The organism is Campylobacter sp. BCW_6460 (genome assembly GCF_001762705.1).
In the GTDB taxonomy this organism is placed as follows: Bacteria; Campylobacterota; Campylobacteria; order Campylobacterales; family Campylobacteraceae; genus Campylobacter_D; species Campylobacter_D jejuni.
The window spans coordinates 1-112,008 of record NZ_MJXI01000001.1; the positions used below are offsets into that span (position 1 = coordinate 1).

The window sequence follows — 112,008 nt, forward strand, 5'->3', positions numbered from 1 at the left end:
ATAGCTGCAAGTGGAGAGAGGTATTTTGATACGATGAAATAAAGGAGAATGACGCTAATAATACTTGTAAAAATAACAATCGCGGTTTGTATAAATGCAATTTTATATATTGGAGATTCTATTTGTTCTATTGACTCCCCAATACAAGCAGTATAAACTCCAGAAACTTTTGCACATACAGCAAATCTTTCACTACCATCTTTTGGTCTAGTATACTCAAAAGGTTCAAAATCTTTCTTGGTTTTTGCAAGATTTGCAATTGCACTAATATCATAACCTTGTTGTAAAAGAGCTTTGTCTGTAGAAACAAATACTTTATTTTCTTCATCAAATACAAAAGTTCTACCTGGTAAATTTTCAAATTCAGCTTGCAAATCTACTGCAAGAACATCTATGGCCAAAACTCCTATAAATTTACCATCTTTATAAAGCGGAATAGAATATGTAAAGCAAGGTAAATTTGTAGTTACATCAATATAAGATGGGGTAATATAAAGTTTATTTGTTTTAACTGCTTCTATATAATATTCTCTTGTTCTAGCATCATAGTTATCGGCTTTTCCATAAGTTCCAAAATCTAAATTTTTAGCATCAGAGTCTGGATCGCTTACAACAAGTTCGCCATTTGGTTGAGCAATATAAACTGCTAAGAATCTTCCAGCATCTCTAAAATTCTTTAAATCTTTTCCAACATAATGCATTAAAGCATCTTGACTATCTAACTGTTCTACAGGATGCTTTAAAATACTCTTAGCCAAACTTTCAAGAGCTAAAGAATTTCTTGCCTTAAAAGACTCCATAGAATTTTTAGCCGTTTTAACATAATTTATTTCAGCATTCACAACTTCATGAAAAATTGCTTGCTTTACAAATATAAATGTTACAACACCTAAAATTATCAAACACACTACTGCGATTAAATTTGCAATCAGTGAAACCTTCAATTTTACGCTTTTCATAATTTAAGCGCTCCTTTCTAATATTATTTTATAGGGATATTTACATAAAGTTTTAGAATTATAACTTTTAAATTTAAATTTTTACTTAAATTTAAAAGTTATAAAAAATTAATTTAATTAATATTAAATTAATTTATATTTATTATTTTTATTTAAATAAATATCGCTTCGAAAATTCTATGTATTAAGCTTAATATCGTTATAATTTAAAAAATTTATATCAAAGGAAATATTTTGAAAAAAATTATATTATTTATCTTATCTTTAGGGATATTTTATACTTTCACGCAAGCTAAAAACTTCGAACAAGATCAAAACAATAACAGCAATTTAGTTAGTGTCAGTATAGCACCTCAAGCATTTTTTGTTAAAAAAATAGCTGCAAATACTCTAGATGTCAATGTTATCTTACCTCCAAATAGCAATGAGCATAATTTTGAATTTAAACCAAACACTATGAAAAAACTTGAAAAAAGTGATATTTATTTCACCATAGGCTTAGAATTTGAAAAAGTTTTTACGGATAAATTTAAACAAAATTTTCCAAAACTTCAAGTTGTAAATATGCAAAAAAACATAGCTTTGATTCAAACTCATGACACTCATGAACACTCTCATGAACATGAGCATTTTGATCCTCATACTTGGCTAGATCCTATTTTGGTCCAAACTATGGCTTTAAATATTTATGACACCTTAATTCAAAAATATCCACAAAATAAAAATTTATATAAACAAAATTTAGATAAATTTTTAGCAGAATTAGATAGTTTAAATTTACAAATTGCCTCAAAATTAGAAAAATTAAAAAATAGAGAATTTGTAGTTTATCATCCTTCTTGGACATATTTTGCAAAACGCTATAATCTTACGCAAATTCCTGTAGAAATTTTAGGCAAAGAACCAAAAAGCAAAGATTTGCAAAAACTTATCACTCTAATGAAAGATAAAAATTTAAAAGTCATTTTTGTTCAAAATGGTTTCCCTGAAAATGCAGCAAAAACACTTGCTAAAGAATGTGATGCAAAAATTTACAAAATAGATCATTTATCTTATGATTGGGAAAACGAGCTTTTAAAAACTGCTGATGCCTTTTCTCATGATTTATAATCAGGCTTTTTGATGCTTTTTTTTGAAATTTCTAATCTAAACTACGCTTATGATAATGAAATCATCTTAAAAAACATCAATCTTAGCTACGACAATAAAGACTTTCTCTCTATCATAGGTCCAAATGGTGCAGGAAAATCAACACTCGTAAAACTTATCTTAGGGCTTTTAAAATCCAAAAATGAAATCCATTTCAAAGCTCTTCAAAGAAAAGAAATAGGCTATGTTCCTCAACACACTCTAGCCAATCCTAATTTTTGTCCAAGAGTACTTGAAATCGTTCTTATGGGACTTGTAAGTAAAAAAATTTTTGGTTTTTATGGGAAAAAAGATAAAGAAAAAGCTATGCAAGCTTTAAGAAACGTAGGAATGGAAAAATTTTGGAACAAAACAATTGATTCTCTAAGCGGAGGACAAAGACAACGTGTTTTTATCGCAAGAGCCTTAGCTAGTGAATGCAAGATGCTTATTTTAGATGAACCTACCGCAAGCGTTGATAACAAGTCTGCTATACAAATTTTTGAACTTCTAAGCTCCTTGCACCAAAAAGGTATGGGAATTTTACTCATTTGTCACGATATCAACCTTGTATTAGCTTATAGCGATAAAATTGCACATTTAAACAAAGAACTTTTCTTGCATACCAACACTAAAGAAAAAGAAAAAAGTTCATTTTTAAAACACTTATACGAAAACCACTCTCATTTTTGTGATGTAGAAATGAGTTTAAATACTTGTTTTTGCGATGAAGAAAATTGCGATAGTAAAAAACTATGCGAACAAGAATTTACAAGAAGAAATTTGAAAAAAACAGAATTTAAAAAAGAAAATTTTTGTTTAAAATTTTCAAAGGAAAATAATGCTTGAAATTTTAAATTTCACCTTTTTTCAAAACGCTTTACTAGGAGCGATTTTAGTCAGTATAGCTTGTGGGATCATAGGTACTTTGGTGATGATAAATCGCCTTTTTTCTATGGCTGGAGGTATAACACATGGGGCTTTTGGTGGTATAGGTATAGCTTTTTATTTCTCTTTACCTATTTTATTAAGCACGGGAATATTTACTTTATTTTTGGCTTTTTTAGTAGCTTTTTTAGCTAAACACTATGAACACAGAAGTGATAGTATTATCGCTGTAATCTGGGCTTTTGGAATGGCTGTTGGGATTATTTTAATCGATTTAAGCCCTAGTTATAACACAGATTTAATGGCTTATCTTTTTGGGAGCATTTTGGCTGTAGGAACGCAAGATTTATGGCTTATGGCTTTGGTTGATAGCGTGGTGGTACTTTTGATCTTTTTATTTTATAGACAATTTGAAGCATTAAGCTTTGATGCGGAATTTGCAAAAGTTCGTGGTATCAATACAAGTTTTTTTCATTATCTTTTAATCGCCCTTATGGCTTTTTGTATAGTTATTTCTATACGCCTTGTAGGGCTTATTTTGGTTATGGCTTTACTTAGTATCCCAAGCTTTATTGCTGAAAATTTCACTAAAAGACTTGGCTTTATCATGATTTTGGCAAGTTTTTTAAGTATGATTTTTTGTGTTTTAGGACTTATACTTAGCTATTATCTTAATCTCTCAAGCGGTGCTTGCATCATAGCTGTAGCTTGTTTTGGTTTTTTAGTGCATTTGATAGGCAAATTTTTAAAAAGGTAAAGGTGCAAAACACACTTGCACTTTTATATTTTTTTTAAAAAATTTAAACTGAAGATGTTTTCTTACATTAAATACTAAAGGATTTTCAAATTCAAACCAAAAATGCTTACTTGCATTAAATACTAAGGGATTTTCAAATTTTTCTCTTAATTTCATTGTTCTTTCGCATAAGGGATAAATAAGCTTAATATCATAAATTTTAAATTTGCAAGCATAAGCAAACATTTGATACAAATCGCTTTGTGCTATACCCTGTTTTTTCTCATCTTCGCTATCATTTGGAATTTTCCATTTGGTATCTAAGATCATTTTATTTTTTATATATAAATCAGGCTTTAACATAAAACAATTTTCATCATTTTTTGAGATTAGATACTTTCCACTGTTTTGGACTTTAATATCTTGAGTTGGATTTACTTTTTTTAGCATATAAGCTACATAATCTTCAAAAATTTTCTCCATAGGAAAAAGCAAAGCAAAAGCTTCATTTTTACCATGATAAGGCATAAAACTTTCATTTTTTAAGAAAATTTTACACCACAAAAGCAAGTTTTCATAATAATCAAAATGTCTTGAAATTTTATAACTAAAATCTTTTTCATAATTTTTAGAAAATTCTACCTCATCAAGCATTTGCATAGCTTTTATAAGTCTAAATTTATTCAAACTTGTTTTGGATTTTAAAAAATTTAGCGTTGATTTTATCAAACGATTGGGTGCTATATCTAAAACAAACTCATCATTACTTGTAAAAAATCTTTCTTTGTGTATCAAATTTCGCTTGATATGCTCGTTAAATAGTAATTTTCCCTTTAAAAAAGCCCTATTTTCTTCGCAACTTAGATAAGATCTCATCAAGCCTTTTTTATATACGCTATCAAATTCATCTAAAAACATCGTGATAAAAATTTCAAACAATGGCATTTTAGAACTTTGCAAAGATGAAATTTGTGACTTTTTAAAAGGAGAATTTTTTAAAGTTTTTAACATATTTATCAAAAGATTTTTAGGATTAAATTTAAAATCTTTTTCATAAAAATCATTATTTTTAGAAATATTGTCTAATTCATAGTATCTTTTTAATTTTTCTTTATCGTGATTTGAAGAGCTATCTTCTTTTTTATAACTATCTAAATTCGTGCATTTTGGTAAGATCTCCAAAACCCCACTTTTAGTCTGTATAATGCCGACATAATTTTTAGCTTTTAAGGTATTTTTATTTTTAAAGCCTAGAAGATTTTCATTATTTTTTGCAAAATCTTCTAATTCTTTATAAAATCTTTCAGCTTTTTCTTTGAAAATTTCTTTTAAATCTTCTTTAGAAAAAGCTTGGTATTCGATGATGGAAAAAGTTCTATTCATTTTCGTTTTTTAATTTATTTACTATTTCATCATTATAAATTGCTTGATATATTTCTATTTTATCCCAAATTTTATCATCAAATGAAGCAATATTATAAATACTTCTCTCGCTATTAATACTATCTAGATTTTTTATTTTTTGAAGATATTTATCATCTTTTTTATCTTCAAAAATCATACCATTATCATTTAAAACCGCATTAATCAAAGCATAATCATTATAAAAATACTCTTGCAAAAGCGGGATAATTTTGTTTTGAAAAATACTTTTTAAATCATTTAAATTTTCAACACCTATAAAAAATGCATGACCTATGATTTTTTCTCTATCTAGTAAATATTCTATACGAGTGTTTATAGCTTTTAATAATTCTTGTAAATTAATACCTTCGCAATCCATAGATAATTTGCTCACATCAGGCATCATCTCTACAAATTCAAAGCGTCTTCTTAAAGCTGTATCAAGAGAAGTTATGCTTCTATCGGCTGTATTCATAGTGCCTATGATATAAACATTTTTAGGCACTCCAAATTTTTCACCACTATAAGGCAAAGTCACTTTTAACTCTTCTTTTTCACCTATCCTTTTACTAGGTTCTATCAAGGTGATAAGCTCACCAAAAATCTTACTCACATTACCACGATTGATTTCATCTATAACAAATACAAAAGAAAAATTGATATATTTATAATAAAAATAATCCAAAATAATCTTATAATTCTTTATAATATTATCACCGCTATCAATTTTCGACCTTATATATCCTTCTATTTCAGTATCAGATAAATTACCATAAGACAAACCAATCTGCTCTATCATATCCCTGATATAATTAATATGGATTTTTAAATTTCCAGTAATTAAATTATTTGGTTCTTCAAATTTATATTCTTTATTTTTATATATTATTGATTTTTTTTCTCTACAATGATTTAAAAAATTATCCTTAATCTGAACAAAGTTAAATTTCTGTTTTGTATCAAGAGCTCTCTCGCAAAATTCTTTAAAAATTCCATCTTTTATTTCGTATTCTATTTCTTTATAATTTTCTTTGCTATCTATACGAGGCTTTATACCTTCTACAAATTCTTCATATCCATAGCTTTGATGAAAAGTTGTAAATACTATTTGTCCATTTTTTACATACTCATCAAATTTAGCTTTTTTCTCATCTCTACTTTCTAAATTTTCACCCAAGATTTCCAAAGCCTTATCTATAGTATGATAAGTTTTTCCTGTGCCCGGAGGTCCATAAAGAATTTGATTCAAAGACGAATTTTGATTTAACATTTTTTGTGTATTATTTGATTCAAATTCTTCATTTATTTTTATAAAATCTTTTTGAGGAAATCTATTAAACAAATCAACCAAACTACAAAATTTATTATATAATTCTTCTTTATATTCATCAAAATCTTCAATACTGAAATTTCTTATATTATAAGTATAATCATAATTTGTATTATCAAATATACCTCCTGTATATTTTTCTAAATCTTGCAAAGCCTTGCAATCAAATTTAATTTTCTTATATTTATTGGACGCGGTAAGTGCTAAATATAAAGTTTTTTCTTTGTGGGCATAGGAAAACCAAATATACATACCATATTGTTGCGAAGGTATCTCTCCATTCGAGTAGCCTTTATGAAGTATATCTTTTCTAAAAAAATTTATAGCAGGATAATCACTTAAATTTCCACTGCCAAAATTAACACTACATACATAATCAAAATCTTGTATTAAACCATCAATTTGTTTTTTCCATTTGCCAGGTTCAGAGCCTGCTGTAATTCCTTGCTTTTTTAATTCTTCCACTTTTTCAACAAATTGTTTTAGACATTGTTGTAATTCACCCTTCAATCGCATAAAAACCTTTCTTAATGTAAAAAAAATATAGAAAGCAAACTTTTGTTTTAAAAAAAATTATTATTTATTATATGCTAAAAGTAATAAATATACTTTAATTTTTTACAAAATAATATTGAAATATAATTTTATAACCTCGACTTTTTGTGTGAAATTTATCTATCAATTTACCTTGTTGATAAACATACACACTCATACCGCCATTTTTTACAACCACTTCTTTAAATTCATCTTCATCTTTTGGAAAATAATAATACACATTACCATTTTGATCTGCCTTACTTATTTCCCAATCATATTTATTTTCTAGCATTGCATGCCCTTTGATTTTTTGTTTTTATTTTAATTATATAAAATAAAAATCTAAATTTTTACCATTGTATAAAAGTTCTAGCTTTTTTTATATCATTAAAGTTTATAGTAGTTTTTTCTTTGTTTTCTAAATTTTCTAAAGTGATATTTTCATCATCTACAGCAATGATTTTTGCTTCGAATTTTTCTTTTTCATTGGCTGTGATCTTCACAAGTTCACCTATACTTTTAGCAAAATGTTCTATCTTACTAAGCTTTCTTTCAAGTCCTGGTGAAGATACTTCTAAAAAATACTCTCCATTTACAGGTGGTTCTACATCAAAAATAGGCGATAAAATTTCACTAAGCCTTGCACAATCATCAAGATTTACCCCGCCTTCTTTTTGCACATAAATTCTATAAATTTTTTTACCATTTTCACTTACTAGCTCATCATCATAAAAGCTAAGTTCTGCTTCTTTGCAAAGGGCTTCAAGATTCATTTTTATCCTTTTTTATTTTTTCAAATAAAGCATCCATATGGTTTTGATACTCAAGCCTATCATCAAATTTAAAATGAAAATTCGGACACCTATACCAGCCCTGCTCGCTCATGCAATAATTTTGCAAAGCTCTACTTGCCTTTTTTAAAGAAGATAAAATTTTTTCTTGCTCATGAACATTAAAAAACATCTTATCAAGATACACAAAAGCATCGTATCTGCCTTTTTTACACTCTACATCCACTACACACAAATTTTTCAAATTTTCATCATCTAAATTTGCTAAAGCTTCAGGGATCAGCTCTTTTAAGATACTTTCAGTGCGTAGCTTTTTAATCTCACTTGGATTCATAGACTTGCTTGTTCCTCTACTTCTTTATAGCTTTCTATATAATCACCCACTCTCATATCATCACACCCTTCTATACCTACGCCACACTCATAGCCTTTTGCCACTTCTTTAGCATCATCTTTAAAGCGTTTAAGCGAGCTTACATTTCCTTCATAAACCACAACTCCATCACGGATAAGGCGAATTTTAGCTCCACGATTAATCACCCCTTCAGTTACCATACAACCTGCAATTTGTCCGATTTTTGGCACATTGATCACTTGTCTAATCTCTGCTTGTCCTAATTGCTCTTCAGAAATAATCGGACTCATCATACCACCAAGCAAGGCTTTTACATCGTCTAAAAGATTATAAATCACATTATAGGTTTTAATTTCTACGCCTTTATCCTTAGCACGCTCTTTAACTTCTCCTGTTGGGCGTATGTTAAAACCTAGTACTATAGAGTTTTCACTCGCACTTGCAAGCTCTATATCACTTTGTGTGATTCCACCTACCCCACTATGAATGATATTCACTTTAATTTCATCATTTCTAAGTTTTTCTAAACTTGCTTTTAAGGCTTCTAAAGATCCTTGTACATCAGCTTTTAAAATAACAGGCAAGGCTTTTAGATTACCTTCTTTGATCTTAGCTCCAAGCTCATCAATGCTAACTTTAGTAGATTTACTAAGTTCTTTTTGGCGATTGTATTCGTGGCGTTTATTAGCGTATTCTCTTGCTTCTTTATCGGTTTTTACTGCGATTAAAATTTCACCTGCATCTGCTACTTCGCTAAGCCCTACGATAACCCCACATTCGCCTGGTTTGATTTCTTTTAAGGCTTTACCTTGATCATCACTCATCGCACGCACTTTTCCATAAGCCTCGCCTGCAACCACAGTACTTCCTACAGTAAGTGTTCCATTTTGCACGATGATAGTAGCTACCGCACCACGCCCTTTTTGCACAGAACTTTCTATAATACTTGCTTTAGCAAAACTTTTTGGATTGGCTTTAAGTTCTAAAATATCAGCTTGTAAAAGCACGATCTCAAGCAAATCTTCAATCCCCATTCCTGTTTTAGCCGAAACCCCTACAAATTCATAAGATCCACCCCATTCTACTGGCATGATTTCCATTTCTGCGAGTTGAGTTTTTACCATATCAGGATTTGCTGCTTCTTTATCCATTTTGTTAATAGCAATAATAATAGGCACACCTGCTGCCTTAGCATGATTTATCGCTTCTTTGGTTTGTGGTTTTACCCCATCATCTGCGGCTACAACGATGATTACAATATCAGTGATACTTGCACCCCTTGCACGCATAGCAGTAAAAGCTTCGTGACCTGGAGTATCAATAAAAGTAATTTTACGCCCATTTTTTTCTACCATATAAGCACCCACATGCTGAGTAATACCCCCTGCTTCACCACTTGCAACGCGTGATTTTCTAATATAATCTAGCAAAGAAGTTTTACCATGATCAACATGCCCCATGATAGTGATCACAGGTGCTCTAGTCACTAAATCTTTTTCATCAGTCTCTTCTTCATAGTCTTTTACATAATCAAACTCATCAGCCTCGTTAATGATATTGATCTCTATACCAAATTCAGCAGCCAAAATTTCAATCGCATCTTCATCTAAGAAATCATTTTTTGTTGTCATCATTCCAAGCATGAAAAGTTTTGAAATCACTTCACTAGTGCTTTTTCCTATCTTATCAGCGAATTCATACACACGAATTTCTTTAGAAATAGCAACGCTACTTACTTCTTCTACTTCCTTTTTTTCAATCTTTTTAGGTGGTTTTTTACGACTTCTTCTTTGAATTCCACCTTCAAGTCCAAAACCCGCAGAATTTCCAACAGCTTGTCTTATAAAATTAGGTTGTTTTTTATTGATATTTTGTGGTTTTTCTTGTTCTTTTACACTAAAATCAGGTAACACTACCTCATCTTCATCATCTAAAGAAATATCACCAAAATCATGTTCATCTAAAAAATTCATTTTTTCAGTACTTTCTTTTTTACTCGCAGCAATAGATTTTTTTTCTTTTTTCTTTTTCTTTAAACTCTCATCAGCATTTGAAAACATAGTTTTTAAACTTAAGCGCTCTTCATTATTGATAGATATATCATTTGAATTTTTTACTTCTTCTTTTTTAACTTGAATTTCTTCTTCGTCTTTTTTCTTTTTAACAATAACAAGTCCGCGTCTTTTGGCTAAAGTTGCACTAGCAAGGCTTTGTGGCTTATGAGCATCAATAATTTCTTGTTTTTCTTCCTCTTTTGCATTTTCTTTTTTAACTTTTAATTCTTCTTTTTTAACTTCTTGTTTAAGCTTTTCTTCTTTTTTAGGTTCTTTTTTTTCAGATTCATTTAGCTTTTCTTGTTCTTTTATATTTTCTTTTTTAGGCTTTTTTGCCGTAGGAGTTTTGATATTTTTCTTAAAAGCTTCTGGAATTTCTCTTGTTTGTATATACTCATAAATAGCTGCCGCAATCTCAGGTTCTACAGCATTTGATGCTGTTTTAATTCCAAGTCCTAATTCATTTGCCTTTTCAATAATTTCCTTACTATCATAACCTAATTCTTTTGCGATTTCATGAATTCTAATCTTTGCCATTTAAAAATATCTCCTTAAGTCCTTGCTGAGTAATTTTAGTATTTAAATTTTTACATATTTTAGAAAATGCTTTTTGTAAGATTTTATCTTCTTTCTCAATACAATTTTGACATAAATATCCGCTTCTTCCATGTTCTGCTTTAGGCACAATATCTCCTAAAACAACTTTAAATCTAAATAACATATTTTGCTCAAAGCGGTTTTTACACACTATGCACATTCTAATTGGTATATGTTTTTTCAAAATTATATCTTTTTTTTATATTTTTTAGCAAATTTCAAAGCCATTATCATCAAATTCTAAATATTGCACACGAAAATCTTTAAATTTTGTTTGCATTTTCTTTGCCAAAGCTAAAGCATCATCTTTGAAAGCTAAAGAAAAAAAGCTCGATCCCGAACCTGAAAGTGTGCTCATTAAAGCTTTATTTTCCAAAGCAAATTTTTGTACTTCAAAAAGCTCAGGTAAGTTTTTCATACGATTGATTTCATGAAGCTTATCTTGACTTGCAAATTTTAAAAATTCATATTTTTTCTCCAAAAAACAAGCGGTTAAAAATGAAGCATGAGAAAGGTTGAAAACCGCATCATTAAAACTTAAATTTTTAGCCAAAGTTTGGCGTGATTGTTCCGTGCTCATTGCCAAATTTGGGATCACAACCACAGCAGCTAAATCTTTATCAATCTCTTTTTTGATGCTATAAACTTTATTTTTTTCAACCAAAGAACACACAAAACCACCAAGAGTAGCTGGAGCGATATTATCTGGATGGTTTTCATAAATTAAAGCTTCATCTAAAATACGTTCTTTTTCTACCTTAAATCCACTCATATAATAAGCACTGGCAATAGCTCCAACAATCACAGCTGAAGAGCTTCCTAACCCTCTTGAAAGAGGAATGTTATTTTGAAAAATAAAACGAAAATTATCTTTTTTTCCGCTTAGTTTTTCATAAATTTCATAAAAAATATTTACAAATATATTGTTTTTTTTAAGAAAAATATTATCACTGCCCTCACCTCCAATACTAATGCTAAAAACACCTGATTTTTGGATTTGAGTTTCATTAAAAAGCTTTAAACTAAGTCCTAAACAATCAAAACCTGGCCCTAAATTCGCACTCGTAGCGGGAACTAAAATTTTCAAATTTCATCCTAAATTGCATCTAAAAAATAAAAGGGAAGATTATCATTATTTAGTTTAAGCTCTTGTAAATTTTTTGGTAAAAAAAACTCTGCTGGGATATTTTGCTCTAAACAAATTTCACCTTCCTTATATACAAAACAAAAATTTTTATTTGCACTTATGGGTTTATAGCCATTTAATTCAAAAGCACTCACCGCAAATAAAGGAATATTTTTTACTATACTTAAAGTACTCAAACTTACATAAGAAATTTTAATCCCCATATAAGAACCTGGACCATTAGCATAGATTAAACTTGTAAAATCATATTCTTTAAGCAATTCATCTAAAATTTTTGGTAAAAATTCGCTTGCTTTTTCTTCACTTTTATAAGTTTTTATAAGCTTATCATCTTGATAAATTCCGATCATCAAAGGCTTAGATAAAGCATTAAGCAAAAGAGAGGTTTTTATGCAAATACCTTTTCATAAGCTTTTTGGGTTGTTTTTTCAAGGCTTACAATTTCATAAGCATCTTTATCTTTTAAAACTTCTTTAGTGAGTAAATGATTTAAATGATGACTCCCAGCATATGAAGTATAATCTCCAAAAACACGATATCCAAGTAAGGTTAAATCTCCAATTGCATCTAAAATTTTATGTCTTACAAACTCATCTTTAAAACGCAAACCCTCAGGATTTAAAATACGATTTTCATCTACCACTATAGTATTTTCTAAACTTCCACCTAGTGCTAAATTCATACTCCTAAGGGCTTGAACATCTTTTAAAAAACCAAAAGTTCTAGCTCTTGCTATGTTTTCTATATAATTTTTTTTGCTGAATTCAAAATTGTAACTTTGTTCACCTATAACAGCATTGTCAAATTTAATCGTATAGTTAATACGGGGTTCTTTAGTAGGAGTTAAACGCACAAATTTATTACCATCTCTTACTTCTATAGGCTTTTTAATTACCATAATTTTTTTAGGCGCATCAAGTTCTTTTACCCCTGCTTCATCAAGCATCATACAAAAACTAATACTTGATCCATCCATAACAGGAGCTTCGTTTGCATTTAAAACAATGCGTACATTATCGATTCCATAAGCATTAATCGCACTCATTAAATGCTCTATTGTAGAAATAAACCCCCTTTCATCTCCTAAAACAGTTGCCATTTGAGTATTGATCACATTTTCGGGACTTGCCTTATAACTTGCATTAAGATCGCTTCTAAAAAATACTATACCACTATTTGCTTCTAAAGGCTCTAAAGTAATTTCTATGGGTTCACCCTTATGAAGTCCTATACCTACGCCTTTGACAGTTTTTGCTAAAGTTAATTGTTTCATTAATTTTTTCCTAAAATTATCTTTTTACCATCATTTAAAACATTGTAAATATTATTTTCTATCCATTTTTTATCTTGCCATTGTTCAGGACGCGTTTCAACTCCTTGAACCAAAACTCCAAAATGCAAATGATCACCTAAGGCTAACCCACTTGTTCCTGTTTTGCCTATAATACTTTGTTTATTAATCATTTCATCTAAATCAACATTTTTAGAAGAACAGTGCCCATAAAGACTATATACTCCAAAACCATGATAAACAATTAAATTTAAACCATAAATTCCATTTTCAGCAGCAAAAACAACCTTGCCTGCGTTATTACTTATGATAGGAGCTTGTGCTACGCTTGCTAGATCAAGCCCCATATGATAAGAATCACTCACAAATTGCCCATTATAAGAATAATACCTATGATCAGCAAAATCCGCTACTTTCATACCATTTTTAAGAGGTAAAAATAAACTCAAATCAAAATTATCAATTTTTTCCTCAGGTACTTTTGAAGTGATTTCATGGATAAGTTCTTCATTACTATTTCTTAAAGTTTCATTGACAAACTTAAATTTTTCATAACGATTGAGATTATTATCTTTTGGAGCGTATTGATTGGCTAAATTCTCAATCTTTCCATCTAAAAATTTATCCGTTAGATTGATATTTGAAACACGATATTTACGATTAACAAAATAATACCTTATACGTTCTTTTGAAATATTTCCCGCTTTATCCGTAGCGATAACAAATGCGCGAAATTCCTCATCCCTTGCATCCCAAGCAATCAAAGCCGCATAATATCCTTCTTTTACATAAGGTGTGGCTTTAAAGATTTTACCTTTATTTGTTTCTATATACACCTTATCTAAATTAGCATCATCGGCCTTAAAAACAACTGCCCCAGCACCGCCTTGCTCGATTTGGTAAGAATTGCTTATGATATTGATTTTTGGAGCCGTATTATCTACTAATACCGCAATTTGTTTTCTTGCTTCATTGCCACTAAAAAAATTCCAAAAACTAGAATCTTTAGCTATCACCTCCAAAACAAAAGATTTTACATTTTCTTTGTAACCAAATTTTGGCAAAGCAACTTGTAAGGTAATATCTTTTAAATTAGAAATCTTTTCATCTGCTATAACCATTGCACTAGTATTGTCGTCTTTATGCAATATAATTTGTACATTTTTGATAGAACTTTCATCATCTTTAACATGCACTAAAATAGGTTTTTTAAGATCAGTATATACAACATCTGGCATTAAAATTTGAGGAGGATTTTTTTCAAAAATACTTAATCTTGAAATAAAAAAAATCAAAATTGCTATTAAAACTAAAATTAAAACAGATAAATAAGTTTTGCCTTTTCTTTTTGCCATAACCTTCCTTAAAAATTTTCAATGTTTTTGTTGTTTTTAGTATAAATTCTATTATATTTTCAGTAAATATCTAGCAAATTTATAAAATTTCTCTTAGAGTATTAGCCTGTTTCATCCATTCTCTTAATTCATCATTTTTGTCTAATTGTATCATTTGTTTACATCTCTCTAATTCTTGTTGAAAAAAATCAATAGAACTTAATAAGTTATCTTTATTTTGTAAAAAAATACTTTCCCACATTTGTGGCGATGATTTGGCAATTCTGCTCATACCTTTAAAAGATCCTCCAGCTAAATGAACAATATTTCTTTTATCCTCTTCTTTCATTACAAAATTTGCCAAAGAAAAACTTATAACATGAGGCAAATGAGAAATAATAGCAGCATGATGATCATGGGCTTTACTATCCATAAAAACAATTTTCATCCCTAAATGAGAAAAAATTTCTACTGCTCTTTTTTGATGCAAATCATCAGCTATTTCACTATCGCAAAGAACACAAACTGCATCTTTATAAAGCTCTTTAAAAGCCGCTTTTGGACCTGAATTTTCAGTTCCTGTCATAGGATGAGCAAAAAGAGTTTGTTTGATTAAATTCTTAGGCAAACTTTCTATAATTTTTCTTTTTGTACTTCCAAGCTCTATAATTGTTACATTAGAAGGCAAATCAACTAACTTTTGCAAAATTTCTATAATAGCATTAACAGGAGTTGCGACAAAAATCATATCACATAAAGCTAAATCTTTAAATTCTATAAGCTCATGAATAAGACCTAATCGCAGGGCATCTTTTTCATTTTCTTTACTTAAATCCATACCATAAACACAAGAAATAAGCTTATTTTCTTTCAAACAAAGCCCTAAAGATCCACCCATAAGCCCAAGCCCTATAATTGCTATTTTCATACTTTCTACCTTAGTTTTTTTGTTAAATTTTTTTTGCTATTATACAGCTTTTAATAAAGCTTTAGGTAAAAAATCAATGAAAAAACATCTTATTAGTATTTGTGCTTTAGTTGCTATAGCCAATGCAGCAACCATTAAGGATATTAAATTTATCGGATTAAACCACTTATCAAATACAAGTGCCATAAATATTACAGGGCTTAAAATAGGAGAAGAAATAGATCCTGCAAAAATCAACACTGCTATTCTTAATCTTTATAAACAAAATTATTTCGAAAATATTTCAGTTGAAAACAACAATGGAATTTTGGAAATTATAGTTACTGAAAAACCAACTATAGCAAAGGTTAGTATAACAGGTATAGCTTCAAATGATAGAAAACAAGTTGAAAGTATTTTAGGGATTAAAAGAGGTACGCTACTTGATGAAGGAAGTATAAAAGAAGCTATTGAACGCATTAAAGCTTATTATGAAGCAAAAAGTTATTTTGATACTATTGTAGAATACAAAAAAAAGACTTTAGAAAATACCGATGGGTTAGAGCTTGAATTTATAGTAAATCGTGGTGAAAATATCATTATTGATAATGTTCATTTAAGTGGAGCCAAGAAATTTTCATATTCTGATATAGAACCTTCAATTGTCAATAAAGAAAAAGAATTTATGGGTTGGATGTGGGGACGCAATGATGGAAAATTAAAAGTTTTTGAGCTTAGCAATGATAGTTCAAGAATTGCTGATGAGTACATGAAAAAAGGATATTTAGATGTTCAAGTATCTCCTCCTTATCTTAAAACCTACACAGATACTTATCAAGCAAATTTGACTTATTTTATCAAAGAAGGAAAGCCTTATAAAATTAAAAGTATAAACATAGAAAATCCTTTATTTGATGATAAACAAAATGCACAAACCGTAAAAGATTTAAGATCAAGCGCTGGCAAAACTATCAATATTGAAGACATTAGAAAAGATGTTAAAACCATAGAAACACAAAGTGCTGATTTAGGTTATGCGTTTGTAGAAGTCTATCCTGATATTCAAAAAAATGATCAAACTCAAGAAGCTACTGTTGTATTTAAAGTAATCCCTCATGATAAAGTTTATATAAGAAATGTTATTATTTCAGGAAATTCACGCACTGTAGATCGCGTCATACGCCGAGAATTATATATAACAGAAGGTAATTTATACAATAGAACAGACTTAAGCGAGTCAAAAAATGCTTTAAAAAGAACTTCTTATTTTGACGATGTGAATATCAAAGAAGAAAAAGTTGACGATACACATATTGATTTGATTGTTGATGTTAAAGAAGCTTCTACAGGAGCTATTTCTGGAGGCATTGGCTATGGATCAAGCGATGGTATTTTACTTAATGCTTCTTTATCAGATACAAATATTTTTGGTTCAGGGATAAAAAGCTCTGTAAGCGTAGATAAAAGCGATGATACCTTATCAGGAAGGATTAGTCTCATAAATCCACGCGTTCTTGATAGTCAATATAGCCTAGGTGGAACACTTTATTCAAATGACTATGAATGGGATAATTATTCAGAAAAAAATTACGGCTTTGATATAACAGTTGGACGCCAATTTGCAAGATACTATAATGTAAGCTTAACTTATAATCTTGAACAAAGCGATATTTATCACTTAAGTCCAACTCTTTTAAGAACAGGATATGAACTTGGCAAAAGTATTAAAAGCTCTATAACTCCAGCAATCACCTTTAACAATACAGATGATTATTATCTGCCACGATCAGGTATCATTGCTTCAACTAGTTTAGAATACGCTGGACTTGGCGGAGATCAAGAATTTATTTCATCAAGCTCTAAATTTAACTTTTATCAAGGTTTGCAAGACTATATAGGATATGATCTTATTTATCGCTACAAAGCAAGCTTTTATAAAGTATGGAATGAAGGTTATTTACCAATTAACCAAAGAATTTATTTAGGTGGTATTAGATCGATACGCGGTTTTGAAAGCAGAACGGTAAGTCCTAAAAACCAATGGGGAGATGAAGTGGGAGGAACCATAGCTTTTGCCAATTCCGTAGAACTTAGTTTTCCTTTGATTGATAGAATTAAACTTCGTGGTAGCGTGTTTTTTGATTATGGTATGATAGGACGCAAAAATTTAGATGAAATAAAAAGAATGAGTACAGGTATAGGCATTGAATGGATTACACCAATTGGACCTTTACAACTTGTATTTGCCAAACCTCTTAATGATAAAAAAGGTGATGATACTAACAGTTTTGAATTTAATCTTGGAACACGCTTTTAATGAAAGAATTTTTAGATGCTTGCTTGAATGCAAATTTGCAAATACGCAAGTATCTAAACAATATCCCACAAAATGATCTTAAACTTTGCTCTAAATTAGGCTATGATGAAAATCAAGGCTATGAGCTCGACTTAAAATGTGAACAAATTTTCATAAAATATCTTAGTTGTTTTGGGCAAATTTTTTCTGAAGAAAGTGGCTTGATCGGGAAAGATAACCCAAAACAAATGATTCTTGATCCTTTGGATGGAAGTTCAAATTTTGTTTCTAAAATACCATTTTATGGAACTTCTATAGCTCTCATAGAAAAAGATCAGGCAAAAAGCGCTTTTGTTTGCAATCTTGTCAGTCAAGAAATTTTTGCTTTTAATAACAATCAAGCTTTTAAATCTAATCTTTCCGATCCAAAATACTCACCCTTAACACCTAATCTATTTTCTAAAATAGGTATAGTTGAAAAAATTTCACTTTATCCAGAACTTCTCGATTTTTTAACAAAAAATCAATTAAAATTTCGCTCTTTGGGCGCAACAGCCTTAAGTCTCGCTTATGCTTCGTATTTTAGTTTTGTATTAATTCTTGGAAAAACACGAATTTTTGATACAGTAGCTGCTTTAACAATTCATCAAAATTTATATATAGAAAAAAATGAAAATTTCCTTCTCCTAAGCCAAGACAAGAAAATTTTTGATATAATCTTAGAATTTTTAAAAAATAATTAGGTGAATATATGAATTTTGCAGATATTTTTTCAAAAATAAGAAGACAACAACCTAGCGTTAAAGAAGCTCCAAATCACTGGATAAAATGCCAAAGTTGTCATGCTTTGATGTATTATAAAGAAATAGAATCTTGTTTTAATGTTTGCCCTAAATGTAATTATCACATGAGAATTTCAGCTGATGAACGTATTAAACTTTTAAGCGATGAAGGCAGTTTTATTGAGTATGATGCAAATTTAGAGGCTATAGATCCTTTAAAATTTGTTGATAGCAAATCCTATAAAAAACGCCTTAGCGAAGGTGAAAGTAAAACAGGTAGAAAAAGTTCTGTCATCAGTGGAGAATGTGAAATCAATGGTTTAAAAACCCAACTTGTTGTATTTGATTTTTCTTTTATGGGCGGATCTTTAGGTTCTGTTGAAGGAGAAAAAATCGTTAGAGCTATACAAAGAACCATCACAAGCAAAACTCCTCTTGTCATCGTAAGTGCAAGCGGTGGAGCTAGAATGCAAGAAAGTACTTATTCTTTGATGCAAATGAGCAAAACTAGTGCCGCACTTAAACTTCTTAGCAAAGAAAAACTTCCTTATATTAGCATTTTAACTGATCCTACTATGGGTGGGGTAAGTGCTTCTTTTGCTTGGCTTGGAGATTTAATCATCGCCGAACCTGAAGCTTTAGTAGGTTTTGCTGGTGCAAGAGTTATCAAACAAACTATAGGAGCAGATTTACCTGAAGGCTTTCAAAAAGCAGAGTTCTTGTTAGAACATGGACTTATAGATGCCATAGTTGAAAGAGGAGAACAAAAACAATATCTTAGCGATGTACTAAAATTTTTTAGTGGAAAATAATTTGCAAGTTAATATCTTTTGTATTCAAAAAAGTGATGAATTTAAAACTTGGAGTGAGAAATACTCTAAACTTATTTCTAAATACGCCACTTTAAAAGAAATAAATGTTTTTAATAAAAAAATAGCCTTAGCTCAAAATTTAAATGCCATAGAAGCAAAAAAAAGCTATGAAGAAGCTTTTATGCCTTATAAAAAAGGCTATTGTATCGCTCTTGATGAAAGAGGAAAAGAACTTACAAGTATAGAATTTGCAAAACTCATCCAAGATAAAAATGAATTAAGTTTTTTTATAGGCGGTGCTTATGGTTTAAGAGAAGAATTTAATCAAAGTTTGGATTTTAGACTATCATTAAGCAAACTTACTTTAGCACATCAATTTGTTAAAACCTTACTTTTAGAACAAATTTATCGTGCATTTTGCATCAACAACAATCACCCTTATCACAAATAGAAAGTTTTAAAATGAAAAAAAATGAAATACAAAATTTCAAAAATATTTTAGAAGAAAGAAAAAAAGCCATCTTAGAAAATTTGCAAAGCAATTCAAATGAAATCGAAGCTCTTCACAATAGCGTCCCAAGCGATAGTGTAGATTTTTCTGTCATAGAAACAGGCTCTCAAATTGACTTTGCTATCAGCACCAATCTTAAAGAAGAACTCATAGAAATCGAAGATTCTTTAGATAAAATCAAAAACGGCACTTATGGAATTTGTGAATCTTGCGATGATGAAATCGACTCTCAAAGACTAAAAGTCAAACCTCACGCAAGATATTGTATCACTTGCCGTCAAATTGCAGAACAAGGAAAAAAACATGAAAATTAAACTCTTCTTACTTGCAAGTTTTATTTATATAGCACTTATTTTTGCCTTTGCTTGGCATCTAGAACTAGGAAGCTATACTCTAAATATCAGTACTTATACCTTTGAACTACCTATTATGATATGGCTTGTTATTCCTTTATTTGTTTATATGATTTTAGCCGTTTTACACATAGCATTTTATGGATTTTTGCGTTATTTAAAATTTAAGCATTTTTTTAAAGATGCAGCTAAATTTGAATCTTATACTCAAGATTTACTCCTTGAAAAAGATCTTAAAACCACTTTTCAAACAAAAGAATTTAGAGCTGTAGCGCAACTTTTTAAAACCATAAAAACACATGAAAAAATTCCACACTCAAATAAAATCAACGAAATTTTAGATCTTATTGATGGTTTAAATAAAAACGAATTTTTTAACCTTAGCAAATTTAAACTCGAAAATAACAATGTTTTATATCTGCAAAATGAAAAAAATCATCTCAAAAACGATGCAAATTACGCCTATAGCAAACTTAAAAACCTTAATGAAATCAAAGATGAATTTGAAGAAATTGCTTTTAACACTCTTATAGAAAAAGCTAGTTATGAACAAATTAAAAATGTAAAAATCCCTAAAAAGCCTTCTGAAGTTCTCACACTTATCAAGCGTTTTAAAGAAGGAAATTTAGAACTTAGTGCAGCAGAATACGAAGTTTTACTTTCACACAATATACTAAGCGAAAAAGACTATCTTAACGCAGCAAAACTAAGCACCAAACTTTTAAATCCTGATGCTATTTTAGGAATTTTTAACAAAATTAAAAATGAAAAAAGCGAAGCTTTAAGAGCACATTTATATCTTTTAGCTGAATTTGGACTTTTAGATGAGTTAAGAGAGCAAATTCACAATGATGATAAGAAATTTAATGATTTTAAGGCCTTTTTAGCCTTGCGTGAAAAAAATATCAAAATCAATCTAAACCAACTCATACAATGATAGATTTTAGCAAAAAACCTTTATTTTTAGCTCCTATGGCAGGTTTTTCAGATCTGCCTTTTCGTAATGTAGTAAAAAAATTTGGTGCTGATATTACCATAAGTGAAATGATAAGTTCTAATGCCTTAGTTTATGAAAGTTCTAAAACTCTACATATGCTAGAAAGAGCTGAATTAGAAAATCCTTATATAGTCCAAATTGCAGGCGGAGATAAAGAAGTGCTAAAAAAAGCAGTGCAAATGCTAAATGAAATGGATTTTGTAGATGGGATCGATTTTAATTGCGGTTGCCCTGTAAATAAAGTTGTTAAACAATGCGCTGGCAGTGCTTTGCTAGAAAATTTAGAGCTTTTTAAAAATCTTGTAGGAGTGATTAAAGAAAACAATAAAAAAAGCCTTACAAGTGTGAAATTTCGACTAGGATTTAATGAAAAATATCCTGAAAAAATGGCTAAAATTTGTGAAAGCTTGGGTGTGGATTTTGTAAGTATTCATGGACGCACAAGAAAACAGCTTTATAGCGGAAAAGCCGATTATGAATCCATTGCCAATGCTAAAGCGAGCGTGAAAATTCCTGTGATTGCAAATGGCGATATTAACGCACAAAACGCTAAAGAAGTTTATAAAATCACAAAATGTGATGGACTCATGATAGGGCGTGCAAGCGTAGGAAATCCTTGGATATTTTATGAAATCAAAAGCGGTAAAAGTGTAGATGAAAAACTCAAAAAAGAAATCATACTCACTCATTTTGATGAAATGATAAAACACTACAAAGATCAAGGTGTAAGTATATTTCGCAAGCATTTACACGAGTATTCTAAAGGGCATAAAGACGCTTCAGCCTTTAGAGATGAAGTCAATCGTATCAATGATGCTAAGATAATGCAAGAAAAAATCGAAAATTTTTTCTAAACCCTAGTTTGTCCTATAAGATTATTAAGTCTATCCATTATAGAATCAGCGTAGGAGTTAATGGTGCTAGGTTTTGCTTTCCAGCCATTGGCAATGGCTTGTTTAATTTCAGCATCTAAAGCCCAATTACCCATAGCAGATTCTTTAGGAATGTTATTTTCATACATATATAAATCACCTTCTTCTATGCCACGCTCTGCCCAGTATCTAAAAAAGCTTTTAAAGTCACTTTTACTTGTCATAATACTATCTAAGTGTATGGCTGGACCACTAAAACTCTCTTTAGCCATAGCCCTATTATAAGCTTCTATTGTGGGATTAAGTGTGGTTTTTGGACTCTCAACAGGTTGACCACCTTGAGATTTTAAAAAACTCATAAACAAAGCTTCTTTAGAATAACTTCCATCTTCATTTTGCGGATAAACTGACATATCAGGATTAAATTGCCAATCTTCACCTTTAGAAACATTTTTGATTTCTTCTAAGGATAGACCTAAAGTCTCAGATGATAATCCCTTGATCATACATCCTGAATCAAACCAAATTTCATTAGCTTCTTTTGCTTGTTCAGGGGTTTGATAAACATTTGAAATTAAAGAATTTGAGAAATCTCTTAAGTGGGTGATATTCATTCTATTGCTTGGATCATTAAAGTCCATTGATTGCGTTCCACTTACACCATAACCACTAGGCATAGAATTTATATCTGCTTCACTAAAACTTGTTTTATCATTTGGAAAACTTTGACCTAAAGCATTGGAAAAAGATTATAATATTGTTTTATGGTTTCAGCCATATCGATATTAGTATAATACTCACTTACACCAAAATATTGTTTCATATCTGCAATATAAGGTTCATTTTCAGCAGCTTTTTTAATCTCATCCAAAGTAGATTTATGTATCTTAAAATCTTCAGGTAATCCTGCGGCTTTGTTAAAATCACTTCCCATATAACCATTAGCATCTACTCCATAACCATAAGCTAAAGATACAATATTGCTTGTATCTGCTTGTTTATATTTTAGAGTATAAATAGAGTTTTTAAATTCACTTGATATATCATAATTAGGAGAACTTGTTTTAGTAGCATTATTAATACTAAGGTTAGTATTACTACTATTTGATATATTAGTAGAATTTGAATTATTGCTTAATGCATTGTTGTTACTTAATATTTCACTTCTTGCTAGAGTTTGTGAATTTTTACTTTCTATATCACTTAACTTGCTGGCATTTTGTTTTAAAAAAGCATTAGCAAAACTTATTTTGGAATTTTCTTTACTTTCTTTATTAGCTTTTGCTTGTAAAAGTATAGAACCATAGTTTGAGTTATCATTGATACTAAAGATACTCATATTAATCCCTTAATTTAGATTTTTTTGCCTTCAACCTAAATATATTTATATAAATAATATAAGCAAAATCTGTTCCGTTTTGGGGTAGAGTTATCCCAAAGTCCTTACAATCAAACTTTTAGGTAAATTAAAATGCTCTATAAGTTCTTTCTCTTTTTCTCTCATTTCTCCATTATCATTTTCATGATCAAAACCTAACAAATGAAGCATAGCGTGGATAAAAAGCAAGCTTATTTCTTCTTCATAGCTATGCCCTAACTCTTTAGCCTTTTCTTTTGCCAAATCCACATTGATCACAACAGAACCCAAAGGCAAACTCTCATCGATATTTTCAAGCGGAAAAGAAAGTACATCAGTGGTTTTATCTTGTTTTCTTTGCTCTAAGTTAATTTCTTGCATTTCTTTACTATCCACAAAGACAAGCTCCACATCTTTAGGACTTAAAAAACTTGCTATAGATTCTAAAAAATCACATTTTTCATTACTTAATATCATAAACCTTCCTTAATCAAATGATATAAATTTTCTATTTCTTCATCATCAAAAATCGCACAATTTTTACTGCTATAAAATTGTTTTAGTTTTTTCTCTTCAAACTCAAATCCTAAAGCACATTGAGAATGCGAAGGTAAAAAAGCCCTTAGTAATGTAATGGAATTTTGAATTTTCTCATCACAGGCAAAACAAAAAAAATCTTTATGCAATCTTCCTTCAAATTCCAAAATTTTTAAATAAGCATCAACAATAACACGCTTTGGATTTTGTTTTTCAAACCTTTTCACACACTCATCAAGTAAATCAAAATAAAAACTATCAAGCTCTTCCACATCTTTTAAGTGTCTATATAAAAGACGGATAAATTCTTGCCAAATAAGCATTTTATCCCTTTGCATAATCCATAAAAATCCCAAATGCAATACATCTTTAAGTCTTGGTAAAAAACTAGGATTTTCTTCTAAAGCAAAGTCGATTTTATAGCCGCTTAAAATACTAGAATGTCTAAGTCCATAAAAACGATAAGCCTTAATAAGCATTTTAGGACTTAAAATATAAACGATCAAATCCTCATCTTTAACTTTTTGAGTATGAAGTATAAAGCCTTGCATTAAACAATTTCAATACCATAAGCCCTAAGTATATCAAAAGCGGATTTTTCTAAATTTTCATCAAAACTTGCACTTAAATTTTGGTGTAAAATTATCCTTGCATTAGGCTTAGCGCCAAAAGCTAAAATGATATTACAAAACACACAAATATGAGAAACAAGCCCTGCAAAATGAAGTTCTTCATAATCGCTTTTTTGTATGAAATTAGCTAGTTCTAAGCTACCAAAAGTATTTTTATAAAAAATTTTATGAGCTTTTTGTAAAAAAGGTTCAAATTCCTTTGGCATTTGCCAACCCAAACTCTCTTTAATACAATGTTTTACAGGTAAATTTAAACCTTCTTTACTTTGTAGATAATGCTCATCATGCGTATCATAGGTTAAAAGCAAATGCGTGTTATTAAAATCGATTTGATTTAAGGCTTTAAGAATATTTTCTTTGATTTTTAAAGCCTTATCAAAACCTAAACTTCCATCAATAAAATCATTTTGATAATCCACTAAAACAAAAGCTTTTTTCATGCTTTTATGCCTTTTGAAGCCAAAAACTCTCCGTGTGTAAATTGGCAAAAGCGGTTTTTAAACTTGTAAAAAGCTTAGGATGATCTTTTTCTAAATTTGCTAAAAGCTGTTTAGCTTCTTCTCTAGCGTGGGGGAATTTTACATTTTTTTCGCTGAGTTTCATACCAGGACAAAATTCATTTCCTATCACGCTAAGTTCATTTTGTGTAGCATTATCCCTAAGCTGTCTTTCTCGCACAAAAATCAAAGGGCGTATCACAATTACACCGCGTTTGCTTTGATAAATAGGCGCTAAGGTTCTTAAAGCTCCATTATGAATAAAATTCATAAAAAAGCTTTCTGCTGCATCATCTAAATGATGGGCTATAGCAAGCTTGTTAAAACCTTTTTCAAGAGCGTAAGTATATAAAGCTCCACGACGCATTCTCGAAAAATAACTACAAAAACTTGAATTTTCTCTTATGGTATCGCCTGAAACTTCATAAATATTTGAATCAAGCACGCTATGTTTAATGCCGTGTTCTTCACAATGTGCATGAAGATGAGAATAATCCTCGCCCATGCCATAACTCAAAGTTACCGCTTCAAGTTCAAATTTAAAAGGAGCATGAGCTTGCATACGATTTAAAAGATGGGCTAAAGCCAAAGAATCTTTCCCGCCACTAAGCCCTAAAAGAACCCTATCTCCATCTTTAATAAGTCCAAATTTAGCATTAGCTTGTGCAACTTGGCGTATGAGTTTTTTGCTAAGATTTATCATAATTTCTCGCACATTTTAAGCACAAAATTGGCTGAAATTTTAGCTGAATTGATCACAAATTCATCAAAATCAAATTCAGCCTTTTCCCCTGCTTTATCACTCATAGCTCTTAAGATAAAACAAGGCACCTTTAAAGCATCACAAACCAAAGCCACACTTGCGCCTTCCATTTCACAAGCATCCGCATTGAAAATTTCTCTAATTTTTGCTTTTTTTGCTTCATCGCAAATAAACTCATCACCCGTTGCAATAATACCTGCACGAAGTTTGATATTTAATTCCTTAGCAACTTCTAAAGCAAGATTGTTTAATTTCTCATCGGTTTTGATAAAAATTTCATTACCTGGAACAAAACCCAAAGGATGCCCAAAAGCGGTAATATCAAGATCGTATTGAGCTAATTTTGTTGCGTAAAGCAAATCACCAATTTCAAGTTCAGGATTAAAAGCACCTGCAACTCCTGTAAAAAGCAAAGCTTGTGCGCCAAATTTTTCTATCATCACACTAGCACTAAGAGTAGAATTTACCTTGCCGATTTTAGAATACGCTAAAACAAGTTCATGATTTTTATACTTTGCAAAATAATAAGTATTATTAGCGTGTTCTATTTTTGTATAATCTTTAAGTGTTTCAAGCAAAGGAGTGATTTCTTCACTCATGGCTCCTAAAATTGCTATTTTCATCATATAACCTTTAAAAATTCATCAATATCATTCATATTTGTTAAAGCATAAGTTTCTTTTGAAGTGATTTTTTTATTCAAACCCTTAAGCACGCTTGCACCAAATTCTATGAAATAATCTACTTCATTTTCACATGCCTTAATGCTTTGTTTATAAAGCACAGGAGAGATAAGTTGTGCTTTTAAAAGTTCAAGGGCTTCTTCTTTGCTTGTATAAATTTTAGCATTTGCATTAGAAATTACGGCTTTAAAATTTGGTTTTAACACCTTTTCAAGCTCCACACAAAGCTTAGCTGAAGCATTTTCCAAAAGAGGACAATGACTTGCCACGCTCATATTTAAAAGCATAGCTCTTTTAGCTCCTGCTTCTTTAAATACACTTTCATAACTTGCTAAATCAGGTTTTAAACCTGCTACAACGATTTGTCCATCGCAGTTATAATTTGCAGCGAAAATTTGCTTGTTTTCTTTTTGTGCTTTTTGACAAAGCTCTTCAACCTTTTCATCATCAAGCCCCAAAACCACCATCATACCTGCTTCAACTTTTGCACAATCTTCTTGCATAAAAAGCCCTCTTTTATTGACCAAAGAAAGAGCCTCTAAAAAATCAAAAGCATCATTGACAGCTAAGGCTGAAAATTCTCCCAAAGAATGCCCTAAAGCAAATTTCGAACTTAAATCAGGTTTTTTTTCAAGTAAAACACTATAAGCCATTAAGGAATTTAAAACGATGGCGGGTTGAGTAAATTCACTTTGATTGAGTTTTTCGTTTTCTTCAAAAAGCAAATGTTTAAAATCAATCTTACAAAAATCACTTGCGTTTTGAAGGAGTTCTTTGGCTTTTATAGAGTTTTCATAAAAATCTTTTCCCATGCCAAGACTTTGTGAGCCTTGACCTGGAAATATAAACGCGGTCTTCATTAATGACAACCGCAACCGCCACCACCACAGCAACCGCCACCACCGTGTCCGTGATGATGATCGTGTCCATGTCCGCTTCCACAACCACAACTATGACTTCCTGCGATAATACCTGTAAGAATTTCATCTTCACTTGCAGCTCTAGCATCTACGATATTTAAAGAAAAAAGCAAATCACGACCCGCATAAGGGTGATTATAATCAATTGTCACATCATTTTCACTAATTTCTTTTACAGTTACACGAACAGTTTCGCCATTTTCACCTTCGCCAAAAAGCTCCATACCTACCTTTAAATCAATACCTGCAAATTGCTCTTTTGGTAAAGTTTGAACGGCATTTTCATCGTATTCGCCTAAACCTTTTTCTTTTTTAATTACCACATCAGCATTGCTAGGACAATCAAGCTTCATCACTTCTTCTTCTAAGCTTTCTAAAATCTGACCTTTGCCTAAAATAAAAGAAATAGGTTGAGAATATAAATTTGATTCTAAAACTTCATTTGTATTTGCATCTTTTAACTCATAAAACATTGAAACTACACTATTTTTTTCTATAGCCATTTTATCTCCTTAATTATTTTCTATTAGGTGAAGCTTTTGCTTCGGGTGAATTTGGATAATTAGTTTTTAAAGCTTTATAAAAACCATTTGCTGTTTTTGTATCACCTGTTTTATCCAATGAAATGGCAGTATGATATAAAAGTTTTGGGAAATAATCCCCTTTTGTACTCAAAGAAGAACTTTTTTTATAATAAACAATAGCATTGTTATAATTTTTTTGTTTATACTCGATCTCCCCTAACCAAAAATTTGCTCTTGCAGGTTTATACTGCTTTGTTATGAGAAAATTTAATTTTGCTTTGGAATCTTCAAAAGCATTTTTATCAACATCTTTTATCGCTAATTCTAAAATTTCATTATTTTTTTTCTTTTTCCAAGATTCATCAATTTGTTTTGCTTTATCATCTTGGGTATTTTGAGTATTATTGTTTTCAATGGTACTATTTGAATCTGTAGTTGAAACAACAACACTAGGTGTAATAGTTTTAACGCTTAAATTTGCATCATTTAATTCGTTTTTAGAAATATAATTTGCATTAATAGCATCTACTAAAGAACTAAGTTCGGCTAAAACTTTTTTTACTTGCTTATTATTAGCTTCTTGAATTTTTCTACTTTCTTCAACATAAGCCTTTAATTTTTGAATTTCACTAGTAAAATTATTTTCAATATTTTGATTATTCTCTTCAACTTGACTTAATCTAGAATTTGATTTAGCATATTGAGAATTTATACCTTCTAAAGTGCTTTGTAAACCCTCGATTCTTTCGTTAATTTCATTAATTCTAGCATTTGTTTGTATATTTTCATTATTTAAATTATCTAACTTTTCTTTAAATAATTTTTCATTTGAAGTTAAACCATAAGAAGAATTGCTTGTTATATCTCCTGCACCAAAAGCTGAGCTTTCTGCATAAAGTAAAGTAGCTCCAAGAAGAGCTACTGTGAATATTTTTTTCATTAATTATCTTGATAATTTAAATTCAGCACGTCTGTTTTGCGCATCGCAAGCTTTAGTTTTTTCAGTGCACACAGGATTTGTTTCTCCATAGCTTTTAACAGCAATTCTATCAGCATTTACACCTTTAGCGATTAAAGCTTCTTTTACAGCTTTTGCTCTTTTTAAACCTAGAGCTTGGTTATATTCATCAGTTCCCCACTCATCGCAGTTTCCTTCAACAGTAATACTTACACCGCTTACTTCAGTGTTAAAGATATTAGCATTCGTGCTTACAACATTTTGCATATCAGGACGAATGTTGAATTTATCAAAATCAAAATATACTTTATTTAAAGTATCATTAAGTTGAGAAATTTTTGAATCAATATCCCAACCATCACTTCCACCTGAACCACGATTTGAATCAACACTACTATCACCGCTTACGCTAGTGCTTTTTGTGCTACAACCACTAATAACAACTGCAAGAGCTGCAATTGAAGTAAAAAGAATTTTTTTCATTTATGACCTTTCAAAGTTAATAAATTCTTACTATTATATCTAATTTTTAATTAATTTTAACCTAAAATTGAAATTTTTACCAATCAATTGATTGAATTTTTCCAACCCTAAGAGGAAAATAAAAAGTCTTATTTGCATTTACACGAATAACACCTAAAGCACTTTGCGCACCTAAATATTTAATAAATACTATACTTCCACCGTCACTAGAAAATCTTGGAAATAAATTTTTTCCATTTGCTGTAAGTTGACGAATATAATCACTATTAATTGACATCAAATAAATATTAAAAACACCTGCTTGATTTGGTTCACGACTTGAGTAAACCAAAAAATCTTTATAAGTCGAAACAGCCGAATTGTTTCTACCATGAAAAACAACTTGTTCAGCACTATTGCTATTTAAATCTTGCATAAAAATATTAGGATATCCTAAACGATCGCTTACAAATACCACTTTACTATCATCTGAGCCAATAAAATTTCCATTAACATCAATACCAGAATAATTAGTTAATTGTGTTAGATTTTTGGTATTTAAGTCATATAAATAAACATCAGGCTGATCTTTTGGAGCCATGGTAACAAGTAGTTTACTTCCATCTACACTCACATCACTTGCTACAACCATACCGCCGCTTGATAAAATTTTACTAGCTTTATTGGTATTTAAATCATAACGGTATAAAGTTGGCTTATCATGATCATAAGCTGTATAATAAAATAGAGTTTGTTCTTTATTTCCCCATTTTGGAAATAAATTAAGCCCACCATCAACAATAACTTTTTGATAAGTTAAAGTATAATCAGCCATAATAATTTGACTTTTCTTAGAGCTAGAATTTCTCGCGATCAAAATTTTATGATCCATCCAATCAACAGGTGCAAGTCCTAACGCATTTACAGAAGCTTTGACGCTTTTATGTGCCAAAAATGGATATTGCTCTAAACCATTTAAAGTATAAGTTTGCTCTGACTTATCAGAACCGCCAGCTTTTATTTTTACATTTAAACTCAAAGTGTTACCATTTTTATTTAAAGCGTATTCAAAAGTATAATTACTTGTCTCAGTTGCATTAGCAACAACTTCAAAGTTTGAACTTACTTTCAAATCGTTCACAATGATATTATAAAAGCTTTTCTTTAAATTCTCATCACTTAAATTTGAATTATCTTTAACAATAATCTTTGGTAAAACTACACCAGAATTAACAACATCAATCACTGGATCTTCTGCCCAAAGACTTCCTAAAAAGACTAAAAAAATTGCTACAATTTTTTTCATTTTTTTCTCCTAATCATTTTTAACTTTTGCTTCATCTCTTAAATTCATGGTAATGCTTATATTTTTATTTTGCGGAGGATAAGTAATAAATTTACCTTTTTGACTTTCTAAAAATTCAGCCACTTTAGCATCATATAAAGGATTCCCACTTTTTTCAACTGAAGTATAGCCAAATTTTCCATTTTCATCAATAAAAATTTTTACCTTAACAGAAATTTTTTCACTATTTGGATAATACTGAGTCCATCTTTGAGTGATAATACGCACAACTTTCCCTAAAAATTCATCATAAATTCCAATCTTTTGCGCCTTTGTGCTTTCGCCTTGCGTTGAACTTTCTTCTTGAAGTAAACTATCATTAAGTTGCTTTACAAGTTCGGAAGCTTGAGGTTTTGGGGCACTAGAAGCTCCTGATTTAGCACTTGATTGAATTTTTGTAGTCTTTTCTTCTTGTATTTCTTTGATATTTCCAAAAAGCTCATTAAAATTACTTGCCTTTTGGTCAATATCTTCGGTTTTAACTGTTTTATTTGTAGTCTGAGCAAAAAGCTTTTCTATATCAATTTGCTCTGTTGGTTTTTGTATTTCTTTAGGAGTGTTGCTTTGAGTAATAACTTGTTTTGATGGTTCAGCAAGTTCAATATCTACAAAACTATCTTTTATATCAGTATATTGTATAGCAGGTTCAACCTCGCTTACAAGTCTAAAAAAAACAAGAATTACTATACTAATATATATTGCTAAAGCAAGTAAAAACGAATTTAAATTACTCAAACCATAATTTTTCATGATTATTCAGTCTGTAAAGCAACTTTATTAAATCCTAAATTTTTTACACTTCTTAAGACTGAAATAACATCGTCATATTTTAAGCTTTTATCAGCGCGTATAAAAACCGGATCTTCGGTATTAAATTGTGCTTTTCTTTGAGCAAGATTGTCAGCAAAACTTATAAAATCGTATTTTTCTTGATTTAAAAAAATTTCTTTTTTTGCATTAACACTAATAATTAAACTCTTAACAGTTGGAGCACTAGTATTTTTTTGACTACCTTGTGGAAGATTAATTTTTTCTTCATAAGTAATGCTTGGAGCTGTTACCATTAAAATCGCAAGCAATACAAGCATAATATCTACTAAAGGTGTGATATTAAGTTCAGGTTTTTCATCATCAAATGGCATTTTTAACCTTATTTACTCGAACTTATAACTTTAATCTCGCTATCAATAATGCTTAAAAGTTCAAAAGCTTTTCTTTTAATGATGAGATGAAATGTATAAGCAGGAATTGCTACTAAAATACCACAACCTGTAGCAACTAAAGCCTCGCTGATTTTAGGAGCTATGATACTTAAAGAATTTTGAGTTCCAAGCCCACCAAAAGTTTCAAGTATAGAAATAACTGTCCCAAAAAGACCTATAAAAGGTGAAGTTGAAGCAATAATACTAAGCCAAGTAAGTCCAGCAGAAGCGCGACGACTTGCTAAATTTTTATAAATTTCTAAATGATTTGAAGTTGTATCATTGCATTTTCTTAAAATCGAATCAGTACGACTTAAATCCTTCTCACCCAAGAGCAAAGTTTCTAAACTTTCTTTTTCCTTATTTCTCCATGTAGCCAAATAAGTCAATCTAGCAAACAAAATACTAAACGCTAAAATAAAATATAAAGAAAGCCATAATAAAACTATATAAGTAATAATACTTGAACTATTGAAAAAATGAAATATAGCTTCAAAATTCATTAATGCATCCTTGCATTATCAAATTTTGAAAAAGTTGCTGCTAAGGCTACATTATCAGAACTCATAGATTTAATCAAATCTTTTGCTTGAGCAAGATTTTTTTCAATCTCACTTTCATCACTTCCACAAATCCAAATCGCACCCTTTGCTAGCACGCAAATCTTATCTTCATCTACCTTTGCATGTCCAGCATCAATAGCAATTAATTCATGATTTAAATCAGCTTTTTCAATATCAATTACTCCAGATTTTAAAGAAGAAACCAAAGCAGCATGTCCTTTAAGCACGCCAAATTCTCCTTCGCTACCTGGTAAAGTAACAGATTTTACTTCTCCTTGATAGATTACACCCAAAGGCGTAACTATCTCGAAATTAATCAAATCATTCATAAATTAACCTTTTAATTTATCTGCTTTTGCAATAGCTTCATCTATATTTCCAACCATATAGAAAGCATTTTCTGGTAAATGATCATATTTACCTTCTAAAATTCCTTTAAATCCTGCTATTGTATCTTCAAGACTTATATATTTTCCTGGGCTACCCGTGAAAACTTCTGCAACGAAAAATGGTTGTGATAAGAATTTTTCAATCTTTCTTGCTCTTTCAACTACAAGTTTATCCTCTTCGCTAAGCTCATCCATACCTAAAATGGCAATGATATCTTGTAAATCTTTGTATTTTTGAAGTACTGATTGAACACCACGAGCAACTTTATAATGTTCTTCTCCAATGATATTTGGATCAAGCATTCTTGAAGTTGAATCAAGTGGGTCAACTGCAGGATAAATACCCTTTTCAGCAATAGCTCTATTTAAAACTGTTGTAGCATCTAAGTGAGCAAAAACAGTTGCTGGAGCTGGATCGGTTAAGTCATCAGCTGGAACGTAAACAGCTTGAACTGAAGTAATTGAGCCTTTTTTAGTTGAAGTAATTCTTTCTTGGAATTTACCCATTTCACTTGCTAAGGTTGGTTGATAACCCACAGCTGATGGAATTCTTCCTAAAAGTGCTGACATTTCAGAACCTGATTGTGAAAATCTAAAGATATTATCAATAAACATAAGCACATCAAGACCCATTTCATCTCTAAAATACTCAGCCATTGTTAAACCTGTTAAAGCAATACGATTTCTTGCCCCTGGTGGTTCATTCATTTGTCCATAACATAGAGCAACTTTGTCTAAAACATTACTTTCTTTCATTTCATTATAAAGGTCATTTCCTTCACGAGTTCTCTCACCCACACCTGCAAATACAGAATAGCCGCTATGCTTAAATGCAACATTGTGAATAAGCTCCATAATAATAACAGTCTTACCAACACCTGCACCGCCAAAAAGACCTACTTTACCACCTTTTGCATAAGGAGCAAGTAAATCTACAACTTTAATTCCTGTTTCAAAAATCTCACTTTTTGTGCTTTGATCTTCAAAAGCTGGCGGATCTCTATGAATTGCCCATTTTTTATCAAAAGGAATTTCTTCACCTTCATCAATCAAATCTCCAGTAACATTGAAAATTCTTCCTAAAACTTTCTCACCAACGGGAACACTAATAGGAGCACCTAAAGCCTCAGCTTTTAAGCCCCTTACCAAACCATCTGTCATATCCATAGCAATAGTTCTAACTCTATTATCTCCTAAATGAGCTGCTACTTCTAAAACAAGTTTATGCTTTTTTCCTTCACTTTCAAAATTTACAACAATTGCTTCATTAATTTGAGGTAAATAGTCGTTAAAATCTACATCAACAACCGGACCTAATACCTGTGAAATAAATCCTTGCATTATTTATCTTCTCCTTAAAATTTACTATTTCATTGATTCAACACCACTGATAATTTCTATAAGCTCAGTAGTAATAGATTCTTGTCTTGCTTTGTTATAAGCTAAATTTAGTTGTTTCACTCTTGCCTTTGCGTTATTAGTTGCATTATCCATAGCTTGCATTCTTGCGCTATGCTCTGCCGCCAAAGAATCGATTAACGCATAATACATATTATACTCAAAATATGTTTTCATTAAATCTTCTAAAAGCTCAGTTCCTTCCGGTTCAAGCTCTAAAAGAGAATTATGAGTCTGTTTAATACTCTTTGGTTCAACTGGAATAAGATGATTAATTTTAAGTTCTTGGGTAATCATATTTTTATAACCATTATGAACTAAAATCACTTCATCTGTATTTCCATTTAAAAAATCATCTACAGCAGCATGAATTACTTCACATGCTTTCTCATAATCAGGACTAGAACTAAGATGGAAATATTTCTCTAACAATTCTATTTTTTGAAAATTAAAATATTCAATCCCAGTTTTACCTATAGCTCTAAGACGAATATTAATATTTTTTGCTTCATATTCTTTTAGCATTTCACTTACTGTTTTTAAAGTCTTAATATTAAAACCACCACATAAACCTTTATCTGCAGTGATAAATATTAAATCTACGGTTTTAATTTGTTCTTTTTTACGAAACAAAGATAAACGCATATCATCTTCATTGTGAACAATTTTATTAATCTGAAATGAAATTTCACTCAAAATTTCATCGATTTTTTGTGCATAAATTTTTGATCTTTTAGCTGCTTCTTCTGCTTTTTTTAACTTAGCAGTAGAAACTAGCTTCATAGCATTTGTAGTCTTTTGAGTGTTATGAACACTTTTAATTTTTCTTTTAATTTCTTTTAAATTAGACATAAAAGACCTTATAAATGATTTGCTTTAAACTCATTAATGGCTTTAGTTAGTTTTTCTTCCAAGTCAGAATCTAAAGCTTTTTTAGAGCGAATTTGCTCAAAAATATCTGGATGTTTTGCCTCAATAAAAGGATAAATTCCATCTTCAAATTCTTTAATTCTAGAAACAGCAATATCATCTAAGAAACCTTTGGTTCCTGCAAAAATTAAAACTACTTGTTTTTCAACGCTAAGCGGAGAATAAGGTGGTTGTTTTAAGAGTTCAACCATTCTTTGTCCACGTTCAAGTTGTTTTCTACTTGCCTCATCTAAATCACTAGCAAATTGTGCAAAAGCTTGGAGCTCTCTATATTGGGCAAGGTCAAGTCTTAATGTACCTGAAACTTGTTTTGTAGCTTTAATTTGAGCAGCCCCACCTACACGAGATACCGATAAACCAACGTTGATTGCAGGACGAATTCCTGAGTTAAATAAATCAGTTTCTAAGAAAATTTGTCCATCTGTAATTGAAATAACATTAGTTGGAATATAAGCAGAAACATCTCCTGCTTGTGTTTCAATTATCGGCAATGCCGTCAAAGAACCAGCACCTAATTCATCATTTAGCTTGCTTGCTCTTTCAAGCAATCTTGAATGAAGATAAAAAACATCGCCTGGATAAGCTTCACGACCTGGGGGACGACGCAAAATCAAAGACATTTCGCGATAAGCTACAGCGTGCTTACTCAAATCATCATAAACAATTAAAGCATGTTTTGCATTGTCTCTAAAAAATTCGCCCATGGTTACACCAGTATATGGAGCTAAGTACTGTAAAGCTGCAGGATCTGAAGCACCAGCATTTACAACAATAGTATATCCCATAGCACCATGTTCTTCTAGTCTTTTAACCACTTGTGCTACTGTACTTTGCTTTTGACCAATTGCAACATATATACAGATAACCCCTTGACCTCTTTGAGATATAATAGTATCAACAGCAACAGTAGTTTTACCTGTTTGTCTATCACCTATGATAAGCTCTCTTTGACCACGACCAATTGGCACAAGCGCATCAATAGCTTTAATTCCTGTATGCAAAGGCTCATGAACACTTTTTCTCGCCATAATACCTTTTGCTTTTTCTTCAACAAAACGATATTCATTAGCATTGATTACACCTTTAGCATCAATTGGTTCACCTAAAGCATTTACAACACGACCGATCAAAGCCTCACCTACTGGAACTTTAAGTAATTTCTTAAGTCTTTTTACAGAAGCACCTTCTTTTAAACCTTCTCCTTTTCCAAGTATAACAATACCTACACTCGACTCTTCAAGGTTTAAGGCCATTCCTTTATCACCATTTTCAAATTCTACCATTTCTCCAGCCATAATATTCTTAAGTCCATATACCTTAGCAACACCATCAGCTACAGAAATAATCTTTCCTGTTTCTTCAATTTCAAGATTTAAATCAAAATTTTCAATTCTTTCTTTGATTATTGAACTGATCTCATCAGCTTTAAATTTCATTTACTTTTTCTCCTTAGATAATTTTCAATATATATTCATTTAGCTTATTTTGAAGAGCTTTCATAGAAAAAGAAAGTTCATAACCTAATTCTTCCAATTCTATTTTAATGCTATCATCTTGACTGATTTTATTATTTAATTTAATATTTGCATTAAATTTTTTATTAAGTTTTACTTCAAGATCTTTAAGATTTTCTTGATTTAATTTTTCTTTAGAATATACAATACCAACAAAAATATTTTCTTTAAAAGCTTTTTGTCTTTCAAGTTCTTTAACTATTTGAGGAATGCATTCTAATCTTGAATTTTCAATCAAAAGTCTTAAAAAATTTTGAAAACTAGAATTTTTAATATCAAAAAAAGAATCAAGAAATTCCATTTTTCTTTCTTTTTTAATCTCATTAGATTCTATAATATTTTTAAATTTTGGCAAAACAAAAGCAGAATTTAAAATACACAAATTCTGATAAAAATCATTTATATCAGCTCTTGAAGCTATCGCTTTTGCATATCTTCTTGCAATTATATTTTCCATATTTAAGATACCTTCTTCATCATAAGTTCTATTATTTCACTCTGTTTTAATGTCATATTTGGATCAGAAAAAATTTCATTTAAAGTATTTGATACTAATTCTTTTTCCATTTTTCTAAATTCATAATCTTTCTGTTCCTCGAAATGTTTTTGAAGCAAATCCAACTCATCTTGAGTTTCTTTCTTAATATTTTGAACTAAGATTTCAGCTTCTTTTCTTGCTGTAACTAAAGCAGCAGCAGCATTTGCTTTAGCTTCTTCAAGTTTTTTCATCGTATCTAATTTCTTAGCTTTACTTTCTAAAAGTTTTTTTTGAATTTCATCAAGCTTAGAAGAAATTTTTACAATACGGTTTTTGTAAAAATTTTTAAATGGAGTTGCAACAAAATAATACAATATAGCCACAAAAATTAGAAAATTAATAGTCCTTGGAATAATATCATATTCTCCACTAACATTTGATGCACCAAAAGCATACAAAGGTAGCAAAAATATAATAAAGAATAACTTACTCATTTCTCTCCTCTTAAATTCTCTTTATGTTATTTTGCAAAGCTTGCTTAAGCTCAGGTAAATGTATGTTTAAATGTTCTTGTAATTCTTGTTTTTGAATAGCTAAATCTGCATAAAAGCTGGCCATTTTTCTTTCTAATTCTTCTTTCTTGCTTCTAAGAATTTGCTCCGCTTCTTCTTTAGCAGTAGCTATAGCACTTTGTTTAATTTTTTGAATTTCTTCTCTAGTGTTAATATGAATAGCTTCTAATTCATTATTCACATCTAAAACTTCTTGAGAATTTTCTTTTACTTTATTCTCGTCATTTTCTATAGAATCATTTCTTTCATCCATAAATTTTAAAAGTGGCTTATACAGCATACTATTTAAAATAACTATCATAGCTAAAAAAATAGCCATAGTAGCAAGCATTATGGAAGGATGCATATCTTCAAACATAATTCTCCTTGGTTAGAATTTTTGAAGGACTATTCTACCATAAAAAAGCTAAGATTTTGGTTAAAACTTTTCAAGCATTTTGATTAATTTTTTAATTTTATCAATATTTTCTAAATGAATTACAAAATCATTATTTTTATTTTTGCAGTCAAATCCAAAGCGATTTAGTATGTGTTTTAATTTCTTTATTTCATCTTCAAATTCTTGATTAGGTAAGCTTTCATTATTTTTTATTTTTTTAACTATTTTTTCGGTATCTCTAACATTAAGTTTTTGACCTATTATACTATCAACCAACATTTTTTCATCTTTTTGATCTAAACCAACCAAAACTTTAGCATGACCCTGAGAAATTTTTCCAGAAGCAATCAACTCTTGAGTTCTAATATCTAAATTCAGAAGTCTTAAAGTATTTGTTATTTGAGTACGAGACTTATGAATAAGTTCTGCTAAATTCTCTTGTGTAATTTTATGAACTTGCATTAAATCCTTATAAGAATTAGCAAGCTCAATAGGGTTTAAATTCTCTCTTTGTATATTTTCAATAAGAGCCAATTCTCTAAGCTTATTCTCATCAATATCAGCAATAAAAGCTAGAATTTCTTTTTTTCCTAATGCTTTCACTGCTCTTAAGCGACGTTCTCCAGCAATTAAAATAAATTTACTATTTTTTTTAAATACAATAATAGGCTGAATAAGTCCAAATTCTTTGATAGAATTAGCAAGCTCATCTAAAGCTTCTTGATCAAATTTCTTTCTTGGCTGAAATGGATTGGGTGAAATTTGATCAATTTCTATCATAGTGCTTTGATTTTTATCAAAACCCAATTCTTTACTATAAACAGTATCCATATCACTGATTAAACTGCTTAAACCCCTATCTTTATTTAACCCCATTATAATTATCCTAATATAGAATACGCCAAATTTTGATAAGCAACAGAACCTGGCGATTTAATATCATAAAGAATTATAGGCTTTCCAAAACTTGGACTTTCTGCAAGTTTTACATTGCGAGGGATCACAATAAAGTCATCTTCGTTTCCATTAATAGTAAAAAGTTGTTTTTTAAAATTTTGTTTCAAATCATCTACAACATCTTTAGAAAGATTATTTTGAGAGCTATACATTGTCGGTAAAAATCCACGAACCCTGAGTTTAGAATTAATAGTTTTTTTGATAATTTTAATTGTATTTAAAACCATAGCTACACCCTCAAGCGCATAAAATTCACACTGTATAGGGATAATTACACTATCGCTTGCTGCAAAAGCATTTATAGTAATACTTCCAAGAGCAGGCGGAGAATCAATAATAATAAAATCATACTCATCAATCACTTCTTGAATTTGATTTTTAAGCAGCATTTTTTTCTCATTATTTTCACCTTTAGCAAGCTCTTGTTCTATACCTACAAGACCTATATTTGAAGGAGCTAAATGAAGTTGTGGCAATTCTGTTTTTAAAATAATATCTGAAAGCTTTTTTCTTCCTATAAAAACATGGTAAATATTATACTCATAATTATTACGATTAAAACCAAGTCCTGTAGTCGCATTAGCTTGCGGATCAACATCGATCAAAAGTACTTTTTTTTCAGCCACAGCCAAAGAAGCGGCTAAATTTACTGCTGTTGTAGTCTTTCCTACTCCACCTTTTTGATTTGCTATTGTAATAATTTCGTTCATCTTAAACTATACACCCTTTTATCACCTAGTAAAATTGAACCATCTTCATACAAAAAAGAATTTTCAAGTGAAAAAACTTTACCTTCATGATGGACGCTAAATTTTCTTGATTTTTCGAATTCTAACATATACTTGCTAAAAATATTCTTCCATAAATTTTTTTTTTCTACTTTTTGCAAAAACTCACTCACTAAATCTTTAAGCGAAATTTCTATATCACAAAAAGCTGTATTTTGGGGTGCAAATTTAAGATTTAAACCCATACCACCTATGATAAAATTTGAAATTTTAGCACTTATAACTCCTCCAGCTTTTTTATCATCTAAATATAGATCGTTAGGCCATTTAAGCCAAATTTTAGAACCTTTTTCTTGTAAAACTTCTTTAAGTAAATAAGCAAAATAAATGCTCACAGAGGCCAAAGGTAAATCTTTTGGTAAATCTTCTTCTTTAATACAAAAAGAAAGATGTAAATTTCCTTTAGAGCTTTGCCAAGAATTTTCCCTACTTCCAACTCCATTTGTTTGTTCTAAAGCATAAATAGCAAAATTTCCATCAATCTTTCCATTGCGTATTTGCTTGCATAAAAAAAGATGAGTTGAGTCTATACTTTCAACACAAACTATCTTCACTTTTAAGCCTTTTTCCATTTAAATAAGTCCTACCATCAAGAACTTTTTTTCCACTTTCTTGAAGTTTTTTAATACGCAAAACTCCTTGTTTACAAGCAAGCAAAAAACTTTCTTTTTCCAATTCTAAAATTTCACCCATCTTAACATTTTGTTTTAATTCATCCACAAGTTCAAGCTCTAAGAATTTAAGTCCATTTTCCAAAAAAACTCCAGGCCAAGGAGTAAAAGCTAGATATTTTTGATAAAGTTCTCTTGCATTTTGCAAATTTATAAGTCCATCTTCTTTTTTGATTTTTCTACAAAGTGTTGCTAGACTTTCCTCTTGTTTTTTAGGGGTGATTTTATCGAAATTTAAAAGAGTAGAGAGGATGAGCTTAGCGGCCAAATTTGCTAAAAGTTCAAAAACTTCACTTGAATTTTTATCTTTTATATCACATTCTAAGCTTTCAAGTATAGCACCTGTGTCAAGCCCTTCTTCCATCAGCATGGTGCAAACTCCACTTTTTTCATCTTTATTTAAAATCGCACTTTGGATCGGACTGGCACCACGGTATTTTGGAAGTAAAGAAGCGTGCAAATTCACACAAGGTGCTAAATCCAAAATGGCTTTAGGTAAAATTTTTCCATAGGCAGCAACCACGATAAAATCAGGATTTAAATCCTTAATCTCTCTTATAATATTTTCATCTTTTAAAGAACTTGGAGTAAAAATAGGAATACTAGGATAATTTTGACTTAAAAAAGCCTTAGTATTACTTGGAGTTAAAATTTGCTTTCTACCTACAGCTTTATCAGGCTGGGTAAAAAGTGCTACGAGTTTAAAATTTTCATTTTCTACTAGTGCTTTTAAAATACAAGTTGCGTAAGATGGAGTACCCATAAAAATAATTTTTTTCATTTTTTCGCTTTGTGTGAAATTAAAAGTTTTAATTATAACTTATTTGATTTTAAAAGAGAATTTAATAAATTAATCACTCAAACAAAGTTCCACCTATTTGTTTATCTTCTAATAAAAATGTCTTTGCCACACTTAAATCAAAGCCACTTGCTAAAAACATTTTTTTATTGTGTTCAAGTAAAAATTTAGCTGCTTTAAGTTTGGTTACTATACCGCCTGTTCCGTGTTCACTGCCTGTTTTTATGGTTGCTTGCAGCCATTCTTCTTTGATATGAGTGATTTTTTCTAAACGTTTTGCATCACTAAATTCGCTAGGATTTTTATCGTAAAATCCATCAATATCGCTTAAAATCACAAGCAAATCCGCATCAAAAAAATGCGCAGCATAAGCACTTAAGCTATCATTATCACCAAAGACAATTTCTTCTATAGCTGTAGCGTCATTTTCATTGATAATAGGCAAAATTCCTAAATTTATCATCATATCGATAGCATTTTTTGCGTGTTTGGTAGCTTTTCTAGAGTCAAAATCCTTACCTGTAAGTAAAATTTGTCCACCTAGTTTATTAAATTTGACTAAAAGCTCGTTATAAACACTGATTAAAAAAGGTTGTCCAATAGCGGCTAAAACTTGTTTATTAATGAGGTTTTTTCTATCGATATCTAGTTTGGTGTGTCCTGCTGAAATCGCTGCTGAAGTTACTAAAATCACTTCATATTTTTCCATGAGTTTAGCTAAAAATGCGACTAAATTTTTAAGACGCTCAAAACTTAAAGTGTTTTCTTCGCTAATCACATGAGAACCCACTTTAACAACTATTCTTTTCATGCTTATTCCTTGAAAAATTTTTATAATTTTAGCCAAAATTTCATATAAACTAGTTATTGTTTGAAAAAATAGGGAGTGTTTGAAACTTTTAATATAAAACACTTCCTAGATTGTTAAAATTTTTATTTGTTATTTCTTAAAGTTTTAATTTCTTCTAAAAGCATGAATTTAAGTTCTTTAAGTCCTATTTTTTCAAGACTTGAGACTTTGATTAAAAAGCTTTGCGGATTATTTATTTCTTTGAGATAATTTTCTAACTCATTAATGTTTAAAGCAATTTGCTCGGCAAATTCTTCTCCTAAACTAACACTATCACTTTTTGAAATCATGATGCCAAATTTACGCCCAAAAAGTTCATTGGAAAATTTTTCAAGTTCTTTTCTTAGTACTATAAATTGTTCTTTTAAAGGCATTTGCCTCATAGGATCTAGCACGAAAAGTAAAAAGCTCGTTCTTTCTATGTGCTTTAAAAAGGCAAGTCCTAAGCCTTTACCCCCACTTGCTCCTTCGATAATCCCTGGAATATCAGCCATAACAAAGGAATTATACTCATCTACATCTACGAGTCCAAGTTTTGGAGTAAGGGTGGTAAATTCATAATTTGCAATTTCAGGTTTTGCATTTGAAACAACGCTTATAAGAGTAGATTTTCCCACATTTGGAAAGCCCACAAGCCCTACATCGGCAATAAGTTTAAGTTCAAGTCTAACTAAGCGACTTTCTCCTTTTATACCAGGTTGTGCGTAATCGGGGCGTTGATTAGTGGCGTGTTTAAAATGAGTGTTGCCAAGTCCGCCTTTTCCACCTTTTAAAAAAAGCTCTCTTTGTCCTTCTTTGGTAAGATCGAGTAAAATTTCATTAGTTTGCGCATCGATAACTTGTGTTCCTTCGGGCACTATAAGTTCTAAATTTTCACCCTTTTTGCCATTTTTATTGCGTCCCATTCCACCAGCACCATTTTGTGCGCGTAATTCTCTTTTGCCTTTGAAATTTACAAGAGTGTGGGTATTATTATCACATACGAAAATAATATCACCACCATTTCCACCATCTCCTCCATCAGGGCCACCGAGTGGAACATGTTTTTCACGGCGAAAACTTACAGCGCCTTTGCCACCATCGCCTGAAGCTAAAGTAATTTTAACACTATCAATAAACATTTAAATTGCCTTTGACTTTAAATTTATAAAGCTAAATTTGAGTAAATAAAAGAAGTTAAATTTATAAATTTAAAGTTTTCAAGACGCTAAAAAAGCGTCCTGAAAACTTATGCAGGATATACAGAAACTTTTTTTCTATCTTTATCTTTTCTTTCGAATTTTACAAAACCATCAATTAGAGCAAAGATAGTATGATCTTTTCCCATACCTACATTGTTACCTGCATGAGTTGCAGTTCCTCTTTGGCGGATGATGATATTTCCAGCTCTAACAAACTCACCACCAAATTTTTTAACACCTAAACGACGACCTATAGAATCGCGGTTATTTTGAGTTGAACCTTGACCTTTCTTGTGTGCCATTCTTTACTCCTTAAGCTTTGATATCTTTTACTACAACGCGAGTAAATTGTCTTCTAAAACCGCGTTTGAGTTTAGAATCTTTTCTGCGTCTTTTTTTGTAAATCACAACTTTTTTATCTTTTCCGTGATTGATCACTTCCAAAACAACTTTTGCACCTGCTACGAAAGGCGCACCTACCTTTAATTCTTTATCATTGATAGCAAGAACTTCACTTACTTCAATACTTGCTTTGCTTTCAGCTTCAAAGTGATCTAGTTTTAGCTCATCGCCAACACTTACTTTGTATTGCTTTCCACTGTGTTTGATAATAGCATACATTGCTTTTCCTTATAAATTGGTAGTACCATAAAGCACCGCAATAACGGATTTAAAAGCTTTAGTGGTTTAATAAAATTTCAATTTTACACAATTTTTCTTTAATTTTTGATGAATTTAAGAAAGGATTTAGAGTTTGAGAAAAATCAAACTCTAAAAATTTAAAAGCCTAGATTTACACCGCCACCTTCTTGGGTTTCATAATTTGCATCACGACCTATAGTATAACCATTTCCACTATTGCTACCAATTAAAGGTCTACAAATATCGCCTACTTTTACACTACCTTCTGTGATTTTTGCATAAGAAAGTTTAGGGCTTGTGCGAGTGATTTCAATACTTCCTGTTTTGCTTTCTACTCTTCCTGTATTTTCTTTTGTATAAGCATCTTTTATAACCTTCCCAAGAGCAAAACATTCATAAATATCACCTTGATTTAAGCTTTGAGAAAATACTACTTCATTGTTTTCAACGCTTGCAACTTTCAAAGGATAAATTGCATTTAAAATATCTCCTGCAATACGATTTGCAATTTGTTTGAGTGCGGTTTCATTGGCACTAAGACTATTGTCTTTAAGATTGACTTTCATACTTAAAGTATTAGAAAATTTAATTTGTCTTGTAGCAAATAAAAACACACGATAATCTACGATAACTTCAATTTCAGTTTTGCTTTTTCCTGTTAAATTGCTTGTTTTTTGTTTACCTTCAAGTCCTGAAATAGAAAACAATAAAATATAATCTGTTGCTAACACATTTTTAAGTTTATAAACTTCATCGCTAGCTGCGTCGCCACTTTTGATTAAAGCTTTTTCCATTTCATAATAGCCACTAGAATCACGGTCTAAAACATTAAATTTACGACTTTGCAATAAATCAGAAATGATTTTTTGTTGCAAAGCTGAGCCTATGCCTCTTTTTGCAGCATCTGGAGTAGAATCAAAAACAGTAATACTTCTTCTATTATCTGCACTTAAACCTGGAACTTGATACTTTTTTGTTGTTGTGGTTTTAAAAATCGTTACATTGGCTGTATATTTACCATTTGCATCTTGTTCAACACTATTGATTTCATAAGTATCGGCTCTACCTTTGGTGGCTTTTGAAATTTGCTCGCTGTAATTATCTTGTATGTTTGAACCTGAATTATCAGTTGAAACGCTAGTGTTAGATTTCTTAAGAGAATTGATGCTTACTCCGCTCATTTTTCCTATAGCTTCTATAATGGCATTGTTTATCGCATCTTCCCTAGTTAAACCTGTGCCTTCGCCTGTGCTTGATTTTGTTGAAGTTGTGGTTATAACTTTAGCATTAAGACTTAGGCTTAAAAATAAGCCTAAAAAAAGAATTTTAGTTATTTTCATCTTTTACCTTTAAAAATCATCCATGCTATTTACAACATTAGAACTTCTTTGTATGCTAGAAGATTTTTTAGCTTCATTTTTTGTTGCATTTGACTTTGAATTTAAAGCCTCATTTGTGTTGGCTAAATTTTCATAAGAATAAAATCTCACAGCTCCTACATGTTCAATACCATTTTCACTTGTATAGCTCCATTTTTTAAGAGTACGAATACCACGAATTTTACCGCTTGCGCTTGCTTTTATTTTACTATTTACTTTATCAATAATATTTGTTATGTTTTGAGTTTGTTCTTGAGTGGAACTATCATTAACATTAATACTTTGTTTGATGATTTCCTCGTAAGTATCACCAGTTGTTCTTTCATCTTTAAGACTTAAATTTGTATTAATAAACTCTATAATAGCAGCATCAGCCATAGCAAGTGCTGTTTCTTTGGCTCTATCTTCTAAAATATTTGTTTTTTTAGCATTACTAGGATCTGCTACATAACCCCAGTTTCCATAACTTAAAATAATAGGCGCACCATTTTCATCATAAACTAAGCGAATTCCATATTCATTTAAAAAGCCTTTTGTATCTTTTGGCAGATACTCACTTATTGCCTTGCCTTTACCCTTAATAGCACTCTGTCTTGCTAGTGCCATATCTTTTGCTAATTGGCGAGTTTTATTGGAAATAACAGCAATAACACCTACATCATACTCACCTCTTCTTTGTGTAACTATAGTTTGCACAGGAACAAGTCCACTCATAGAACCTATGGCATTTGTCATAGTTTTGTTAAGAAATTCTTGCTTTAATAAAGTCTTTTTTCTGTCTTCGCTTAAAGAATTTGCATCTATACCTAAATCTTTTAATGCCTTATCAAGCTGAGCACCAGCTAATTGTGTAAGTTTATTTAAAATTTGATCAACCTTATCACCTTTTGGCAATTCATCAAATTCCTTAGCATTAGTAGAATTGTCTGCTTCATAATTTTGAATCCTGCTTGTAGCAATTCTTCCAAAAGCATCTCTTATAAATTCGCTTTGCAAATTTAACATTGCTTTTTGATAAGCATTTTGTAAAGCTTGTGCAAATTGTGGATCAGTATCATTTACAGCAACAGTACTTTTTCCCGTATAAAAAGTTTTTCCATCTTTGGTTATACCATATTCTATACCGAAATTATCGGCAAATTCTTCAAAAAAATCTTCAATTGATTTTGGGGTAATATCCTTAGTACTTGCATCAGACATTTCATTTTGAGTATTTATATCTTGTTGTGTAATTTCTACAGGCTGGGAACCTTGTGCATAAAGTAAACTTGCCATAACTAAAGAGCCAATAAATAATATTTTTTTCATTTCATATCCTTTTAAAAATCATAAAAAAAGCTCAAGCTAAACACTTGAGCTAAAAATTTTATTCATAAATTAATTTTTATTTTACCAAGTAACTGATTTACTAGAACCAGTTTTATCAATAGTTTGCTCATCTTCCCAATAAACTAAACCTGATGTTAAATCAGTAAGTCTTAGTAAGAAAAAGTATTCTACTTGAGTTTTACCATTGCTAAGTTTTACATTATCTTGTCTAATTTTACCCGCAAGAGAAAAATCAGGCGATACCAATGTCCCTTTTTTTGCTATGGTTTTTTGATTAAACTCATCATTATCTCTTAATTCTCTTACATCTTCACTCATGCTATCAAGCGCTCCGCCTGCAGCAACTGCCGAAGTTAGAACAAATTTACCTGATTTTCTTAATGCAGAAGTAATTTTTGCGGTGAGTTTTTCAGTATCGATTCTTTGCGGGGTATCATTCACAACCCTACCAATAGCAATAACCTTTCTTGTACCTGGTTTAATATTTGCAAAAGCAGGATCGCTTAACATACTATTTATCATAGTTTCAGCTGCACTTTCAAAATCTTGTCTATCAAGACCCAAGGTTAAAGCATCGCCTTTTTTTACCTGACTTGCCTTTCCATCTGTATAAGCTGTTTGCGCACAACCACTAAAAAGCAAAGCTCCAATAAGAGCTGTTCCTAAAATTTTTGTTTTTTTCATGATTTATCCTTCCTAAAATGAGATTAATTTTTTGCTTTAATTTCTAATCTAAAATCCTTCGCTCTTATATCAGATGCAAGTTTACGAAGAATTACCTCTTGTCCTGCTGGAATTCTAAGGGCTTGATAATCCTCATTTAAAACATCTCTTAGCACAAAACCATCTTTATCTAACCAATCTACTTTATAAATTACATCTTTAGCAAAAGTACTGCGTAAAATCACTTCAAATTCTAAATAACCATTGCTATTTATACGCTTTTGAAATTGTTTTACTAAACTTTTTGGTAAATTTGAACCTAAAATTACAGTATTTTGATTTGAATTTATTTGATAACTTGGTGCACAAGCACTAAGTAAAAACATTAAAATAAATAAAATAATTTTTTTCATCTTTTAGCCTTATTTTTCCATGATAGCAACACTTGCAGGTAAATACGGAGCAAAAGAACGCACTACAACAAGAGCATTTTTATTTTTATCCAATGATTTTTGAAACAAAATATTGCCTTGTGGATCTTTGATTTCTAAATTTCCGTCGTTTTCTATTGTTGCTATGGCAATACTTTTTGGTAAACCTCTCCAAGAACGCACATCAGCTTTGTTGGTTGCAGCAGTTGCTACTGCTGTTGCAAGACTTAGCCATCCACCTGTAGAGTCATTATTTGCAACAGTTACATTTAAAGTGGTTTTAATTATAGTTTGAGCTAAGGCTTTAGCAATCATTGCAGGCATATTTATTTTAAATTCAGTAGCGACAATATTGTCTAAATTTACAAAATCATTTGTATTTTGACCATTTATATTTAAATTTGCAAAAGAAGCTTCCCTTTTTTTCAAGGTTTGTAAAGCAATATTTGTGCTAATAATTTTTTTATCCACTATAAAAGGTAAGGTTAAAGCAAATTCATCCTTAACTACACCAAATCCATTTTCATAAACTACAAAAACATATTTTTTAGCTTTTTTGACTTTTATTTTTGTGGCATATTCTTTAAAAATTTTAGCCTCTTTTTTGATAGTTTTGTTTTTTGGATAAATAATAGCTACTTCTCTAAATAAATCTGCAGCTTTTCTATAATCTTTATCCATAAAGAAAAATATTGAAGCAAGATAAGTCGCATAAGGATTTATGAAATTTTTTGTTGTATCAAATTCTTTAAATAAGTTGCCATATTGCTCTTCTATAACTTTTGAATTTTCATTCATATTTTTATCATAATTTTTATCTTCTTTTGCCTTATCTAAATCAGCACGATTTTTTTCAATTTCTTTAGCAAAATATTCTTTTGCCTTATCTTGACGCATTAAAGCACGATTAAACTCAACTCTTGCATTTTCATAATCATCTTCTTCCATATAGTTTAGAGCTTTATATATATTAACCATAATTCTTTCATATAAAGAACCATCATAATCAACTATAGTATCATTAAGCAAGGTTGTACCAACAAATTTAGCTGCTTTAGAGCCTACATTTTCTAAATCCACATCATATTTATAAGATTCTTCCGCAGCATCAAAAAATACATTACTTTTGTTAAAATCACCACAATTTCTAGCAATCAAACCTGCATTTAATCCTGTATAAATGACATCATCATTTTTTTTAATTTTTTCTAAATTTTGATTGAAAAAATCATCACCACAATATTTTTGTGTTAAAGCATTTTCAAATGTTGTATTTTGTTTAACCTGATTAACACAAGCTGTTAAAAAAAGGCAAACAATACCTGAAAAAATCAACCCAACTTTTATCTTCATTAAATTCCTTTCTTAAAGAAAATTAAAAATGAATATTATAGCGTAGTATATACTTAAAAACTAATGAAAAAATTTTCACCCTAGGAGAAAAACCTAGGGTTTGATTTAAATAAGCATAGGAGCTAATACAAAGCCTAATGCTACAGCAATTGCAATAGCTAAAACTCCTGGTATAAAGAAAGAGTGATTAAATATAAATTTACCAATTCTAGTCGTTCCTGTATCATCCATTTGCACAGCGCCAAGTAAGGTTGGATAAGTTGGAAGCACAAAAAGTGCTGAAACTGCTGCAAAACAAGCTACAAGCATATAAGAATCATGCGGATTTGTTGCTGAAATTCCTAAAGCGGTGATAATTACAGGTACAATAGCCTTTGCGGTTGCTGCTTGAGAATATAAAAGCATACTTGCAAAGAAAAATGCAACTGCTAACATAGCAGGGGTTTGTTTAACCCAGTCGCCTGCTACTTCTTTAATAGAAGCTTCGTGTCCTGCAACAAAAGTATTTCCAAGCCATGCTACACCAAAAACACAAACACAAGCAGTCATACCACTTTTAAATACACTAGTGTCAAGAATTTTACCTGGTTCAACTTTACAAAGCCAAGTGATCAAAGTTGCTGCAGTAAGTAAAAAGCTCATAATAGCTGCATCTCTTGGAACCACAACAGGATCAATCCATTTAATATTACTTGAAATTGCAGTTGCATAAAGTACAACTGCCAAAACAGTGATCAAGAAAATTCCTACTGAAAGTTTAGCACCTGGTTTATCTTCACCATGTAAAATAGCTCCTGCATCTTTAACAAGTCCTGCTTTTAAGCGTTCTTGATAAACGCTATCTTTGCTTAAATCCATAGGAGTGATTAAACTCACTATAAAAGCTGTAAGCATACAAGCTATAAAAGTTGTACCGATCCAAATTCCAATTAAAGTTGGATAATTCCATCCAAGTGGCTCTAAAACGCCGCTCATATAAACCACAGCTGCACTTACAGGAGAAGCAGTGATTCCAATTTGCGAAGAAACAACCATTAATGAAAGTGGAACACTAGGTTTTATGTTTTGAGATTTTGCAACATCAACTACAACAGGCATTAAAGAAAATACTGCATTTCCTGTTCCTGCTAAGATTGTAAGCAACCATCCACAAGCTGGAGCTAAATAATTTATAAATTTAGGGCTTGATCTTAAAATTTTTTCTGTCACCCTTACCATATAATCAAGTCCACCTGCTTGTTGCATAGCAGAAATTGCTGCAATAGCTGCAGCAATAATTAAAATAACATCCCAAGGAATATTACCAGGTTTCATACCTAAAACAAGTCCTAGTATAACTACACCCAATCCTCCAGCATAACCTATAGCAATACCGCCTAGGCGAATACCGATAAAAATTGCCCCAAGAAGGACGATTACTTGCAAAATTATCATTATATCCATATTAAATCCTAAAATGCTATTTTTTAGCTTCCATGTGAGGATTTAGCATATTTGATGGTGTTAAAATTTCATCAATTTGTTCTTTACTTAAAAGCCCTCTTTCAAGCGCAATATCAGCCACTCTTTTTCCAGTGTTCATTGCCTCTTTAGCTATAGAAGCTGAATTTTCATAACCAATATAAGGATTTAAAGCTGTTACTATACCTACTGAATTATAGACAAAGTCTGAACAAATTTTTTCATTTGCAGTAATACCATCTATACATTTATCAGCTAAAGTATACATTGCTTTTTCTAGCATTACAATAGAATTAAATAAGCTATATGCTGCAACTGGTTCAAAAACATTAAGTTGTAATTGTCCACCCTCGCAAGCAAAAGTTACAGTTACATCTGCTCCAATAACAAAATAACAAACTTGATTAACTACTTCAGGAATAACAGGATTTACCTTACCTGGCATGATAGAACTACCTGGTTGCATTTTTGGAAGATTAATCTCATTAAGACCACATTTTGGACCACTACTTAAAAGTCTTAAGTCATTACATACTTTAGAAAGTTTTGTTGCAACACGTTTTAAAACACCTGAAATTTGTACATAAGCTCCCGTATCTTGAGTCGCCTCGATCAAATCCTCAGCCACAGTATATTCAAAACCTGTCACTTCTCTTATTTTTCTTTCTACAACCTTCGGATAATCAGGGTGAGAATTAATTCCCGTTCCAATAGCAGTTCCGCCCAAATTGATCTCTAAAATCAATTTTCTAGCTTCTAATACTCTTTGTATATCTTCACCTATCATTACGGCAAAAGTTTTAAATTCACGACCTAAAGTCATAGGTACAGCATCTTGCAGTTGGGTTCTACCCATTTTAAGAACATCTTTAAATTCTTCAGCTTTTCTCTCATAAGCTTTTTTTAGATGTTCCATAGCTTTTGCCAAATCACTTAAATAATCATGCAAAGCAAGGTGTAAAGCTGTAGGATAAGCATCGTTAGTACTTTGGCTTAAATTAACATGATCATTTGGATGAAGATATTGGTATTCACCTTTTTTATGACCCATAAGTTCAAGTCCTATGTTTGCTATAACTTCATTAGCATTCATATTTGTACTTGTTCCAGCACCTCCTTGGATCATATCTACTACAAATTGATCATAATACCCGCCTTCTAAAATTTTATCACACGCTTTAATAATCGCATCTTGGATATTTTTATCCAAAAGACCTAATTCATGATTTGCCATAGCTGCAGCTTTTTTTACTCTAGCCAAAGCTCTAACAAAGCGAGGAAAATCTTTTAATCTATCATGAGAAATATCAAAATTTTCAACAGCTCTAAAAGTTTGCACTCCATAATAAACCTCATCAGAGATTTCCAATTCCCCAATAAAATCATGTTCTTTTCTTGTTCCCATTTTGAACCTTTCATAAAAGTATTTTAATTTAAATCAAAAATTTTTGATTTAAATCATAAAATAATGATATTGCATTTTTAGTTAATAATTGGTTAATAATTAAAATACTTTCAAAATATAATAAATTAAGTATTTTTATATCCTACTTATGTCTTTATATTTAATTTTTATTAATATAAAAAATTTTATTTACTTCAAAAAAAATTAATATATTTTTGCAAGCTTTTTTTTGCTAGAATAAAATTTTTAATAATTTAAATAATTAGGGATAACATGGAAGAAATTACAATAAACATAGATAAGATTAAAATAAATGATGACTGGAAAGAATTTTTAAGAGACGAATTTCAAAAAAAATATTTTCTAGAAATCAAAAAACAATACCTAAATGCGATTGATCAAAATATAATTATTTATCCGCCTGCAAATTTAATCTTTAATGCTTTTAATTTATGTCCCTTAAAAGAAATTAAAATTATTATCCTAGGACAAGATCCCTATCATCAACCAAACCAAGCAATGGGGCTTAGTTTTTCGGTTCCAAAAAATGTAAAAATCCCACCAAGTCTTAATAATATTTTTAAAGAATTGCAAAATGATTTAAACATCACTCCAGCAAAAAGCGGAGATTTAAGCTCTTGGGCAAAACAAGGAGTTTTGCTCTTAAACTCTATTCTTAGCGTTGAAGCAAATAAAGCAGCTAGTCATAGTTCGTGGGGTTGGCAAGAATTTAGTGATGCTATAATACATAAATTAAGCAATGAAAAATCAGGGCTTGTTTTTATGCTTTGGGGAAATTACGCAAAAAGCAAGGAGATTTTGATTGATAATACTAAGCATTTGATTTTAAAAGCAGCTCACCCAAGCCCTTTAGCTAGAACAGGATTTTTAGGTTGTAAGCATTTTTCAAAGGCTAATAAATTTTTAAAAAAAGTTGGTAAAATTCCTGTAGATTGGAAAATAGTTTAAAAAATTATTTTAAATTTTAATAAAAATATTAAAATATATTTATTTATTTAAAAATAAATCGTATTTCTATGAAATATATTATAATAAAACAACTCAAAAATTAATTTTTAAGGAGAAAAATGAAAACCATTGGTATTATAGGCGGAATGAGTTTTGAAAGTACTATTACTTATTATAAAACAATAAATCAAGCTATAAATGATAAATTAAAATCTTTAAATTCTGCAAAAATTTTACTTTACAGTGTTAATTTTGAAGAAATAGAAAATTTACAAAGCCAAGATAAATGGCAAGAAGCTGCGCAAATTTTAACTCAGTGTGCTAAAAAATTAGAACTTGCAGGGGCTAGTTTTATAATAATTGCAACTAATACTATGCATAAGGTTTTTGATGAAATTCAACAAAACATAAATATCCCTATTTTGCATATTGCAAAAAGCTCTGCTAAGGCTTTAAAACAAGAAAACATACAAAAAATTGGTTTATTGGGTACTAAATACACAATGACTCAGGATTTTTATAAAAAAATGCTTATTGAAGAAAATATTAGCGTTATTATTCCTAGCGATGAAGATATAAAAATCGTTAATGATATTATTTTTAATGAGCTTTGCAAGGGTAAAATCAAGCAAGAATCTAAAGAAAAATATTTAAATATTATAAAAAAACTACAAGAAAAAGGTGCAAAGGGAGTGCTTTTAGCTTGCACTGAAATTGGTTTATTAATATCCAAAAATGATACAAATATCAAAATTTTTGACACAAGCCTTATTCACGCCCTTGATGCTGCTAATGAAGCTTTAAAAGATTTATGATTAAAAGATGCCCAAAAATGGGCAAATTGCAATATTTTGAAAAGATTTATACTTATATCGGTTTAAATCTTATCTTGCTTTATAGTTTGCTATCTTTTTCTAATTGATTGATATTTAGCATTATAAATTTATAGCTTAGATAAATTACTAAAGGCCAAGTCAATAAAAACAAAGCATGTAACATTTTTTCTCCTTAATATGCGTGATCATCGTTTGCGATTTCTTCGCGTGTGATTTTTACCTTATCCATTGCATTCCAAACATAGATAATATAAGCTAAAACAAAAGGTACAAGCAAAGACACATAAGCCATGACGCTTAGAGTATAATAGCTTGAACTTGCATTTTTTAAAGTTAAAGAACTTTGTAAATCACTTAAAGATGGGTAAAAAGCACTTTGACCTAAACCAATACTTGATAATAAAGCAAAAACTATTAAAACCGTTCCAAGTCCTAGAGTAAAAATAGCCTTAGAACAACCTTTTGCTCCTTGAACCATACCTAAAAGCACTAAAATCACACCAATAACAAGCAAAACAGCAAAAATCATTTGATTTAAGAAATTATATAAATATAAATTCGCATTCATGCTTACAGTTCCATTTGCATCTACACTAAAACCATCTTTTAAGAAAATCCACGCTAAAAAACCTAAGAAAAAAGGTAAAAATAGAATGCTATTGATCATAAGTTTTTTCATAGCTCTTATTTTGATATTCTCATCATTGATATTGTTCATAAAATACGCTGCGCCTAAAAGCCTTGCTAAAAATACCAAAGCTAAGCCTAAGAGATAATTAAAAGGATTGAGTAAAAGTTCTAAGCCGTGCAAAGGGTTTTGCCAAGAAACAAAATTATGCTCATTTAAGATAAATTCAGAACCGCTAAAAAAGCTACTTACTGCAACTCCGATTAAAAATACCCCTAAATATCCATTGATTTTAAGAAAAATTTCATAGGTTTTAGAGCCATAAACATTATTTTCTTTTTTACGATACTCATAAGCCACAGCTTGTAAAATAAAACAAAATAAAATACAAAGCCAAGCCCAATAAGCTCCGCCAAAACTGGTACTATAAAAAAGTGGAAAAGCTGCAAAAGCTGCTCCGCCAAAAAGTACGAGAGTTGTAAAACCAAGCTCCCATTTACGCCCTAAAGAATTGACTAGCATGGTTTTTTCAAGCTCATCCTTGCTAAGCTCATCGATTAAAGTCTGTCCACCTTGGACAAAAAACATAAAAACTAAAAGTCCACCGAGCAAACTTAAAATCAACCACCAATAAATTTGCAAACCTTCAAGTTCTAAACCAAAAAACATTATTTTTCTCCTTTGCCCATAAGTGGAGTATGTCCTGCATGTGCGTCAAAACCTTTTTTAATCTGAGTAAGTATTATTTTAACTTCTGCAATCAATAAGGCTGTAAAAAGTACTGCAAAAATCCAAAATGAAATTTGAACATTGACTTTTCCAAGTTGTGTTGCTGCGATATGTACGGGAAGTAAGTCTTGAATTGCCCAAGGTTGTCTGCCTACTTCAGCAACAATCCAGCCTGCTTCAGCGGCGATATAACCCAATGGAATGGATAACAAACACACCCAAAGTACTTTTCTAAATTTCTCAATATCATTTGCCATAGTAAGATAAAGTGTAACGATGAAAAGTAAAAAGAAAAAACTTCCTAAAGCAACCATAATATGAAAGCTATAAAAAGTTAAAGCCACAGGCGGAATAGTATCACTTGGTTTTTCTAAATATCCATAACCAAAATCTTTAAAATGAGTTTCTAAAATAGATTTGTGATTTGCCATAGCTATTGTATCATTGTTTTCTTTAGCAAGTTTATAGTCTTTTAGAGCTTGTATAGCGATTTTTCCTCTATCGATACGATTTTGCATAGGTTCTATACCTTTGCTTTCATTTCCATAGATTAAATCTTCAATTCCTGGAACAAAAGAATTTGGATCACGGTTTCCTAATATAGAAAGAGCGTAAGGTATAGTAATGTCAAATAAAAACACACTTTCGTTATTGTCTATGGTTTTTTTAGGGTTTAAAATTCCAAAAGGCACAAGCCCTGCACGATGTTCACCTTGATAAACCCCTTCCATAGCTGCAAGTTTCATAGGTTGAGTTTGAGTTACACGATAAGCACTTTCATCTCCGCTGAAAAACAAAAAGATTGAACAAACCAAACCAAAACTAGCTCCTACAACTAAGCTTTTTTTAGCCTCGATAATATAACGTCCCTTTAACATAAACCAAGCTGAAATTCCTATTACAAATAAAGCTGAAATCACATAACCGCTGCCTATGGTATGTAAAAATTTTGAAATAGCCACAGGAGAAAGTGCTACTTCAAAAAAGCTTTGCATTTCATTTCTTGCTGTATCAGGGTTAAAGCTCATTCCTACAGGATATTGCATCCAACCATTTGCCACTAAAATCCAAAAAGCAGAAAGATTACTTCCTATAGCCACACACCAAGTTGAAAGTAAATGAAAACCCTTACTTACTTTATCCCAGCCAAAAAACATAACTGCAAAAAAAGTAGCCTCTAAAAAAAATGCCATAATACCTTCAATCGCCAAAGGTGCACCAAAAATATCTCCCACAAACCAGCTATAATTTGCCCAGTTTGTTCCAAATTCAAATTCCATTATAATACCTGTAGCTACACCGATAGCAAAATTTATAGCAAATAATGAAAGCCAAAATTTGGTGATTTTTTTCCATCTTTCATTTTTAGTTTTTACATAGATAGTCTCCATGATAGCAATGATAAAAGATAAGCCTAAGGTTAAAGGCACAAACAAAAAATGATAAAGTGCAGTTAAAGCAAACTGCGCTCTTGACCAATCAACGCTATTAAGTTCGTTCATTTATTTTCCTTCGAGTGTAAGATTTTTGAGTACAAAAGTGCTTTTTTCTTTGTCGCTTTTAAAAATAGAATTAAAATTTACATCAAAAACAAAAAGTTTTAAAATCACAAACATAACAAAAAGTTTGATAAAGATAATTTTCCAAAGGGTCTTTCCAAGAGTTAAATTTTTAAAACCTTCTTTGTAAAAATTAAAAATTTGAGAAATACTAAAATATAAGTGTTTAAGATGCATGTAAATTCTACCTTTAAAAACAACAAAATAAAACATTTTAAGAAGCGGAAAATTATAATGAAAATTATGTTATTATTTTCTTAAAAAATTTAAATACATAATCAAGGTTTTTAATGCAAAAAATTAAAGTTTTTATTTTTTTTATGATTTTTTTCTTTAATGAATGTTCTTCTAAATTTTGAAAATGTAAATCCTTTGGGGCGTTCATTTGGAGAATTTGAAGATACTAATTCTTTTTCTTTAAAACTAGGACTTGAACCTATTTTTCCTACTAATCAAGAAATTCCAAGTTTAATTAGCAATGCTGATTTAGCACTTATTACTCCTATTTACCCCACCTTTAACTAGTAGCATCAACAATAATGCAATAAGACAACTTGCAAGTGAAGCAAACCCCTTAGATATCTTAATGATACAAGAAATAGGAACTTTACTAAGAATAGCCACTCCAACAGGACGCCATGTGCAACAAGGTGGAACGCCTATTGATGAATATGAGTAGAATTTGAGGACTCTTTCAAGACCTGATAGGGTTTTTATTTATTATTCTCGCGTTGATGTAGGAGCTAATCGTGTAAATTTAGCTATAGTTTCAAGACCCATTATAGGAATTCGCGATGGAAGTGATGCTTTTTTCAATATCCATGTTTTAGCCAATGAAGGAACAGATGTAGGAGCAATTATCACAGCCCATAAATACACATTTTGTAAATATACCTCAAGTTAACTGGATGATAGCAGGGGATTTTAACCGTGATCCTTCTACTATAACAAATACAGTGGATAGAGAATTAGCAAATAAAATTAGAGTGGTTTTTCCAACTAGTGCAACTCAAGCAAACGGAGGGACTCTTGATTATGCAATTACAGGAAATTTAAACAGACAACAAGTCTATACTCCACCACTTTTAGCTGTGATTTTGATGCTTGCAAGTTTAAGATCTCATATAGTTTCGGATCATTTTCCAGTAAATTTTAGAAAATTTTAGGACATTTAATATGAAAAAAATTATTACTTTGTTTTTTATGTTTATAACTTTAGCCTTTGCAACTCCTACTGGAGATTTGAAAGATTTTACCGAAATGGTTTCTATAAGAAGCTTGGAAACGGGAATTTTTTTAAGTGCCTTTAGAGATATCTCAAAAGATCCTATTGATCAAAATTGGAATATTAAAGAAATTGTTTTAAGCAATGAGTTAAAACAAAAAGATAAATTAGCTAATGAACTTCCTTTTGGTTATGTGCAATTTACAAATCCAAAAGAAAGCGATCTTTGTTTGGCCATCCTAGAAGATGGAACCTTTGGAGCAAAATCTTGTCAAGATAATCTAAAAGATAGTAAACTAGAAACTGTATTTTCTATAACACCAACAACAACTTCAGCTGTGCAAATTTGTTCTTTAGTTTTGGAATCTGATGAATGTATGGTAACTTTTTAATCCAAATATTCCTACACAAAAACGCTTTAGAATAGCCCCTTGCACCTTAGATCCTAATTTTTTATGAAGTAAACGAACTAATGATTATAACTCCACCTTTAACAGCTTCTACCCCTTTAGAATAAAATTTTTTCTTATTCTATTTTTATATTTATTTAATATTTATGATATTACAAAAATACACAAAATAATCAATAACAACACAATATAGTTTACTTTACTCTATAATTTTTTTATTTTAATTTAATTTTTTGTTACAATAAATTTATACATAAATAATTATCAAGGAGGAAAAATTGGAGCAAATTTTAACATGGCAACAAGTTTACGACCCTTTTTCAAACATTTGGCTAAGTGCTTTAGTGGCATTTTTACCTATACTATGTTTTTTAGTTTGTTTGGTTGTTTTAAAACTTAAAGGTTATCAAGCAGGTTTTTTAACTGTTATACTTGCTACTTTGGTAGCTTTATTTGCCTATAAAATGCCTTGGAATTTAGTGGGCGCAAGTTTTATTCAAGGCTTTACAAATGGTATGTGGCCTATAGCTTGGATTATCATTGCGGCAATCTTTCTTTACAAACTTTCTATCAAGTCGGGTTCTTTTGAAATCATTAAAAAAAGCGTGATGAGCATTACTCCAGATCATAGAATTCAAGTGATTTTAATAGGTTTTTGTTTTGGTTCATTTTTAGAGGGTGCTATAGGTTTTGGTGGCCCTGTGGCTATAACTGCTGCACTTTTAGTAGGACTTGGTTTGCGTCCTTTGCAAGCTGCAGGACTTTGTCTTATCGCAAATACCGCTCCTGTTGCTTTTGGTGCGGTGGGAATTCCTATTATTGCTATGGCAAATCTTGTCGGCATAGAACAGCATTCAGTTTCTGCCATGGTAGGTAGAATGCTAGTTCCTTTAAGTCTTACTATACCTTTTTTCATAGTTTTTTTAATGGATGGATTTAAAGGCGTTAAAGAAACTTTTCCAGCTATTTTAGTTGCGGCACTAAGTTTTACAACTACTCAATTTTTAAGCTCAAATCACTTAGGAGCAGAATTACCTGATATTATCTCAGCTGTAGTTTCTTTAGCGGTTACAACTGTATTTTTAAAATTTTGGAAACCAAAAAATATTTTTAGATTTGATAATGAAAGCAATTTCACTCAAGATAACACTCTAAGCTTTAATCAAATTTTAAAAGCTTGGTCGCCTTTTATTTTACTCATTGTTTGTATTATCATTTGGACACAACCTTGGTTTAAAGCTCTCTTTGATAAGGATGGAATTTTAAGCTATACAAGCATTACTTTACAATTTAGCAATATCACAACTGGAATTTTAAGCCCTTCTATCACAGGCATAGGAGAAGCTAAGCCTTTATCTTTGGCTTTAGGTGTAGATTTAATCAATGGAAAAACCGTAGCTCAAGCAGGAACAGCGATTTTGCTTGCAGCTTTTTTAAGTATAGCTATTTTAAAAATCAAAGCTGAAGATGCAGCAGGATGCTTTTGGGCTACTTTAAAAGAAATGGCTATACCTTGTATCACCATAGGTTTAGTTGTGGCTTTTGCTTTTATTTCTAAAAATAGTGGTATGAGCACTACTTTAGGACTTGCTTTTGCACATACAGGTGATGCTTTTTCTTTCTTTTCACCAATCATTGGCTGGATAGGGGTATTTTTAACAGGCTCTGATACAAGTGCTAATTTACTTTTTGGAACCTTGCAACAAGTAAGTGCTCAAAAACTAGGTGTTAGTGAAGCTTTATTTTTAGCAGCTAATTCAGTAGGTGGGGTCGTTGGAAAGATGATCAGTCCACAAAGCATTGCTATAGCTTGCGCAGCAGTTGGGCTTGTAGGAAAAGAATCTGATCTTTTCAAATTCACATTAAAATATTCTGTAGCTTTTATTATTTTAATAGGAATTTGGACTTGCATTATAGCTTTTTTCTTACAAGAAATCATCCCTGAAGTTATAGTGAAATAATTAAAAAATTTAAGTTTTGCTTCAACAAATATTCGTTTTTAGAATATTTGTTGGAAAATTTACTTTGCTTTTATTTTTATAGGATTAGAATATTTATCCTAAATTATCCCAAAAGGAGAGATCATGAAAAAGGTGTATTTTTACGCCACATGCTTAGGAAGTGCTGCTATGCAACAAAGCGTTTTAAATGCAATAAAACTTTTAAGGCGTGAAGGTATTGAAGTGATTTTTAAAAAAAATCAAACCTGTTGCGCTCAACCTTCTTTTAACTCAGGTTATTTCGATGAAAGTCGTGAGATTGCTTTATATAATGTGGATTTATTTGATAAAGATTACCCCATCGTTGTGCCAAGCGGATCTTGTGCGGGTATGATGAGTCATGACTATAAAGAACTTTTTAAAAACAAACCTGAATTTTCTAAAGTCAAAGATTTTAGCTCTAGAGTCATAGAACTTTCACAATACCTTGATGAAGTTTTAAAAGTAGATTATGAAGATAAAGGTGCACCTATAAAAGTAACTTGGCATTCTAATTGCCATGCTTTAAGAGTGCAAAAAAGCATACAAGCGAGTAAAAATCTTATCAAAAAACTAAAAAATGTAGAATTAGTAGAACTTCAATACGAGGAAGAATGTTGTGGTTTTGGCGGAACTTTTTCAGTAAAAGAGCCTGAAATTTCAAATGCTATGGTAAGAAGTAAAATTAAAGATATACAAAATAGCGGTGCAAAATATCTCATCAGTGGCGATGGAGGTTGTCTTTTAAACATAGATGGCACAATGAAAAGAATGGGTTTAGATATAAAAGGCATACATTTATATGACTTTTTACTTAAACGCTTGGAAGGAGAAAGACTATGAGTCAAAAAATTCCTCACGAACAAATCGTTCAAATTAAACTCAATGACAAGCAAATGCAAGAAAATTTAATGACTGCCATGCATACTTTACAAAAAAATAGACTCAATGTTATTGATGCTAGATTTAAAGACTGGCAGGGTTTAAGAGCTAAAGCTAAACAAGCTAAAAACAATGCCTTAATGAGTTTAGAAGAAAGGCTTTTAGAATTCGAAAAAAATGCTACAAAAAATGGCATTAAAGTGCATTGGGCAAGTAGTGATGAAGATGCCTGTGAAATCGTCTATGAAATCATGAAAGAAAAAAATATTACCAAGCTTTTAAAAGGTAAATCTATGGCAAGCGAAGAAATAGGCCTAAATCACTACCTAGAAAAAAAAGGTTTAAAAGCTATAGAAACCGATCTTGGAGAGCTTATTTTACAGCTTAATGAAGAGCCTCCTTTACATATAGTTGTACCTGCTATACATAGAAACCGCCATGAAATCGGAGAAATTTTCAAAGAAAAATTAGGAGCGAATTTAGAAAACAATGAACCTGAAAGTTTAAATGCGGTAGCTAGAGAGCATTTAAGAAAAGATTTTGAAGGCTTAAAACTTGGACTTAGTGGGGTCAATTTTGCCATGTCAAGAGAAGGAGCTTTTTGGCTTATAGAAAATGAAGGAAACGGTAGAATGTGCACTACAGCACCTGATATTCATATCGCACTTTGCGGCATAGAAAAAGTCATGGAAAGCTTTGAAGATGCGGCTACTATGGTTTCTTTACTCACTCCTTCAGCCACAGGACAATTTATACCAACTTATAATAATATCATTACAGGCCCTAGAAAAAATGGGGATTTAGATGGTCCTAAAGAAGTGCATGTGATTTTATTTGATCACAATCGCTCTAAAATGTTAGCTCATGAGGATTATTATGAGGCTTTGCGTTGTATTCGATGTGGGGCTTGTATGAATTTTTGCCCTGTTTATGATCAAATCGGCGGACATGCCTATCAAACCACTTATCCAGGACCTATAGGAGAAGTAATCAGTCCTAATATTTTTGGTATAGATCATACAGGAGATATTTTAAATTTCTGTTCACTTTGTGGGCGTTGTTCTGAAGTTTGTCCAGTGCAAATTCCTTTGGCTGATCTTATTCGCAAATTAAGATGTGATAAAATAGGACAAGGTAAAAATCCACCTTTAGGAGCAAATAATGTTCATCGCAATGCCTTAGAAGCCTTTGCTTTTAAACAATTTAAAAATATCGCAACCAATGGCAATAAATGGCGTTTTTCACTTTCAAAAGCACATTATTTCAACTGGACGGTACAAAATTTCGCAAGCGTTTTACCTGTGATTAAAAAATGGCACGCTTTTAAAGAATTACCTCAAATTAAAATGGATCTTTATAAAGAAGTGCAAAAACTAGAAGGAGTAAGCTATGAGTAAAATCGATGAAATTTCAAGCAAAAGTAAAGCAAGTATTTTAGAACATCTTAAAAAAGCTTACAAAGAAACAACGTTCACACGCATTGAAAGTATAGATCCTGTAGAACATATCCAAACCACCCAAGATATGCTTGCAGAAATGAAACAAAAAATGAATGATAACAAATACATCGTTGAAAATGCTACAAAAGATACCTTAGAAGAAAAAATCAATGAAATTATCGCAAAATATGACTTTAAAAGTATGATTTATGGGCTAGATTTAAATTTAAATTTAGAACAAATCAAAGCAGAAAAAAAGATTTGCTTTGATAAAGAAATCGAAAATTTAAGATCTGAGGTTTTTCATAGTGATTTTTCCATCATTCATGCAAGAGCAGGGGTAAGCTCTCACGGAGTTGCACTTGTACCTTCAAGCAAAACTCAACCTAGAATGCTAAGCCTTGCACCTAAACTTTGTATAGTGCTACTTAAAAAAGAAAATGTTGTTAAAAGTCTTAGCGAGGCTTTAAATTTGGTAAAAAAAGAAAATGAAATCTTACCTACTAATATCTTATTTATAGCAGGGCCTTCAAGAACAGCAGATATAGAACTTATCACTATTTTTGGTGTTCATGGGCCACAAATTGCACATATTATTATTTACTGATTCTATACTAGAATCAGTAAGTCTTAATTTTTAATATTAATTATATATATTTTTTATATTATACAAATATAAATAAAATAAATAATTTTCAATTAATAATATTTTAATAAAATATAATATTTCACTCAAATATATGAAATTAATTTTAAATACAAAAATTAAAGAAGGTGCTTTTGGATAAACTAATTCCAACTTGGAATGAAAAATAGAGTATTCATGACACAATGATTGACATTCAACACCAAAAACTTTTTGAACTTGCAGCAAAAATAGAAAATATGGTTTATAAATTTGTTCAAAGAGATGAGTTAAAAGAAATTTTAATAGAACTTTTTAACTATAATAAAAGAACATTTTAGCAACGAAGAAGATTATATGCAATAAATTCATTATCCTTGTTTAAATGAACACAAAATCATGTATAAAATATCATTCATGATATGTCTTATCTTATACAAAACATAAAAACCACTAATGATTTAAAAGAGAAGCTTTACACAGTTTCTAAAAAATTGCTTTTAGAACATATACTCTATGAAGATATGAAAGTTGAACAATACAGAAGTTCTTCTTTAGCTTCTGAAGATGATGGGGGAGGTAAGCTTTGAAGAAGTCAAAGAAGAAAAAGATGATGAAAATGCAGTTTATCTTTATACATGTGAATGCGTAGGACAAATGCATGATGTACCTTTTGGAATTCATCAAAAATTCAACTTAAGGGTGTAAAATTTAAATGTAAAAAATGTAAAGAAGCCATACAGTTTTATAAAAAATATTCAGAAAATTTCTAATTAACTATTTATGCGTTAAAATAATAAATAAAGTATAAGTTAGTCAAAGAAGGAAATTTAATGGATAAAAAATAAAATATTTTATTTTGGATAAATTTGACTATTCCTATCCTATACTAACCAAAGATACAAAATGCTCATTTTGTGAAAATTTTTTCCCAATAGAATATAGCTCAAACTTAAAAACAATAGAAAAAGAATGTCCATTTTTCAATAATAAAATGGACATTAAACTTAAAAACTAAGCCTTAGTTTTACTTACAATATTAATAATATTTGAAGCCACTTCATCAGCAAGCTCTAAATGAGAAGTAAAGCCTACACAAGAACAATTAATCTCGCCTAAAACATATTTATCATTGCCCTTTTCATCAGTATCTAAAATAAAATCAGCCGTCCAAATCAATGGTAAGTCGTAATTGCCTAATCTTTCCCTTACCTTAGGAAGCTCGCCTAAAAACATATCCACCAAAGTTTTCCAATCTTCTGGCTTATCATAACGATATTTTGCCCCACTAAAAAGCGTAGCAGAAAAAGCATCGGCATCTTCGGCTGGTTTTTTATGTACTACATTTACAGGAGTGTTATAAAGCATTAAAAGTCTGATTTCACCTTCTTTAATGCGCGGTAAAAAAGTCATATCCACAAGCATACCATTATCACCTATGATATATTGCTCACAAAAATCCATAAATTCCCCAAGCTCTCTATGTTCTACATGATTATCCTTAGCTTCCGTACACTTGATTTTTGTGTTTAAAGGCAAACTATCTCCACTAACGCTACCCTCTACACTCACACGCCAAATTCCCTCTCCTGTAGAGCCACGATTTTGCTTTAAAACCCTTTCACCTTTAGCCAAACTTTTTGGAAAATTTTCTTTAAAAGTCTTAATATCATAGTAAGCATAAGTATCGCTTGGAACAAGATCAGTATCTGCTAATTTTGTAAGTGCATCTTTAGCACCATAACCTATCATAGCATCAGGATGAGGCATACCTACAAGCTTATCAGCACAAAGTTTTCTTAACATATTAAAATACTCATTTTCTTCTTTAAGATTGCCAGGATTGATGCGAGAAACATAACCATCAAAATTTTCTTTCACATATTTGTAAATTTCATCTTTTTTACTCACTTCAAAAAAAATCACCTCAGCATTCCAACCCTTAGCTTTTAAGGCATTTACCATAGGTATAGTATCTTTTCTATAACCATCTTCACCTTTATCACTCCCACCTTTAACTTCAAAAAAAACAATATTTTTTTTCATTATTTTACTCCTTATCTAAAATATAAATAATTATTGCATAAAAATATTACAAAAATTAAATAAAAATATTTATATATTTTATCTAGCGTTTATAAAACTGCTATTAGTCTTATAAGCGATTTCGATTAAGCTTTTACTTATCAAGTTTGATGCTTGTCCTTCTAGGCGGTTAAGAAATTTATCAATCTTATTTTCTTCTTTCCAAACGGGATTTGAAACATTAGCAAGTTTTTCAAGCTCCTTTTTAGCATTTTCATAATTACTAAGCTCATCTATAAGACCAAGCTCCTTAGCCTTGGCAGCTAAAAACACTCTTGCATTTGCCCATTGATCTTTTTTGTTAAGATCTAATGCTCTTTCCTTAGCAACAAAACCTGTAAAAAGATCATAACTTTGATCAATTAAACCCTGTAAAAAATTTCTTTCATTCTCATTCCAAGCTCTTGCAAAAGTTCCAGCACTTTTAAATTCACCTGCTTGAATAGTTTGTTCTTTAATACCGAGTTTATTAGCCAATCCACTTAAATCAGCTCCTTGCATAATCACACCGATAGAGCCTATAAAACTTGCCGGATTGGCTAAAATTTTATTTGCTCCAACTCCTGCTAAATAACTTCCACTTGCCATAGTTCCGCTTGCATAGACAAGCACAGGCTTTTTAATTTTTAAATCCTTTATAGCTAGAGCTAGTTCCATACTAGGAGCAAAAGCTCCACCAGGAGAGTCTACAACAAAAAGCACTCCTTTGATATTGCTATCATTTTTAGCATTGATAATTTTTTCTAAAACCGCAGAGCTATCAAAAATTTCACCCTTTAAATCAATGCGTTCTAAATTTGCAAGATTGGAGCTTGAATTTGCACTAGACATTAAAATCCATATAACAATCAACAATAAAACAAAAGTTTTAAAATAAGTATTGATAAATTTTATTCCACACCCTAAAGCCTTAAAAAATGATTTTAAAATTTGCATTCTTTTCCTTTTATAAATAATTTATCCACTTCCTTAGCATTTAAAATAAACTGCAAAGGAGCTTGCTTTTTATCACATTCTCCTAGCTCAAATACGCTAAAATCAGCAATTTTACCTTTTTTAAGCTCTCCTAAATTTAAATTTAAAGCCCTTGCAGGATAAAGTGTTACCATTTGCAAAAGCTTAGAAGCTAACTCCAATAAATCAAAATTCTTATGTATAAGTAAATTCGCGCGCATTTCATCAAGTAAGGACAATGAAATATTTGAGCTAAGTCCATCGGTTCCTAAATGGATATTTAATCCACTTTTTAAAGCCGTTTTTAAATCTAAGCTTTTTTGACTTAAAAGACGATTTGAAAATGCACAATGTGTAATAGAATGTAAATTTTTATCTAACCATTCATATTCTTTTAAATAAACACAATGCGTAAAAAGAGTCCTTACTCCTTTAAAGAGTTTAGCAAAATCCTTTGGTGTATAAAGAGGCTTAGGATGAAGTGTGAAATTTTCAAGCCATTTTTTAAACCCCCCTTTAGACTCTCTAAGCCAGATATTTTCAGCCTTACTTTCTAAAAAATGCGTACTAACTAGTAAATTTTGCTTTTTAGCTAAATCAAGAGCAAAATGAGCCAAACTAGGATGAGTTGAATAAGGAGAATGAATCGAAATTGCTGGGATAAAAAAATCATTTTTAAATTTCAAAGAATTTTCAAATCTTTTTAAAAATTCTTGTTTTTTATCTTCAACTTGATTTTCATTTGTACCCAAAATTTCATTAAAAAATACTATACGCATACCCTTTTGACTAGCCTTTAAACAAGGATCTAAATCACTCCCAAAACTTGAAATTTCACCTATAGTGCCTATACCGCTTTTTTGCATTTTTTTAATGCTTTGAAGTATTAATTCTTCTTTGGCCTGTGCATTTAACATAGAACGAGAATTTATAACACTTTTAAGCCAAATTAAAAATTCTCCAAAATGTAAAGTTGTTGAATTTGCACTAAATTCTAAGTGTGTGTGAGGATTTATAAAAGCAGGTAAAATAACCGAATTTTTAGGTGTTTTGATGATTTTAGCCTTGGGATATTTTTTTCTTAAATTATCCAATTCACCCAATTCTAAAATTTTATCTTCAAAAACAAAGGCTTGATTTTCTAGTATTGTAAAATCTTCATCGCATAAAAAAAGATATCTTGCAGCAGCTATAAACACGATTTTCCTTTCAAAAATTACATTGTAGCAAAAATTTATTTTTAAAATGTTATAATAAAAGGTTAAAAAATAAATTTTTAAGGTTAAATCCATGAAAATAATGATTATCCAAGGCCCAAATGTTAATATGCTTGGCGTAAGAGAAGTGGGAATTTATGGTGCTATGAAAATGGAAGAAATTCATGAGCAAATGAAACTTGCAGCATCGCAAAACAATGTAGAACTTGACTTTTTCCAAAGTAATTTTGAAGGTGAAATCGTAGATAAAATTCAAGAATGCCTTGGAACAGTTGATGGAATTATTATCAATGCAGCAGGCTATACTCATACTTCAGTAGCTATTCGCGATGCTATTGCAGCAGTAGCTTTGCCTACAATTGAAGTGCATATTAGCAATGTTTATCGCAGAGAAGAATTTCGTCAAAAAAGTCTTATAGCGCCTGTATGTTCTGGAACTATTGTTGGTTTTGGTCCTTTTGGCTATCACTTGGCTTTAATGGGTATAATTCAAATTTGTGAGCAAATAAAAAATTTGCGCGCGATGCAACAAGCACAACAAACAAATAAATAATAATGCTAAAAATTCAAGGAGTAAAACACTTTGAAAAAAGTCGTTTTTTTCCTTTTTTTAGTCAAAATATACGATCTTTTAAATATTTAGCTCTTATAGGCTTAGGAAGCAATATAGAGCCCGAAAAAAAAAGATTTGATATGCTTTTTCGAGTAATGATGGATGATAAAAGATTTAAAATTTTATCCACATCTCCTATGTTGATAAATGAAGCCTTTGGTTTTAAAGAGCAAAAAGATTTTACCAATGCTGTTATGTTGATACAAACTAATTTGCATGCACGAGCACTTTTGAAAGTTTTACTTTATTATGAAGTAAAATTTAAACGCAAGAGAACTTTCAAAAACGCTCCTAGAACGCTTGATTTAGATCTTTTATACTTTTCACAAAAAGTCAAGCGTGATAAGTGGTGTGAGGTGCCTCATAAAGGGGCCAAAGAAAGAGTGAGTGTAATTTTGCCTTTAGGCATGATATAAGGAATATAAATGGGACAACTTATACATACTTTTACTGTTGAAGATACAGAACAAATTATACCCAAAGTAAAAGAAGATTACGGAGATAAAGCTTTAATTATAACAAATAAACAAATTCGTCCTAAAACCTTAAATCGCAGTGCGCTTTATGAGGTTATGGTAGCCATAGAAGAAAGCGACTATGAAGAACACTTAAAAAAACAAGGAAAATCTTTACCTGCAAAAAAAAGCTCGCCAAAACCATCTTCTACCTCTCTTACAGAAGAAAAAATTAGATCTCAAATCCCTCAAGAAGATGAAGATGTAGTCTTGGATTTCTCAAACACTCGCTTAAATACAAATTTAAACACTGTAAAAAACAATGACTTAACTAAAAAAACCTATCAAGATTTTCTACAAAACAAAATCAACCCTCATCAAAATAAGACTCTAAACTTTGATGATTTTAAAGAAAAGCTAAGTGAAGTTAGTAATGAAATTTCTAAAGTCACAAACACACCTTTAGAAAATTACACCCCTAATCTAAATTATAATAAAAAAATAGAAAATTTTGAAAAGCAATTTGAAAAACAAATCAACAAGCTTAACGATAAAATAGATCTTCTTGCAGATATGATGTGGGACGATAAAGCCGAAGCTAGAAAAAATCTTATGATACCTCCTGAATTTGCAAGTATTTATAAACAAGCCAAAGAAAGTGGAATGCTTGAAAATCATCTAGAAGCGATTATGAAGGCAACTATAGAAAATATGCCAGCTGCTATGAAAACCAACAAAGATGCGGTTCAAAGATATTTTCACTCACTTTTAAGAAATATCTTGCCTTGTCGTGTTGAAAGCGATATAAAAAAACAAAAAATCATGATGCTAGTAGGCCCAACAGGAGTTGGAAAAACAACAACCTTAGCTAAGTTAGCTTTTCGCTATGCTTATGGAGATAAGCGTTATAAAACAGGTATTATTACGCTTGATACTTATAGAATCGGTGCGGTTGAGCAACTTTTTCAGTATGCAAAAATGATGAAACTTCCTATTATTGATAGCATAGAACCAAAGGATTTAGATGAAGCGATAAAAAGCTTAAATAATTGCGAAGTAATTTTGGTTGATACTATAGGAAATTCACAATACGATCAAAGTAAACTTTCTAAAACTAAAGAATTTTTAATGCACTCAAATGCAGAAATTGATGTAAATTTAGTGGTTTCTGCAAACACCAAACATGAAGATTTAATGGAAATTTATAAAAATTTTTCATTCTTAAATATTGATACTTTGATTATTACTAAATTTGATGAAACAAAGGTTTTTGGAAATATCTTCTCTCTTATTTATGAAACGAATATTCCTCTAAGCTTTTTCTCTACAGGACAAGAAGTGCCAGATGATTTAGAAGTAGCCAATAGTGATTTTCTAGTTCATTGTATTTTAGAAGGGTTTAATAAAGGAAAAAATAATGAATAACCAAGCAAATAAACTTCGCAATCTCATGAGTCAAAATGGAACCAAAAAATCCCAAAACACTCATTTTATAGCTATTACAAGTGGAAAAGGTGGCGTTGGAAAAAGTACGATTAGCGCAAATCTAGCCAATGTTTTAGCAAATAATGGCTATAAAGTTGGGCTTTTTGATGCTGATATTGGCTTGGCAAATTTGGATGTCATTTTAAATGTACGCATACAAAAAAATCTCTTGCATGTTTTACGTGGAGAATGCTCCTTGGAAGATATTTTAATAGAAGTTAAGCCAAATTTATGGCTCATTCCAGGCGAAAGTGGAGATGAGATTTTAAAATATAATGATAAAAATATTTACGAGAGATTTTTAAATCAAGCAAGTATTTTAGATGAGCTTGATTTTCTTATTATCGACACAGGCGCGGGTATTGGTGGAAATATTTTAAATTTTTTAGAAATGGCTGATGAAGTTATAGTAGTAACTGTTCCTGATCCTGCAGCAATCACTGATGCGTATGCAACCATAAAAACAACTTCTAAGACAAAAGAAAATTTACTAATGCTCTTTAATGTTGTAAAAAATGAAAATGAAGCTTTAAAAGTTTTTGAAAATATTAAAAAAGTTGCAGATGCAAACATTAAAAATCCTTTAAATTTAGAATTCTTAGGTCATTTAAGCGCTTCTAAAGATGTAAGTGGTAGTATTAAAAAAAGAACTTTATTTAGCGATGAAAACACAGCCTCAAGTGATGAGCTTAAAGCCCTAGCTTCCAAGCTTTTATATAGATTGGAACGGAAAGTGCTTGATAATGTTTCAAATCGTAGTTTTTCAAGTTTTTTTAGAAAAATTATTGAAAGATTTTAGCAATAAAGAGAAGAGATTATGAGGCCAGAAAATTACGTAGCATTTTTTACTGTTTGTGGATTTTTTATAGGACTTGCATTTAGCATTATTAGTATAGATGAAGCCTTTGATATACTGATTTTTACTTGTTTTATTACTTTTATGTTTTATGTTTTTGTTCATATTGCCATTATGAATTTTATAGATGTAAAGAAAATTAGCGGTAGAATCTTTAATAAACACGATTATGAAAAAACTAGCAATAATATTATCAACGATTTAGTTATTCGTGAAAAGAAAATGGATATAATTTTAGAAAAGCTCAATGAAGAAAGAGAAGAGCTAAAGAAAAATGAATCCAAAGAAAGACGAAGAAATGCTAAAAGAGCCGCCTAAAGCTTATGCACAAATGCTAAAGAAAGAGCAAGATGAGCTTGTGCTTTCTTACATGCCAGCTCTGCGTGCTATGGCTTTTAGACTAAAAGAACGCTTGCCTTCAAGCATAGATGTTAATGATCTTATTAGCATAGGCGTTGAAGAAATGATAAAGCTTTCACGCCGTTACGATAAAGAACAAAATGATAACTTCTGGGGTTTTGCAAGAAAAAGAGTTAATGGCTCTATGCTTGATTATCTTAGAAGTCTTGATGTAATGAGTCGCAATAATCGCAAAATTATTAAAGATATTGATGTAATCATGGATGAATATTTCCTTGAGCATGAATGCGAACCTGATGATGAATATCTAGCCAAAAAACTTGATTTGGATGTAGAAAAAATCAAAGAAGTAAGAACAGCTCATGCTATTAGCTATACCCTGCCCATCGATGAGCAAATCGAACTTTACAACGAAGACAATACTTTAGAAAAAATTGAAAAAGAAGAACTTTTAGAAAAAATTCACGAAGTGCTAGATGATCTTAAAGAGCGCGATCAGTTAATCATTCAGCTTTATTATTATGAAGAATTAAGCCTAAAAGAAATCAGTGAAATTTTACAAATCAGTGAAAGTAGAATTTCACAAATTCACAAAAAACTTCTTAAAAAACTTAGAGAAAGGCTAATGTAATGGCTGAAATACTTTCCCAAGAAGAAATTGATGCCCTGCTTGAAGTTGTCGATGATAACACCGACACACCCATAGCCTCAAATTCAAAAGATGAAAAAGATGAAAGAAATATCGTTGTATACGATTTTAAGCGTCCAAACAGAGTTTCAAAAGAACAACTTAGGACGATTAAAGGCATACATGATAAATTAGCAAGAAATTTAGCCTCTCAAATTTCATCGATGATGAGAAGTATTGTTGAAACTAAACTTCATTCAGTCGATCAAATGACTTATGGAGAGTTTTTAATGTCTTTGCCAAGCCCAACAAGTTTTAACGTTTTTTCTATCAAACCTTTAGATGGAAACTGTGTTTTAGAAATCAATCCAAGCATAGCTTTTCCTATGATAGACAGGCTTTTAGGTGGTCAAGGTGATAGCTATGAAGCTTCGCGTGAGCTTACGGATATTGAGCTTAATTTGCTTGATTCTATTTTGCGTATCATTATGCAAAGACTTAAAGAAAGCTGGGCTACTGTAACTGAAATTTATCCTAGTATTGAAGCTAAAGAATCAAGTCCAAATGTTGTGCAAATCGTATCTCAAAATGAGATTGTTATCATGGTGGTAATGGAAATCATCATAGGAAATTCAAGCGGTATGGTAAATATCTGCTATCCTGTAGTACATTTAGAAAGTATATTAAGCCGTTTAGCAAACCGCGATATTATGATGGGTGAAACCTCAGCCAAAAAATCACGTAACAAAGAACTTAAAACTTTAATCGGTCGTGCTGAAGTGGTATATGAGGCAATTTTAGGAAAAACCTTAATTAATGTTCATGAATTTTTAGAACTTAAACAAGGCGATATTTTAAGGCTTGATAGAGAAGCAGATGATAAAGCTATAGTAAGCATCGATAAAAAAGATGTTTTCTTAGCACAAATTGGATTGCATCGTTTTAGAAAATCTATTAAAATTTTAGAACTCATACGCACAGATAAAGATGAAATCAAAGAAATTTTGGAAAAATACGAAGAAGAACGTAAAGCTAAAGCTAGTGTTTATGATGAGCCTGAAGAGGAGGATGAAGAAATATGATCAATGATTTTTTAAAAATGTTTACAAATGAATGCATCAGCACCATTGAAGGTTTAACAGGAAAAAGTGCTGAATTTAGCGAATATAAAGAATTTGATGTCAATGCAAGTGATACTTTAAAAGCACCTTTAGTGTATGCTATATTTGATATAGCAAATGGTGGAAAAATAGGAATTTTAGCCGGTGCTGTTTTAATGAGTGCTATTGGTGAATGGATGATGGGCGAAGAAGAGATCACCAAAAACGATAAACTAGGTCCTGATGAAATGGATGCAGCTAAAGAAGCCATCCAAAATATCATTTCAGCATTTTCTACAACTTTAGGAGCTCAAAAAGACATTCCAAAAATGGATTTTAGTATAGAATCTTGTGAATTTGTGCCTGAAAGCGTAGATTTTAAAGATTTTAAAAAATTATTTTTATATGATGTAAAAATAGGCGATTTAGAAGAACAAGTTTCTTTAGCCATGGATCAAACACTTCACAACATCCTAAGCGGGAAACCTGCTGAAACAGGAAATACAAGCACCGATTCTAATCACAACGCTGAAGAAAAAGCGATAATGCTTAGCGAAGAACTTAAAAATATCAATCTTATCATGGATGTTCGTTTGCCTGTGCGTGTGCGTATAGGCAATAAAAAAATGCTTTTAAAAGATGTTTTAACTATGGATATAGGTTCAGTTGTGGAGCTTAATCAACTTGCAAACGATCCGCTTGAAATTTTAATCGGAGATAAAAGAATTGCTTATGGCGAGGTAGTAATTGTCGATGGTAACTTCGGCGTTCAAATTACAGAAATTGGTTCTAAAAAAGAAAGATTAGAACAACTAAGATAAAAAGTTTTAGCCTACAAATTAAGAATAATAAATATAAACGAATTAAAACTAAAACAAACTAAAAGGGCTGAAATCAAAATGTAAAGATTTTGGAGTATTTAACTTAAAAGGTTTTAGCTCTTTTTTAGGAGCAACAATTAAAGCATAACCACCTTTATTATATCTATCCCAAATACTAAAAAATTGACTTTTAGAACTTATATATTCTCCATGGCTTGGATCAAGTATTTGCAAATAATTTCCTTTATGATTGATAATTATAACAAAATGTGGAAAGCGTGGATCATCTTCAATTTTTACAAGCATTGGAATATTTACAAGTTTATCCAAGTTTTCTCTATTGATTTGATATGAATTGCTTTGAAAGCCCAGTTTTTTAACTGCATCGCTTAAATCTGCAAAGCTTACCATATCCGTATAAAGTTCTTGTCCGCTCATAATCTTTAAAAGTTCAAGTTCATCAAACTTTTTTTGATCATCAAGTATATTAAGTAAAGTTGCTAAAGATGAAGCCCCACAAGATTGCTCATAAGTTTGTCTTATTACTCTTTCGTTTTTAATTTCTTGATAAGACTTAACTACCCATTCGGCTTTTGCACTCAAAGCAAGAATGGGTAAAAATAATAAAATTTTTAGAATTTTTTCCATAAGCTTATCCCAAATATGCTATCAGGAGAAGCAGAGCTTCCTCCAAAACTAGCATTAACAGAAACTGCGGTATCTAAATTAATGCTATAAGTAGAACCTAAACTTAAAGTTGGAATAGAACGCACTTCAGAATTTTGATAGCCATTGATTTTTTGTTTCATTTGAAATCTTTGCTCTGCTCCTAAATCTAAAGTAATTTTAGGACTTAGAATAATAGATAAATCCCCACCCACATAAATACTATTTCCATACTCTATTTTAAGGGTTTTAAATTTTCTTGATTGATTATAACCAAATCCTGTATAAATACTATAAACCACAGGATCGCTATATCCCCTTAAACTAGCTTGTAAGCTTTGTGATTTTAGATAAAAGTTTTTGGTTTGATTGATTGCTTTTTCTCTTTGAACGACTGCAGTTTGAAAGGTAATTTGTGGAATTAAATCTGCAATGCTATCGCCTGTATAAATAAAACCTAGCCATAAACTATCAAAACCTATTCTGTTTTTACTAGAATACTCATTTGTAAAAAAGTTTGTATATTCTTGTCTTGCATAACTTCCGCCCCCTGAAATAAGTATGTCAAACTTAGGTGTTATGGTATAAATGAAAGTTTGAGTTAAAAACACCTGCTTTGTATCATTCCAAATTGTAGGATCTCCGCCTATTGTTATATTAGGATAAAGAGAATACGAGTTTGCATTTCCTATGCTAAGCAAAGAAAAGCTTGTAATGCTTCTTAAGCCTATTTGCTTTTTAAATAAACTGTCTATATTTAGTTCATCACTAGCAAAAACACAATTAACTAAAACCATAAATGCTAAACAAATCTTTTTCATTGTTGCCTTTCTAAATATTTTCAAATTTTTTTAAAAGCAATGAATGTTCCAAATAAAAAAATTTGATTTTAATATATAATTTGTGATATTATTCAAATAAAGAGTAAAATAATTAAATAAGGAGAAATTATGCTTAAAAAATTAGCAAGTTCATTGATTTTAGGTTCTTTGTTAGCTAGTTCTGCTTTTGCTGGGGATTTTTTAGCTAAAGTTAGTAATGGTGCTTTAAGTGATAATTCTCAAGGGGTTAAAGCTCTTAATTTAGATGAGATGAAACAAATTAAGGGTGGGTATATAACCTATTTAAAACGACTTAGTGATAATGAAGTTATAGCCTTTGCCAAACCTGATTGGAATTTGGAATTAACTTTATTTCAAGATAGTAACGGAGATCAATATTATTGGAATAGAGAAGGACTTGTTCGATTTGGTGGAATGTGCGGTATAGAAACTACAAATTGTTTGGTTAATGGTAAGCATTCCTATATCAATCAAAAAAGACTTTGGGAAACTATGAGTATAGTGGGCGATGACCCTTATCGTAACTTTCTTGGATATACTGTGAAAAGAAATATTGGTATTTCTAATTTAGGGAAAAGATTTGTGTATTTTTCTTATGGAGTGGCTGTAATCAACGAACAATCAGGTTCTTGGTATAGAGTAAAATCAAGTCCTGTTTTGAATAATTACAGAGTAGTTAAGGAAATCAGTTCAAACTATAAAGACTTTTTAGAAAGATATCTTGGTGGGTATTCTATCAAGTAAAGAGGAAAAACTAATGATAAATAGTCTAAACTCAAATTTAAACTATGATTATAACACTTCAAATTTTAAACAAGATAAAAATATTGATTTTAAAATCAACAAACACGGAGTAGCCGTTATAACAGGAGAAGGTGCTTTGCCTTATCGTGGAAAAAAATTTGAGTATAATCCTAAAATATTCGGACTTGATGAAAGTATTAGCAAAAAAGATATGCAAGAATTTAACAACTTTATGAAGTCAAATGCTTTAAAAGACCCCAATAAAATAGAAAAATCCCCTTTAAAAGATTTTAATCCTGCTTATACAAAATGGGACCCAACTACGGAGAAAATGATGTTAGGTTTTTTTGTTTCTTATTCTAAGATGTTTCATTTGGGCTACGACATCATCAAAAAAGCCGATGAATTTTATAAAGAATTTGACGCACTTATAAGTAAAGATTTAAGCTTAAATGAGTTTAAAACTAAATACATAGATTTTAAGCAAAGACACGATGAATTTGTGAAAGAATACGAAATGGCTATGGGTGATAAAATGTTGCTTTCTAGTGATGATGAAATTATCACTCAACAAAGTGAAAAACCCTTCAAAGCCATTCAAGGCGAAAGTAAAAACAAAGAAACTTACAAAGATGATAGCACAAGAAACGAACTTGTAAAAAAACTATTAGAAGGTAAATTTAGCACTAGTAAAGAATTAGAACTTCTTTTTGGTATGAAATTTAGTGATGATGATGCAGGAGAATTTAATAAAATCCTTTCTTTAAATTCTACACCAAAAAGTATAGATATTAAGGCTTAAGGATTTAAAAGTCTTTAAATTCCTAATCTTAATAAAATAAACCTATTAAAACTTATATAATAAAGAACTTATTATAAATTTTTAGCTAGAATGGAATTTATTTTAACTAAAGGTTGAAAAATGAATGAAAAAATAAGCCAAGATTTAGAAAAATTTGCTAACATACCAAACCTAAAAAATGCCGTAACTTTTTTTGGTTCAGCAAGACTTAAAGAAGATAATTTTTATTATCAGCAGGCTAAAATTTTGGCACAAAAATGTGTTCAAAATGGTTTTTGTGTGATAAGTGGTGGAGGAGGAGGCATTATGCGTGCAGCCAACGAAGGTGCTTTTTCACAAAAAAATAATACAAATTCAATGAGTTCTGTAGGGTTTAATATATTTTTACCTCACGAGCAAAAACTTAATGATTTTGTAGAATATAATATTACTTTTGAGAGCTTAGCCATACGCAAAATGGCTCTTATTGAAAAGAGTCTAGCTTTTGTGATCTTCCCAGGCGGCTTTGGAACACTTGATGAATTGTGTGAAATTCTTACATTAAAACAATTAGAATTTAAAAAAGATGTTCCTATTATTTTGTTTGGGAGTGAATTTTGGCGAGGTTTTGATGAGTTCGTCAGAAATTCTTTGCTCAAACTTGAAGTGATTTCTAAAGGAGATGAGTTAAAGTATAAAATCACTGACGACTTGAATTTTATAATTAATACTTTAAAGGAAATTTAATGAAAATTCTAGTCGCTATGAGCGGTGGAGTTGATAGTACAGTCACTGCTTATAAACTTAAAAATTTAGGTCATGAAGTTATAGGTTGTTATATGAAACTTCATGGCAAACCAAATTATCACGAAGAAAATATCAAAAAAGTAGAAAAAGTTGCAAACTTTTTGCAAATTCCTTATCATATTTTAGACTTACAAGAAGATTTTAAAAACAAAGTTTATATGCCTTTTGTGGATACTTATAAAGAGGGTAAAACACCAAATCCTTGTGCTTTATGCAACCGTTTTATCAAACTTGGAAAACTTTTAGAATTTGCTAAAAGTTTAGGTTGTGAAAAACTTGCCACAGGGCATTATGCAAGACTTGAAAACAACTTAATAAAAACCGCAGTAGATGAAAGCAAGGATCAAAGCTATTTTTTGGCTAGTGCAGATAAAGAAGCTTTAAAATATCTTATTTTTCCGCTAGGCGAAATGAAAAAAGAAGATGTGAAAAAATTTGCTTCCACTATAGAGGTTTTAAAATCTTTTGCCACTCAAAAGGAAAGTTCTGAAATTTGCTTTGTTGAAGATACTTATGTGCAAGTTTTAGATCAGTTTATGGATACAAAAATTCCTGGAGAAGTATTAGATAGTAGTGGAAAAGTAGTAGGCAAACATGAGGGCTATATGCACTATACCATAGGCAAAAGAAGAGGCTTTGAAGTGCGTGGAGCACATGAGCCACATTTTGTTTTAAAAATCAATCCTAAGCAAAATCAAATCATCGTAGGAACCAAAGAAGAACTTAAAATTAGTGAATTTAAGCTAAAAAATATCAATCTTTTTATAGACACTAAAGAGCTTGATTGCGAAGTAAAAATCCGCTATCGTTCAAAATCTACACCTTGTAAGGTAGAAATTTATGAAGATAAAAGCGCAAAAATCACTCTAAAAGATCCTGTTTATGGACTTGCTAGCGGACAAATGGCAGTCTTTTATGATCATGATAAAGTCATAGCAAGCGGTTTTATAGAATAATTTCTAGGAATTAATTCCTAGAAATTATTAACAAAATCCTAAAATTTTCCACCAAAAAAGCCCAACAGCTATCATCACTACTATATCAACTATGGAAATCACAAAACCTATACTCCACCATTTTTTAAGAGTTACATAGCCTGTTCCAAAAATAACAGGAGCTGTTCCTGTTGCATAGTGAGTTAATGCCATCATAACATTACCTGAAGCTATCATAATAAAAGCATAAAGAAGTAGTGGTGCTCCTAAGGCAAGCCCTGCACTATAAAAAACAAAAAACATTGCTGATATATGAGCTGTAGTGGAAGCAAAGAAATAGTGCGTATATAAAAAAGCAAGGCTTAAAAATATCATAATAGAAATTTCCCCAAGTCCCATAGCAGAAGCAAATTCACCTAAAACTTCAGCTAAAAACTGAGTAACACCAAGTTTGCCAAGTAAAGTTGCCATCATTACAAGAGCCGAAAACCATACTAAAGTATTCCAAGCAGCTTTTTCAGCCAAAACTTCCCCAAAAGTTAAAACTCCACTAATTAACACCAAAGACAACCCAAGCAAAGCCACGCTAGTCGCATCAAGAGAAATTCCAAAAAACAAGCCCAAAGTTCCAGCCCATAAAAGTAAAAGCGAGACAAAAACACTGAGCATTATTTTTTCACTATTTTTCATTTTTCCAAGTTCTTTCAATTTATCTTTAGCAAAAGTGGAAGCATTAAGCGTGGATTTAATTTCTGGTGGAGAGAGAAAATAAAGCACCAAAGGCATCAAAAGCATAGCAGCTATACCAGGTAAAAACATCCCTAAAGCCCATTGCCCCCAAGTTAAACGCACTTCTAAATTTGTAGCTTGTGCTATAAGATCAACCACCAAAGGATTTGGAGCTGTAGCTGTGATAAACATAGCTGATGAAATAGGATTAGCTTGATAATTTACCAAAGAAAGATAAGTGCCTATTTTATTTTGCGTTCCATCTTCAGGAGTAGATTTAAAACTTCTTGCAATAGTTGAACTATAGGATTTATGATAGCCCCTGCTCTTGCAGTATTTGAAGGAGTAACTGGAGCTAAAATGGTTTCGCAAAAAGCTATAGAATAAGCAATACCTAAGGTTTTTTACCAAAAATACTGATAAAATGATAAGCTAAACGCTCTCCAAGTCCTGTTTTAATAACTCCACGAGCCACAATAATAGAAATCACTATAAGCCAAATAAGAGAATTTGAAAAACCACTTAAAGCATCTTTTATACCTGTTTTAGATTTTAAATTTGATATAGCAGTATTTACTTTTTCATCTATACTCTTTTGAGATAAAAAATCAAGTGCTAAAGTATTTAAAGCTGAAATTTTAGTCTCATCAATAAGTTGTTGCGTAGAAGTTTTTGAAGTAGCCTTGGTGTAAATTTTACTTAGATTTTCAATCTGGTAATTTATATCTGTGCTTGATTTTAAAATTTCATTAACTTTTGCTTTTAAATTTCTACTTATATTAGCATTGATTAAAGCCTGCAAAATAGTGGCTTCAACTGCCTCATCCATAGTTGTATTAGAATTATCTCTTAAAACAATTCCCTCAAGAGTTTTTTATGTGTAGCACGCACAGAACTTTGGGCAGTGGTAATGCCACTAAGAGCTATTATGGCAATAGCTATCATACAAACAGCCCCCAAAGGCATTACTTGCAAAATCACCGCCATAATCACAGCAATAAAAAGCCCAAGAAAATGCCAAGAATTATCTTCCAAACCTACAGGAGTAGGCATAAGCCAAAACACAGCTGCAATTAAAATACACAGCGCCAACAAGGGAATTTTACTTCTGTTCATTATTTATCCTTTGATATTGGTAATGTAATTTACAATGCTTAAATTTTAATTAACTAATATTTTAATAAATATTAAAATTACAATTTTTAAATAAATTTTTAATTTATTGTTACAAACATACATAATTTTTTACGTTATAAAGAAGCTAGTCTAATTGAAAAATAAATAGGGAATTTTAAATGAAGAAAACCCTTCCCCAGATAACTGCGGCACACACTAAAATCAAGTGCTCTGCTGTGTTCCCACCCTGAAGCGGTGCTTAAAAATAGCATTGCACAGGTCTAAGAAAAGGCAAAGAAATTATATCATAATATACTTAAAAAGTGTTGAGCTATAAAAACTAAATATAAAAATGTATAAATATGTAACAAATTGGTTATATTTTATATAAATTTTTAAATTTAATTTGCAAAATTATTGTTTTTTTCAAGGAAATACGATTATATAGATATATTATATAAAATTTTTAAAGAAAAATCATGGAAATCAAATGGAGTAAAGATTTTAGCATTAAAAACATACAATTAGATAAACAACACGAACTAATTTTTGAAATTGCTGAAATTGCAAACGATTTAGCTTTAAAAATTCAAGATAATGATGTGCAACACAAAAATGATTTAAAACAAATTCTTACAAAGTTATTCCAATATGTAAAAATTCATTTCAAAGATGAAGAAAAATTTATGGAAAGCATTGATTTTCCTTTGATTGAAGAACATAGAAAATCTCATCAAATATTATTAAAAAAGACTAAAGAACTTTTAGAACACTCAAATGATATTGTTAAAATGTCATTTGAACTTTCAACATTGACCAAAGATTGGATTTTAGATCATTTTGCTATTGAAGATTTATGGATAGCTAACTTCACAAAAAAAGCTCTACATCTTCAAGAGATTCATTATAATCTAGAGCAATACATAAAATTAAAATCAATTAGGCAAGATTTAAAGACTGAAAAAACCTATGATTATATTTGCAACTGTTATTTGCGTACTCATGCAGTTCCACAAACCATACACGAAGAACTTGTTAGCAAAGAAAATACTTTAAAATGTGAAAAATGTGGACAAATTTTAGTGCATTTAGATCATATTGATTTAAATCAAAATTATGAAATGTTAAATCATATCCTCGAAAACATAGGAGTGTAATGATGAGCTATGAAATAAAAACTTTAGAAACTTTCAATCCTTTTGAAAGTTTAAAATATGAACAAGCCAGCACAGATCAAATTCTTGATTTTAGAATTATAGATTTTAAACTTCTGTGTTCTAATATAAAACCAGCAAAAACAAAAACTTATGAAAGAAAGGATTTTGACTTATTTTATGCGGATGATTTTTTTGTAAAAAATTACAATACCATGGTGCAAAAATTTCTTATAGAAATTTATCCAAAAACACAAAAAAATTGTTTCGTGGTTAAGCTTAAATCTAATCCTAGTTTAACTTATCTTAAGGTCAATATTAATTTTTTGGATAATTTTAAATACTATCCAAATTTAAAATTTGACATTTTGCAAAATATTTATAAAGTAATGATCAAGCAAAAATTTTTAATCTTAAGACTTGATAAAAATTTATTTGACAAGATTGATGATTTTATCTTATCAATACAAAAAAATCCATCTATTAAAGAAATAGAGCTTGAAATTGCCAAAGGTGTAGATAAGATTGAACATAAAAGCGATGAAATTATTTATCATAGAGATGTTAACGAAGAATGTTTTGACGAAAATATTAGCTATGATGAAGGAAGCTACTGTAAACCTATTGAAAAAAATGAGCTACTTTTTGAATATATTTATAGAATTCTTGGCAAAGAAGGTAGAAATTTAAGAGGAGAAATCCTTCATTTAAATCCAATAGCTTTTTTTGATAATCCTTTTATCATAAAAGACGAAAGCATTTATACAGAAGAACTAGAAGATAGAATTAAATATTTTAGTGCAAATTATGGATTTTTAAATAAAGACCGATCAGGATATAGCGTTACAAATAATTTAAAATTATCACAAGTAGGACTTAAAACAACTGGTTCAATCAAAACAAATACTGATGAAAATATAAACTTAGAAATCACTAATTTCGATATAAATGATGATGCTGTTAAATCAGGTATTGTAAATGTTCAAGCTTCAGACATAAAAGTAAATGGAAGCATTGGAGCGACAAAACTTTATGGAAGAAATATCAGCATCAAAGGCCTAACTCATGCAAAAAGCGAAATTTTTGCACAAGATATTTTTATTACAACACACAAAGGAACTTTGCAAGCTGATACTGTATATATAAAAAATTTAGAAAACGGGATAGTTATAGCCAAAAATGTATTTGTTGAAAACTGCATGGGCGGAAAAATAGAAGCAGAAAATATTTATATTTGCAATTTACTAACAGATAATACTTTATATCCAAGAAAAAATCTAATCATAACAAACAATATAAAATTTAAAAACAATATCGTAGTTTCGCCACTAGTTTCTATTGAAAACAACTCAGATACAGAATGCGAAAATCTTAAAAATCTAAGCCTTAAAATAAAAAGTAAGCTTGATGACACCATAAGCAAAATGCAAAATTATTATGATTATCTAATCAAAAATCAAATCAAAATCATCAAACTTCAAAAGACTAAAAATCCTAGCGCCATAGAAATGAAATTTTCAAATCTTTATCACGATATCATAAAAAAATACAATCATCTTAGCATTTCGTATAAAAAACTTATAAAATTAAAATATCAAATTGATGCGAAATTAAATTTCTTAAATGAAATGGTTTATAATGTAAAAATATACATAAAAGCCGAAAATATCGGAGAGGATAATTTTTTAAAATTTTATCCTAAAACAAACACCGAGCTTGAACTAAAGCATCAAATAAATTTAAAAGATTATGAAAAAGTTTTATACCTTGAAAAAGGACAACAAGCAAGCTATATTAAATCAAGTCAGGATTACAGTGAAAGCGATATAGAAGAAGTTAAAATTATTTTTGAAAAATTAGAAAAAGATAATTCCTAAAAATTATCTTTTCATATTAATAGCTTTTTGTATCATTTGATCGCTTGTGGTAATGCTTTTTGAGCTTGCATCAAAGGCTTTTTGAGTTACTATAAGATTTGAAAGCTCTACACTTAAATCAACATTAGATTGCTCTAAAAAACCACCTTTGAATTTAGCTGTATTAACAATCTGTCCATTTTTCATAATAAAACTTGCATCACCGCTATTTGCCGTTGCTGCAAAAATATTATCTCCCATAGCAGCCAATCCTTGCTCATTGATAAAATTATATAAAGCAAGCTTTCCAACTATAGCATTTTTACCATTGCTAAATTGCGCTACAATACTTCCATCATCAGATATATCATATTGTTTAAAAAATCCTTCGGCTACACCATCTTGCTGTGTAACTACATTTTTTTCAACGCCTTCTTTAATATAAATCCCACTATAACCCGAACCAGGTTTATTAGCATCATAAGGAGAGCCTAAATCAATATTAATTGTTCCGCCATTTGGGTTTGCAATGCTTGTAATATTGTTTTGAAGCAAAGCACCATTTTTATCAAAAACCATATTTCCTTCAGTTGGATTGCCTACGGCATTGCCATTAGAATCATAAATTTGGGCAATGGCTTTATATTGTATATTATCGCCTTCTTGCGGCAAAACTCTTTCAAGTGTAACCCTTAAAGTACTTTTACTTCCATCTGCATTATAAATAGGGGATTCTAAAATATCTTTATTGGCTTTTTGTTGTTCTGTTGAAATTTGAGCTGTATCAAGCTTGATGCTATTTTCATCCAATCCTTTTAAATCAAGCTCATTGCTTTTAAAATTAAGATTTTCATCTAAAGTTGCTTCAAAGCTTTTTTTTACGCCATTATCGTCAGTGAAATTTAAAATGATCCTATCACCCACTTTAGCACTAAACACATCTTCTTTGCTAACACTACCGCTAACTACATATTTTCCATCTTCGGTTTTTGTAATGTTAAATTTACCAGGATCAAGATCTACTTTAACTACTTCTGTTGTTGTGTTAGTATTTAAACTTCCACTCCATTTTACATTTTGAGTTACTTGAGGAGGTAAATACATATTCACAGGTACTTTAATAGCCCCTTGAGAAGCAGTTGTGCCTATACTGAAAGAATTATTTGAATTTACGGTAAAACCATTATTTACCGGAGTTCCTGTGTTAAGATAATCCCCCATAAGCCCCGCAACCCTATCGCTATAGTTGATACCGGTAAAAGCAGGGTTCATTGTTCCTAAAACAAAATTTCCATAAGAATCTACCAAATATCCATTTGCATCTCTTTTAAACGATCCATTTCTAGTATAGTAAGCATTGCCATCCGCCCCTAAAACCCCAAAAAATCCTTTTCCTTGCAAAGCCACATCAAATTCGCCATCACTTGCAACAGGAGAACCCTGTTCAAAAACCACATTAGAAGAAGCTGATCCTGAGCCATATCCACCTTGAGCTGGGTTGGTTGATTGAGTTGTTATGGTAGTATAAAAAATATCCTTAAATTGAGCATCAGAATACTTAAAACCTGTAGTATTAACATTAGCTATATTATTTGCATAAATATCAATACCAAAACTATTTGTTTTAACTCCAGAAATTCCATTATAAAATGAATTCATCATAGCTTATGCCTTTTCTTCTTTGTCGCCATCTTCTGTAGATCCAGACCCAGAAGAATCTCCATCACTTGAACCACTATTTGAGTCTCCGCTTGAACCACTTTCTCCAGTAGATGAAGATGAGCTAAGCTTATAATCTGTTATTTCTTTAATTTGATCAAAAGGCACTTCTTTTCCGGCCATTTTAGCTATAGCTTGTCCATCTTTAAATACAATACCCTCTATAGGATATGTACCATAATTTGCAGTGATTTTTTCGCCATTTTTATTGTTATAAACCATTTTAACAGTGTACTCACCATCACCTGCATAAACCCCATCATTATTTCTTCCTGGCCACTCCATAGTAAATAGACCTTGAGAAATGGATTTAGCATCGCTTTTTTCACTGAAAACAAGTTTATTATTACTATCATAAATTTCTAGCGTAACACCATTTTCATCAGAATCTTCAGGTAAATACATTTTAAGAGCAATAAGCTCATCTGCGCCTGTAAGTTTGATTTTATTATCTAAAACAGTTGCCATTTTACCAATAGCCCCCAAAGCTGAAGTACTCATACTCGTACTAAAAGAATTGGAAAGTTTTTGCATAGTTTCAACCATTTTTTGCATAGTTGTATTGGTATTTTGTTGCATTTCAAGCGCACTAAGCTGTGAGGTTTGTGTAAGCATTTTATCACTATCCATAGGATCTGTTGGATCTTGATGCTGAAGCTCAATCAAAAGAAGTTTTAAAAATGCATCTTTATCAAGAGTTGCATTAGGGTTACTAACCACACCGGAGCTATTGCTACTAGATGAATTATCCACTTTCGTATCCTTGTTGCTTGTTTGGTTAGTATTAGCAGTATTTGTCCAGTTAAGATTACTATTCCAATTTGTTGTTGCCATGATAAAATCCTTTTTTTACATTCAGTCTTTTTTAATTAAAAGCAATAAGTGTTCCAACTTAGAAATACTTCGCTAAAACAAGCTCTAGATTGACTTTTTCACTTTCATTTTTTCCATCTAAAGCATCTTTAAAACCATATCCACTACGATTTTTTCCTTGATTTTGATTTTGCTCTCTTTTTCCTTGATCGCTAAAATTCATTTCAAGTCCAGTAAATCCCATATTTACAAGAGAATTTTTAAACTCGGTTTGATTTTGGATAAATAAATTCATTGCATTAGTATTAGAGTTGAAATTAATATGAAGGTTATTACCTCTTTGTATCAAAGTTACTTCAACTTCTCCAAGATTATTAGGATTTAGAGTGATACTGAGCTTAGTAATAGGTGCTTTATATTGATCTACAGCCTCTTTCAAATCTTGTGAAAAATGCTGCAAAGTCTCTTTAGGAGTGATATTGCGAGCATTATTTTGCGTTACTTTATTTAAATCTTTGACTAAAGAATTTAGCTCATCTAAACTATTTTTATCTACATTTTCACTATGCGTTATTTTTGTTTGTTCTTGAGTAAAAGTTTCTTTATTAGTATTGTTATTAAAATTTGCATTATTCTCTTTGTTTTGAACTACTTGAGTTTTATTTAAATTTTCAAAATTTAATTTTTGATCAAAGAAATTCTGTTTTATATCTTTATTTTCTTTGTCGTTGTTTTTAAGCTCTTTATTTAAACTAAAATCTTTTTGTGTTAAATTTGAAACTAAATTCTGAACATCTTTGACAATTTCTTTATTTGAATTTTTATCAAGATTTAAATTTTGATTATTGTTCTTTAAATTTTTATTCTGATCTTGTATATTCTCTTGATTTAAATTGTTTTTTTCTTGATTTTTATTTAACTCTTTATTAAAATCTTTGTTTTCTTTATTTAAATCTTTAAGATTTGTAAGCTCCTGAGTGCTTGCATTGTCTTTTAACTCTTTGTTTAAATTTTTATCTTGTTTTGTACTATCTTTAATCAAATCTTTAAGATTGTTATCTTTATTTAAATTATCTTGGTTTTTTTTATCTTTTATATTTAACTCTTCTGTTAAATTTTTTGCAAACTCATCATTTTTGATATTTTTTAAAGTATTTTTAGCATCTGTGGCATCTTCTTCTATTTTTGATTTAACTTTATTATTTTTTTCATGTTTATTCTCTTTAGATGAAAGTATAGAATCTAAATTTTTTAAAGTTTGAGAAAGTAAAGAACCGCTATCTTTAGAATTTGTTTTTTGCGTAGAATGAGTACTTGTAGTATGAGTTGTATTTTGTAAATTGTGATTTAAATTTTTACTCACATTGGAAATTTTATTATTGATGATTTCTTTAAAAACATTATCCACAGCACCTTTAAAAAAATCAGCCTTATCTAAATTTGGAAAAGTTGCTTTAAGATCAAGAAGACGATCTACTTTAATATTTTTTACATTTAAACCCAAATCTTTAGCTATGTCCAAAAGCTCACTAAGATTTGATGCACCCTTTAAAGCATTAAAATTAGCCTCTGTTTTAATAAGACTAGAAAGCTGAGTAGAAAGATTTGCTAGTTTAACATCTGCTGTATCTGTTTTTAGTTTATCCAACAAAGAAAGAATTTGCATAAAAGAAGCAGATTCGAAAATGCTTATCTTATCACTCTCATCAAAAGCTCCTTTTTGAAGTCTATTCATCGCTTCATTAACAACTTCTTTTTGACTGATCTTCATATGATCAGGTAAAAATTCATTAGTTTCATCGATAGAATTAAGCAAAGAATTTAAAAAACTCTCTGTATCATCTTGAGTTGAATTTTTACTATCACTACTTTCATGTTCCTTATTTTTACTGGTTTTACTAAAAGAACTGCTAGTGGTAGAAGCTTTACTCGGCGTAAGATTTAAAACATCATTTTGCGGAGCTAAATTTGACATCACTTTTCCTTCAAAAAAATTATTTTAAAAATTTATCTACCATTACATTAGGAAATTTTTCTTTCAAATAAGAATCTTCATATACTTTAATCATCTTATCTTCATTTAAAGCAGTTAAGATATTTAAAAGCTCTTCTAAATTTTTAGCATTTAAAATTTTCTCTAAATTTTCTTCATTTTCTAAAATTTCTGTAAGCTCGCTTGAAATTCTTGCCATTTTTTCGTTTTTATCTGATCTAAAAGTTTCTAAAAGTTCTAAAACTTGAAGCAAAACTTCATTTTTTCTCTCAGCTAGATCGCTTTTAAATTCAACAAAAATCTCTTCATTTAATGGTTTTGACATTTTAACTTCCTTTTTAAAATTTTAATTTCATAAGTTTTTAAAGCAAGAAGTGTTCCAAGTTTTGATACTTTGTAGTTTAAGTTAAATTTTTGTATAATCTAAGCTTTTAAAAATTTAGCTTTGGAGAAGAAAATTTGGAAAACATTAGAAATATAGCAGTTATAGCTCACGTTGACCATGGTAAAACCACTATGGTAGATGAATTGTTAAAACAATCAGGCACCTTTAGCGAAAGAGAACAAATTTCAGAACGCGTTATGGATAGCAACGATATAGAAAAAGAACGCGGTATTACCATACTTTCAAAAAACACAGCGATCAATTACAAAGGCACAAAAATCAACATCATAGATACTCCAGGGCATGCTGATTTTGGCGGAGAAGTAGAACGCGTTTTAAAAATGATTGATGGAGTTTTGCTTTTAGTAGATGCTCAAGAAGGTGTTATGCCACAAACTAAATTCGTTGTTAAAAAAGCTTTATCTTTAGGGCTTAAACCTATAGTTGTAATCAACAAAATCGACAAACCAGCTGCTGATCCTGAAAGAGTGATCAATGAAATTTTTGATCTTTTTGTAGCCCTAGATGCAAACGATGAGCAACTTGACTTTGCCATAGTTTATGCTGCAGCAAAAAATGGTTATGCTAAGCTTGATCTAAACGATGAAAGTGATAATATGGAGCCACTTTTTAAAACCATACTTGAACGCGTTCCAGCACCAAGTGGCACAAATGATAATCCTTTACAACTTCAAGTTTTCACTTTAGGGTATGATAATTTCGTAGGTAAAATAGGCATTGCTAGAATTTTCAATGGGGTTATAAAGAAAAACCAAAGCGTAATGCTTGCAAAAGCTGATGGCACCAAGGTAAATGGTAGAATTTCAAAACTCATTGGCTTTATGGGCTTAGAAAAAATGGATATCGAAGAAGCAGGAAGTGGAGATATCGTAGCTATAGCAGGTTTTGAAGCTTTAGATGTGGGTGATAGCGTTGTAGATCCAAACAATCCTATGCCACTTGATCCTTTACACATTGAAGAACCAACTTTAAGTATAGTATTTTCTGTAAATGATGGCCCATTGGCAGGAACTGAAGGAAAACATGTAACTTCAAATAAAATTGCTGAACGTTTAGAAGCTGAAATGAAAACTAATATTGCTATGAAATACGAAAGCACAGGCGAAGGTAAATTTAAAGTAAGCGGTAGGGGTGAACTTCAAATCACTATTTTAGCTGAAAATATGCGTCGTGAAGGTTTTGAGTTTTGCATGGGAAGACCTGAAGTTATCGTAAAGGTTGAAGATGGGGTTAAAACAGAACCTTTTGAACATTTAGTTATCGATGTACCTGAGGAATTTAGTGGTGCGGTAATAGAAAAACTTGGCAAAAGAAAAGCTGAAATGAAAACTATGGCACCAACAGGCGATGGACAAACAAGACTTGAGTTTGAAATTCCAGCACGCGGACTTATAGGTTTTAGAAGCCAGTTTTTAACCGATACTAAAGGCGAAGGCGTGATGAATCATAGTTTTTTAGAATTCCGTCCTTTTAGTGGTGCGGTTGAAAAGCGTAACAATGGAGCGTTAATTTCTATGGAAAATGGCGTAGCTTTAGGGTATTCTTTGTTTAACCTTCAAGAGCGTGGAGTGCTTTTCATAGAGCCTCAAACTAAAGTTTATACCGGTATGATTATAGGTGAGCACTCTCGTCCAAATGATTTAGATGTTAATCCTATCAAAGGAAAGAATCTTACCAATGTAAGAGCAAGTGGAAGCGATGATGCAATCAAGCTTGTACCACCTAGAAAATTAAGTCTTGAAAGAGCTTTAGAGTGGATAGAAGAAGATGAACTTGTAGAAGTTACACCTGTAAATGTGCGTGTTCGCAAACGCTATCTTGATCCAACTCAAAGAAAAAGAATGGAAAAAGCAAAATCTTAATGGATTTAAAAAGCTTAGAAAATAATAGACTTTATATACTTAAACGCTTAGGGATCTTAAAATTCCTAAGCATTATCGAAGCCTTGCTTGTAGGCTTTTTAGCCTTTGTTTTTATAAGAGATTCCTTAATTGCAGTAATTTTAGCTGTTTTTGTAGGTATTTTTTTCTTTCGTTTTACAGCCAAAAAACTAAAACTCGCACAAAAAGAATTACAAATTGACGCTTTAAATTTATTTTTGCGTCGTTTTGAGGCGAAATTTAAAAAGCAAAGTTTAAGCCAAAAAGACTTTTTAAAACTAGAACTTACAAAGGATTTGAAAGAATTTAAAAGTCAAAACTGCTTTGAATTTAAGGATTTTAAAATTTACGATATTCAGTTTTTGGACGAAAACAAACGCTTTTTTTGCGGAATTTTACTCGAAATTTTAAGTGCAAACAAAAATCCTAGCTTTGAAAACGAAGAACAAATTTATATCAAACTTAAAGATAAAAACTTCACTTTAAATCATATCTTTTCTAAAGAAAATCATTATCTTATCGCTACTTTAAGCAATCCTTTCTTTATAGATATAAAAAAAGATTTAGAAAACAATTTCAAAAATCTAGAAGAAAATCTAAACTCTATAAAAAATAAACTATTTAAATAACTAACATAAAGTTAATATCATAAAATTTTAATAAATATTAATTATATGCTTTAAAAATATATTACTTTTAGTAACACTTTAAAATTTAATTTTATTTAAATTATTCTTATTATGCTTAATATTTAAGAAAAAATACATTAAAATCAATTTGAACTACAAATAAAAAGGAGGAAAATCATGAAAAAACACATTTTATTGCTTGGTTTATGTCTTAGTTTGAGTCTTAGTGCTAAAAGCGTGAGTGATTACAAAGTAGGAGAAGAATTAAGCGACAAGGAAGGAGTAGAGTATTTTAAGGAACTTTCTAAAAGACCTGTGCAAGAATGGCCAAATAAAAATTTAAGCATCAATGATGTTCCAAAAGGCAAGCAAGGGGATTTAATCCGTTATGGCATAAAGCTTTTAAGCAAGACAGAAAGCACTCTAGGACCCTATAGCAAGCTAAAAAAGACAAGCAACGAAGTAAACTGTATTTCCTGTCACATGGACAATGACGGCAATGGTTTACCAGGGACAAAAAAATATGTTATTCCATTTTTAAATGTCCTAAACAATTATCCAAGACTTGATATAGAAACGATGAAAATCATCTCTGTTGAAGATAGAATTCGCGGAATGGGCGGAACTGACTCTCATAAATTTCCTAATGATTCTAAAGAAATGAAAGCAATTTTAGCTTATTTTAAATGGCTAAAAGAAGCTTATGGTATCAAAGACGGCGTAAAACTTGAAGGAGATTTTTTTGCTAAGATGAATTTTCCAAATCGCCCAGCTGACCCTGTGCGTGGGAAAAAGCTCTTTGAAGAAAATTGTGTTGCTTGCCATGGCGAAAGAGGACTTGGGGTAAAAAATGATAATTACGAACAAGGTAGTGGACATTTATATCCATCTTTACTTATCTATCCTGATGGTGGACACATGGCTATGATACCATTTTTAGCAAGATTTTTAAAATCAGCCATGCCTTTTGGTGCGAGTGCGGATAATCCTATATTAAGCGATGAAGATGCACTAGATATAGCAGCTTATGTCAATACAGGTTTTGTAAGAATGCCTATAACCACTACAGAAAATCGTGCAGGACTTGATACAGCTTATAGCAAATCCCCATCATTAAAACCTGAGTATTTTGCCTCACCACAACAAAATTTAGACCCTAAAGAATACATAAAAGTAAAATACGGACCTTGGAAAAATCCAAATCACTTCCCAGGAGAATGATTAATTTTGGGCTTAGCCCAAAATTAATCCTCATCTTTTGCTAAATTTTCAAGACTTTTAATCCCTTCTTCACCTATCAAATTTCCACCTTGTAAGTCGCTAAATATCGCGTTTAAAGAACTCACTATGGCAGTGGAATTAAAACTTAGATTTTCTATAGCTCTTTCTCTTTTTTTCCATATATTTTGCAAAGCCCTTTTTTCAGCTTCTAACTCTTCTTTCATATTTTGATAAGTTTTGAGTATAAAAGTGATTTGCGTGTTAAATTCCTTAGAATTTAAGTATTCGTATAAAATGTGATTTTTTTCATCTTTGTTTTGCAGGGCATTTTTGAGTTTATAAGAATTTATAATGCTTTCTCTAAGCACTGCTAAAACACCTTTAAATTCATTAAAAGTACAGATCAAAATTCCTTCTTTAAAATGCGTTTTTTCTTTATCTTTTGGCATAGTTTTTGTGATCAAAACCGCTATATCACTTTTTGCGGCTATACTGTCTAGCTTAAGCTTATCCAGCCATTCTTTATTAAATTCTTTAGTGCGTTTGCTCTCATACAAAATACTTCCACAAATATTTCCAAAATTATCCTTTACTATATGCAGACAATCAGCTCCATTTACGCCCTTTGGCACTTCTTTTACTTCATCGCTTAAATACTCACTTTGTATGTATTCTTCTATGAGTAGTTCGGCTGCTTCGCCTTGGAGTTGCTGTGAGCCTTGTTCTATCCTGCGTTGTGCGTCTTCTAGCTTTTGGGCTACGCTTTTAAAATTCGTTTCTAGCTCTTTGTATTTAAGATCTTGCTCTTGAGTGCTTTTTTGAAATTCAAGACGCATTTTTTCTCTTTCAAATTCCAAATTTTTGTTTTCTTGTTCTTTAAATTCTTTAAAAGCCTCTTCTTTAGCTTGAAATTTCAATCTTTCTTCATTTTCTTTTTGTTCTCTTTTAAGTCTTTCATTTTCAGCCTTTATGCTTAAAAACTCGCTAAGTTCTTTGCTTTTTTTCTCTAGTTCTTCTTGCATGATTTTCATTTCATTTTCATGCTCTTTGTTAAATTTCTCGCTGAATTCTTTTTGGAAATTTTGCTTTTGTGTAAGAAGTTCTTGTTCAAATTTTTGCTTTTCTAAAAGAAGCTTTTGGCTTACTTGCTCGCTTATGAGTTTTTCTTGTTCTATCTTTTGAGTTTTTAAATCATTTAAAGCTTTGGTGTATTCAGCTCTTTTAGCATTTACCTCATCATCAAATTCTTTTTTTTGTTTTAGCATTTCTTGCTTAGCTTTATCTAAAATTTGAGCATATAAAGCAGTGCTGATATCGATAAAACTTCCACAACTTGGGCATTTGATTTGTTCATTTTGGTTTAAATTTTGCATAAAAAATTTCCTTAGAATTTTTCTCTAAATTTAACATAGAAAAACAAAGATTATTCTAAGATTGACTTGTTAAAATCATTCTTTTAGAATAATTAGGATTACAAATGCAAAAACACACCAAAATTCACGGCTTTGCCAAATTTAAACTTATCATTATCCTTGCTTTGATGTCAAGCATAGCACCACTTTCTACAGATATGTATTTGCCTGCACTTTCTCATGTGGAGCAAAGTTTTCAAACCAACTCTTTTTTAACCCAACTTAGCCTTGCAAGTTTTTTTATCGCTTTTGCTTTAGGACAGCTTATATATGGGCCTTTAAGTGATATTTTTGGGCGTAAAATTCCAGCTTTGGTGGGGATATTTTTCTTCATCATTTCTAGTTTGTTTTGTGTGATCATTGATGATATTTATGCTTTTATCGCTTTGAGATTTTTTGAAGCACTTGGGGGTTGTGCAGGTGTGGTTATCGCAAGGGCTATTGTCAATGACTTGTTTGAGATCAAAGAAGCTGCAGGGATTTTTGCTTTGATGATGGTTTTTAGTTCTCTTGCTCCTATGCTTTCGCCAACTTTTGGGGGAATTTTGCTAGAGTATTTTTCATGGCATAGTATTTTTGCGACTTTGTTTGCTTTGGGAATTTTGCTTTTTTTGATGATACTTTTTGGTTTAAAAGAATCCGCACCTCATCTTAAAAACAAAAAATTTTCCCATCATGAAGCGATGAAAAGCTACAAATTTGTTTTAAGCGATAAACGCTTTTTGGTTTATATACTATGTGCTTCTTTTGCTTTGGCGGCGATGTTTGCTTATATCACAGGATCAAGCTTTGTTTTTACGCAGTTTTTTGGCCTGAGTGAGCAAAAATTTGCTTTGCTTTTTGGGGCAAATGCTTTAGGTTTTGTCATCTGTGCAAATATCAATGCGAGATTGGTTTTAAAATACGAAAGCGAAAAAATTTTGGCAAAAGCTTTGATGATAATGTTTATATCGACCGTGATTTTACTTGTAAATGCCTTTTTTCATCCAAATTTCTTGCTTTTTGAACTTAGTATTTTTACAAGTATCGCTATGCTTGGTTTCATCGCACCCAATACCACGACTTTAGCCATGGCAAGGTTTAAAGAACATAGTGGAACTGCTTCTGCGGTGCTTGGAACGGTGCAATTTGGTTTTGCAGGTTTTATCTCCTTCGTGGTTGGGGCTATTAACGCAAATACGCCGATAATCCTTGCTTTTGTAATGTGTGCTTGCGTATTGGTTGCAAATATGATATATTTTCTAATCAAAATAAAGGAAAAAAATGAAAACAAATAATATCTTTATGGCTTTAGCCATAGTTTTGGCAAGTTTGATTCTAGCTTTTGGATTTAATAAGGCTTTAAGTGATTTTAAAACACTTGAAAGAAGTGTAAGTGTAAAGGGTTTAAGCCAAAAAGAAGTCGAAGCAGATACTTTGATACTTCCTATAAAATTCACAAGATCAAATAACAATCTTACAAATTTATACGAAGAACTAGAACAAGATAAAGAAAATATCATTAAATTTTTAAAAAAACAAGGTGTAAAAGAAGATGAGATCAGCTACAACTCGCCAAACATCATAGATCGTTTAAGCGATCCTTATGGCAACGACACTCAAGCTACATACCGATACATAGGCACTGCGAATTTACTCATCTATACGCAAAACGTAAAGCTTGGAAAAAGCATACTAGAAAAGATTTCAAGTCTTGCAAAATTTGGCATAGTAACAAAAATCGATAATTATGACATAGAATACCTTTACACCAAGCTAAATGAGATAAAACCTCAAATGATAGAAGAAGCAACGCTCAATGCTAGAAATGCAGCGATAAAATTCGCACAAGATTCAAACAGCCATCTAGGCAAGATAAAAAAGGCTTCTCAAGGGCAATTTAGCATTAGCAACAGAGATAAAAACACCCCTTATATAAAAACCATAAGAGTGGTTTCTACTATAGAATACTATTTGAAAGACTGATGATAAAATTTCAAGCTAAGCTTTAAGGCTTAGCTTGGCACTATGGAATTTTTTCGTGCGGTTTTTTGGAGTGAGAAAATACAAAGCAAAAGGATAATGCCATATAAAACACTGGTAGATTTTATGGTATTTTGGATAATTTCATCTTGATTTATCACTTCCAAAATCCCTTCAAAACTTGATTTAAATTTCAAAAGAGCCAAAACACTTTTTAACCTATCCTGACTATCTTTTTGTTCAAAAAGAGCCATTTGCTCAGGTGATAGTTTTTCAGATATAGAAAAAAATCTTTTTATGATACATAAAATATCTATTCCTTGAATAAAATTTAATTTTAAAATTTGATTGAGTTGAACAGATACAACGCTATTGTTGTTTTTATTGTCTATCTCTTCTATAATATTTTTTAAATTTGATGTGTTATTTTCTAACTCATTTAAAACCTTTTTATAATCACTTTCATATTTATCATCATATACTTTCAAAATTTCTTTTAATTTTTCTTTATTTGCCATTATCAGAGTTTTAGCTGAATTTAACTCTGTAAAAGAAATGTTTTGATCTTTTAAATGGAGATTAAAATCATTTTGCAATATGCTTGCTAGATTTACAATAGCACTCGTATTTAAATCATTTAAACTTTTTTCAAATTGACTTTCATAAAGCTTATCTGATGAAAAAATTCCCGCAAAAGGATTTATAAGTTGTGGTTTTATAACAACAATCATAACTAAAAAGAAATAAACAAGCCAATGAAAACAATAAGATATAAAAGAAATTGAGTTTATATAAGGATACAAATAAATCAAAACAATCACCAACAAACAATAAAAGAGCAACGCAAATATAATATTGCTAAATGAATTCAATAAAGTTGCGTATTGTATTAACAACAAAGCTATTAAAAATGATAAAAAAGCAAATGAGATTAATTTTATATTTTTTATCTTTTGTTTTTTAAATCCTAGATGCACAATTGTTATAACCAAAATAGAAAGAAGAAACGCTCTAAGAAACCAAAAATTAGTTTGTTTATCAATGTGATAACTTAAGTAAGTAATCAAGCAAACCAAACAACCAAACGCAACAATATTTAAACTAGCAAAATTAATAATTCTAGGCAAATTTGTGTGATGAAGACTTGTAACCCTGTAAATCCACAATAACAATACACTAAAAGTAAGATTAATAGAATTTTTATCTTCTGATTTAGCAGCAATAAACGGCTTATTCTTCTCTTTATAACAACTTTCTACTTCAAATAACAATTCTCTCTCTTTCGCATAAAGCTCTAACTTGTGCCATTCTTGAGCTTCTAAGGTATTATTTTGAGTGATTAAAACATCTTTTATGACTCTGAAAGAATCTTTTAAATGTTTGGCACATTTTAATTTACAATTATTATTACGCTGTTCTTCTGTTATTTCTTGTTTATTTTCACACGTCTCATCTTGATAATTATCTTCTATATATTTCTCCACTGATTTAAAATCTAGCTTATCTATATCGACATTGATTAAATTTGCAGCTTTTTGCTCTTTAAAATAACAAGCACTAAAATTCGGAATCTTATGAAACTTTACTCCATAAAAACAAGCTATATCATCAAATTCACACTCGTGAAAATCAGCATAACTATAAAATTCAGAATTATTAAAATAAGCATTATCTTCAAAATGAGTATTTGAAAAATTTAATTTTACTTGATTACCTTTATCTTGCTTATATCCAAATTCGCAATCCATAAAATAACATCTATTTTTAAATTTATTTTTCCATAAATTTATTTTTTCTATAGCACAGTTTTTTATAAAAAAATATCCTTTAAATTCGTTTTCTTGCAAATCTAAGGATGTGATTTTTTTATCTTGATTATCATGGCAATTTATAAAAACCAAATGATCTAAAAATTGGTTTTGATGCATGTCTAAGTCATTATAAAATGCACACTGATTAAAAGTTAATGTTTTTTCAAAAATAATATTTTTTAATTTGATTAACAAGTTTTCAAAAGTACAATTGTAAAAATATAGATGGTTTTTAATTGTCTCTATATTATCTTTTTCCAAGTCTTTTGGCTTAATTGCACATAAATCAATATTACAATTATTAAAAATAACATTACACGGAATACTTTTTATCTTATCATATGACAAAGATATATCTATTTTGCCGCCTCCTTCATTGCAAACCAAATACCATTTTCCATCATCATGAAATAGCTCATCTTTTTGCCTAAAGTCTTCTTTTTCTTTTATTTTTTTTATTATTCCATTTGTTTCTTTATGACTTGGAGTAAATATATATCGTTTATCTATAGATAAAACTTTGGACAATTCGTCAATATCAGCAGTTTCTTTGCCATCACTTTCACTCTTATGATTTTGATGTGTTTCTTCACAACATTTTTCTAAGATCTTAGGTGTTTCTTTCATCATTTAATCCTTTCTATCTTTTTCAGCTTGGCACTATGGAATTTTTCCTAATTGTCTTTATAAAAGAAAATGCAACAAAACCAAAAATTATTGTATAAATTCCACCAAACACACTAAGCGGATCTAACATAGCTCTTTTATCTGTAAAAATTCCCATAGCGGGGATAAGAATTTTTGGTGAAACCGCTAGAACCAAAAGAGTTATCACATAAGATATGATTATAAAAAATTCTCTCATATATTTTAGACATAAAGCAAATCCAACTAAACCCAAATAAATAAAAAGTATCATAAGATTTACAAATATCATAAGTAAATAATTATCCTGTATGATAGAATTTATATGATGATTATAAAAATCCAATGAAAAATACCAATGCTCCAAAATAGGCTTATATCCAAGACTATAGTTAAAACCAACAACCATCGCAACGCTTGATATCACAAAAATCCCTATCACCAAAATAAGCGAATTTAAACTTTGTAAAATATCAGTATGATGATCACAAAGCTTGCGATAAAAGAAAAGTTGATATCTGTCTACTATATCTTTAAAAGTTATAGCTTTTTTATTTTTTAACTCTAGCTCTTTGCAATAAAGCTCGTATTTATGAAAATTTGAAGCGTCTAAAAGATTATTATCTTTTATCAAAGCACTTTTAAAAGTCCTAAAAGAATCTCTAAAATCATTTGCTGCTTCATCTTTTGGTTTGCATATATTTTCTATAGTGGTGTTTAAATTTTGAAAATCAAATTTAGCTTTTATATTTACTAGATTTAGACTATCTTTAAAAACAGATTGAGAAAAATTTGGAGCCATGTTAAAAGTAGATCCATAAAAACAAGCAGCGTTATTAAAATTACAATTATAAAAATTTACAATTGAAAAAACACATGAGACAAAATATACACCTTGTTTAAAAGTACATGTTCCAAAAGTGATATTTTTTATATTTTTTTTCCTAAAAGCAATTATTTTTTTAAATTTACAACTTTTAAAAGATATATTTTTTTCTTGTAAAAAATCATCTTCTATTTCTATGCCATCATCAAAATTTACCTTGAAAAAAGAAACTTCTTTTTTAAATTGATTGACTGATAAGATTTGTTTATTATTAAAATTTATATTCTCAAAGAAAACATTATCATGAAAGATATTTTTAAAATAAACATCTTCATGAAATTTAATTCCTAAAACAACATTATAAAAACACCCTATAAAAATAATTTTTCTATAAACAAAACACTCACTAAATTCTATTTCGGAATTTTCTTTACATTTAAATTCTAATTCTAGAATATTATTACTATCAGTTTTATCAATAATCATATTTTTAAAATATGCTTTTTTAATAATTTCATTATTAGAAAATAGAATTGCTTTTGTAAAATTAACTTTTTCCATTTGAATTTCTTCATAAGAATTGTTCATTAAAACAACACTATCAAATACAATATTTTTAAATTTAATATTTTTATTAAAATTACTTTTAGATATCTTAAAAGTTTTTGAAAAATTAATATCTTCAAAATAAAAATCACTATTTATATTAGTATTGATAATTTCGAATTCAGATTTAAATTTACATGTTTTTATATACAGTTCGTAATTAAAAATTATCTTTATAAAAAATGCATACAACTTTATATCTTCACTTGAAACTTCATTATTTTCATGATCGACTTCTGCTTTTTTTATTCCAAAATATTTAAACATGCATGTATTAAAATATAATTTTGGATAATGTAAATTTTCCTTAGTTGTTTTAGAATAAAAATCTGGTTTTATATTTCTTTGTATTTCATTGTTATCTTGATTTGCGCTAATCAATAATACTACATTTTGTCTACCATCTTTAAAACTTTCAAAATAAACATCTTTAAAACTACAATTTTTAAATTCTATGCACTCTATTTTAAATATATTTTTATCTATATCATCTATATGTATTTCATAATTATCTGACTTTAAAATTTTTACTTCTTGTAATTTATCATATTCTATTTTTTTTATTTTTAAATAATTTTTATCACCTTCAAATATTATTTCGCTAGAGCTATTATGTTTTTTAAAATATTCCGAAAAAACTATCGTTTCAGTCATCTTCCTATCACTCCTACAATTTGCCCCAAATAAGGCAATAAAGCAATAAAAACACTATACTCTTATCACTTAAATATTTCAAAACAAAAAATATCTTTTCTTTCGCTTTTGTTTTATCATTTTCTTTTAAACTATCGATAACCAAAAGTAAATTTTCTATTTCTTCTTTTTGATTTTTATCTAAAATATCATCTGAAATTTTACTTAACTCTTCTAATATTTGATCTATTATTATATTTTGAGATATAGTGGCATTTGCTGTGTTTGTATTGTTATTTTTGATATCATTATTTATATTAATCAACTTTTTATCTTCTTTTATTTTTTCACTTTCATCTTTTAATTCTGCTAAATAAATTTCCATTCTAACTATCATTTTTTTAAACATTCGACCATTTTTAGATCATTTTCAAATGGTTTTCCAAGGTTGACACCACATTCAACATAAGGATAACCTATATAAAATTTTTCATTATATACCTTATCATAAATTGTTCTTATATAATCAATTTGTTTCCAACATTCTGATGGAATTTTTTCTTTTAAAATTTCTTTACTTTCACTAATATGCTATGTTAATTTCTCGATTTTATTTTGATTCATTTTTACTCCTTGTTTTCTATGATTTTTATTTCTTCTTCGGTTAAGTTATAGAGTTTATAAACGATGGAATTGATTTTATTTTCTAGTTCTTGGGTGTTTGTGTTTTTGTCTTGTTCTTTGGCTTTTAGAATTTCATCGACTAAATTTATAAGCTCATCGGCTAATTTTTCATTTTTAGAATTTATTTTTGGTATAGGAAGTTTTTCTACAAATATTTTACTCATTTCATAACCACTAACACCTAATTTCGCTCCAATTTGCTTAAAATAATAAAAATTAACATTAGAATTTAGCAATGCCGTTAAATATAATAATTCTTTTTTATTATTTGATTGATGAGATAAGATGAAACATTTTTGATTTAACAAAAAGAATTCATTGTCAAAAAACGCTATAAATTCCTTATTCATATTTGGATACACTATCTTTTCCCTTTCAAATTCTTCATAATAAGCGATATTGTCTTGAGCTTCAAACCATTTATTGCTAGTTTTCTTTCTACAACCTTTTTCTCCGCTTTGTTCTATGCGTGGTAAAAATTGAGATAAATATTGCTTTAAAGCAGGATATTGTTCTATATCGATTTTTAAACTTGGAAAAGTTCCTATCACCCAAAGTCCCGCCCACTCGTAACTATATCTTTTTATATCGCGTCCACGTAGCATTTTGCGCATAAGTTTAGCGGTGCGTTCTTTTTCGGCTTCATCTTTGCAATTTGCTAAAATTTCATTTCTTTTTTCAGTAGTGATGATAAAGGCTTCATTATAGCCTGTTAAAATTCCACGATATATATTAAGCCCATGCCATTCTTTAAGCGGAGTTCCTATGCGTTCTATCTTGGCCTTTAAGGCACTAGTATTCTCATCGCTAAAAGTGAAGCTTTCCTTGCTTAAAGAATTTTGCGAAAATTCTGCAAAGTCCTTATATAAGCCAATGTCATAAGCACAAGTTTTTAAAATTTCATTGCTTAGGGCAAGGTATTTGAATTTATTATCTTTGCTTTTTGATTTTTCAAAACAAAGTATAGAAGTATCCACTGTAGCACTATCAAAAACTTTTATGCCGTTTAAATCAGTGTATTCTAAAAACTTAACATTTTTAAGCAAAAATTCACGCAAAGCTTCCCCATATCCTGCACGCGTGTATTTGTTAGAAGTGATATAGCTCAATACCCCCCCCCTATCTTTTAAAACATTAAATCTTAGTTCATAAAAATAAGTATAAATATCGCTCGTGCCTTTATAAACCTTATAATTTTTAGCTAAATGAGGCTTGAGTTCTTTAAGCTCTTCTTGTCTTATATAAGGCGGATTGCCGATGATGAGATCAAAGCCTTTGAAATTTCCATCATCGTCCAAAATTTCAGGGAATTCAAAACGCCATTCAAAAGGATGTGATTTTTCTAGTTCGAAAATACGCTCATAAAGCTCTAAAAGATTTTTAAATTCTTTTCTTGCTACTTTTTCATCAAAACTGAATTCAAACATATTTTTAGAAAAAAAGCTTTTAAATTTTTCATCGTGATGTTCATTGGCTAAAAAATCGCCGTATTTTTTAGAATACTCGTTTGCCCCATTTGTGAGCTGTTTGATCTCTTTGTTAAATTTATCTTTCAAACAAAAATTTTTAAAGCTTTCTTGGAGATTTTTTATTTCCTTGGCAATGAGATTTTTATCTGTGTAAAAGCCTTCTTTATAGTCTTTTACTATGCGTTTATATTTGCTCATACGTTCTTTGATGTTAGGGTAGTGGCTTAGACTTTTGCCTGTTTCAAAGTAAGATACCAAAGAATTTCCGCATTTTATGTTTATATCGATGTTTGGCAGGGTTTTAAGATCATGATAATTCTCATCATCAAAGTTTTGGTAAAAACTGTGTTTTAAAAGCTCTATCCAAAGCCTTAGCTTGGTGATCTCGCATGAGTTAGGGTTGATATCGACTCCAAAAAGGTTGTTTTCTATGATGTCTTTTTTGGTATAAAAAAGTTCTTGCTGGATAAGATGGGCTTTATCTTTAGGCGTACTTGGGCGTTTATACTCTATAAACTCGCCTTTTCTACCCGTGATGAGAATTTCATCGTTTTGTACTTCTAGGTAAAACTCTTCATCAAAAAGATTTAGCTCATCATAGATACTCAGCATAACATTTAAAGCAGAAACCAAAAAATGCCCACTTCCCACCGCAGGATCGCAAATTTTTATAGAGTTTAAAAGCTCTTTTTGTGCTTTTTTGTCTTCTTTTCTTAAAGACTTTCTTAGTTCGTTTATATTTTTAACATCAAGATCAAATTGAGCGTTGAATTTATCAAGCACAACTTTTGTGATGCTTTCTTTACACATATAAGAAGTGATAAAGCTTGGCGTGTAAAAGCTCCCTTCTTTGTAGCCATTGAGTTTTTCAAACACATTTCCCAAAACGCTTGAGCTTATGAGTTCTTTTTGGCTTAAAATTTCGCTTTGCTCATCATCACTACCAAAATCAAAGCTATCCAAAAATTCAAACAAGTATTCCAAAAGCCCCACTTGTCCTTTTTTAGCCTTGCATTTATCATCTTTTAGCACGGTGTTTTTATAGTAAAAAAGCTTTAAGTCATTGCTTAAGCTTGAAATTTCAAGTGTGTTTTCTATGCTTTGTTTTTCAAACAAAGAAGAATTTAGATAAGGCAGATAGGCAAATTCGCTTTTCTTTCTCGTGCTTTTTTCTTTGGCTAAGACTTCAAAGAAAAGTTCGCTAAGCTTGTCAAAATCAGGGATTTTTTTGAAATTTAAAAATTTCAAATTTTTATCATCATTAAAACGCACCAAATTTGACTCTATAAGCTTTAAAAACAAAATGCGATTAAGCCATAAGATCAAAAGTTTTAAGATGGTTTCAAAATTTTCTTCTTTAAGCTTAGAATTTATAGCGGTGTAGAAAGTGCCTTGCTCTTCTTTGCTTTCTTCACTTTTTGCGATGATGAGTTTTGAGTTTTGTTTGCTCTCACAAAGCCCTAAGATATATAAAAGCTCTTTGTAAAAAGCATTGTTGAGTGAATTTGCATCGTTGGGGTTAAACTCATTTAGCAAAAAGTCTCTATGAAAAGTTTTAAAAATACTTGCTAGCTTTTTAAAATTTGATTTTTGTTTGTCTTTTAAAAATGTCAAGTCAATCAAAAAGCCTTTTAAGTTTTCTTTGGAATTTTCTATGAGTTTGGCTACTTCTTTATAGAATTCTTCAGTATTACCTTTGAAAAGTGAATTTGGATTACAAAATTCTTCAAAAAGTTTTTTAAAACTTGGATTTTTATAAAAAAGCTCTTCAAACTCACTAATTTTAAAAATGTAAAATTTATAAAAATCTGTGATGATAATAAATTTTAAGCTAAAACTATACTCTCTATTTCTAAAATAATATAAAATAGTCTCGTGTAAGGCTTTAGAATTTACCTTTGTATGAGTGATAAATTCTTTTGAATTTGGCTTTTTAGCCTCGATGAAAACTTCTAAGTCTTTACTAAACTCATCTTTAGAGATGGATAAGTCAATCTCACTTTTGCCTTTTTGCTTGGTTTTGATGTGAGTTTTGAAATTTAACATGGTTAAAAATGGACTAAGTGCATTAGCTACAAGATAATCTTCATTTTCACTTTGCGAACTTTCAAGTCTTTCTAGATATTGCATTAAAGCCTTGTTAAATATATCAAATTCATTTTGCATGATTTGCTTTTTGCGGTAGTATGGGTTGAAAAAATCTTTTTCATTTAGCAAAGTGAAATGCATTTTTAACCTTTATAAAAAATATTTTGTATTTTATCAAATTTTACTTTTATATAAAATTTTTTAAGAATTTAATATATCATTAATACCTTTATATGCTTCCTGTATAGGTTTTTTAATAAAAAAATCATTTAAAATTTGAATAAAATCTTTTTTAGAATTTTGATTTTCAATCAACCAATAAATAAAAGCGTATTCTCCTTCTAATTTTTCATTGTTTATTAATTTATCACAATAATAGTGATTTTGATATTTTCTAACATTTTCTTCTTTTACATCTTTAAATAATTTTAAACATTCTTTATATTTTTCATTTTCTATATCTTCTTCATCATCATTTGAAATTTCAAATGTCAAACCAATAATATCATAGTATTTTTTTTTAAAATAAATATATATACATGGATATATGCTTTCATTCTTATAATCAATAGGATAAAATATAAACACACCATGATTAACACGATTTTCTTCTATTTTATTGCCGATAAAAGTTATATCACCTATTTTAATTTCCTTATGTTCAAAACTATCAAAAAATTCTTCTATTATATATTCGCAGATGTTGCTCCATTTATGCTGAATAATATCTTTAGCTTTTTTATAGTTTTCTTCATTTAAATTTTTAAGCTCTGATTTGTTTTTGTTATATCTATATAAAATCATCGCATTTTTTAAATTTTGCATTTTTATATTGTCTTGAAAAATAAATTCTAGTACATCATCTCTTTGAGCATACTCATCTGTCATATACCATTGTAAAATACTTTTGTATTGATTTAGAGTAAAAATAATGTTTTGTATATCAAGAATAAATTTTTGATCTTTGCTTGATTTTTCTTCATATATTTTTATACACTCATCAATCCATTCCTTAATCCATATGTAATCCATCTTCAAATAATAGCTAACATTATTTTCATTTTTATCTTTAATCAAATTTGTCTTTATTGTAAAATTTCCCAAACTATAATCACTAGGACTAGCACACTCATCTTGATGCAAATATATAGTCAATATGTTTTTATAACAATCTTTTATATTTTTGATATTTTTTCTTACAAAATTAATATAATCTTTCAATTGATTTTTTTGATCTTTTGCATAAATTTTATTTTCTATTATAATATATCTTTTATCACTTAATGTTATTAAAATATCTATCCTTCTATTATCTTTTATGCAGGCTTCTGTTTCTACACTTTTTATATCTTCTATGTTTAAATTTTCAAATTTCGTATTTACTAAACTCTTACCAAGTTTTTCTAAAAATACCTTTGCAAAATTTTTTTGATAATGATCCTTATTTATATCAATTAAATAAGCTATAAATTTAGAATGATAATTTTCTTTTGTTTCGATATTCAAAGCATCAAATATATTTATATCACTCAAACCATTATTCACATCTTTTTCAAATTTAATATCTTCTTCAAGCAATCTTTCAATAAATTTTTCCATGTATCACTTTCCATATTTTATACAATTTTACATGTAAATAAATTTTTAATTACAAACTAAAAAACTGATTATTAATTTTATAGGTAAGTTAAGGTAGAATTAACAAGTCCGCAATGAGCTACTTTCCCCCTGCCAGTAAGGCGTAGTATCATCACCCACGATGTGCTTAGCTTCTTGGTTCGGGATGGAGCAAGGCGTTTCCACATCTGTATAATCACGGACATTGTTATTTAAATATTCTTTGAAAGATTTAATTTATAAATAAAGCTTAATCTTTTATTTCTTTATTTTTTTCTTTATTCTCTTTCTTCTTTACTTATCTTTTATCTTTAATAAGTTTTTATATAGAATACTTAAAAAACAATGTTAAGAGCAAGTTCTAATATAAACTCTACTTGAAAGATTTCTATGAAACTCTAAATATTATCTATATTCAAAGTCTTATTAAAAACCTTAACAAGGAAGTGATGCTTTATTAAAGATAAGCCAAACGCTCTATTAGTACTGGTCAGCTAAAGGACTTTCATCCATTACACACCCAGCCTATCAAACTAGTAGTCTTCTAGAGAGCTTAGAGAAGATTCATCTTAGAGTTGGCTTCACGCTTAGATGCTTTCAGCGTTTATCCTTTCCAAACTTAGCTACGCTGCGATGCTCTTGGCAGAACAACAGCTACACCAGTGGTTTGTTCAACCCGGTCCTCTCGTACTAGGGTCAAATCTCTTCAATCTTCTTACGCCCACGGCAGATAGGGACCGAACTGTCTCACGACGTTCTGAACCCAGCTCGCGTACCGCTTTAAATGGCGAACAGCCATACCCTTGGGACCTGCTCCAGCCCCAGGATGCGATGAGCCGACATCGAGGTGCCAAACCTCCCCGTCGATGTGAGCTCTTGGGGGAGATCAGCCTGTTATCCCCGGGGTACCTTTTATCCTTTGAGCGATGGCCCTTCCACACAGAACCACCGGATCACTAAGACCGACTTTCGTCTCTGCTTGACTTGTATGTCTTGCAGTTAAGCTGGCTTATACCTTTATACTCTACGAACGATTTCCAACCGTTCTGAGCCAACCTTTGTAAGCCTCCGTTATTATTTGGGAGGCGACCGCCCCAGTCAAACTACCCACCAGACATTGTCCCACTTGAGGATAACTCAAGCTGGTTAGCTACCCAAATAAGAAAGAGTGGTATCTCAACAATGGCTCATATACAACTGGCGTCATATACTCAAAGCCTCCCACCTATCCTGCACATTCTTATCCAAGTAGCAGTGTCAAGCTGTAGTAAAGGTCCACGGGGTCTTTCCGTCTTGCCGCGGGTAGGAGGAATTTTCACCTCCACTACAATTTCACTGGATCCCTCTTTGAGACAGCTCCCATCTCGTTACGCCATTCATGCAGGTCGGTATTTAACCGACAAGGAATTTCGCTACCTTAGGACCGTTATAGTTACGGCCGCCGTTTACTCGGGCTTCGATCAAGAGCTTCGCTAATGCTAACCCCATCAATTAACCTTCGAGCACCGGGCAGGCGTCACACCCTATACATCCTCTTACGAGTTAGCAGAGTGCTGTGTTTTTGGTAAACAGTCGGGAGGGACTCTTTGTTGTAAGTTTCCTTGCTTTCGGAGTAAATCCTAATACAAAGCTAACCACACCTTATACCGAAGATACGGTGCTATTTTGCAGAGTTCCTTAAAGAGAGTTCTTCCACGCGCCTTAGAATACTCATCCCACCCACCTGTGTCGGTTTACGGTACGGGCAACATTAGCTAAACTTAGAAACTTTTCTTGGCTCGACGGCATCAGGGGTTCTTCTATCCATCCGAAGATTTCAAAAAGCCTTTCAGTTCTCGGAGTGTTCTTATACGGATTTGCCTGTATAAGCTCCTACGACCTTAGACTAGCACTTCCATCCGCTAGCCCCCTTAGCCCTAAGCGTCCTTCCATCGCACACTAATGTTGGTATTGGAATATTAACCAATTTGCCATCGTCTACCCCTTTCGGACTCGACTTAGGACCCGACTAACCCTACGATGACGAGCATCGCGTAGGAAACCTTGGGTTTACGGCGTTAATGATTCTCACATTAATTATCGCTACTCATGCCTGCATGCTCACTTCTATTCGCTCCAGCACTCCTTACCGGTATACCTTCGACGCAAATAGAACGCTCTCCTACCACTTGCACACAACTTAAACTACTTAACTTTAGCCTAAGAATATTTTTACTGATTTTACTAAGCTTTATTTCTATCTTTACTCTATAAAAATCAGTAAAAATATAACTAAAACATATAACTTAGTTTCTCATATTCTAAACTTAAATAATCTAAGTTGTGTGCAAGTCTACAGCTTCGGTACTTACTTTAGCCCCGTTATATTTTCCGCGCAAAATCACTAGACCAGTGAGCTATTACGCTTTCTTTAAAGGATGGCTGCTTCTAAGCCAACCTCCTGGTTGTTTAAGTAACTTCACATCGTTTTCCACTTAAGTAAGATTTAGGGACCTTAGCTGGTAGTCTGGGTTGTTTCCCTCTTGACGACGGATTTTATCACTCGCCGCCTGACTGCTGTGATTACATATAAGGTATTCGGAGTTTGATAGGGTTTGGTACATTGGTGTATGCCCTAGCCCATTCAGTGCTCTACCCCCTTATATTACGACACAACGCTATACCTAAATATATTTCGGAGAGAACCAGCTATCACGAAGTTTGATTGGCCTTTCACCCCTATCCACAAGTCATCCCGGGGCTTTTCAACGCCTATGGGTTCAGTCCTCCACTAGTTCTTACACTAGCTTCAACTTGCTCATGGATAGATCACTTCGTTTCGGGTCTGCAGCATCTGACTAAGCGCCCTATTCAGACTCGCTTTCGCTACGGCTTCGCGTTTGCTTAACCTTGCCAGACACCACAACTCGCAGGCTCATTATGCAAAAGGCAGTCCATCACACTGTATTGCTACATAGTGCTCTGAATGATTGTAAGCAAATGGTTTCAGGTTCTATTTCACTCTGATCACCTCAGTTCTTTTCACCTTTCCCTCACGGTACTTGTGCACTATCGATCTGGTATTAGTATTTAGGGTTGGATCGTGGTCGACCCGGATTCAGACAGGATTCCTCGTGTCCCGCCCTACTCAGGATACTGCTAGCTAAGCTTTGTTTTTCGCATACGGGACTATCACCCTCTATGGCTATACTTTCCAGAATGTTCTGCTAAACTCAGCTCTTGCACATTGCAGTCCTACAACCCCCAGTGCAAGCACTAGGTTTGCCCTCTTGCGCTTTCGCTCGCCGCTACTGACGCAATCTCTATTGATTTCTTTTCCTGAGGGTACTAAGATGTTTCAATTCCCCTCGTTCGCTCCTATATAGGTAATGTATATCTCTATACATTGGGTTGCCCCATTCGGAAATCTACGGATCAAAGCTTCTTGACAGCTCCCCGTAGCTTATCGCAGTCTAGTACGTCCTTCATCGCCTTTACCAGTCAAGGCATCCACCATTCGCTCTTAGTAGCTTACCTTTTGATGTTCTTTTAGCAGATGAGAAAGCTCATCTTAAAGAACCAAAGCTAAAGGCCTACCCCGCCAACCTAAAAGATATTAGGCTTAAAACGAAATAAACTAAACATTCATTAAAAAATTAATGTAGATAAAGCTTCAATTCTTAATCACTAAAAAAACAATTTGCATAAAAGTTAGATATAACCTAACTTCTACCTTTTATTATTGATTCTAAAACGCATCACTTCCTTGTTAAAGTTTTTATGATAAGACTTCTTTATCTTAAGACGGAAAGCATTCAAACCTTAATATAGAACTAAATGATTTAGTCTTAACTAAGCTGTGAGTTTGAAACTTGTCTTTAATTTATAAATCTTAAATCTAATATTCTCTTTATTTTAAAGATAAAGATAATTAAAAGATATAAGTTAAACCAAAGAAAAGATAAATAGGTTTTATCCTTTAACAAGTCCTGTAAAATTGTTTTTATTAAAACTTGCTTGTGACTCTTAACAATGATAATTAAAAAGAACATTTAGGTTTAAAACCTAAAGGAAGTATATATATTAATATAATCATTATAAATATAAATACATAATGTATATGCTACTTATATCTATTTAAAGTATATTCTTTTATAGCTAAAGATAAAAATAAATCTAAGTATAGAGTTTATATTTTATATTTAATCTACTTTATATACTTGCTTTAGATTTTAAAGCTTTTTTATTCAAATCTTTTTTATGGTGGGCCTAACAAGACTTGAACTTGTGACCTCACCCTTATCAGGGGTGCACTCTAACCAGCTGAGCTATAGGCCCTTAATAAATGGTGGAGAATAGCGGGATCGAACCGCTGACCTCCTGCGTGCAAAGCAGGCGCTCTCCCAGCTGAGCTAATTCCCCATAAACAATTAGCTTTATCATCAATCTTTGAAATCTAAACAAGAATCAATTGAGTTTATATATTTGAAGTAATAGTTGTGAGACTTATTACTTTGTACTCTAGAAAGGAGGTGATCCAACCGCAGGTTCTCCTACGGTTACCTTGTTACGACTTCACCCCAGTCGCTGATTCCACTGTGGACGGTAACTAGTTTAGTATTCCGGCTTCGAGTGAAATCAACTCCCATGGTGTGACGGGCGGTGAGTACAAGACCCGGGAACGTATTCACCGTAGCATGGCTGATCTACGATTACTAGCGATTCCGGCTTCATGCTCTCGAGTTGCAGAGAACAATCCGAACTGGGACATATTTTATAGATTTGCTCCACCTCGCGGTATTGCGTCTCATTGTATATGCCATTGTAGCACGTGTGTCGCCCTGGGCATAAGGGCCATGATGACTTGACGTCGTCCACACCTTCCTCCTCCTTACGAAGGCAGTCTATTTAGAGTGCTCGGCCGAACCGTTAGCAACTAAATACGTGGGTTGCGCTCGTTGCGGGACTTAACCCAACATCTCACGACACGAGCTGACGACAGCCGTGCAGCACCTGTCTCTAAGTTCTAGCAAGCTAGCACCCTCATATCTCTATAAGGTTCTTAGGATATCAAGCCCAGGTAAGGTTCTTCGCGTATCTTCGAATTAAACCACATGCTCCACCGCTTGTGCGGGTCCCCGTCTATTCCTTTGAGTTTTAATCTTGCGACCGTACTCCCCAGGCGGTACACTTAATGCGTTAGCTGCATTACTGAGATGACTAGCATCCCAACAACTAGTGTACATCGTTTAGGGCGTGGACTACCAGGGTATCTAATCCTGTTTGCTCCCCACGCTTTCGCGCCTTAGCGTCAGTTGAGTTCCAGCAGATCGCCTTCGCAATGGGTATTCTTGGTGATATCTACGGATTTTACCCCTACACCACCAATTCCATCTGCCTCTCCCTCACTCTAGACTATCAGTTTCCCAAGCAGTTTAATGGTTAAGCCATTAGATTTCACAAGAGACTTGATAATCCGCCTACGCGCCCTTTACGCCCAGTGATTCCGAGTAACGCTTGCACCCTCCGTATTACCGCGGCTGCTGGCACGGAGTTAGCCGGTGCTTATTCCTTAGGTACCGTCAGAATTCTTCCCTAAGAAAAGGAGTTTACGCTCCGAAAAGTGTCATCCTCCACGCGGCGTTGCTGCGTCAGGGTTTCCCCCATTGCGCAATATTCCCTACTGCTGCCTCCCGTAGGAGTCTGGACCGTGTCTCAGTTCCAGTGTGACTGATCATCCTCTCAGACCAGTTAAGCGTCATAGCCTTGGTAAGCCATTACCTTACCAACTAGCTGATACTATATAGTCTCATCCTACACCGAAAAACTTTCCCTACTCAACTTGTGTTAAGCAGGAGTATAGAGTATTAGCAGTCGTTTCCAACTGTTGTCCTCTTGTGTAGGGCAGATTAACTATACCTTACTCACCCGTGCGCCACTAATCCACTTCTAGCAAGCTAAAAGCTTCATCGTTCGACTTGCATGTATTAGGCACGCCGCCAGCGTTCACTCTGAGCCAGGATCAAACTCTCCATAA

105 protein-coding genes, 2 tRNA genes, 3 rRNA genes, 1 other RNA gene and 4 pseudogenes are annotated in these 112,008 nt (G+C 30.8%); 39 read left to right on the forward strand and 76 right to left on the reverse strand.

Annotation, left to right across the window (positions count from 1 at the left end; genetic code table 11):
• Window positions 1-959: cache domain-containing protein (locus AJ881_RS00005; protein WP_215424628.1), on the reverse strand; the 959-nt coding region annotated here is incomplete at its 3' end.
• Window positions 960-1,193: 234 nt separating this feature from the next.
• Here AJ881_RS00005 and AJ881_RS00010 point away from each other — a divergent pair.
• Genes AJ881_RS00010 through AJ881_RS00020 form a run of 3 tightly spaced genes read left to right on the forward strand, consistent with a single transcriptional unit; the run spans window position 1,194 to window position 3,732 of the window.
• The gene (locus AJ881_RS00010; protein WP_070282780.1) at window positions 1,194-2,069 is read left to right on the forward strand and encodes a metal ABC transporter solute-binding protein, Zn/Mn family; all 876 of its coding nucleotides are present in this window, start codon (window positions 1,194-1,196) and stop codon (window positions 2,067-2,069) included.
• Between the two features lie 12 nt (window positions 2,070-2,081).
• Window positions 2,082-2,936, forward strand: coding sequence for an ABC transporter ATP-binding protein (locus AJ881_RS00015; protein WP_070282782.1), 855 nt, complete (start codon window positions 2,082-2,084; stop codon window positions 2,934-2,936).
• Window positions 2,929-3,732, forward strand: coding sequence for a metal ABC transporter permease (locus AJ881_RS00020; protein ID WP_002903408.1), 804 nt, complete (start codon window positions 2,929-2,931; stop codon window positions 3,730-3,732). The genes AJ881_RS00015 and AJ881_RS00020 overlap by 8 nt, the downstream gene beginning before the upstream one ends.
• On the opposite strand, the gene AJ881_RS00025 is transcribed toward AJ881_RS00020, so the two are convergent.
• From AJ881_RS00025 to AJ881_RS00080, 12 genes are all read right to left on the reverse strand, one after another.
• Window positions 3,721-5,094 (reverse strand): McrC family protein, encoded by a 1,374-nt coding sequence (locus tag AJ881_RS00025; RefSeq protein ID WP_070282784.1) that lies wholly within the window; start codon window positions 5,092-5,094, stop codon window positions 3,721-3,723. The genes AJ881_RS00020 and AJ881_RS00025 overlap by 12 nt on opposite strands.
• Entirely contained in the window at window positions 5,087-6,961 is a 1,875-nt protein-coding gene (locus AJ881_RS00030; RefSeq protein WP_410002329.1) for an McrB family protein, read from the reverse strand. Before AJ881_RS00030 ends, AJ881_RS00025 begins: the two co-directional genes overlap by 8 nt.
• A gap of 94 nt (window positions 6,962-7,055) precedes the next feature.
• Complete coding sequence (locus AJ881_RS00035; RefSeq protein ID WP_044779828.1) at window positions 7,056-7,274, reverse strand: hypothetical protein; 219 nt, start codon at window positions 7,272-7,274, stop codon at window positions 7,056-7,058.
• 58 nt (window positions 7,275-7,332) lie between these two features.
• Window positions 7,333-7,755 carry a ribosome maturation factor RimP gene (rimP, locus tag AJ881_RS00040; protein WP_070282786.1) on the reverse strand — a complete coding sequence of 141 codons (423 nt, stop codon included), beginning with the start codon at window positions 7,753-7,755 and terminating at the stop codon, window positions 7,333-7,335.
• Complete coding sequence (gene rbfA, locus AJ881_RS00045; protein ID WP_002778650.1) at window positions 7,745-8,107, reverse strand: 30S ribosome-binding factor RbfA; 363 nt, start codon at window positions 8,105-8,107, stop codon at window positions 7,745-7,747. Before rbfA ends, rimP begins: the two co-directional genes overlap by 11 nt.
• Entirely contained in the window at window positions 8,104-10,719 is a 2,616-nt protein-coding gene (infB, locus tag AJ881_RS00050; RefSeq protein ID WP_070282788.1) for a translation initiation factor IF-2, read from the reverse strand. The genes rbfA and infB overlap by 4 nt, the downstream gene beginning before the upstream one ends.
• Window positions 10,706-10,963 carry a DUF448 domain-containing protein gene (locus AJ881_RS00055; protein WP_002870410.1) on the reverse strand — a complete coding sequence of 86 codons (258 nt, stop codon included), beginning with the start codon at window positions 10,961-10,963 and terminating at the stop codon, window positions 10,706-10,708. Before AJ881_RS00055 ends, infB begins: the two co-directional genes overlap by 14 nt.
• A gap of 24 nt (window positions 10,964-10,987) precedes the next feature.
• Window positions 10,988-11,866: a homoserine kinase gene (thrB, locus tag AJ881_RS00060; protein ID WP_070210200.1), complete on the reverse strand. Its 879-nt coding sequence runs from the start codon at window positions 11,864-11,866 to the stop codon at window positions 10,988-10,990.
• A gap of 8 nt (window positions 11,867-11,874) precedes the next feature.
• The gene (locus AJ881_RS00065) at window positions 11,875-12,276 is read right to left on the reverse strand and encodes a tRNA threonylcarbamoyladenosine biosynthesis protein TsaB (RefSeq protein WP_002851789.1); all 402 of its coding nucleotides are present in this window, start codon (window positions 12,274-12,276) and stop codon (window positions 11,875-11,877) included.
• A 38-nt stretch (window positions 12,277-12,314) separates the two neighbouring features.
• Window positions 12,315-13,199: a UDP-3-O-acyl-N-acetylglucosamine deacetylase gene (lpxC, locus tag AJ881_RS00070; protein WP_002851689.1), complete on the reverse strand. Its 885-nt coding sequence runs from the start codon at window positions 13,197-13,199 to the stop codon at window positions 12,315-12,317.
• Complete coding sequence (locus AJ881_RS00075; protein WP_070282790.1) at window positions 13,199-14,572, reverse strand: M23 family metallopeptidase; 1,374 nt, start codon at window positions 14,570-14,572, stop codon at window positions 13,199-13,201. The genes lpxC and AJ881_RS00075 overlap by 1 nt, the downstream gene beginning before the upstream one ends.
• Window positions 14,573-14,651: 79 nt before the next feature.
• The gene (locus tag AJ881_RS00080; RefSeq protein ID WP_002860956.1) at window positions 14,652-15,479 is read right to left on the reverse strand and encodes a prephenate dehydrogenase; all 828 of its coding nucleotides are present in this window, start codon (window positions 15,477-15,479) and stop codon (window positions 14,652-14,654) included.
• Window positions 15,480-15,555: 76 nt separating this feature from the next.
• Between AJ881_RS00080 and bamA the strand changes: the two genes are divergently transcribed.
• From bamA to AJ881_RS00115, 7 genes are read left to right on the forward strand one after another with little or no spacing between them, the layout of a single operon-like run.
• Window positions 15,556-17,775, forward strand: a complete 2,220-nt coding sequence (gene bamA, locus AJ881_RS00085) for an outer membrane protein assembly factor BamA (RefSeq protein WP_032603272.1) — start codon at window positions 15,556-15,558, stop codon at window positions 17,773-17,775.
• Window positions 17,775-18,497 (forward strand): inositol monophosphatase family protein, encoded by a 723-nt coding sequence (locus AJ881_RS00090; RefSeq protein ID WP_002860954.1) that lies wholly within the window; start codon window positions 17,775-17,777, stop codon window positions 18,495-18,497. The genes bamA and AJ881_RS00090 overlap by 1 nt, the downstream gene beginning before the upstream one ends.
• A gap of 8 nt (window positions 18,498-18,505) precedes the next feature.
• Window positions 18,506-19,348 (forward strand): acetyl-CoA carboxylase, carboxyltransferase subunit beta, encoded by an 843-nt coding sequence (gene accD / locus AJ881_RS00095; RefSeq protein ID WP_070282792.1) that lies wholly within the window; start codon window positions 18,506-18,508, stop codon window positions 19,346-19,348.
• A 1-nt stretch (window position 19,349) separates the two neighbouring features.
• Window positions 19,350-19,799, forward strand: a complete 450-nt coding sequence (locus tag AJ881_RS00100; protein ID WP_002867813.1) for a 23S rRNA (pseudouridine(1915)-N(3))-methyltransferase RlmH — start codon at window positions 19,350-19,352, stop codon at window positions 19,797-19,799.
• Between the two features lie 11 nt (window positions 19,800-19,810).
• Window positions 19,811-20,173 carry a molecular chaperone DnaK suppressor DksA gene (gene dksA, locus AJ881_RS00105; RefSeq protein ID WP_002851949.1) on the forward strand — a complete coding sequence of 121 codons (363 nt, stop codon included), beginning with the start codon at window positions 19,811-19,813 and terminating at the stop codon, window positions 20,171-20,173.
• Window positions 20,163-21,149: a hypothetical protein gene (locus tag AJ881_RS00110; RefSeq protein WP_053872323.1), complete on the forward strand. Its 987-nt coding sequence runs from the start codon at window positions 20,163-20,165 to the stop codon at window positions 21,147-21,149. Before dksA ends, AJ881_RS00110 begins: the two co-directional genes overlap by 11 nt.
• Window positions 21,146-22,063 (forward strand): tRNA dihydrouridine synthase, encoded by a 918-nt coding sequence (locus tag AJ881_RS00115; protein WP_044779835.1) that lies wholly within the window; start codon window positions 21,146-21,148, stop codon window positions 22,061-22,063. Before AJ881_RS00110 ends, AJ881_RS00115 begins: the two co-directional genes overlap by 4 nt.
• On the opposite strand, the pseudogene AJ881_RS09120 reads toward AJ881_RS00115, so the two are convergent.
• From AJ881_RS09120 to aspA, 36 genes and pseudogenes are all read right to left on the reverse strand, one after another.
• Window positions 22,060-23,420: pseudogene (locus AJ881_RS09120) on the reverse strand (Cj0814 family flagellar-dependent secreted protein). The gene AJ881_RS00115 and the pseudogene AJ881_RS09120 overlap by 4 nt on opposite strands.
• Before the next feature lie 90 nt (window positions 23,421-23,510).
• Window positions 23,511-23,915 (reverse strand): rRNA maturation RNase YbeY, encoded by a 405-nt coding sequence (gene ybeY, locus AJ881_RS00130; RefSeq protein ID WP_070282796.1) that lies wholly within the window; start codon window positions 23,913-23,915, stop codon window positions 23,511-23,513.
• The gene (recO, locus tag AJ881_RS00135) at window positions 23,912-24,526 is read right to left on the reverse strand and encodes a recombination protein RecO (RefSeq protein ID WP_002851895.1); all 615 of its coding nucleotides are present in this window, start codon (window positions 24,524-24,526) and stop codon (window positions 23,912-23,914) included. Before recO ends, ybeY begins: the two co-directional genes overlap by 4 nt.
• Window positions 24,526-25,047 (reverse strand): isochorismatase family cysteine hydrolase, encoded by a 522-nt coding sequence (locus AJ881_RS00140; RefSeq protein ID WP_002785057.1) that lies wholly within the window; start codon window positions 25,045-25,047, stop codon window positions 24,526-24,528. The genes recO and AJ881_RS00140 overlap by 1 nt, the downstream gene beginning before the upstream one ends.
• A gap of 4 nt (window positions 25,048-25,051) precedes the next feature.
• Entirely contained in the window at window positions 25,052-25,807 is a 756-nt protein-coding gene (locus AJ881_RS00145) for a tRNA 2-thiocytidine(32) synthetase TtcA (RefSeq protein ID WP_002860947.1), read from the reverse strand.
• Window positions 25,804-26,493 (reverse strand): aminodeoxyfutalosine nucleosidase, encoded by a 690-nt coding sequence (pfs, locus tag AJ881_RS00150; RefSeq protein ID WP_002859787.1) that lies wholly within the window; start codon window positions 26,491-26,493, stop codon window positions 25,804-25,806. The genes AJ881_RS00145 and pfs overlap by 4 nt, the downstream gene beginning before the upstream one ends.
• Window positions 26,490-27,362: an ACP S-malonyltransferase gene (locus AJ881_RS00155; RefSeq protein WP_251821814.1), complete on the reverse strand. Its 873-nt coding sequence runs from the start codon at window positions 27,360-27,362 to the stop codon at window positions 26,490-26,492. Before AJ881_RS00155 ends, pfs begins: the two co-directional genes overlap by 4 nt.
• Window positions 27,363-27,409: 47 nt before the next feature.
• Window positions 27,410-27,973, reverse strand: coding sequence for a peptidylprolyl isomerase (locus AJ881_RS00160; protein ID WP_002871106.1), 564 nt, complete (start codon window positions 27,971-27,973; stop codon window positions 27,410-27,412).
• A gap of 13 nt (window positions 27,974-27,986) precedes the next feature.
• Window positions 27,987-28,934, reverse strand: a complete 948-nt coding sequence (locus AJ881_RS00165) for a tetratricopeptide repeat protein (RefSeq protein WP_002871105.1) — start codon at window positions 28,932-28,934, stop codon at window positions 27,987-27,989.
• A gap of 3 nt (window positions 28,935-28,937) precedes the next feature.
• Window positions 28,938-29,435, reverse strand: a complete 498-nt coding sequence (gene pal / locus AJ881_RS00170; RefSeq protein WP_002851617.1) for a peptidoglycan-associated lipoprotein Pal — start codon at window positions 29,433-29,435, stop codon at window positions 28,938-28,940.
• A gap of 76 nt (window positions 29,436-29,511) precedes the next feature.
• Window positions 29,512-30,720, reverse strand: coding sequence for a Tol-Pal system protein TolB (gene tolB / locus AJ881_RS00175; RefSeq protein WP_002860943.1), 1,209 nt, complete (start codon window positions 30,718-30,720; stop codon window positions 29,512-29,514).
• Window positions 30,721-30,729: 9 nt separating this feature from the next.
• Window positions 30,730-31,509: a TonB C-terminal domain-containing protein gene (locus AJ881_RS00180; RefSeq protein ID WP_002876984.1), complete on the reverse strand. Its 780-nt coding sequence runs from the start codon at window positions 31,507-31,509 to the stop codon at window positions 30,730-30,732.
• Window positions 31,510-31,511: 2 nt separating this feature from the next.
• Complete coding sequence (locus tag AJ881_RS00185) at window positions 31,512-31,901, reverse strand: ExbD/TolR family protein (RefSeq protein ID WP_002871103.1); 390 nt, start codon at window positions 31,899-31,901, stop codon at window positions 31,512-31,514.
• 8 nt (window positions 31,902-31,909) lie between these two features.
• On the reverse strand, window positions 31,910-32,464 hold the full coding sequence (locus AJ881_RS00190) for a MotA/TolQ/ExbB proton channel family protein (protein ID WP_002854361.1): 555 nt from the start codon (window positions 32,462-32,464) through the stop codon (window positions 31,910-31,912).
• Window positions 32,464-32,853: an ATP synthase F1 subunit epsilon gene (atpC, locus tag AJ881_RS00195; RefSeq protein WP_002871102.1), complete on the reverse strand. Its 390-nt coding sequence runs from the start codon at window positions 32,851-32,853 to the stop codon at window positions 32,464-32,466. Before atpC ends, AJ881_RS00190 begins: the two co-directional genes overlap by 1 nt.
• Window positions 32,854-32,856: 3 nt before the next feature.
• The gene (gene atpD / locus AJ881_RS00200; protein WP_002860940.1) at window positions 32,857-34,254 is read right to left on the reverse strand and encodes a F0F1 ATP synthase subunit beta; all 1,398 of its coding nucleotides are present in this window, start codon (window positions 34,252-34,254) and stop codon (window positions 32,857-32,859) included.
• A 24-nt stretch (window positions 34,255-34,278) separates the two neighbouring features.
• Entirely contained in the window at window positions 34,279-35,163 is an 885-nt protein-coding gene (atpG, locus tag AJ881_RS00205; protein ID WP_070282800.1) for an ATP synthase F1 subunit gamma, read from the reverse strand.
• 8 nt (window positions 35,164-35,171) lie between these two features.
• Window positions 35,172-36,677 (reverse strand): F0F1 ATP synthase subunit alpha, encoded by a 1,506-nt coding sequence (gene atpA / locus AJ881_RS00210; protein WP_044779841.1) that lies wholly within the window; start codon window positions 36,675-36,677, stop codon window positions 35,172-35,174.
• 13 nt (window positions 36,678-36,690) lie between these two features.
• Window positions 36,691-37,212: a F0F1 ATP synthase subunit delta gene (locus AJ881_RS00215; protein WP_002871100.1), complete on the reverse strand. Its 522-nt coding sequence runs from the start codon at window positions 37,210-37,212 to the stop codon at window positions 36,691-36,693.
• Window positions 37,213-37,214: 2 nt separating this feature from the next.
• A complete protein-coding gene (locus AJ881_RS00220; RefSeq protein WP_002860937.1) occupies window positions 37,215-37,727 on the reverse strand; it encodes a F0F1 ATP synthase subunit B in 513 nt (170 codons plus the stop codon).
• Between the two features lie 10 nt (window positions 37,728-37,737).
• Window positions 37,738-38,163, reverse strand: a complete 426-nt coding sequence (locus AJ881_RS00225; protein ID WP_002871099.1) for a FoF1 ATP synthase subunit B' — start codon at window positions 38,161-38,163, stop codon at window positions 37,738-37,740.
• Between the two features lie 60 nt (window positions 38,164-38,223).
• Entirely contained in the window at window positions 38,224-39,060 is an 837-nt protein-coding gene (locus AJ881_RS00230) for a ParB/RepB/Spo0J family partition protein (protein WP_002871098.1), read from the reverse strand.
• A 5-nt stretch (window positions 39,061-39,065) separates the two neighbouring features.
• Entirely contained in the window at window positions 39,066-39,851 is a 786-nt protein-coding gene (locus tag AJ881_RS00235) for a ParA family protein (RefSeq protein ID WP_070285326.1), read from the reverse strand.
• Window positions 39,848-40,501 (reverse strand): biotin--[acetyl-CoA-carboxylase] ligase, encoded by a 654-nt coding sequence (locus AJ881_RS00240; protein ID WP_002881382.1) that lies wholly within the window; start codon window positions 40,499-40,501, stop codon window positions 39,848-39,850. Before AJ881_RS00240 ends, AJ881_RS00235 begins: the two co-directional genes overlap by 4 nt.
• Window positions 40,464-41,381 carry a methionyl-tRNA formyltransferase gene (gene fmt, locus AJ881_RS00245; RefSeq protein ID WP_044779843.1) on the reverse strand — a complete coding sequence of 306 codons (918 nt, stop codon included), beginning with the start codon at window positions 41,379-41,381 and terminating at the stop codon, window positions 40,464-40,466. The genes AJ881_RS00240 and fmt overlap by 38 nt, the downstream gene beginning before the upstream one ends.
• Window positions 41,382-41,454: 73 nt before the next feature.
• Window positions 41,455-42,210, reverse strand: coding sequence for a glutamate 5-kinase (gene proB / locus AJ881_RS00250; protein ID WP_070282801.1), 756 nt, complete (start codon window positions 42,208-42,210; stop codon window positions 41,455-41,457).
• Between the two features lie 122 nt (window positions 42,211-42,332).
• The gene (gene obgE / locus AJ881_RS00255) at window positions 42,333-43,370 is read right to left on the reverse strand and encodes a GTPase ObgE (RefSeq protein ID WP_070282803.1); all 1,038 of its coding nucleotides are present in this window, start codon (window positions 43,368-43,370) and stop codon (window positions 42,333-42,335) included.
• A gap of 107 nt (window positions 43,371-43,477) precedes the next feature.
• Window positions 43,478-43,732, reverse strand: a complete 255-nt coding sequence (gene rpmA / locus AJ881_RS00260) for a 50S ribosomal protein L27 (protein ID WP_002800974.1) — start codon at window positions 43,730-43,732, stop codon at window positions 43,478-43,480.
• 10 nt (window positions 43,733-43,742) lie between these two features.
• On the reverse strand, window positions 43,743-44,051 hold the full coding sequence (rplU, locus tag AJ881_RS00265) for a 50S ribosomal protein L21 (protein WP_002778820.1): 309 nt from the start codon (window positions 44,049-44,051) through the stop codon (window positions 43,743-43,745).
• A 158-nt stretch (window positions 44,052-44,209) separates the two neighbouring features.
• Window positions 44,210-45,412: a CsgG/HfaB family protein gene (locus AJ881_RS00270; protein WP_070282805.1), complete on the reverse strand. Its 1,203-nt coding sequence runs from the start codon at window positions 45,410-45,412 to the stop codon at window positions 44,210-44,212.
• Between the two features lie 9 nt (window positions 45,413-45,421).
• On the reverse strand, window positions 45,422-46,759 hold the full coding sequence (locus AJ881_RS00275) for a DUF6844 domain-containing protein (protein ID WP_002871095.1): 1,338 nt from the start codon (window positions 46,757-46,759) through the stop codon (window positions 45,422-45,424).
• A gap of 81 nt (window positions 46,760-46,840) precedes the next feature.
• Entirely contained in the window at window positions 46,841-47,464 is a 624-nt protein-coding gene (lpoB, locus tag AJ881_RS00280) for a penicillin-binding protein activator LpoB (RefSeq protein ID WP_002851945.1), read from the reverse strand.
• A 23-nt stretch (window positions 47,465-47,487) separates the two neighbouring features.
• The gene (locus tag AJ881_RS00285) at window positions 47,488-47,856 is read right to left on the reverse strand and encodes a YcfL family protein (RefSeq protein ID WP_002857767.1); all 369 of its coding nucleotides are present in this window, start codon (window positions 47,854-47,856) and stop codon (window positions 47,488-47,490) included.
• Window positions 47,857-47,865: 9 nt separating this feature from the next.
• Complete coding sequence (locus tag AJ881_RS00290; protein ID WP_070252763.1) at window positions 47,866-49,227, reverse strand: COG3014 family protein; 1,362 nt, start codon at window positions 49,225-49,227, stop codon at window positions 47,866-47,868.
• A 105-nt stretch (window positions 49,228-49,332) separates the two neighbouring features.
• Entirely contained in the window at window positions 49,333-50,670 is a 1,338-nt protein-coding gene (locus AJ881_RS00295) for an anaerobic C4-dicarboxylate transporter (protein WP_044779367.1), read from the reverse strand.
• Window positions 50,671-50,686: 16 nt separating this feature from the next.
• On the reverse strand, window positions 50,687-52,093 hold the full coding sequence (gene aspA, locus AJ881_RS00300; RefSeq protein WP_002854440.1) for an aspartate ammonia-lyase: 1,407 nt from the start codon (window positions 52,091-52,093) through the stop codon (window positions 50,687-50,689).
• A 273-nt stretch (window positions 52,094-52,366) separates the two neighbouring features.
• Between aspA and ung the strand changes: the two genes are divergently transcribed.
• Together ung and AJ881_RS00310 are read left to right on the forward strand one after the other, a co-directional pair.
• Window positions 52,367-53,062: a uracil-DNA glycosylase gene (gene ung, locus AJ881_RS00305; protein ID WP_002881270.1), complete on the forward strand. Its 696-nt coding sequence runs from the start codon at window positions 52,367-52,369 to the stop codon at window positions 53,060-53,062.
• Window positions 53,063-53,181: 119 nt separating this feature from the next.
• Window positions 53,182-53,877 (forward strand): aspartate/glutamate racemase family protein, encoded by a 696-nt coding sequence (locus AJ881_RS00310; protein ID WP_044779849.1) that lies wholly within the window; start codon window positions 53,182-53,184, stop codon window positions 53,875-53,877.
• Window positions 53,878-54,070: 193 nt separating this feature from the next.
• Here the strand turns inward: AJ881_RS00310 and cydB are convergent, their stop codons facing one another.
• The 3 genes from cydB to AJ881_RS00330 are packed head-to-tail and all read right to left on the reverse strand — an operon-like array spanning window position 54,071 to window position 56,991.
• Window positions 54,071-55,195, reverse strand: a complete 1,125-nt coding sequence (gene cydB / locus AJ881_RS00320; RefSeq protein WP_044779850.1) for a cytochrome d ubiquinol oxidase subunit II — start codon at window positions 55,193-55,195, stop codon at window positions 54,071-54,073.
• On the reverse strand, window positions 55,195-56,757 hold the full coding sequence (locus tag AJ881_RS00325) for a cytochrome ubiquinol oxidase subunit I (protein ID WP_044779851.1): 1,563 nt from the start codon (window positions 56,755-56,757) through the stop codon (window positions 55,195-55,197). The genes cydB and AJ881_RS00325 overlap by 1 nt, the downstream gene beginning before the upstream one ends.
• Window positions 56,758-56,991, reverse strand: coding sequence for a DUF4492 domain-containing protein (locus AJ881_RS00330; RefSeq protein WP_002860921.1), 234 nt, complete (start codon window positions 56,989-56,991; stop codon window positions 56,758-56,760). It abuts the gene before it with no gap.
• Between the two features lie 159 nt (window positions 56,992-57,150).
• Between AJ881_RS00330 and AJ881_RS00335 the strand changes: the two genes are divergently transcribed.
• The 8 genes and pseudogenes from AJ881_RS00335 to AJ881_RS09510 all read left to right on the forward strand — a co-directional run bounded on the left by AJ881_RS00335 (window position 57,151) and on the right by AJ881_RS09510 (window position 64,147).
• Window positions 57,151-57,339, forward strand: coding sequence for a hypothetical protein (locus AJ881_RS00335; RefSeq protein ID WP_002860919.1), 189 nt, complete (start codon window positions 57,151-57,153; stop codon window positions 57,337-57,339).
• Window positions 57,340-57,355: 16 nt separating this feature from the next.
• Window positions 57,356-57,980 (forward strand): annotated as a pseudogene (locus AJ881_RS09370) (endonuclease/exonuclease/phosphatase family protein); the annotation flags it as partial.
• A 10-nt stretch (window positions 57,981-57,990) separates the two neighbouring features.
• A pseudogene (locus AJ881_RS00345) lies at window positions 57,991-58,556 on the forward strand (cytolethal distending toxin subunit A/C).
• A gap of 171 nt (window positions 58,557-58,727) precedes the next feature.
• Window positions 58,728-60,410 (forward strand): L-lactate permease, encoded by a 1,683-nt coding sequence (locus AJ881_RS00350; protein ID WP_070252762.1) that lies wholly within the window; start codon window positions 58,728-58,730, stop codon window positions 60,408-60,410.
• Window positions 60,411-60,530: 120 nt separating this feature from the next.
• Window positions 60,531-61,271: a (Fe-S)-binding protein gene (locus tag AJ881_RS00355; RefSeq protein ID WP_074470023.1), complete on the forward strand. Its 741-nt coding sequence runs from the start codon at window positions 60,531-60,533 to the stop codon at window positions 61,269-61,271.
• Window positions 61,268-62,707, forward strand: a complete 1,440-nt coding sequence (locus AJ881_RS00360) for a LutB/LldF family L-lactate oxidation iron-sulfur protein (RefSeq protein ID WP_002860914.1) — start codon at window positions 61,268-61,270, stop codon at window positions 62,705-62,707. The genes AJ881_RS00355 and AJ881_RS00360 overlap by 4 nt, the downstream gene beginning before the upstream one ends.
• The gene (locus tag AJ881_RS00365) at window positions 62,700-63,356 is read left to right on the forward strand and encodes a lactate utilization protein C (RefSeq protein ID WP_002932947.1); all 657 of its coding nucleotides are present in this window, start codon (window positions 62,700-62,702) and stop codon (window positions 63,354-63,356) included. Before AJ881_RS00360 ends, AJ881_RS00365 begins: the two co-directional genes overlap by 8 nt.
• 224 nt (window positions 63,357-63,580) lie before the next feature.
• A pseudogene (locus AJ881_RS09510) lies at window positions 63,581-64,147 on the forward strand (hemerythrin family protein).
• A gap of 241 nt (window positions 64,148-64,388) precedes the next feature.
• Here the strand turns inward: AJ881_RS09510 and AJ881_RS00380 are convergent.
• The 3 genes from AJ881_RS00380 to AJ881_RS00390 all read right to left on the reverse strand — a co-directional run bounded on the left by AJ881_RS00380 (window position 64,389) and on the right by AJ881_RS00390 (window position 67,612).
• The gene (locus tag AJ881_RS00380; RefSeq protein ID WP_070252761.1) at window positions 64,389-65,420 is read right to left on the reverse strand and encodes a Cj0069 family protein; all 1,032 of its coding nucleotides are present in this window, start codon (window positions 65,418-65,420) and stop codon (window positions 64,389-64,391) included.
• A 78-nt stretch (window positions 65,421-65,498) separates the two neighbouring features.
• On the reverse strand, window positions 65,499-66,395 hold the full coding sequence (gene sppA / locus AJ881_RS00385; RefSeq protein WP_044779363.1) for a signal peptide peptidase SppA: 897 nt from the start codon (window positions 66,393-66,395) through the stop codon (window positions 65,499-65,501).
• Window positions 66,383-67,612: a metal-dependent hydrolase gene (locus tag AJ881_RS00390; RefSeq protein WP_052858897.1), complete on the reverse strand. Its 1,230-nt coding sequence runs from the start codon at window positions 67,610-67,612 to the stop codon at window positions 66,383-66,385. Before AJ881_RS00390 ends, sppA begins: the two co-directional genes overlap by 13 nt.
• Before the next feature lie 91 nt (window positions 67,613-67,703).
• On the opposite strand from AJ881_RS00390, the gene aroQ reads away from it, so the two are divergent.
• The 8 genes from aroQ to fliY are packed head-to-tail and all read left to right on the forward strand — an operon-like array spanning window position 67,704 to window position 73,948.
• Window positions 67,704-68,183, forward strand: a complete 480-nt coding sequence (aroQ, locus tag AJ881_RS00395; protein ID WP_002852001.1) for a type II 3-dehydroquinate dehydratase — start codon at window positions 67,704-67,706, stop codon at window positions 68,181-68,183.
• 2 nt (window positions 68,184-68,185) lie between these two features.
• The gene (folK, locus tag AJ881_RS00400) at window positions 68,186-68,659 is read left to right on the forward strand and encodes a 2-amino-4-hydroxy-6-hydroxymethyldihydropteridine diphosphokinase (RefSeq protein ID WP_002851803.1); all 474 of its coding nucleotides are present in this window, start codon (window positions 68,186-68,188) and stop codon (window positions 68,657-68,659) included.
• Between the two features lie 9 nt (window positions 68,660-68,668).
• Window positions 68,669-70,123 (forward strand): flagellar biosynthesis protein FlhF, encoded by a 1,455-nt coding sequence (gene flhF / locus AJ881_RS00405; RefSeq protein ID WP_070285327.1) that lies wholly within the window; start codon window positions 68,669-68,671, stop codon window positions 70,121-70,123.
• Window positions 70,116-70,982: a flagella biosynthesis ATPase FlhG gene (gene flhG, locus AJ881_RS00410; protein ID WP_002854691.1), complete on the forward strand. Its 867-nt coding sequence runs from the start codon at window positions 70,116-70,118 to the stop codon at window positions 70,980-70,982. Before flhF ends, flhG begins: the two co-directional genes overlap by 8 nt.
• An 18-nt stretch (window positions 70,983-71,000) precedes the next feature.
• Window positions 71,001-71,357, forward strand: a complete 357-nt coding sequence (locus tag AJ881_RS00415) for a hypothetical protein (protein WP_002854547.1) — start codon at window positions 71,001-71,003, stop codon at window positions 71,355-71,357.
• A complete protein-coding gene (locus AJ881_RS00420; protein ID WP_002871494.1) occupies window positions 71,338-72,030 on the forward strand; it encodes an RNA polymerase sigma factor FliA in 693 nt (230 codons plus the stop codon). Before AJ881_RS00415 ends, AJ881_RS00420 begins: the two co-directional genes overlap by 20 nt.
• Complete coding sequence (gene fliM / locus AJ881_RS00425; protein WP_002851710.1) at window positions 72,030-73,109, forward strand: flagellar motor switch protein FliM; 1,080 nt, start codon at window positions 72,030-72,032, stop codon at window positions 73,107-73,109. Before AJ881_RS00420 ends, fliM begins: the two co-directional genes overlap by 1 nt.
• On the forward strand, window positions 73,106-73,948 hold the full coding sequence (fliY, locus tag AJ881_RS00430) for a flagellar motor switch protein FliY (protein WP_002860902.1): 843 nt from the start codon (window positions 73,106-73,108) through the stop codon (window positions 73,946-73,948). The genes fliM and fliY overlap by 4 nt, the downstream gene beginning before the upstream one ends.
• A gap of 48 nt (window positions 73,949-73,996) precedes the next feature.
• On the opposite strand, the gene AJ881_RS00435 is transcribed toward fliY, so the two are convergent.
• Window positions 73,997-74,596, reverse strand: coding sequence for a C39 family peptidase (locus AJ881_RS00435; RefSeq protein WP_053872216.1), 600 nt, complete (start codon window positions 74,594-74,596; stop codon window positions 73,997-73,999).
• Window positions 74,581-75,435 (reverse strand): hypothetical protein, encoded by an 855-nt coding sequence (locus tag AJ881_RS00440; protein WP_070282809.1) that lies wholly within the window; start codon window positions 75,433-75,435, stop codon window positions 74,581-74,583. The genes AJ881_RS00435 and AJ881_RS00440 overlap by 16 nt, the downstream gene beginning before the upstream one ends.
• A 129-nt stretch (window positions 75,436-75,564) precedes the next feature.
• On the opposite strand from AJ881_RS00440, the gene AJ881_RS00445 reads away from it, so the two are divergent.
• The 4 genes from AJ881_RS00445 to mnmA all read left to right on the forward strand — a co-directional run bounded on the left by AJ881_RS00445 (window position 75,565) and on the right by mnmA (window position 78,744).
• Window positions 75,565-76,200 carry a hypothetical protein gene (locus AJ881_RS00445; RefSeq protein WP_186820429.1) on the forward strand — a complete coding sequence of 212 codons (636 nt, stop codon included), beginning with the start codon at window positions 75,565-75,567 and terminating at the stop codon, window positions 76,198-76,200.
• Window positions 76,201-76,213: 13 nt separating this feature from the next.
• On the forward strand, window positions 76,214-77,002 hold the full coding sequence (locus tag AJ881_RS00450; protein ID WP_002858816.1) for a hypothetical protein: 789 nt from the start codon (window positions 76,214-76,216) through the stop codon (window positions 77,000-77,002).
• A gap of 120 nt (window positions 77,003-77,122) precedes the next feature.
• On the forward strand, window positions 77,123-77,728 hold the full coding sequence (locus AJ881_RS00455; RefSeq protein WP_002870918.1) for a TIGR00730 family Rossman fold protein: 606 nt from the start codon (window positions 77,123-77,125) through the stop codon (window positions 77,726-77,728).
• On the forward strand, window positions 77,728-78,744 hold the full coding sequence (mnmA, locus tag AJ881_RS00460) for a tRNA 2-thiouridine(34) synthase MnmA (protein WP_002870919.1): 1,017 nt from the start codon (window positions 77,728-77,730) through the stop codon (window positions 78,742-78,744). The genes AJ881_RS00455 and mnmA overlap by 1 nt, the downstream gene beginning before the upstream one ends.
• A 27-nt stretch (window positions 78,745-78,771) precedes the next feature.
• Here mnmA and AJ881_RS09670 read toward each other — a convergent pair whose 3' ends face one another.
• The 4 genes from AJ881_RS09670 to ffs all read right to left on the reverse strand — a co-directional run bounded on the left by AJ881_RS09670 (window position 78,772) and on the right by ffs (window position 80,856).
• Window positions 78,772-79,824 (reverse strand): DASS family sodium-coupled anion symporter, encoded by a 1,053-nt coding sequence (locus tag AJ881_RS09670; protein WP_350308225.1) that lies wholly within the window; start codon window positions 79,822-79,824, stop codon window positions 78,772-78,774.
• A gap of 22 nt (window positions 79,825-79,846) precedes the next feature.
• On the reverse strand, window positions 79,847-80,281 hold the full coding sequence (locus tag AJ881_RS09675; protein WP_070252757.1) for an anion permease: 435 nt from the start codon (window positions 80,279-80,281) through the stop codon (window positions 79,847-79,849).
• Window positions 80,282-80,301: 20 nt separating this feature from the next.
• Window positions 80,302-80,568 carry an anion permease gene (locus AJ881_RS09680; protein ID WP_079860565.1) on the reverse strand — a complete coding sequence of 89 codons (267 nt, stop codon included), beginning with the start codon at window positions 80,566-80,568 and terminating at the stop codon, window positions 80,302-80,304.
• Between the two features lie 190 nt (window positions 80,569-80,758).
• Window positions 80,759-80,856, reverse strand: an RNA gene (gene ffs, locus AJ881_RS00480) — signal recognition particle sRNA small type.
• A 191-nt stretch (window positions 80,857-81,047) separates the two neighbouring features.
• Here ffs and AJ881_RS00485 point away from each other — a divergent pair.
• Both AJ881_RS00485 and AJ881_RS00490 read left to right on the forward strand, forming a co-directional pair.
• Complete coding sequence (locus AJ881_RS00485; protein WP_002860894.1) at window positions 81,048-81,725, forward strand: hemerythrin family protein; 678 nt, start codon at window positions 81,048-81,050, stop codon at window positions 81,723-81,725.
• 2 nt (window positions 81,726-81,727) lie between these two features.
• Window positions 81,728-83,599 carry a flagellar assembly protein A gene (locus AJ881_RS00490; RefSeq protein WP_070282838.1) on the forward strand — a complete coding sequence of 624 codons (1,872 nt, stop codon included), beginning with the start codon at window positions 81,728-81,730 and terminating at the stop codon, window positions 83,597-83,599.
• A gap of 3 nt (window positions 83,600-83,602) precedes the next feature.
• Here AJ881_RS00490 and AJ881_RS00495 read toward each other — a convergent pair whose 3' ends face one another.
• Genes AJ881_RS00495 through AJ881_RS00510 form a run of 4 tightly spaced genes read right to left on the reverse strand, consistent with a single transcriptional unit; the run spans window position 83,603 to window position 88,428 of the window.
• Window positions 83,603-85,240 carry a flagellar hook-basal body complex protein gene (locus tag AJ881_RS00495; RefSeq protein WP_070282810.1) on the reverse strand — a complete coding sequence of 546 codons (1,638 nt, stop codon included), beginning with the start codon at window positions 85,238-85,240 and terminating at the stop codon, window positions 83,603-83,605.
• 3 nt (window positions 85,241-85,243) lie between these two features.
• Complete coding sequence (locus AJ881_RS00500) at window positions 85,244-86,131, reverse strand: flagellar basal body rod modification protein (RefSeq protein WP_148123004.1); 888 nt, start codon at window positions 86,129-86,131, stop codon at window positions 85,244-85,246.
• Between the two features lie 58 nt (window positions 86,132-86,189).
• Window positions 86,190-88,088, reverse strand: a complete 1,899-nt coding sequence (locus AJ881_RS00505; protein WP_083259458.1) for a flagellar hook-length control protein FliK — start codon at window positions 88,086-88,088, stop codon at window positions 86,190-86,192.
• A gap of 16 nt (window positions 88,089-88,104) precedes the next feature.
• On the reverse strand, window positions 88,105-88,428 hold the full coding sequence (locus AJ881_RS00510; protein WP_002868349.1) for a hypothetical protein: 324 nt from the start codon (window positions 88,426-88,428) through the stop codon (window positions 88,105-88,107).
• A 134-nt stretch (window positions 88,429-88,562) separates the two neighbouring features.
• Between AJ881_RS00510 and typA the strand changes: the two genes are divergently transcribed.
• The 3 genes from typA (at window position 88,563) to AJ881_RS00525 (ending at window position 92,239) form a co-directional block, all read left to right on the forward strand.
• Entirely contained in the window at window positions 88,563-90,371 is a 1,809-nt protein-coding gene (gene typA / locus AJ881_RS00515) for a translational GTPase TypA (RefSeq protein ID WP_070282816.1), read from the forward strand.
• Window positions 90,371-91,018, forward strand: a complete 648-nt coding sequence (locus AJ881_RS00520; RefSeq protein ID WP_070282818.1) for a poly(A) polymerase — start codon at window positions 90,371-90,373, stop codon at window positions 91,016-91,018. The genes typA and AJ881_RS00520 overlap by 1 nt, the downstream gene beginning before the upstream one ends.
• A gap of 177 nt (window positions 91,019-91,195) precedes the next feature.
• Window positions 91,196-92,239: a c-type cytochrome gene (locus tag AJ881_RS00525; RefSeq protein ID WP_070282820.1), complete on the forward strand. Its 1,044-nt coding sequence runs from the start codon at window positions 91,196-91,198 to the stop codon at window positions 92,237-92,239.
• Window positions 92,240-92,262: 23 nt separating this feature from the next.
• Here AJ881_RS00525 and AJ881_RS00530 read toward each other — a convergent pair whose 3' ends face one another.
• On the reverse strand, window positions 92,263-93,612 hold the full coding sequence (locus AJ881_RS00530; RefSeq protein ID WP_070282822.1) for a DUF2130 domain-containing protein: 1,350 nt from the start codon (window positions 93,610-93,612) through the stop codon (window positions 92,263-92,265).
• A gap of 104 nt (window positions 93,613-93,716) precedes the next feature.
• Between AJ881_RS00530 and AJ881_RS00535 the strand changes: the two genes are divergently transcribed.
• Entirely contained in the window at window positions 93,717-94,928 is a 1,212-nt protein-coding gene (locus AJ881_RS00535; protein WP_070282824.1) for a multidrug effflux MFS transporter, read from the forward strand.
• The gene (locus tag AJ881_RS00540) at window positions 94,915-95,616 is read left to right on the forward strand and encodes an SIMPL domain-containing protein (protein WP_070282826.1); all 702 of its coding nucleotides are present in this window, start codon (window positions 94,915-94,917) and stop codon (window positions 95,614-95,616) included. Before AJ881_RS00535 ends, AJ881_RS00540 begins: the two co-directional genes overlap by 14 nt.
• Window positions 95,617-95,645: 29 nt before the next feature.
• On the opposite strand, the gene AJ881_RS00545 is transcribed toward AJ881_RS00540, so the two are convergent.
• From AJ881_RS00545 to AJ881_RS00590, 10 genes are all read right to left on the reverse strand, one after another.
• Window positions 95,646-98,051 carry a hypothetical protein gene (locus AJ881_RS00545; RefSeq protein ID WP_261665666.1) on the reverse strand — a complete coding sequence of 802 codons (2,406 nt, stop codon included), beginning with the start codon at window positions 98,049-98,051 and terminating at the stop codon, window positions 95,646-95,648.
• Between the two features lie 22 nt (window positions 98,052-98,073).
• Complete coding sequence (locus AJ881_RS09520; RefSeq protein ID WP_261660162.1) at window positions 98,074-100,155, reverse strand: pentapeptide repeat-containing protein; 2,082 nt, start codon at window positions 100,153-100,155, stop codon at window positions 98,074-98,076.
• A 13-nt stretch (window positions 100,156-100,168) separates the two neighbouring features.
• On the reverse strand, window positions 100,169-100,531 hold the full coding sequence (locus AJ881_RS00555; protein ID WP_126252085.1) for a hypothetical protein: 363 nt from the start codon (window positions 100,529-100,531) through the stop codon (window positions 100,169-100,171).
• Window positions 100,532-100,760: 229 nt separating this feature from the next.
• Window positions 100,761-104,516: a class I SAM-dependent DNA methyltransferase gene (locus AJ881_RS00560; RefSeq protein WP_070285329.1), complete on the reverse strand. Its 3,756-nt coding sequence runs from the start codon at window positions 104,514-104,516 to the stop codon at window positions 100,761-100,763.
• A 60-nt stretch (window positions 104,517-104,576) separates the two neighbouring features.
• Window positions 104,577-105,974 carry a PD-(D/E)XK nuclease family protein gene (locus AJ881_RS00565; protein ID WP_070282834.1) on the reverse strand — a complete coding sequence of 466 codons (1,398 nt, stop codon included), beginning with the start codon at window positions 105,972-105,974 and terminating at the stop codon, window positions 104,577-104,579.
• 105 nt (window positions 105,975-106,079) lie between these two features.
• Window positions 106,080-106,196, reverse strand: a 5S ribosomal RNA gene (rrf, locus tag AJ881_RS00570).
• Between the two features lie 255 nt (window positions 106,197-106,451).
• A 23S ribosomal RNA gene (locus tag AJ881_RS00575) occupies window positions 106,452-109,508 on the reverse strand.
• Window positions 109,509-110,232: 724 nt separating this feature from the next.
• Window positions 110,233-110,309, reverse strand: a tRNA-Ile gene (locus tag AJ881_RS00580).
• An 8-nt stretch (window positions 110,310-110,317) separates the two neighbouring features.
• Window positions 110,318-110,393: transfer RNA gene (locus AJ881_RS00585), tRNA-Ala, on the reverse strand.
• A 103-nt stretch (window positions 110,394-110,496) separates the two neighbouring features.
• Window positions 110,497-112,008: ribosomal RNA gene (locus AJ881_RS00590) — 16S ribosomal RNA — on the reverse strand.
• Together the 16S, 23S and 5S rRNA genes with 2 tRNA genes alongside form the textbook arrangement of a ribosomal RNA operon.

Coding starts and splice junctions, on each gene's coding strand:
- AJ881_RS00015 (WP_070282782.1), top strand. CDS start 2,082: ATGCTTTTTTTTGAAATTTCTAATCTAAACTACGCTTATGATAATGAA.
- AJ881_RS00020 (WP_002903408.1), top strand. CDS start 2,929: ATGCTTGAAATTTTAAATTTCACCTTTTTTCAAAACGCTTTACTAGGA.
- AJ881_RS00025 (WP_070282784.1), bottom strand. CDS start 5,094: ATGAATAGAACTTTTTCCATCATCGAATACCAAGCTTTTTCTAAAGAA.
- AJ881_RS00030 (WP_410002329.1), bottom strand. CDS start 6,961: ATGCGATTGAAGGGTGAATTACAACAATGTCTAAAACAATTTGTTGAA.
- AJ881_RS00035 (WP_044779828.1), bottom strand. CDS start 7,274: ATGCTAGAAAATAAATATGATTGGGAAATAAGTAAGGCAGATCAAAAT.
- rimP (WP_070282786.1), bottom strand. CDS start 7,755: ATGAATCTTGAAGCCCTTTGCAAAGAAGCAGAACTTAGCTTTTATGAT.
- rbfA (WP_002778650.1), bottom strand. CDS start 8,107: ATGAATCCAAGTGAGATTAAAAAGCTACGCACTGAAAGTATCTTAAAA.
- infB (WP_070282788.1), bottom strand. CDS start 10,719: ATGGCAAAGATTAGAATTCATGAAATCGCAAAAGAATTAGGTTATGAT.
- AJ881_RS00065 (WP_002851789.1), bottom strand. CDS start 12,276: ATGATCGGAATTTATCAAGATGATAAGCTTATAAAAACTTATAAAAGT.
- lpxC (WP_002851689.1), bottom strand. CDS start 13,199: ATGAAACAATTAACTTTAGCAAAAACTGTCAAAGGCGTAGGTATAGGA.
- AJ881_RS00075 (WP_070282790.1), bottom strand. CDS start 14,572: ATGGCAAAAAGAAAAGGCAAAACTTATTTATCTGTTTTAATTTTAGTT.
- AJ881_RS00080 (WP_002860956.1), bottom strand. CDS start 15,479: ATGAAAATAGCAATTATAGGGCTTGGGCTTATGGGTGGATCTTTAGGG.
- bamA (WP_032603272.1), top strand. CDS start 15,556: ATGAAAAAACATCTTATTAGTATTTGTGCTTTAGTTGCTATAGCCAAT.
- AJ881_RS00090 (WP_002860954.1), top strand. CDS start 17,775: ATGAAAGAATTTTTAGATGCTTGCTTGAATGCAAATTTGCAAATACGC.
- accD (WP_070282792.1), top strand. CDS start 18,506: ATGAATTTTGCAGATATTTTTTCAAAAATAAGAAGACAACAACCTAGC.
- dksA (WP_002851949.1), top strand. CDS start 19,811: ATGAAAAAAAATGAAATACAAAATTTCAAAAATATTTTAGAAGAAAGA.
- AJ881_RS00110 (WP_053872323.1), top strand. CDS start 20,163: ATGAAAATTAAACTCTTCTTACTTGCAAGTTTTATTTATATAGCACTT.
- AJ881_RS00115 (WP_044779835.1), top strand. CDS start 21,146: ATGATAGATTTTAGCAAAAAACCTTTATTTTTAGCTCCTATGGCAGGT.
- ybeY (WP_070282796.1), bottom strand. CDS start 23,915: ATGATATTAAGTAATGAAAAATGTGATTTTTTAGAATCTATAGCAAGT.
- recO (WP_002851895.1), bottom strand. CDS start 24,526: ATGCAAGGCTTTATACTTCATACTCAAAAAGTTAAAGATGAGGATTTG.
- AJ881_RS00140 (WP_002785057.1), bottom strand. CDS start 25,047: ATGAAAAAAGCTTTTGTTTTAGTGGATTATCAAAATGATTTTATTGAT.
- AJ881_RS00145 (WP_002860947.1), bottom strand. CDS start 25,807: ATGATAAATCTTAGCAAAAAACTCATACGCCAAGTTGCACAAGCTAAT.
- pfs (WP_002859787.1), bottom strand. CDS start 26,493: ATGATGAAAATAGCAATTTTAGGAGCCATGAGTGAAGAAATCACTCCT.
- AJ881_RS00155 (WP_251821814.1), bottom strand. CDS start 27,362: ATGGGAAAAGATTTTTATGAAAACTCTATAAAAGCCAAAGAACTCCTT.
- AJ881_RS00160 (WP_002871106.1), bottom strand. CDS start 27,973: ATGGCTATAGAAAAAAATAGTGTAGTTTCAATGTTTTATGAGTTAAAA.
- AJ881_RS00165 (WP_002871105.1), bottom strand. CDS start 28,934: ATGAAAAAAATATTCACAGTAGCTCTTCTTGGAGCTACTTTACTTTAT.
- pal (WP_002851617.1), bottom strand. CDS start 29,435: ATGAAAAAAATTCTTTTTACTTCAATTGCAGCTCTTGCAGTTGTTATT.
- tolB (WP_002860943.1), bottom strand. CDS start 30,720: ATGAAAAAAATTGTAGCAATTTTTTTAGTCTTTTTAGGAAGTCTTTGG.
- AJ881_RS00180 (WP_002876984.1), bottom strand. CDS start 31,509: ATGAAAAATTATGGTTTGAGTAATTTAAATTCGTTTTTACTTGCTTTA.
- AJ881_RS00185 (WP_002871103.1), bottom strand. CDS start 31,901: ATGCCATTTGATGATGAAAAACCTGAACTTAATATCACACCTTTAGTA.
- AJ881_RS00190 (WP_002854361.1), bottom strand. CDS start 32,464: ATGAATTTTGAAGCTATATTTCATTTTTTCAATAGTTCAAGTATTATT.
- atpC (WP_002871102.1), bottom strand. CDS start 32,853: ATGAATGATTTGATTAATTTCGAGATAGTTACGCCTTTGGGTGTAATC.
- atpD (WP_002860940.1), bottom strand. CDS start 34,254: ATGCAAGGATTTATTTCACAGGTATTAGGTCCGGTTGTTGATGTAGAT.
- atpG (WP_070282800.1), bottom strand. CDS start 35,163: ATGTCTAATTTAAAAGAAATTAAAAGAAAAATTAAAAGTGTTCATAAC.
- atpA (WP_044779841.1), bottom strand. CDS start 36,677: ATGAAATTTAAAGCTGATGAGATCAGTTCAATAATCAAAGAAAGAATT.
- AJ881_RS00215 (WP_002871100.1), bottom strand. CDS start 37,212: ATGGAAAATATAATTGCAAGAAGATATGCAAAAGCGATAGCTTCAAGA.
- AJ881_RS00220 (WP_002860937.1), bottom strand. CDS start 37,727: ATGAGTAAGTTATTCTTTATTATATTTTTGCTACCTTTGTATGCTTTT.
- AJ881_RS00225 (WP_002871099.1), bottom strand. CDS start 38,163: ATGTTTGAAGATATGCATCCTTCCATAATGCTTGCTACTATGGCTATT.
- AJ881_RS00230 (WP_002871098.1), bottom strand. CDS start 39,060: ATGGGGTTAAATAAAGATAGGGGTTTAAGCAGTTTAATCAGTGATATG.
- AJ881_RS00235 (WP_070285326.1), bottom strand. CDS start 39,851: ATGAACGAAATTATTACAATAGCAAATCAAAAAGGTGGAGTAGGAAAG.
- AJ881_RS00240 (WP_002881382.1), bottom strand. CDS start 40,501: ATGGAAAAAGGCTTAAAAGTGAAGATAGTTTGTGTTGAAAGTATAGAC.
- fmt (WP_044779843.1), bottom strand. CDS start 41,381: ATGAAAAAAATTATTTTTATGGGTACTCCATCTTACGCAACTTGTATT.
- proB (WP_070282801.1), bottom strand. CDS start 42,210: ATGAAAAGAATAGTTGTTAAAGTGGGTTCTCATGTGATTAGCGAAGAA.
- obgE (WP_070282803.1), bottom strand. CDS start 43,370: ATGTTTATTGATAGTGTTAAAATTACTTTAGCTTCAGGCGATGGTGGC.
- rpmA (WP_002800974.1), bottom strand. CDS start 43,732: ATGGCACACAAGAAAGGTCAAGGTTCAACTCAAAATAACCGCGATTCT.
- rplU (WP_002778820.1), bottom strand. CDS start 44,051: ATGTATGCTATTATCAAACACAGTGGAAAGCAATACAAAGTAAGTGTT.
- AJ881_RS00270 (WP_070282805.1), bottom strand. CDS start 45,412: ATGAAAATAACTAAAATTCTTTTTTTAGGCTTATTTTTAAGCCTAAGT.
- AJ881_RS00275 (WP_002871095.1), bottom strand. CDS start 46,759: ATGAAAAAAATATTATTTATTGGCTCTTTAGTTATGGCAAGTTTACTT.
- lpoB (WP_002851945.1), bottom strand. CDS start 47,464: ATGAAAAAAACAAAAATTTTAGGAACAGCTCTTATTGGAGCTTTGCTT.
- AJ881_RS00285 (WP_002857767.1), bottom strand. CDS start 47,856: ATGAAAAAAATTATTTTATTTATTTTAATGTTTTTACTTAGTGCTTGT.
- AJ881_RS00290 (WP_070252763.1), bottom strand. CDS start 49,227: ATGAAGATAAAAGTTGGGTTGATTTTTTCAGGTATTGTTTGCCTTTTT.
- AJ881_RS00295 (WP_044779367.1), bottom strand. CDS start 50,670: ATGGATATAATGATAATTTTGCAAGTAATCGTCCTTCTTGGGGCAATT.
- aspA (WP_002854440.1), bottom strand. CDS start 52,093: ATGGGAACAAGAAAAGAACATGATTTTATTGGGGAATTGGAAATCTCT.
- ung (WP_002881270.1), top strand. CDS start 52,367: ATGGAAGAAATTACAATAAACATAGATAAGATTAAAATAAATGATGAC.
- AJ881_RS00310 (WP_044779849.1), top strand. CDS start 53,182: ATGAAAACCATTGGTATTATAGGCGGAATGAGTTTTGAAAGTACTATT.
- cydB (WP_044779850.1), bottom strand. CDS start 55,195: ATGTTTTTTGGTTTAGAACTTGAAGGTTTGCAAATTTATTGGTGGTTG.
- AJ881_RS00325 (WP_044779851.1), bottom strand. CDS start 56,757: ATGAACGAACTTAATAGCGTTGATTGGTCAAGAGCGCAGTTTGCTTTA.
- AJ881_RS00330 (WP_002860921.1), bottom strand. CDS start 56,991: ATGCATCTTAAACACTTATATTTTAGTATTTCTCAAATTTTTAATTTT.
- AJ881_RS00335 (WP_002860919.1), top strand. CDS start 57,151: ATGAATGTTCTTCTAAATTTTGAAAATGTAAATCCTTTGGGGCGTTCA.
- AJ881_RS00360 (WP_002860914.1), top strand. CDS start 61,268: ATGAGTCAAAAAATTCCTCACGAACAAATCGTTCAAATTAAACTCAAT.
- AJ881_RS00365 (WP_002932947.1), top strand. CDS start 62,700: ATGAGTAAAATCGATGAAATTTCAAGCAAAAGTAAAGCAAGTATTTTA.
- AJ881_RS00380 (WP_070252761.1), bottom strand. CDS start 65,420: ATGAAAAAAAATATTGTTTTTTTTGAAGTTAAAGGTGGGAGTGATAAA.
- sppA (WP_044779363.1), bottom strand. CDS start 66,395: ATGCAAATTTTAAAATCATTTTTTAAGGCTTTAGGGTGTGGAATAAAA.
- aroQ (WP_002852001.1), top strand. CDS start 67,704: ATGAAAATAATGATTATCCAAGGCCCAAATGTTAATATGCTTGGCGTA.
- folK (WP_002851803.1), top strand. CDS start 68,186: ATGCTAAAAATTCAAGGAGTAAAACACTTTGAAAAAAGTCGTTTTTTT.
- flhF (WP_070285327.1), top strand. CDS start 68,669: ATGGGACAACTTATACATACTTTTACTGTTGAAGATACAGAACAAATT.
- flhG (WP_002854691.1), top strand. CDS start 70,116: ATGAATAACCAAGCAAATAAACTTCGCAATCTCATGAGTCAAAATGGA.
- AJ881_RS00415 (WP_002854547.1), top strand. CDS start 71,001: ATGAGGCCAGAAAATTACGTAGCATTTTTTACTGTTTGTGGATTTTTT.
- AJ881_RS00420 (WP_002871494.1), top strand. CDS start 71,338: ATGCTAAAAGAGCCGCCTAAAGCTTATGCACAAATGCTAAAGAAAGAG.
- fliM (WP_002851710.1), top strand. CDS start 72,030: ATGGCTGAAATACTTTCCCAAGAAGAAATTGATGCCCTGCTTGAAGTT.
- fliY (WP_002860902.1), top strand. CDS start 73,106: ATGATCAATGATTTTTTAAAAATGTTTACAAATGAATGCATCAGCACC.
- AJ881_RS00435 (WP_053872216.1), bottom strand. CDS start 74,596: ATGGAAAAAATTCTAAAAATTTTATTATTTTTACCCATTCTTGCTTTG.
- AJ881_RS00440 (WP_070282809.1), bottom strand. CDS start 75,435: ATGAAAAAGATTTGTTTAGCATTTATGGTTTTAGTTAATTGTGTTTTT.
- AJ881_RS00445 (WP_186820429.1), top strand. CDS start 75,565: ATGCTTAAAAAATTAGCAAGTTCATTGATTTTAGGTTCTTTGTTAGCT.
- AJ881_RS00450 (WP_002858816.1), top strand. CDS start 76,214: ATGATAAATAGTCTAAACTCAAATTTAAACTATGATTATAACACTTCA.
- AJ881_RS00455 (WP_002870918.1), top strand. CDS start 77,123: ATGAATGAAAAAATAAGCCAAGATTTAGAAAAATTTGCTAACATACCA.
- mnmA (WP_002870919.1), top strand. CDS start 77,728: ATGAAAATTCTAGTCGCTATGAGCGGTGGAGTTGATAGTACAGTCACT.
- AJ881_RS09675 (WP_070252757.1), bottom strand. CDS start 80,281: ATGGATGAGGCAGTTGAAGCCACTATTTTGCAGGCTTTAATCAATGCT.
- AJ881_RS09680 (WP_079860565.1), bottom strand. CDS start 80,568: ATGAACAGAAGTAAAATTCCCTTGTTGGCGCTGTGTATTTTAATTGCA.
- AJ881_RS00485 (WP_002860894.1), top strand. CDS start 81,048: ATGGAAATCAAATGGAGTAAAGATTTTAGCATTAAAAACATACAATTA.
- AJ881_RS00490 (WP_070282838.1), top strand. CDS start 81,728: ATGAGCTATGAAATAAAAACTTTAGAAACTTTCAATCCTTTTGAAAGT.
- AJ881_RS00495 (WP_070282810.1), bottom strand. CDS start 85,240: ATGATGAATTCATTTTATAATGGAATTTCTGGAGTTAAAACAAATAGT.
- AJ881_RS00500 (WP_148123004.1), bottom strand. CDS start 86,131: ATGGCAACAACAAATTGGAATAGTAATCTTAACTGGACAAATACTGCT.
- AJ881_RS00510 (WP_002868349.1), bottom strand. CDS start 88,428: ATGTCAAAACCATTAAATGAAGAGATTTTTGTTGAATTTAAAAGCGAT.
- AJ881_RS00520 (WP_070282818.1), top strand. CDS start 90,371: ATGGATTTAAAAAGCTTAGAAAATAATAGACTTTATATACTTAAACGC.
- AJ881_RS00525 (WP_070282820.1), top strand. CDS start 91,196: ATGAAAAAACACATTTTATTGCTTGGTTTATGTCTTAGTTTGAGTCTT.
- AJ881_RS00530 (WP_070282822.1), bottom strand. CDS start 93,612: ATGCAAAATTTAAACCAAAATGAACAAATCAAATGCCCAAGTTGTGGA.
- AJ881_RS00535 (WP_070282824.1), top strand. CDS start 93,717: ATGCAAAAACACACCAAAATTCACGGCTTTGCCAAATTTAAACTTATC.
- AJ881_RS00540 (WP_070282826.1), top strand. CDS start 94,915: ATGAAAACAAATAATATCTTTATGGCTTTAGCCATAGTTTTGGCAAGT.
- AJ881_RS00545 (WP_261665666.1), bottom strand. CDS start 98,051: ATGAAAGAAACACCTAAGATCTTAGAAAAATGTTGTGAAGAAACACAT.
- AJ881_RS09520 (WP_261660162.1), bottom strand. CDS start 100,155: ATGACTGAAACGATAGTTTTTTCGGAATATTTTAAAAAACATAATAGC.
- AJ881_RS00555 (WP_126252085.1), bottom strand. CDS start 100,531: ATGATAGTTAGAATGGAAATTTATTTAGCAGAATTAAAAGATGAAAGT.
- AJ881_RS00560 (WP_070285329.1), bottom strand. CDS start 104,516: ATGCATTTCACTTTGCTAAATGAAAAAGATTTTTTCAACCCATACTAC.
- AJ881_RS00565 (WP_070282834.1), bottom strand. CDS start 105,974: ATGGAAAAATTTATTGAAAGATTGCTTGAAGAAGATATTAAATTTGAA.